Source organism: Streptomyces sp. NPDC046887 (assembly GCF_040644755.1).
In the GTDB taxonomy this organism is placed as follows: domain Bacteria; phylum Actinomycetota; class Actinomycetes; order Streptomycetales; family Streptomycetaceae; genus Streptomyces; species Streptomyces lichenis.
In genome coordinates this window covers 1-115,343 of the sequence record NZ_JBEYXH010000003.1, presented here as the reverse complement: position 1 = coordinate 115,343, position 115,343 = coordinate 1, and the positions used below count along the sequence as shown (strand labels likewise).

The window sequence follows — 115,343 nt, the reverse complement described above, 5'->3', positions numbered from 1 at the left end:
AGGGCAGCAAGGTCACCCTCCAGGTGTCCAAGGGCCCGCAGACGCCCACGCCCACCCAGAAGCCGGTGCCGAACGTCGTCCCGCAGCGGCTCGGGCAGGCCAAGCAGACCCTCCAGCAGGCCGGTTTCACCAACGTCCAGGTCGCCCCGGGCTGCCCGGCCGACGACAACGCCATCGTCACCGGCAGCGACCCGCAGGCCGGCACCCAGGTGGATCCGGCGGCCACCACCGTCACGCTGACCACCCTGGGCTGCCAGGGCGGCGGCCCCGGGGGCCAGAACGGCGGCCAGGACGGCGGTCAGAACGGCGGCGACGGCGGCAACGGGGACGGCGACGGGGGCGGGGGCATCAACTTCTTCGGCGGCCCCTCCGCGGTCGTCTCCCGCGAGGTGCGCTGACGGATACGTGAGAGCCCCGGCGCCCGCTGAGCGGGTGCCGGGGCGCTGTCGTTCCTCGAAGGTCGTTCCCCGAAGGCAGCGGACGGGCCGTCAGGAGGCGCGCAGCTCCGCGGGCGGGGTGCGGTCCGCGTCGACCTTCTCGGTGCGCTCCAGCTCGCCCCAGACGATGTAGCGGTAGTCCGAGGTGTAGACCGGGGTGCAGGTCGTCAGGGTGATGTAGCGGCCGGGCGCGGTCTTGCCGGACTCCCTGGGCACCGGCCGCAGCACCTCGGTGTTGTACTTCGAGGTCTCCGGCAGCGTCTTGTAGACCTTGTAGACGTACCAGGTGTCCCGGGTCTCGAAGACGATCGCGTCCCCGTCGCGCAGCTTGTGGATGTTGTGGAACTTGGCGCCGTGCCCGTCGCGGTGGGCGGCCAGGGTGACGTTGCCCTTGGGGTCCTTGGGCAGGGCGGAGGCGAGCGGGTCGGTGTAGTAGCCGGCCACGCCGTCGTTGAGGATCTCCGGGGTGGTGCCCTTGCGGACCAGTACCTCGCCGCCGCCCATCGCCGGTACGTGCAGGAAGCCGATGCCCTCCTTGGTGTCCAGGGCGCCCGGACCGGCGGCGGGGCTCTCGGCGGCCCAGCTGTCGCGGACCCGGTCGCCCTGGCGGCCGGCCTCCCGGTCGGCCAGGACGTTGGTCCACCACAGCGAGTAGACGACGAACAGCCCCATCAGCACCCCCGCCGTGATCAGCAGTTCGCCGAAGACGCTGACGACGCCGGCGATCCGGTTGCGCGCACGTGCCACTACATCTGTCCCGTCTCGAATCGTCAGCTCACGAGCGCGTCCGGTTTGCCCTTGCTGCGCGGCCGTTCCTCGACCATCTTGCCCCACACGATCATGCGGTAGGTACTGGTGAACTCGGGGGTGCAGGTGGTCAGGGTGAGGTAGCGGCCGGGGCCGGTGAAGCCGGAGCCCGCGGGCACCGGGCCGATGACCGAGACGTTGGACGGCTCGGTCTGCGGCAGGATGCTCGCCATCTCGTAGGTGTAGTACGTGTCCTGGGTCTCGACCACGATCGGGTCGCCCGGGCGCAGCCGGTTGATGTAGCGGAACGGCTCGCCGTGGGTGTTGCGGTGGCCGGCGACGGCGAAGTTGCCCTGGCGGTCGGAGGGCATCGCGGTCTTCAGCCGGCCCTCGGCGTAGTGGCCGACCATGCCGCGGTCCAGGACCCGTTCCTTGTCGATGCCCTCGGCGATCGGCACCACCACGTCCAGCGTCGGCAGGTACATGATGGCGAAGCCCTGGCCGGGTTCGAAGGCGCCCGGCTTGCGGCCCTCGGCCCAGGCGTTCTCGATGCCCTTCTTGGCCTGGTCCGCCTGGATGCCCGCGCGGACGTTGGTCCACCAGAGCTGGTACGTGACGAAGAGCAGCATCACCACCCCGAAGGTGATGAACAGCTCGCCCACCACCCGGCTGGCCACCACGCCCACGCTGTCCTTGCGGGCCCGGGCGGCCCTGCGCGCCTCCACCCGGGTCAGCGGGCGCCCACCGGCCCCGGCAGACGGGCCGCCCGCTCCCGGGGCGCCCTGGGCCGCCGAGTGCCGTCCGGCGGATCTCCCCCCGCCGGGGGCGGCCCGGTGTCCGGCGCCCCGTCTGCCGCGGGCCTTGGCCGCCCGGCGGCGCTCGGCGCGGCCCCCGGTGGCCGGGGTCTCGGGGCCGGTGGTCCGCGGGGGCGGGGCCTCCGGGGGCAGCGGCCCGGGGAGGCGGCCGCGCGCCCCGTCCCGTTCCGGCCCGCCGCGTTCCGCCCGGGGCCGTGGCCGCGAGGGCTCGGCGGGCTCGACGCGCTCTATTCGCGCCGTACGGTCCAGTGGCGCGGGCTGCTCGGGTGGCCCCGGCTGCTCGGGCAGGTTGGCCGCCCGGAACCAGGGCGAGTGGTGGCCGCCCGGCTCACCGCCGCCCGGTCCCGTACCGCCGCCGCCCGGCCCCGTACCGCCGCCGTGTCCCGGGCGGCGCGGGGTGGTCACGCGACGGCCTTGCCCACCACCGGCGCGAGCCCTGCCGACCGGGCGACCGCGCCGGTGTCGCCGCACTGGGCGAGCCAGTTGGCGAGCATCAGGTGCCCGTGCTCGGTGAGCACGGACTCGGGGTGGAACTGCACGCCCTCCACCGGCAGATCGCGGTGGCGCAGCCCCATGATGATGCCGTCCTCGGTGCGCGCGGTGACCTCCAGCGCGGCGGGCAGCGCCGCGGGCTCGGCGGCCAGCGAGTGGTAGCGGGTGGCGGTGAACGGGGAGGGCAGCGAGGCGAAGACGCCCTGCCCGCCGTGGACCACGGGGGAGGTCTTGCCGTGCAGCAGCTGCGGCGCCCGGTCCACCACTCCGCCGTACGCCACGGCCATCGACTGCATACCGAGGCAGACGCCGAAGACGGGCACCCCGGTGTCGGCGCAGTGCCGGACCATGTCCACGCAGACCCCGGCCTCCTCGGGGGTGCCGGGGCCCGGGGAGAGCAGCACCCCGTCGAAGCCGTCCTGCGCGTGGCGGACCTCGACCTCGTCGTTCCGCTGGACCTCGCACTCGGCGCCGAGCTGGTAGAGGTACTGGACCAGGTTGAAGACGAAGCTGTCGTAGTTGTCCACGACGAGAATGCGCGCGCTCACTGACCGTCCACCGTCACATCGTTGAACGGAAGCAGAGGCTCCGCCCAGGGGAACACATACTGGAAGAGCACATAGACGACCGCCAGGGCCAGGACGAGCGAGATCAGCGCCCGTACCCACGCGTTGCCCGGCAGGTGCCGCCAGATCCAGCCGTACATGCCGTCCGCCGGTCCTTCCTCGCTGCTCTTCGCCGCTGCTGTCGGAGACCAGAGTACGGGGCGCGGGAGTTGGCGGGGGTGGAGTGCGGGAGTCGGTGCCGACAGGCCGGAGGCCGACCGGGGCTCGGGGGCGGCTACGGGGTGCCGGTGGCGCCCGAGGGGCCGGAGGGCCGGGCGTGGTGGAGGTCGACCGCGCCCGAGTACCCGGGCAGCGAGACCCCGTCGTGGTCGTCGACCTTCCAGCCGAGCCCGTACGCCTTCACGTACAGCAGGTAGTTCTGTACGGCGGTGGAGCCGTCCAGGGCCTTCTGGAGGTCGCCGGTGTCCCCGACCGCGGTGATCTTGTACGGCGGTGAGTAGACCCGCCCCTGGAGGATCAGGGTGTTGCCCACGCACCGCACGGCGCTGGTGGAGATCAGCCGCTGGTCCATCACGCGGATGCCCTTGGCGCCGCCCTTCCAGAGCGCGTTGACCACGGCCTGGAGGTCCTGCTGGTGGATGACCAGGTCGTTGGCCTGGGGCTCGGGGTAGCCGGGCGCGGCCTGGGCGTCGGGCGGGGCGTCGTTGAGGGTGACGGTCAGGCCGTCCCCGGAGACCTCGGTGGTGCCGGCGGCCTCCTCCAGGGCGCGCAGCCGGGCGTCCTCGGCGCGGGTGCCGCCGGCGTCGCGCCGGGCGAGGGCGTCCACCTGCTCGCGTACCGCCGCGGTGGTCTCGTCCAGCCGTCCGTTCTTGTGGCTGCGCTCGCGGATGAGGTCGGACAGCTTCAGCAGCGAGTCGTCGGTGCGGAGGTTGGTGCCCTTGGCGGTGTTGAAGCTGGTGACGAAGATCAGTCCGGCGAGGGCGAAGACGGCAGCGGTGAGCAGCCGGACCGGCCGCAGACGGCGTCGCCGGGCCGGTTCGGGGGGAGCGCCGGGGGAAGTGCTCAACGTACCCTTATCTCCTTCAGCACCGCGGAAGCACTACGCTAACGGACGCCCGGACGAGGCGGCTGTCCCGCTCGCTTCCCCGGCGTCAGTCCACGTCCCCCGCGCGGTCACGCAGCGCATCGACAGGAGAGCTCCTCGTGCCGAAGTCACGTATCCGCAAGAAGGCCGAATTCACCCCGCCGCCCGCGAAGCAGGCGACCGCCATCAAGCTGACCAACCGCAGCTGGGTGGCCCCGGTGATGCTGGCGCTGTTCGCCATCGGTCTGGCCTGGATCGTCGTGTTCTATGTGACGGACGGCTCGCTGCCGCTGGAGTCGCTGCGGAACTGGAACATCGTGGTCGGCTTCGGCTTCATCGCGGGTGGCTTCGCCGTCTCGACCCAGTGGAAGTAGCGCGGTCGGCGGAAGGGTCGCGAGGCATGGTCCGGGGTCTCCCGTCAAGCCTTGCCCATGGTTATCCACAGCGTTGTGCACAGGTCGTGGATAGGTAGGAAGATCTGTGGATAACTCCCATCGCGTTGACGCCGACGCGGTGGGAGCGCGACCCCGCCCTCTTCCTGCTCCAGCAGTGAAACCGCAGGTCAGAGCGGATCCGTACAGGTGTTCCGCACACTGGGCGCAAGGTCGAACACATATTGTGGACAAGGGTGGGGACAACCGGGCCCGGCCTGGGGCGGAAGGGTCCGCTCAGCTGAGCGCCGAGGTCCTCAGAACCATCACCAGCAGGGAGAGGGCGAGCACCGCCCCGCAGGTGCCCCACTGGACCAGGCCCCGGCGCTCGCGCGGTCCGTTGATCATCGCGTAGGAGATCAGCACGCCCGCCACCAGGCCGCCGATATGCGCCTGCCAGGCGATGTTCTCCCAGAAGAACGTGATCACCAGGTTGAGCGCCACCAGGGCGAGCACCGGCCGCAGATCCCGGTCGAGCCGCCGGAGCAGGACGACGGTGGCGCCGAGCAGTCCGTAGACCGCCCCGGAGGCCCCCAGCGAGGACTGGTTCTGGGCGGCGAGCAGATAGGTCAGCGCCCCGCCGGCCAGCCCGGACAGCAGATAGAGCACCAGGAAGCGGGCCCGCCCCAGCTGCTCCTCCAGCCCCACCCCGAGGAACCACAGCAGCAGCATGTTCCCCGCGATGTGCCAGATCTGCTCGTGCAGGAACATGCTGCTGAGCAGGCGGTACCACTCGCCGTCGGCGACCCCCACCACCCGGCCCAGGGCCGGGTCGAAGGCCAGCCCGATGAGCACCGTCTCGTCGGTGAAGCGGGGCATGATCTGCGCCACCAGGAAGACCAGCAGGTTGGCGCCGATGAGGAGATGGGTGACCAGATGCGGGTCACCGCCGGTGATCCGGCCGCCGGCGAGGGTGCGCGGCTGGTTGGCGGTACGGGAGTGGCCGGTGCCGCCCCCGCCGCGCACGCAGTCGGGGCACTGGAAGCCCACCGACGCGTCCACCATGCAGTCGGTGCAGATCGGCCGCTCGCACCGGGCGCAGCGGATCCCCGTCTCCGCGCCCGGGTGGCGGTAGCAGTGCGGCACCTCGCTCATGCAAGCCCCCTGCTCATGCGAGCCCCCTTGTCGGCCGGCGGTCCCGGCGGTGGTCGGCCGGCGGTTCCGGCGGGTCCGGACGGGGCGCCCCCGCCGGTACAGGGCATCCCCGGTCAGTGCGGCGCCCGGTCAGTGCGGCGCCCGGTCAGTGCGGCGCCCCGCCCATCCTTACGGACGGGCGGGGCGGAAAGGTTCCCCGCGTCCACCCGCCGTTGACAGGCGGCGGACGCGGGGGCCCGGGAGGAGCAGCGGCGGAGGTCAGCCCTCGCGCTTCTCGATCACCACCGACTCGATGACCACGTCGTTCACCGGGCGGTCGGTGCGCGGGTTGGTCTGGGCGCCGGCGATGGCGTCGATGACCTTCTGGCTCGCCGGGTCCACGACCTCGCCGAAGATGGTGTGCTTCCCGGTCAGCCAGGTGGTGGGGGCCACGGTGAGGAAGAACTGCGAGCCGTTGGTGCCCGGACCGGCATTGGCCATGGCCAGCAGGTACGGCTTGTTGAAGGACAGCTCCGGGTGGAACTCGTCACCGAACTCGTAGCCGGGTCCGCCGGTGCCGTTGCCCAGCGGGTCCCCGCCCTGGATCATGAAGCCGCTGATGACGCGGTGGAAGACCGTGCCGTCGTAGAGGCGGTCGTTCGACTTCTTGCCGGTGGCCGGGTGCGTCCACTCCCGCTCGCCCTGGGCGAGCTCGACGAAGTTCTTGACCGTCTTGGGCGCGTGGTTCGGCAGCAGCCGGACCACGATGTCGCCGTGATTGGTCTTCAGGGTGGCGTAAAGGTTCTCGGCCACGATGTGCCTTCCGTAAGTCTGCTCTGACGACTACCGATCCTCGCACGGAAGAGGGCGCCGCGGGCATGGCAGCACGCCCGGCGGCCTAGGTGGCAGCGGGCGTCATGAAGGAAGGCGTGACGGTGGAAGGCGTGGGGGCCCGGAGGCCGAGGGGCTGTACGGGGGAAGGGGTTGCCCCGGATGCCGCCGTACCGCATGCCGAGGTCAGGGTCGGCAGGCATGATTTCGAGGAGGACGGATACGCGAGTACCTACCCCGCCACCGAGGAGGAGGAAAGCCGTGACCCGCAAGGACAGCGTGCGCGCCGCGACCAATTCGGCGAAAGACAGCGTGCGGCACGCCGCGGAAGTGGTGGCGCCCTACGCCGGAACGGCAAAGGACACAGCCGCGCAGTACGCGCATGAGGCCCGCGTCAAGGTAGCGCCGAAGGTGTCGAAGGCCGCTCACCAGGCGCGTGTGCAGTACGACGCGTATGTCGCGCCGAAGGTGCCGCCGGAGCTCGGCGACGCCGCGCAGCGTGCGGTGGTCAAGACCCGCCGGGCGGCCAAGCAGGCCGCCGACTACACCGTGCCGCGGGTGGAGCACGCGGTCGCCGCGACCGCTCCGGCCCGCGAGGAGGCCGCGGCCCGCTCGCTCGCCACGCTGGCGGCGCTCCGTGGGCAGGTGTCGGCCAAGGACGTCCGGAAGCTGGTGCGGAAGAACGAGCGCCGAGGTCGCGCCGGACGCGTCCTCAAGGGGCTCGCGCTCTTCGGGGCGCTGGCGGGCGGCGCCTTCGCCGCCTGGAAGTGGTGGGACAAGCAGGCCAACCCGGACTGGCTGGTCGAGCCGCCGGCGCCCACCGAGGTCTCCGACCGGGCCCCGCTCACCTCGGTCGACGGCACCGGCGCGGAGGCGCTGGACCCCGAGGTCGAGGCCAAGCAGGCCGAGGCCGACGTGGACGACAACCGTCCCTGACCGCTCCACGCGGTCGGGTACCGGCCGGTCGCCTTCGGTTCGTCGCGGACTCCGTACCGCGCGCCCGAGGCGGCCGGCCGAGTCATGTCCGGGGTCGGGTAGGCCTTGGGGCACGGGACGGGGTCGCGGCGGAGGGTCGCTGTCGCGGCGGCCGGGATGGTTTCACGTGAAACACGCACCGGCTCGGCCAGCGGGGAGCGGCTCACGCCGCGAGGGCGAGGTCGGCCAGGTCCATCCCGGCGGGCAGCGGGGCGACGGCCGGGAGGTGGCGTACCGAGGGGGAGGAGCCGTGGGCCTCGGCCCGGATGCGCTGCTTGATGGTGGGCGGCAGGGAGCGGTCCCGGGTGCCGCGGCTTCCGGCGGATGCTGACGGGACGGAGGAGGTCGAGGCGCTGCTGCCCGCCGTACGTCCGAGCCTCACTTCGACCGGGGTGAGCGCGTCGGCCCTCCGGTCGGCTCCGCTGGGCGGCGCGGTCGCCCCGCCCTCCGGACGCGGGTCCGCGGCGGCGGCCTCGGCGGTCGCCGGGGCGGTGGGGGCGCCGGTGGTCACCGCGCCGGTGGCGGTGGCCGGGCGGCGGGTCAGGCCGACGGCGGAGAGGACGGGGGAGAGGATCGCGGACAGCAGGGTGAGGAAGGCGGTCCAGAACTGCGCGGCCTTCGTGGTGGCGGCCATGGTCCCTCGCTTTCGTGGTGGAGGCGGATCTTCTGGGTCGCTCCGGAGCGTCCGGAGTCGGTAGTTCGGGTTGGGCGATCTACATACCTTTCTCATGATGAGTACGCACCTTCAGAAGGCACGGACCGACGCCACCGCGCGGCAGATCTTCTGATGAACACCACTCGTTCGGCGCAGCTCCCCGAGTTGCGGCCTCTGCCGGGGCATGCAGATCCGCCGTGCGCTGCGGCTTCCCTCGACCGGGTAAGCAAATTTGACTAGCCTGAGGATCGTGACCGAGAAGACGATTCCTCTGCTGCCCTGCGCCGAGATCCAGCCGGTGGTGGACTTCTACACCGCGCTCGGCTTCGAGACGACCTTTCTGCAGAAGTCCCCGTACGCCTACGCGGTGGTCCAACGCGGCGCCGTGGAGCTGCAGTTCTTCCAGATGAAGGGGTACGACCCGGCCGCGTCCTACTCGGGCTGCTATGTCCTGACCGAGGACGTGGACGGGCTGCACGCGGCCTTCCGGGCCGGGCTGAAGGCGGCGTACGGGCGGATACCGAACCGGGGGCTGCCGCGGATCGGCCCGGTGAAGGACATGTCGTACGGGGTGCGGCAGTTCCTGATGACCGACCCGGGCGGCAACAGCGTCCGGGTGGGGCAGCCGATCAGCGACGATCCGAGCATGCGCCCGGTGCCCAGGGGGCCGTTCGAGCGGGCGCTGCACCTGGCCGACCTGTTCACCGACTCCAAGGAGGACCTGGCGGGCGCGGTGAAGGTCATCGACCGGGTGCTGCCGCCGGAGCACGATCACGCGCCCCGGCCCGGCGGCCCGGAGCCCACCCCCGTACAGCATCTGCGGCTGCTGGTGCTCCGCGCCGATCTGGCCGAGCGCCTCGGGGACGCCCCGCTGGCGGCCCGGCTGGCGGCCCGCGCCGCCGCGCTCCCGCTCGGCGACCTGGACGGGCGGGACGGCCTGGGCGAGGAGGAGCGCGCGGCGGCCCGCGACAGCCTGACCCGGCTGGCCGAGCTCACCCGGTAGCCGGGGCGCCAGGCGAGCGCGGGTAAGGCGGTCGGCCGGCGCCGGGGGGCGGCGAGCGCTTGAGGCGGTCCGCGGCGGCCCGGGCCACGTCCAGCGAGACCCGGAAGCCGGCGTCCGGGTGGACCGGAGGTGACGCCCGCCTCGCGCGGGCCCGGGAAACGAAGGGCGCCGCCCGGTCGAGCGCACGCCCGCCGGGCGGGCCGGGCGGGACACCCCGGGGGTGTACCGGCCGCTCGCCGATGGCTTATGTTGCGGGGGCAAAGCAAGGGGGACGGACGACGGATGGCACGGGACTACGACAGCCAGTTGCTGGAGTCGGTCGCCGTACGCCGGCGCAGAATGCGGGACGCGCTGCTGTTCGGCGCGCAGCGGGCCCGCCGCACGGCGGACGAGCGGCTCGGGAAGGTGTTCGCGGGCATCGCCATCGCGGCCGTGCTGTGCGCGGGGTGCGTCGGCTGGTCCTTCCTCCAGCACACACTGGCCGAGCAGAAGGCCGAGCAGCGGAAGCAGGAGGAGCGCTTCCAGCAGCCGGCCAGGCCCGAGGGATCGGCCACACCCGAGGCCAAGCCCGAGACGAAGCCCGGGGCGAAGTCCGAGGGGGCCGCCGGGGCCGAGTCCGATGGGGCAGCCGGGGCCGAGTCCGAGGGGGCCGCCGGGGCCGAGTCCGAGGGGGCCGCCGGGGCCGGTGGGAGTCCGTGATGACCGGCTCGAACATCGACTCGAATGCCGAGGACGCCGCGATGATAGGTTCCGCCACGTGGTGAGTACAGCAGCGACGCCCTGGACGCAGCTGAGCCGGGTGACCCTGGTCGGCGAGCGGCGACGGGCCGACATCGTTCTGCCCGCCGACACCCCGATCGGCCAACTCCTGCCGGACATCCTCCAGTTGCTGGACGACCGGGCCGCGTCCCGGCCGATGACCCGGCAGCTGATCGCCTCCGACGGCTCCGCGCTTCCGCACGACAGCACCCTCGCGTCCGCCGGGATCGCCGACGGCGCCGTGCTGCGGCTGGTGCGGGCCCACTCCGCGCCGCCCGCACCGGTGGTGCACGACGTCACCGACCAGGTGGCCGACGACCTCGACCTCCAGGCCTGGCGCTGGCGGCCCGCCGCCCGCCGGGCCTCCGCGGGCGTGGCCACGGTCGCCTTCGCGGTGATCGCCGCGCTGCTGGCCCGCCGGGAGTTCACCCTGGACGCGCTGGCCGGCGCCCTCGCCGCGGTGACGCTGGTCCTGCTGGCGGCCGGGGCGCTGGTCGCCCGGATCGGGCCGGGCAACCGCGGGCTGGCCACCGCGCTGCTGCTGGCCTCCGGCGGGCTGGGGGTGCTCACCGCCTGGACGGCCGCCGACGCGTACGGCTGGTCCGGCGCCGCCCGCCTGGCCGCCGTGGCGGGCGCGCTGGTGGTGGTGCTGGCGATGCTGGGGCAGTTCTCGCCGCTCGGCCGCGGTGGGCTGGTCGGCGCGGGTGCCGCCGCGGGGATCACCCTGGTCTGGCTGGCCGTCGCCGCCGTCCAGGACGACCTGGCCCGGCTGGGCGCGGTGATGGCCGTCTTCTCCGTGGTGCTGCTCGGACTGCTGCCCCGGCTCGCGCTGATGGCATCGGGGCTCACCGCGCTCGACGACCGGCGCTCGGGCGGCGCCTCCGTCAGCCGCCACCGGGTGGGCACCGCCCTGGCGGCCACCCACCGGGGCCTGGCCCTGGCGACGATCGTCACCGCGGCCTCGGCGGCGGCCGGCGGCTGGCTGCTCACCCTCGCGGAGCGGCCGACGGTGTGGACGGTGCTGCTGCCGTCGGTCACCGCGGTGGTGCTGCTGTCCCGGGCGCGGGCCTTCCCGCTGGTCGCCGAGGTCGTGGCGCTCTTCGCCGCGGCGGGGGCCCTGGTGGTACGCCTGGTGGTGCTCTGGATGGACCACGCCGGGGGCGCCGGACCGCTGACCGTGCTCGGCGCGGCCGCGGTGCTGCCGCTGCTCGCGCTGGCGGTCCAGCCGCCGGAGCATGTACGGGTGCGGCTGGGGCGCATGGCCGATCTGGTCGAATCCATCGGCATGGTGGGGCTGTTCCCGCTCGCGGTCGGGGTGTTCGGCATCTACGGGCAGCTGCTCGACAGGTTCTGAGGGCGGCGCCGGCGGGGTCACCATCCGCGACATCAGCGTTCAGTGTTCTGAGTTCAGCGTTCTGGGTTTATCGGGAAGCGGCAGGGGCGGGAGAAGAGGCACATGCCGAACGGAGACAACTGGCAGGGCGATGTCCTGCGCGACCTGCGCGCCGGGGCCGCCCCCCGGCCCGGCGCGGATCCGGCCGTCCCCCAGCAACCGCAGTCGCAGCAGCAGCCCGGGGCCGCCCCCGCGGCCCCTCAGCCGAGCGCCCCGGCCTCCCCCGAGCAGCCCGCCCCCGCCCCGGCGGCCCCGCAGCCCGCCCCCGCGCCCGCCGCCCCGCACGGGCCCGCGCCCACCACCGCGTACCCGCAGGCCCCCGCGGCCCCGCGACCGGCCCCCGCCGCGTACCGCCCGCAGGCCCCCCGTACCACCACGCCCGACTCCCGCCCCGTCCTGGACAAGCAGCTGGCCGGGGTGGGCCGCAAGCCGCGACACGGGGAGGCGCTGACCGCGCGGGCGGTACGGGCCATACGGCGTACCGTCTCCTCCTCCGCCGCCAGGGAGGTCGCCGAGACCACCCGTACCGCCGAGCTGCTCCAGCAGCCGGTGACCACCGGGCGGCAGATCGCCGTCACCTCCATCCGCGGCGGCGCCGGCAAGTCCACCGTGGCCGCGCTGCTCGGCCTCACCTACGCGCACTACCGGCAGGACCCGGTGCTGCTGGTGGAGGCCGACCCGGCGCTCGGCTCGCTGCCGCTGCGGCTCGGCGCCGAGACCCTGCGCTGGACCACCGGGGACCTCGCCGGGATCGTCGAACCGCAGATGTCGCTGCTGGACGTCACCGGCTATCTGGTCCAGCTGCCGGACAACGCCTGGCTGCTGCCCGGCAGCCAGGGCCGGATCGGCGCCATGCTGGACACCCCGGCGTACGAGCGGGTGATGGTCTCGCTGCGCCGCTACTTCGGCGTCACGGTGGCCGACTGCGAGACGCTGCCCGCCGAGGTGGCCCGGGTCGCGCTCTCCGCCGCCCAGGCCCGGGTGCTGACCGCGCCCGCCACCCTGGAGGGCGTCGCCAGCACCCACGCGGTGCTGACCTGGATGCAGGGCCTGCCCCCGCACGTCATCGCCGGCACCGTGGTCGTCCTCACCGAGCTCGTCCCGCACACCGGGCTGGACCTCGACCGGGCCCGCGAGCAGCTGGCCGCCACCGGGGCGAGCGTCCGGCACCTCCCGTACGACCGGCATCTGGCGGCCGGCGGCACCATCCGCACCGAGCTGTTCGCCCAGCCCACCCGGCAGGCCGCCACCCGGATCGCCGCCGAGGTCTTCCGGCTGTCGCAGCAGCGGCGCTGAGGGCGAGGGACACCGCATGAGCACCCGGCTGATACACCGCCCCGCCCGGACCACCCGGCCGCCCGCCGCCTCCGAGGCCCGCGCCATCGAGGCGCCGCCCAACCTCCCCGAGGGCAAGGGCGGCAACATCGCGATGTCGCTGCTGCCCGTCGCCGGGGTGATGTCGTCCGTGGTGATGATGACGGTCGTCCGCAACAGCCAGTTCGCCGCGCTCGGCGCGCTGATCCTGGTCGTCACCGTCATCGGCTCGCTGGCGCTGGTCTTCTCCCAGCGCGGCAAGGCGCAGCGCACCCGCCGCACCCAGCGCGAGGCCTACCTCGCCTATCTGGAGGACCTGCGCGAGGAGCTGTCCGGCGAGGAGCGGGCCCGCCGGGAGCACGCCGGGGTGCTCAACCCGCCGCCGGACTCGCTCTACGACATCGTCCGCGACCCGGCCCGGCTCTGGGAGCGGCGCCGGCTGGACGCCGACTTCCTGCGGGTGCGGGTCGGCACCGGCGAGATGCCGGTACGGGATCTGAGCATCACCGACCAGGGCTCCTCGGTGCTCACCCCGCCGGACCGCTTCATGCTCAACGAGGCGTCGGCGCTGATGGACCGCTTCCGCACCGGCACCGAGCTGCCGCTGACCGTGCCGCTGGACCGGGTCGGCAACATCAGCGTGGTCGGCCCCCGGGAGGACTGCCTGCGCCTCGCCCGCGCCCTGATGGTGCAGACCGCCGCCCTGCACGCGCCCGACGACGTCGGTCTCGCGCTCGCGGTCCCCGGCGACCGGCTGGCCGACTGGGAGTGGGCCAAGTGGCTGCCGCATCTGCTGGACACCGACCAGTTCGACGGCCCGGTGGCCGCCCGCCGGATCGCCCCGTCCGCGCCCCAGCTGGCCCGGCAGCTCGGAGCCGAGCTGCGCCGCCGCGCCTCCTACGCCGCCGAGGTGCGGCGCGGGCTGGCCGGCCGGGACGCCCTGTCGATGTCGTCCCGGCTGCTCGTGGTCGCCGACGGGCACGGCGAGGACGCGGTGGACCTGCCGCTGCCGGACGAGGCGGTGGGTCTGCGCGAGATGGGCGTCACCGTGCTGCATCTGCTGGAGCGGCGGGTGCAGGAGCCCGGCCACGTCGGGGTGCGGATCACCGTCGAGGGCGACCGGGTCGCCATCGAGGACCTGCGCGAGGAGGAGCCGATCGGCGCGCACGGCACGGTGGACGAGGTGGGCGTCCCGTTCGCCGAGGGCCTGGCCCGGATGCTGGCGCCGCTGCGGCTGTCCGCCGAGTCCCTGGTGGACGCCCCGCTCTCCGGACCGGTGGACTTCGCCGAGCTGCTGGGCATCGACGACGTGGCCCGGCTGGACCTGGCGGCGCTCTGGGCGCCGCGCGGCGAGCGCGCCTTCCTGCGGGTGCCGATCGGGGTCAGCGACTCCCGGGAGCCGGTGCTGCTGGACCTCAAGGAGTCCTCCGAGCTGGGCATGGGCCCGCACGGGCTGTGCGTCGGCGCCACCGGCTCCGGCAAGTCCGAGCTGCTGCGCACCCTGGTGCTGGCGCTGGTGGCCACCCATCCGCCGGAGGACCTGGCGCTGGTGCTGGTCGACTACAAGGGCGGCGCGACCTTCGCCCCGTTCGCCGAGCTGCCGCACGTCGCCGGAGTCATCACCAACCTGGAGAACCAGGCCGGGCTGGTGGAGCGCGTGCACGCCTCCCTCGCCGGTGAGGTCAAGCGCCGCCAGCAGGTGCTCAAGGACGCCGGGAACGTCGCCGACATCGGGCACTACGCGGCACTGCGCGCCGAGAAGCGGCCCGACCTCGACCCGCTGCCGCATCTGTTCATCGTCATCGACGAGTTCGGTGAACTGCTCACCGCCAAGCCGGACTTCATCGACCTGTTCCTCTCCATCGGCCGCATCGGGCGCTCCATCGGCGTCCATCTGCTGCTCTCCAGCCAGCGCATCGAGGGCGGCCGGCTCAAGGGCCTGGACACCTACCTCTCGTACCGGCTGGGCCTGCGCACCTTCTCCGCCGACGAGTCGCGGACGGTGCTGGACACCACCGACGCCTTCCATCTGCCGCCGCTGCCCGGATTCGGCTACCTCAAGGTGGACACCAGCCACTACGAGCGGTTCAAGGCCTCCTATGTCTCCGGCGGCTACCGCGGCCCGGCCCGGCGCGAGCAGGAGGAGGACACCGGCCCGCTGGCGCTCGCCTACGAGGCGTTCAACACCCTGGGCGAGGCCGAGGACTCCGGCGCCCCGCAGGAGGCCGCCGGGCGGCGCCGGGAGACCGGCCCCACCGAGCTCGGCGTCATGGTGGAGCAGCTGGAGAACGCCCCCACCGCTCCGGTACGCCGGATCTGGCTGCCGCCGCTGCCCTCCGCGATCGCCCTGGACCGCATCGCCGGGCCGCTCTCGGCCGGGCCGCGCGGAATGCAGCTCACCGCCCGCCGGGGCCCGCTGCGGGTGCCGCTCGGGGTGCTGGACGACCCCACCCGGCAGTGGCAAGGGGACTGGTATCTGGACCTCACGGTGGCCGGCGGGCACGCCGCCGTCATCGGCGGCCCGCAGTCCGGCAAGACCACCCTGCTGCGCACCCTGGTGCTCTCCCTCGCCCTCACCCACACCCCGAAGGAGGTCGGCGTCTACGGTCTGGACCTGGCCGGTGGCGGTCTGGCCGCGCTCGCCGGGCTCCCCCACGTCGGCGGCATCGCGAGCCGCGCCGACCGGGAGCGCGCCGCCCGCACGGTGGAGGAGGTGCGGGGCATGCTGGCGCTGCGCGAGGAGCTGTTCCGCGAGCACGCCATCGATTCCGTGGAGCAGCTGCGCACCCTGCACGCCACCGGCCGGCTGCCCCAGCTGGCCTCCGCCGAGATCGTGCTGGTGGTGGACGGCTTCGGCGCGCTGCGCGACGACTTCGACGAGCTGGACGACGCGGTGGTGGACATCCTCAAGCGCGGCGGCGGCTACGGCATCCATGTGGTCGCGGGCATGCTCCGCTGGAACGACGTGCGGATCGCCACCCAGTCGTACTTCGGCACCCGGGTCGAGCTGCGCCTCAACGACGCCACCGAGTCCAGTATCGACCGCAAGCTGGCCGAGACCCTCTCCCCCGACGAGCCCGGCCGGGTGCTGACCGACGGCAAGCTCTTCGCCCAGGTCGCCCTGCCCCGTACCGACGGTCTGGCCGACGCCGCCGAGCTGGGCGCCGTCCTGGAGCGCACCGCCCGCCAGGTGCGCGGCGCCTGGAGCGGGGAGACCGCACAGCCGGTACGGGTGCTGCCGCACGTCCTGGAGCCGTACGAGCTGCCCGGCCCGGTCGCCGAGCCCAACCGGGTGCCCATCGGGCTGGACCAGACCGCGCTGGCGCCCGTGCTGCTCGACCTGTTCGCGCACGACCAGCACCTGGTGGTGATGGGCGACAGCGAGTGCGGCAAGACCAGTCTGCTGAAGACCATCGCCGGGGGGCTGGTGGAGCGGTACGGGGAGGACGAGCTGGTCCTCGCGGTGATGGACCCCCGGCGCGGGCTGCGCGGGGTGGTGCCGGAGGAGTTCCTCGGCGGTTACGCGTACAACGCCAAGCTCTGCGGCGGACTGGCCGCGGGCATCGCCACCGAGCTGGAGAAGCGGCTGCCGGACGACACCGCCCGGCTGGAGGACCTGGAGCCGGGCAGCTGGGGCAGCGGTCCGCGGATCGTGGTCCTGGTCGACGACTACGACGTGCTGACCACGGCCGGCCAGTCCCCGCTGACGCCCTTCCTCCCGTACATCCCCTCGGCGGTCGACATCGGTCTGCACTTCGTGGTCACCCGGCGGGTCGCGGGCGCCTCGCGCGGGATGTACGAGCCGCTGGTGCAAGGGCTGCGCGAGTCGGGGGCGTCGGCGATCGTGATGGCCGGCGACCGCAGCGAGGGGCAGCTGTATCCGGGCGTCTACGCCTCCCAGCAGCCGGCCGGCCGGGGCGTGCTGATCCGCCGGGGCCAGTCCAACCGGCTGATCCAGACGGTGTTCACCCCGTGAGCCTGACTTCTTGATGACGACGATGACCACGAAGGACCGGACCGCCCCATGACCAAGGACGTCATCGCGCTCACCGCGCGCATGCCCGACCCGTTGACGGTGCTGGCGGGGCTGCTCTCCGGCGGCCCGGACAAGCTGGTGCACACCGCCGGCCAGGACGCCGTGGTGCGGCTCTGCGACGAGCGGGGGCGGCCGCTGGTCTCCGTGGAGGCGCCGCTGCTGGTGCAGGTCGCGGGCGAGGCGGAACGGCTGCTGGGGGCGAGTGCGCCGCCGGTGCCGTTCTGGTGGACCGAGGCCCGGGCCACCACCGGGGTGGCGGAGGCCGAGCGGCTGGCGGGCACCTTCGCGGCCCGGCTGGCCTCGCTGGCCGGCGGTACGGCGTGGCCGCCGGAGGCCGCGCGGTCGCTGGCCGTGGTGCCCTCCGAGGAACCGGAGGCCGCCGAGGGGGTGGTGGTGGCCCCGCCGGCGGAGGCCGGGTCGCCCGCGGTGGACGTGCTCACCGAGCAGGTCGCCGTGGTGATCGCGGACCGGCCGGTGGTGGCGATGACGGCCTGGCTGGCGGACGCGTTCCGGGCGGCGGCCGAGGGCGGCCTCGGGCTCCAGGTGGTCAGCCCGGCCGGCACCACGCTCTCCCCCGCGGTGCGCTCCGCGCTGTCGGACTGGCCGTCCCGGTGGGTGGTGCAGGACGAGCGGGACGGCTACTACGACGGGCTGTCCGGGGCGGTGCTGGCCTGGCAGGGCGGGATGTTCGCCCCGGTCCCGGCGGAGGACTCCGGCCCGGCGGAGGGCTCCGCCCCGACGGAGGACTTCACCCCGACGGAGGGCTCCACCCCGACGGAGGGCTCCACCCCGACGGAGGACTCCACCCCGACGGAGCCGCGCGCCCGGGTGGCCGCCTCCTACCAGGAGGGCGTACGGGACACCGGCGAGCGGCAGTTGGCGGTGACCTTCCGGACGGTCCGGCCCGCCGACGACCGGCTGGTGCTGGGCGGGGCGCTGGAGGCGGTGTGGCGCGAGCTGACCGGTGCGGCGCCGGCCGGCTGGGGCACGGCGGAGCCCGCCAACCTGCCCTGGTCGCCGCGCCGGCTGACGGATGTGGCCTTCGAGCGGGCGCCGGAGCCGACCTGGGCGGTGGTGGTCGGCAGCCCGGAGCGGCCCGGCCTCGCCACCGTACGGGTCGGCCGGACCACGGCGGGCGTGGAGGAGGAGGTCACCCTGGCGTTCGGCTACGGGCCGGACGAGGAGCCCCCGCTGGAGGCCGTGCGGCGGGCCGCCGAGGTGCTCGCCACCCGCCATCACCTGCAGTCGATGCTCGTACAACTCCGCAAAGCCCGGCGCGATCTGGCGGTGCCTCCGCGTTTCGAGGGGCCCGGGGTGCCGGTGGCCTTCGTGCTCGGCGCGGAGGAGGTGCGGGCGATGCCCGGGGACCGCGCCCGCCGTACACCGCTGGCCGAGGCCCCGGTCCCGCTGGGCGCCAAGACCCGGCCGGCGCTCTACTACCCGCTGCCCGGCGACCCGTCGGACCTGTCGGGGTGGCGGGACTTCGAGCGGCTGATGCGGCATCTGAAGGGCGAGTGAGCCGGGGGCGCCGGGCCGGTGGCCGGCGCCTGTGTCATGCCTTCGTCACAGGTAGGTGAGGGTCCGGTGATTGCCGATTGCAGCCGCGACGCTTGACTTGATAGGCATGTCGTACATTCGATTCATACGATCGACGCGGTCGCCCCGGTGGCCGGCCTCGGTCACCGCAGTCTTCCATCGCAACGGGGGTGGTTCCGATGAAGTTCGACATGGGGGCGCAGGTCCTGTCGACCCTGATGTCCAAGTCGCAGAGTTCGAGCACCGATCTCGGCCTGCTGATCCGTCAGCTGATCCAGGCGGCGGCGCCCCTGGAGGGCAAGTTCCAGGGCTCGGGCAAGGTGGCGTTCGACTCGTTCAAGTCGCGGTCCGACGAGATCACGGCGGCGCTGAACAGCGCGCTGTCCGGCATCCTGGGCGGCCAGTCGGGCATGGAGACGGCGTTCAGCACCGGTGACACGGAGCAGGGCGACAACGCCAAGACGACCGAGTCGTCGGCCAACTTCGACGCCGCGCGCTTCGGGGGCCGCTAGCCCCGAGCCGTACGCACCGGGCCGCTGGTCCCGAGCCGTACGGCGCACCCGCACACCCGACCCGTACACCGGTCGGGCCCGCGCACCGAACCCGCGCGGGCCGCCGGTCCCGTACACCGATCCGAACCACGGGGAGCTGAAAGCCGATGACCGATCGTCGTGCGTACGACACCGGTGCGTCCTCCGAGGCGCAGACCAACATCCAGGCGGTGGTCGCCCGCCTGGAGCAGGTGATGACGGCACGTGACGCCCAGGTGGCGGCGGCGATGACCGACTTCGCCGCCGACGGCGTGGCCGACGAGTACCACGGCAAGGAGCTGCGCTGGAAGTCGGCCTCCCAGGAGGTCCGCACCATCATCCAGCTGCTCAAGACGACGCTGGAGAAGAACGACGTGACCGCGCAGCAGACCCTGCAGCGCGCCAAGTCCGCGGTCGACGGCATCGGCTGACCGGGCACAAGGGCCGCGTCGCGGCTGCGTCACGCGAAGAAGTCACGGGGGAGCGTTCATGACGGGATGGGACATCCAGCCCCAGGGCGTACAGGGCCAGCTCAAGGTCGTCGGCACCCATGCCGGTGATCTGGAGAAGGCCCTGAACACCCTGGTCACCGATATGCAGGAGGCCGCGCAGGCGGCCGGGACGGCGGTGCCGGGCTCGGCGGCCGAGACGACCCTGCAAGGGCCGACGGCTTCCGGCAAGCCGCTCACCCAGAAGGCGAGCGGACCGGTGGGCGCGGCGCTCGCCGAGTACATGAACGGCCGCAAGACCACCCACTTCGAGCCGATGGCGCAGCGCATCCAGGCGGCGGTGCTGGGCGCCGCCAAGGCGACCAACGAGTACGTCCAGGGCGATCTGGACCAGGCCAAGGAGGCCCAGGACGCGGCGCGCCAGGTCCGTCTGGACCTGCTGAAGGAATCCGGGGGCAAGAAGTGAGCGAGAACCAGCCGGTCAACCCCGCCGAGGTCCCCGTCTTCACCGGCAACCTCGAAGTGCTGGACTCCAAGGTGAAGGCGCTCTCCGGCACCGGGGGCAAGATCGCCACCGCGGCCGGTGACGTGCACACCTCCTTCGGCGGCTTGCGCGCCTTCTACCAGGCCCCCGAGGCGGAGCAGCTGTTCGCCACCACCCAGCCGGTGAAGGACAAGGCCCTCGCCATCAGCGGGGACATGTGCACCATCGCGGGCGCGCTGGGCTCGTACGCGAACGAGGTCCGGCCCCTGAAGCAGAAGCTGGACGACCTGCGCCGGGCCGCCGTCGACTTCCGGACGAAGATCGCCGAGGACGACAAGTGGCGTGAGGACCTCGACCTGGTCGAGGAGAACAACGACCGCCGCAACGAGATCGCCGAGGTCTGGACCCAGTTCCAGGCCGCCGAGCGCTCCGCCCACGCCAAGATCGTCGCCCTGGTCGGTGGCAAGGCCCTCAAGGTCAACGACGGCTCCAACGGCGAGGGCATGTACGGCTACGACGCCGAGGCGCTCAAGGGGGCCAAGAGCCTGCCGTGGGGCGACGCGGTGGAGGAGTCCACGCCCTGGTGGCAGGTGTGGGAGCACGCCTACGACTTCGGCAAGGGCATCATCGTCGACGGGGTGTGGGGCACCATCAAGGGGCTGGGCACCCTGGTCGGCTTCCAGGGCTGGGACGCCGCCGGGCAGGCCTGGAAGGGGCTGGGGCAGCTGGCCACCGGTCTGGCCATCACGGCGACCCCGCTGGCCGCCGTCTACTGGACGGCGGACGACAAGGACCTGCCGGCGTGGCTGCGGGACTCCCGTACGGCGATGAAGGAGACCGGCAAGGCGCTGGTCGCCTGGGACCAGTGGGGCTCCAACCCGGCGCGGGCCGCGGGTGCGGTCACCTTCAACGTGCTGACCACCGTGTTCACCGGTGGCGCGGGCGGTGCGGCGGCCGGCGCGGGCAAGGCGGGCGCGGTGGCCAAGGCGATCTCCTTCGCGGGCAAGGCGGGGCGGGCGATCGACCCGGCCACCTACCTGTTCAAGGGCGCCGGCATGGGCTTCACCAAGATCGGCGACGCCATGTCCGGCATCAAGGCCATGGGCAACATCGACATTCCCGCCATCCCCGAGGGCACCGTCATCCTCCCCGAGGGCTCCCTGGCACTCCCCGACGGCACCATCCGGCTGCCCGACGGCGCCGAGCTGCCGCCGGGCGGCATCGAGATCCCCGCCGACACGGTCCGCCTCCCGGACGGCGCCGCCGTCCCGCCGGGCGCGGTCGACCTGGGCGACGGCGTGGTGAAGCTCCCCGACGACACCCCGGTCCCGGCCGGAGCGACCCCCCTGGAGGAGGGCACCGTCGCCCTCCCCAAGGACACCCCGGCCATCCCCCACGACTCCCTCCCCCTCCAGCAGGTGGACGAGGCCTCGGACGCCCGCTACTTCGACCGCGAGGGCAACCTCCGCGACGGGCACGGCAAGATCGTCAGCTCCTACAAGGACGCCCCCACGGACGTCGTGGACCGCGCGACGACCCCCGACGGCACCCCCGACGCCCCGACCTCCGGCGCCGACAACCCCCGCGTGGACACCCCGCAGAAGGTCCCCGCCCTGGCCGGCGCCGCCGTCCACACGGGCGACAACGCCCCGATCCACCTGGGCGGCGGCCTGGACACCAACCTCGGCGACGTGGGCCGGGTGGGCGACGACCTGCCGGGGCGCGTGGGCGACGACCTGCCGGGGCGGGTCGGCGACGACCTGCCGGGGCGCGGCCCGGGTGGGCTGGGGAACCACGGCCCGGGTGGGCTGGGCGACAACCTGCCTGGTGGGCGGGCGGGGGACCACCTGCCGACGAACGAACTGAACAACGGCGCGAGCCGGGGCGGCGACCACGTGCCGGGCGGTGGCCACGGCGACGGCGCCTCGGGCGGCCGCGGCGACGGGGCCGGTACGGGCGGCGGAGGCCGCGACGTCCCGGGCGGCCACGGCGACGGGCCCTCCACGGGCGGCGGCCGTGACATCCCGCCCGGCGGCTCGGTGGCCGACAACGGGGTGCCCGGTGGCTCGGGCGCCGACGGCCTCCCCGGCTCCGGCCACCCGGACGCCCCAGGCGCGGGTGCCGCGGACGAGGGCGCGGCGGGCGCGGGTGACGAGGCGAGCACGCCCACGAACCACGAAGGCCAGGGCAACGACAGGGGCGCCGAGGGCAGCGGTGGCGAACGCGAACTGACTCCAGAAGAGCGCAAGGCCATCCAGGATGAACACGTAAGGAAGGCCAACGACCCGGACAAGACGTGGTACAACGCGCACTACGATTCGATGAACCGTCGTAGGAGTGTCAACACGCCGGTAGACGGGGTGCAGTTGCCGCAACTTGTCAAACTGCCCGACGGCAGCCTGATCGCCGCGCACAACCTGCCAAGCGGCCCCTCCGAGATCAAGTTCGGGGGCAAGCCGCTTGGTCCGGACTCGGTTCCTCCAGCCAACCAGTCCCTGCTCGACGACGCCGCGGCGAATCGCAAGGTGTCCGTGGACCTCGTCAACGCGATGAAGGCACATGACGACATGCCGACCACGGCAACGGAGGACGCGCTCAGAAAGGCGCAGGAGGCCTACCAAGCGCGGTTGGGCGACCAACCGAACAACAGCAAGATCTCAGAAGCCCTCGGCGAACAGGCTGCCGAACTACACGTGATACCCCACAAGTTCGGTAATGCGGAGAACATCCCGCTGCCGAAGACTCCTAATGGCGCCAACATGTTCGACCAGGTGTACAAGCTTGATGACGGCACCTACCTCATCGTCGAGGCGAAGGCACCGTCCGGAGATCTCGACTGGCGCCACGGCAAGGCCGACCCCGATCCGGCGAACCCGGATGATCACGGTGGCGCCGCAGGCCTCCGCGTCAAGCAGGGCACCAGAGTGTACGTACGTACAATTCTCGGTGAGATGCAGAGTCGCGGTGGCCGGGACGCCGAAATCGCCGCCACACTCCGAACCGCCTTGCGTGACGGAAAACTGCAGTACCTCATGGTCAAGGCCAACGAGCCCAATGGCTCCTCCTACGCTGGTGCCAGGTACGACTACTTGAAGATCTAGAACGTGAAGATCCAGCTGGAGGAGGACACGTGGTGACGCGCATCCCGCGACACGACTTCCACACGGGCAACGCCGCCGAGGCGATGGCACCGGTGATCAAGAGTGCGGAGGACGTGCTCGAGGAGATCGAGACATCGGAGTTCGACCGCTTCGACGCTCTGGACTACACCCTTACCGCCGCGAAGTGGCGGTGCCTGACCGACCCCGCCGCCGGCGAGTTTCCCACCTGGGAGGCATGGGTCACCACCATGCAGACCGGTTCGGCGCTCTTCGCGGCTGGTACGGCGAAGGAGGGCCCCGTACCCTGCCGAATTGGCAGTATGGGAGAGGTCAAGCAGCTTCCCTCCACCGGGCCACAGGACTACCTGCACGCCGGAAACTGGCTCACCTCCTACTACCTCGCGGTGATCTGCCGAGAGAACGAACGGGCCGACCGGCTTGCCCGGGTTCCGGTGTCCTTCTTGCGAGCGTCCGGCACCGAGTTCGACGACTACATCTATCCCTGGGTCGAGTCCCTTCAAAACGCCTGGTTCCAGCGACCAGAGACCTGGGACACCCTGGTCGCTGCCGTGGACGGCACCGATCCCGAGAGCACCCGGGTGGCCAGCAAGGAACTCATGCTGAAGATCCTCTATCCGCCCGTCGAGCTCTTCCACCGCTATCAGCGCCAGGAGGCCGAGCAGTTCAACGCCGCTTTGGCCGATGCCCTGACCTGGCACAAGGAGTACTGGACCGCGAATGAGGCGCGGTCGGTCAGCGGCGAGGGCCTGGTCGCCGTCGGACCGCTCGCCATCGCATGCATGGCGTACGACGCCGGCATCCCGATCGAGGTCGAGTCGGAGTACTTGCCCAAGCACCTCCTCCAGCGCACCTGGGTGGGGGAGTACCAGACCTGACCAACGTCTACCGGCGGCCGTGCCCGACTTCGGACCGCAGATGGCGTGACGGAGACATGGGCATGGCGCGGTGCTCGCGGTAGCCGCGCAGCAGCCAGATCGGATTCCAGCGCGACTTCTTCCGTGGTGAGTCTCGACATCGACCCCTCAGGGCGTCGAACCGGGTCTCGCTCAGCGACTATTCCACTGTGACGAGCTGGACACCGGAGAAGTCGCCGACTACCCGGAACAGGCTTCTGATCAACCTCGACGAGTACAACAACGGAATCCTGAATGCAATGAGCCAGGAGTGGCATCCGGACGGTTCCTCCGGCCGAGGGCACCGTCCGGATGGGCTCCGTCCGGAGCCGGTTCAAAGCCCGTACGCCAAGGATCGGCTCCCGGCGCTCCAACGCCTGGGGAAGCCTCGCTCATGGTCACTCGGCCTACCCGTGCCGTACTGCCAACGGCCGCTGGCAGTCGTGCTCGTGAAAGCGGGTCCGGCCGACCAGCACCGAGCGTCCAGGAGGATTGTGTGACGGTGCTGATGCGCGCGCCGAGGGAGTGTGGCTCGTGGTGGTGGGACCTGGACGGGGTGACGGCGCCGGGGCTCGGCCCGGCGCTGGCCACGGCCGCGCGGATGGCTGACGTACTGGAGTCGGGCGGGTTGCTGGAGCCGGCTTCGCTGGAGTGGAGCTGGTGGCAGATGGGGAAGGGCGGGCTGGGGTTGCACAGCCGTCTGGATCTCGCGGGGCGGCGGATCGACGCGGCGTCGGTCGCCGGGCAGGCGGAGGCGTGCCGGCCGGCCGGGTATCCGGCGGCGGAGATGTCCTCGATCCTGGTGGTGGGGCGGGGGATGTGGTGGGACGGGAAAGGGAATTCCCGGTGGGAGCCCGGCCTGGTGGAGCTCACCCTCTCACCGGACCCGGTCAGTTCCTGGGCCGAGCTGGCGGTCTACCACGATGTCTGGGCCCGGTACGACTTCCGCGGCAGGCCCCAGCCCGCGGTGCACGCGCGGAACGCCCCGCGCCTCGCGGCGGCCCTGCGCGGGCTGGATGCCCTGCTGGGAGTGGACGGGGAGCCGGGTGAGCCGACCTACTTCGGCACCGCCGTAGGGCATGGGCTCAAGGTGCCGGATGTGATCGACGGGCTCGGGCCGAACCTCACCGATCTGCTGTGACGGGGTGGGGTGGGTCAGGCCACCGCTGTCAGGTGGCGGGGGCGGGTGGGGGCGAAGGTGGGTGTGAGGGTGTGGGCGCAGTCCCGGACGAGGGGCGGGATGGCGAGGTGGGCGGGGCGCGGCTCGTGGGCGAGGTTGTGGTCGAGGAGGGTGTCGAAGAGGCGTTCCACGGCGGTGGGGTCGAGGCCGGTGACGGCGCAGGCGTCGGGGATGTCGTGGAGGGCGGCCGGGTGCAGGGCGAGGGCGCGGGCGGGGTGGCGGAGATCGGCGGGCAGCCGGGCGTGGGAGAGGGCCAGCAGGGACATCAAGTCGCGGTCGGCGGTACGGAGCAGGGCAGTGCGGCCCGCGGTGGTGCGCAGGCGCGTCGTCAGGTCCGCCAGGGTCCAGGAGGGGCGGTCGCGCAGCCGGGTGGCGGCGAGCCGCAGGGCCAGCGGGTGGTGGCCGCAGAGGGCGGCCGTGTCGGTCAGGGGTGAGGCGGCGCGGGGGGTGCCGGCGACGCGGCGGAAGAGGGCTTCGGCGTCGGCGGGGGTCAGCGGGCCCAGGGGCAGGGAGCGGGCGCCGTCCGGGGCGGCCGGGCGGTGGCGGGTGGTGATCAGGGTGAGCGTGTCACCGGTGCCGGGCAGCAGCGGGGCCACCTGCGCCGCGTCGGCCGCGTTGTCCAGGACCAGCAGGGCGCGGCGGCCGGCGAGGCGGGCGCGCCAGACCGCGGCGCGTTCGGCCAGGCCGGTCGGAATGGCCTCGGGCGCCGCGCCGTCGGAGCGCAGCAGCACGCCCAGCGCCTCCTCGGGGGTGAGCGGTGCCCGGGAGGGGCTGAAGCCGTGCAGGTCGAGGTGGTACTGGCCGTCCGGGTGGTCCGCGGTGCGGCGGTGGGCGTAGTGGACGGCCAGGGCCGTCTTGCCGATGCCGCCCATGCCGTCGATCACGACCGTACGGGGGGAGCCGGGGCGCTGGTCGCCGACGGCCCGGTCCAGCAGCGCCAGTTCGGCGGTGCGGCCGGTGAAGTCGGGGAGGTCGCGCGGGAGGTGGTTGCCCGAGGTGAGGCGGGTGGGGCGGGTGGGCGGGACGGCTTCGGGCCTTGGACGCGGGTGGGGCGCGTCGGCGAGGACCTGGGCGTGCAGGCGCCGCAGTCCGGGGCCGGGCTCCAGGCCCAGTTCCTCGGCGAGCAGCCGGCGCCCCTCCTCGTAGACCGCGAGCGCGTCGGCCTGCCGGCCGCTGCGGTGCAGGGCGAGCATCAGACTGCCGCGGAGGGCGTCGCGCAGCGGATGCGCGGCGCTCAGCGTGGACAGTTCGGCCACCAGGGAGGCGGCCTCGCCCGCCGCGAGGCGCAGTTCCATCAGCTCCTCGACCGCGGTGAGCCGCTGCTCGTCCAGGCCCGCCGCCGCGGCGGCCACCGCCGGGCAGTCGATGCCCGCGAAGGCGTCGCCGCGCCACAGCTCCACCGCCGACCGCAGCAGCCCCGCGGCCTCGGTGTCGCGGCCCTCGCGCCGGGCGGCCCGGGCGGCGCGCACCCCCTCGGTGAAGCGGTGCGCGTCCACCGCGCCGGGCGGCACGTCCAGGCGGTAGCCGGTGTCCGCGGTGACCAGGCCGCCGCCCTCACGGGTGGCCAGCGCGGCACGCAGATCGCGGATCGCGTTGTGCACCTGGTGGCGCGCGGAGGCCGGCGGGTCCTCCCACAACCCGTCCACCAGGGTGTCCATCGGCACCGTGCGGCCGGCGTCCAGCAGCAGCAGTGCCAGCAGCCGCCGGCGGCGCATTCCGCTGAGCCGGACCGCTCTGCCCGACTCGCGTACCTCCAGCGGTCCCAGAACCAGGAACTCCACTCTTCCCACCCCCGATGTGCCGCCCTGTGCGGCGTGACTGCGCTGCCACGACGCTAGGCGCGGGGGCCTCGCGGGAGCCATACGACTACCCCCGACGGCACATGCCGTACCTCCAAGGAAACACGCCGGAACCGGACATTCCGGCTCTAGGTTCACGGTATGTCCCAGGCACTCGCACCTCGCCTCCCCCAGTCGTCCATCTCCGTCGCCGCGGTCGCCGGCATCCGGCGCCCCGGGGTCCGCCTCACCGCGCGTACCGTCCGGCACTGTCTGCGCGAGGCGCGTCCGCTGGTGCAGGTCATGTTCGTGCTGCGGTTCGTCACGGGCGCGCTGCTGACGGCCTCCGCCGCGCACCACCGGCCCAACGCCCCGCATCTGCTGCTCGGCGCGGCCGCCTGGTGGGCGGCGACGGTGAGCGTCTATGTCTTCAACGGGGTGAGCGACCTGTGCGAGGACCGGGCCAACGGATCGCGGAGACCACTCGCCAGCGGGCTGCTGACCGAGTCGGCGGCCCGGCGGGCCGTGGTGGCGACCGCCCTGGCGGGACTGCTGTTCGGCTGTGCCGCGGGGTGGCGGGTGGCCGAGTCCACCGCCGTCTTCCTCACCCTGGGGTACGCCTACTCCGCCCCGTCGATCGCCGCCAAGTGCCGTTCCTGGTCCGCCTCGGCGGTCACCTGCGCCGCGGCCGGGACGACCTATCTCGCCGGGGTCGCCGCCTCGGGCAGCGCGCTCACCGCCGAGGCCGCCGTCTTCGCCGTGGTGCTCTCGCTCGGTGTGGGACTGATAGCCGCCGTCGCCAAGGACCTCGGCAGCACCCGGGGCGACGCCCTCGCGGGTCGGCGCACCCTGGCCGTGGTGCGCGGCGAACGTGCCGCCCGGCGGTTCTGCGCCGCGGCCGGGGCGGCGCTGGCCCTGCTCCTGGCGGCCGGTGCCGCCTGGGTGCGCCAGCCGCCGCTGGAGGCGGCCGCGGCCGTCTTCACCGTCGGAGCGCTCTGTGTGGCCGGGCGCTGCCTGCGGATACGGGGAGGGGAGGACCGGCCCCGGGGCCCGTACCGGAGCTGGATGTTCACCCAGTACGCCGTCCATCTGACCGCGCTGGGCGCGCTGCTCTGGACGTGAACCCGCGGGCTCTACCGGGTCGTTGCCCCCGCAGCGAAGGGGCCGCCGCCGGGCTACCGGGAGGGGCCGCCGGGCCGGAGGGGCCGCCGGACCGCTATGCCCCCGGTGTCCGTTCTCGTCTGCATTTTCGACCGTTGTTATGATCCCGCAGGGTGGGTGAGTGTGGGGAATCGTGCCGCCCGGCCGTGATCGCTCCCCACATGGGGGGGGGAGCGCGCCGTGGGACTTTCCGCCGATCCGGCGACCGACCGGACCCGGCTGGTCGACACCGCCGTCGCCCGCTACGCCGACGGCCTGCGGGAGGCCGGCAATCCGCTGGTGCTCCGCCCGGAGCTGTGGGTCTCCTGCGAGAAGCAGGCCCGGCAGATCCTCGGCGAGTGCGTCGACACCCTGCTCGGCATGCCGGTGGAGGTCGCCGCCGAGGCCGAACTGGTCTCGATGGCGCTCGGGGTGCAGCGCTCCGACGACCATGTCCCGCCCATCGACTCGGTGCACGCGGCCCGGCTGCTGTTCGACGTGGCGGTCGGGACGATGACCGAGACCGCCGCCCGGCTGCCCGCCGACCTCGTGCTGTCCCGGTTCCTGACCGCCGTACGAATGCTGCACGAGGCGATCTTCACCCGGGTCAGCGCCGCCGCCATCGGCTACGAGTCGGCCACCCTGCGCGATGTGGGCCAGGCCAGCACCGCCCGCCGCCACCGGATCGCCCGCGATCTGCACGACCACGTCGGCAGCAGCATCAGCCTGGCGCTGCGCTGCCTCGACCTGTACGCCCTGGAGCAGGCGAACGGGGTCACCGCGCCGCGCGACCGGCTCGCCGACGCCCGGCAGGCGCTGCGGGACGTGTTCGGCTTCACCCGCTCCATGGTCAGCGGGCTGCGCGTCAACGAGCTGCACGACGGGCTGAAGGAGGAGATCGACGCCTACAGCGCCGCCGCCTCCGATCGGCCCGCTGAGGTCCGCTGCCGGATCGACGGTGACGAGTCCTGGCTGCCGGAGCAGGCCCGCCAGGAGCTGTTCCTGGTCATCCGGGAAGCCCTGCGCAACGCCTTCGCCCATGCCCGCGCGGACCATATCGACATCCTGGTGAGCGTTTTCCCCGACGCCGTGCACGCCACGGTCGCCGACGACGGGGCCGGGCTGCCGCCCCTTCTCGACGGCGGGGGCACCGGACTGACCGCCATGCGGCAGCGGGTCGCCGCGCTCGGCGGGACCCTGGAGCTGATCAGCGAGCCCGGTCAGGGCACCAGGATCGGTCTGCGGTTCCCCCTCGGCGGCGGCGACGGGGCCGAGGAGGGCGGACGGTGAGCGCGGAAGCGGACGCAGGCGTCGGCGCCGGAGCCGGCGGTGACATCCGGGTGCTGGCCGTGGACGACCACCGGCTGCTGCGCGAGGCGCTCTGCGAGCTGCTGGGGCTGTACCAGGGCCTGACCGTGGTCGCCCAGGCCGACGACGGGCCCGGCGGGGTGCGCATGGCGGGGCTGCACCGGCCGGACGTGGTGCTGCTGGACGTGGAGATGCCGGGGCCGGGGCCGCTGGCCAATCTGCGGGCCATCCGGCTGGCGGCGCCCGAGGCCCGGGTCATCGTGCTGACGATGCATGACGACCGCCGGCTCATCGACGCGATGCTGTCCGCGGGGGCGGTGGGTTATCTGCACAAGGAGGCCGACCGGGAGGTCCTGGTCGCCGCGATCCGCAGCGCCATGGCGGGCGGCACCACCATGTTCCTGCCGCGCACCGCGAAGGGCTCCCGGCCGGAGCGGGAGACCGACCCCGCCGACTCCCTCACCCTGCGCGAGCGGGAGCTGATGGAGCTGGTCGCGGAGGGGCTGAGCAACCGGCAGATCGGCAGCCGCCTGGGGATCACCGAGGGCACGGTCAAGCGTCATCTGCGGAACATCTTCGACAAGCTCGGCGCCACCTCCCGGCTCGACGCGGTCAACCGGGTGCGGCCCTCGCGCCGCTACTGACGCCGCTGCCGGTCGGTTCCTTCGGCCCGTTCGCGGCGGTCGGCGGCCAGCAGGGCGAGCGCCGGGAGCAGGGTGAGCGCGGAGACGGCCAGCAGCCGGACGAAGGAGTCGGCGAACGCGGCCGGCACCAGCCCGTGGTGGGCCTCGGCGGCCCGGTCGAGGACCACCGTGGCCACCGCGAGGGCGATGGTGCCGCCGATCCGCTGGACCAGGTTGAGCTGGGTCGAGGCGTCCGGGATGGAGCGGGGCTCGATCGACTCGAAGGCCCGGGTCATGGCCGGCACGATGGTCAGCCCGGTGCCCAGCCCGCGGACCGCGAGTCCCACGCAGAGCAGCCCGTACGGGGTGGTGGACGACAGCTGGGTCAGCGGCACCGTCGCCAGCATGGTGAGGACGATCCCGGCCACCACGGTGGCGCCCCCGCCGATCCGCTTCATCAGCGGGCGGCAGGCGAGGCCCGCGACGACCACACCGGTACCGCCGGCCGACATCAGCAGCCCCGTGAAGACGGCGCTCTCGCCGCGGGCCGACTCGAAGTACAGCGGGATCAGCATCATCGGGGCGAACAGCACGAAGCCCAGGCAGAAGACCGTGGTCGCGGCCGTGCGGTAGACCCGGTGCCCGAACAGCCGCACATCCAGCAGGGGCGCGGCGGCGCGGAGCTGGTGCCGTACGAACACCGCGCCGCTCAGCACGGCCGCGGCCAGCGGCACCAGGAAGGCGGGGTCGGCGGAGAGGCCGGTATCGGCGAAGGCGTGCACGGCGAGGACCAGGCAGACCGTGCACAGGGCCGCGGTGACCAGGCCCAGCAGGTCAAGGGGCCGGCCCGGGCCACCCGGGCGCCCCCGGTCCCGGGCACCCTGGCCGTCCGCGGGGACGCGGCGTACGGCGAGCAGGAGCAGCACCGCGCAGAGCGGGAGGTTGACGGCGTAGACGGCCCACCAGCCCCAGGCGCCCACCAGCAGCCCGCCGACGGTGGGCCCGAGCAGCGGGCTGATCAGCATGACGCTGCCGTTCAACGCCTGCACTCGGCCCAGGTGTTCGCGCGGCATCCCGCTGGTGAGCAGGATCGTGGCGACGGGGGTGAGGACGCCCGCGGCCGCGCCGGACAGCCCGCGGGCGGCGACCAGCTCGGGCAGCGTCCGGCTGAGGGCGCAGGCCGCCGAGCCGGCGGTGAAGAGGGCGAGGGCGGCGATGAACGTCCGGCGGGGGCCGAAGCGGGAGGCCAGCCAGCCCGCGGCCGGCATCAGGGCGACCAGCGCCAGCAGATAGGCCGTGACGACCCACTGGACCTGGGTGATGGCGCCGAAGCGGGCGGAGGTGTCGGCCAGCGAGACATTGACGATGGTGGTGTCCAACTGGGCGAGGAAGGCCCCGCCGATGGAGACGGCGATGGTGAAGACGGCGGTGCGGGTGGCCCTCGCCACCGCGGGGGCGGGGCCCACCGGTGAGGCCGGGGGCTCGGTGCGCTGGGTCAGGGACATACGGGGTCGTCCTTCGTCCTTCGGGTGGAGGGTCGTTACGGGGCCGGGGGGGCGGGCCGGGGCCGGAGCACGGCGGTACGGCGGCGCGGGGCGCGCGAGTCCCGGGCGGTCGTCGGGCGGCGGCGATGTTTCACGTGAAACATGGCGGCGGGGGATGTTTCACGTGAAACATCGCGTGGGGGCCGGCGCCTCGGCCCGCCCAGCCCGCGTGCCTAGCCGGGGCGCACCGCCTCGGCGATGTCGGTCAGCAGGGCGTCGGCCGCCTCCCGGGCTCCGGGACGGTCGCGGCAGGCGAGGGTCAGCTCCGTGGTGCCGCCGACCCGGCAGGCGCTCAGGAACATCTCGGCGTACGGGACCAGCATCGGCAGCGTGGCAAAGGAGACGGCGCGGAAGGCGGACGTGGAGAAGGTCCGCGGGTCCACCTCACCGTGGTCGGAGATGATCGCCGTACAGGGGAAGCGGCTGCCGTCCAGCTCCCGGGCCTCGCTCAGGTTGTTGGCGAAGGGGTTGCCGCGGAGGAAGTCCCGGTCGAGGGTGGCGAGGTCGGCCTTGGCCAGCAGGGCGCGGACCAGCGTGGAGTGGACGCGCTTCCAGCTGTCGTCCCGGCGCAGGTCCAGCACCAGCCGGGAGGTGAGGTTGGCGGTGGAGCGCACCGCCGGGTCATGGCGGCGCAGATCCACCGGGACGATCAACCGGCCGGTGTCGGTGGTCAGATGGCGGGAGAGCGCCGCGGCGGCCCGCGCCGTGAGGCCGGACGGACCGGCCGGCACCCGGTGGCGCACCCAGAGCGGCCGTACGCCGGCGGGGCCCCGGCCGAGGATCGCGGGAAGCCCGTCCAGGCGGGCGGCCTCGGGGGCCGGCGGGATCTCGCCCGCCGCCGCGCGGAAGTGGCCGTCGTCCACCGTGTCCGGGCAGCCGGCCGGCTCCTCGCCGCGCAGCACCCGGAAGAGGTCGGCGATCCACTGGCGCAGACCGCGCCCGTCGGTGGCGATATGGCTGGCCCGGATGATCAGCCGGGTCCGTACGACGCCCCCGGCCGGGTCAGGGTCCCGGACCAGACCCAACTCGCAGACCGGGCCGGTGACCACCGGTAGGTCGCGGTGGAAGAACGGGTCGTCCAGGCCGGTACCGTCGGGCAGTTCCACGACCTCGGGGACCGGGCCGTCGGCGCGCCAGAGGGCCCCTCGGCGGCGGACCGCGAGCCCCGGACTCGCCAGGGTCGCCGCGCGCGCCGCCCGCCGCAGCGCGTCCGGGTCGAGCGTGCCCTCCCCCTCGATCACCATCTGGATGAGCTGGGGGGTACCGGTGGCGGCGGCGTTGAGGTAGCCGCGTTCGATCGGGGAGACGCGGCGGCTGTAGGTCCGCACCGCGGTCAGGGTCATTCCCGCTCCAGATGGTGGAAGCGCACCGGGGCGGGTGCGTCGCAGGCGAGGGCAAGATGCAGGGGCGGGACCCCCTCCGCCCGCAGGACGAGGGAGCGCAGCTGATACCTGGCGGCGGATTCCGTACCGGCGGTCCCGGCCCCGCCCCCGGTACCGGCGTCCGCCCCGGCGGCGGCCTCGGTGCCGCTCTCAGGGGTCGCGGCGGCGAGCGCGGCGGCGGTCTCGGTGGGCCGCCAGCCGGGCCGCCAGGGGGGCAGCCGGGTCCCGGCGAAGGTCTCCTTGGTCAGATGCGAGGCCTTGATGAGCGCCTCGCACTCGGCGAAGTCCCGGATGGTCGCCGCCTCCTGGCGGCCCAGCAGCTCCCCCAGCCAGCGCAGCGCGTACGGCCGCTCGCGCTCGTCCTGGAGGTCCACCCCGATGGCGCGGGCCGCGGGCGCCAGGGCCACGGCGCTGAACTCCCCGCAGTGCGCGACCGAGACGGTCAGCTCCAGACCGGGCACCGACCAGCGCCGGTGGCCGTCCCGCTCCAGATCGTCCGGGAGCACCCGGGCCCCGTAGGTGGTGGCGAGCGCCTGGATGATCAGGGAGCGCCCCGAGGGGCTGAGCCGCTGCCCCATCCGGTCCCGGGGCAGCCGGTGGTGCCGGCAGACCAGGACGTCCACCGCCTCCCCCGGCGCCGCGGGACCGTCGGGCGCCAGGGTGTACCCGGTCAAGCCCGGATCGAGGAGCAGTCCCATCAGGGCGCCCATCACGCCTCCGGTTCGAGCACGGCCGCCGCGTAGCTGCCGCCGAACGCGAAGCTGGACAGCAGGACGGGGCCGGGGGCGGGCGCACCGGTGAGGGCGGCGACCAGGCCGAGGGCGCCCGCGCTGCCGTAGGTCTCGCCGATCAGGGCCTTCGGGGTGAGGGCCGGGCGGCCGTCGAGCCCGGCACCGCGCAGGGCGGCCCGCTGCGCCAGGTCGACCAGCGGGTGGCCGGACGCGGCCGAGACGACCGTGGCGATGTCCGCCGGGTCGAGCTCAGCGTCGGCGAGCGCGGTCCGCAGCGAGCGCCCCCAGGCCGCGCCGTCCCGGGCGATCCGGCCGATGCCCGCCGGTTCGCCGCAGGCGCCGAAGCCGCGCACCCGGGCGAGCACGTTTGCGCCGCGGGCCTGGGCCGCCTCCCGGCTCTCCAGCAGGATCGCGGCGGCGCCCTCGGTCAGCACGGTGCCGGTGCGCCCGCCCGGCACGATCCGCGCGGACCGGGCGTAGCCGGGCAGCGCGGCCTGGGTGGCGAGCGCCTGCTCGGGGAACTCGTCGGCGACCACGACCATGATCCGCTCGGCGGCACCGCGGGCGATGACCCGGGCGGCGAGCTGGAGCGCCAGGACGGAGCTGGTGCCGCCGACCGCGAGGGTCGCGGTGTAGCCGCGGTAGCGGTGCAGCATCGCGACATGCCCGGCGGCGGCGTTGACCACGGTGTTGGCGAACAGCGACGGGTTGGCCCCGGTGATGCCCGACTCGACCACGCCCCGGTGGAAGCGCAGGACCGAGGTCACCGGTCCGTACCCGGTGGCGAAGACGATCCCGGTCGACTCGGCCTCGGCCCGCGACGGCTTGCCGTGCCGCGCGTACAGGTCGCCCACGGCGGCCGCGGCGAGCAGCCCCAGCGGGTCCATCCGGCGGGCCCGGCTGGGGTTCACCCCGCGCGCGGCGGCCTTGAGGTCGATCCGGCCGACGGGTACTTCCCCGACACCCGCGACCTCCTCGGACGTCTCGAAGCAGGGTCGCCCCTCGGCGAGGGCGGCGACCAGCGCCTCGGTGCCGCCCGCCGCTCCGGCCAGCCCCGCGACGCCGGAGACGACCACCTCGTGGACGGCCTCGCGGCGCGGCGGCCGGGAGCCGGTGCGGCCGGGCCGGGTGAGGACGACGGAGGCGTTGTTGCCGCCGAACGCGAAGGAGTTGGAGACCACCACGCCGGGCCGTGCCGCACGGCCGGTGTCCGGAACGATGTCCAGACCGAACGGGGAGGCGACCCCGCGGGTGTTCACGGTGGGCGGCAGGGTGCCCCGGTCGATGGCGAGGGTGCTCACCACGGCCTCCACCGCGCCGGCCGCGCCGAGGGTGTGCCCGAGGATCGACTTGGTGGAGCTGGCCGGCGGGATCTCCTGGCCGAACAGCAGCTTCAGCGCCTTCGGTTCGGAGGCGTCGTTGGCCGGGGTGCCGGTGCCGTGCAGGTTGAGGTAGTCCACGTCCCCCGGGGCGAGGCCGGCCGTGTCGAGTGCCTGGGCCATGGCGGCGGCGGCCCCCTTGCCGCTGGGGTCGGGCGCGGTCTGGTGGTAGCCGTCGCAGGACAGCCCGTACCCGCCGAGTTCGGCGAGGACCCGGGCGCCGCGTGCGGCGGCCCGCTCCACCGTCTCCAGGACCATGAACCCGGCGCCCTCGCCGAGGGTGAGCCCGGTGGAGGCGGACAGCGGCGAGCACGGTTCGCCGTCCAGGGCGCCGAGCGCGCTGAACCCGTACGCGGACAGCTCCGCCAGCGGGTCCACGCCGCCGCACACCACGATGTCGGCGTCGCCCTTCCACAGCAGCTCGGCGGCGTAGCCCAGGGCCACGGCGCTGGCCGCGCAGGCGTTGGAGAGGACCACGCGCGGGCCGCGCAGGTCGAACTCGGCCGCGATGTGGTCGCCCACGCACGGCAGCTGGGAGGCGACCGCCCGTTCGGCGTCCAGCCTGCCGTCCCGTACCCAGGTGCGGTGGGCGTCCTCCAGGGTGGGCATGGCGCCGAGGCTGGAGCCGACCACGACGGCCACCCGGTCCCGGTCCACGGTGCCGAGGTCGAGGCCGCTGCCGTGCAGGGCCTCGCGGATCGCGGTGGACGCGAGCGCGTAGCAGCGGTCCAGCCCGGCGGGCTGCTCGGCGGTGACCATGCCCGCCCAGTCGGTGAGCAGTTCGGAGGTGTCGAAGAGGGTGTTGGTGCGGATGCCGGTGGTGCCGGCCGCGATGGACGACCAGCCCTTCTCCAGGTCGTCACCGGCTCCGGTGATCAGCCCGAGGCCGGTCAGGGCGACGCTCGGTGTGCTGTCCGGTGGTGTGGTGCCCGGTGGTGTCATGGCTGCCGCCTCTCAGGCGATCTTGGTGGTGAGGGAGCGGGCGATGACCCGGGGCAGGGTCGCCGTACGCAGCGGACGGGCGTCGCCCGGCTCGTCGGTGGCGGCCAGCTCCAGGCCGGGCACATAGAACGGGGCGTCGAGCAGCGCCAGGACCAGCTCCTCGTCCGGGTTGGCGGCGGGCGCCTGGTGCAGCACGGTGCCGACCGGCCGGCCGGCCGCGGTGACCGGCGTACCGGCGGCGAAGCGGCTGCCGACCGGGGCGACCAGGGCGGTCAGCCGGGCCTCGGACCCGGTCGGCGCGGTCAGTTCCGCCGAGCCGTGGAACTCGCCGGTCCGGCTCCAGTCGACCATCCAGGCCAGGTCCGCCTGGCCGACGGTCAGCTCGCCGAACCCGGCGGCGTACAGGCCCATCCCGGCCTCGGCCTGCACCCGGGCCAGCCCCTCGCCGCCGACCTCGGCGCCACCCTGCTCGGCGACGGCCGCGAGCACCGCTCGGTGTGCGGCCTCCGGGGCGTCGGACAGCAGCAGATAGCCGTACTCGCCGGTGGTCCCGACGCGGGCCAGGTGCGCGGTGGCGCCGGGGGCGTCCGGGACGGCCGGGGACTCGGTGACGGCGTGCAGGGTCAGGCCGGAGATGTCGAAGTCCGTGAAGCCGACCGCGACCGACCAGGCGACCGGACCCTCGAAGGCGGTGGCGCCCCAGCCCTCCGGGGCGACCTCCACGGTGACCCCGGCGGTCTCGAACCGCGCCAGATAGGCGCCGAGTGCGTCGGCCGTGACGGCGGTGCGCGGCAGCAGCCACGACTCGTCGCCGATCTCGAAGTGCAGCAGGATCGCGAACGGCGTGCCGTCGGCGTTCAGCGCCAGCACCTCGCGGACCGTGTCCGGCTCCACGTAGTCGGCGGACTTGGCGAGGAAGCCGTCGAGGAAGGCCAGTCGGTCGTCGCCGGTGAGCCGCACCAGCGGGGCGGCGATCCGGTAGGCGCCGACGGCGGTACGCAGGGTGGCGTAGTCCCCGGTGGCGGTGGCAGAGGTGGCGGTGGCAAGGGCGGTGGCGGTCATGTCTGTTGCTGCCTTTCGGATGGATGGTTCAGGAGAGGGGGAGGGGGAGGGGTGTGTCGTGCACGGAGAGCAGCCAGGCGCTCTCCTGGGCGGCGGAGACTCCGCCGATGAGCAGGCCGGACCCGGTGGCGCGCAGCACCAGCTCGTCGTCCCCGGACCCGGCGGGCGCGCAGTGCAGCCAGCGCCCGTCCGAGAGCCGGACCGAGGCCCGCCGCGCCCAGAGCCGGCCGAAGTCGCCGGAGGTCAGCTCCCAGCGCTCGCCGGCCGACTCCAGGACCACGGCGGTGCGGAGGGGGGCGTACGGGGTGAGCCACAGAACGTTCTCGCGGTCGGTGCCGGGTGCCCGGACGTCGACCCGGAGGCCCTTGCCGGTGTGGGCGGCCTCCCAGCCGAGCCCGATGTCCGGGGCGTACAGGCCGAGCGGGTGCTTCTCCTCCCAGGCACCGGGGGCGGGCACCCCCCAGCCGAGCCCGGCGGCCCGGTCGTGGCGGCTGTTCTCCCGGGTCACCCAGAGGCCCGCGGACCAGTGGGGGTGGTGGCCGTAGGCGCGGACCCGGGGGTACGGGCTGCGCAGCACCCGGGTGGTGCCCTCCTGCCAGACGGTGATCCCGCCCGCACCGGCGCGCACCTCCACCCGGCGGTCGGTGGTCGCCCCCTCCGCGCGAGGTGCGGTGGCCGCCGGCTCGGTGCCGGACAGGCCGGTACGGATCTCGGCACGTATCCGGGCCACCCCGTCCGCACCGGGTGCCAGACCGCGCTCCAGCAGCGTGCTGTGCACCAGCCGGACCTGTCCGTCGTCCGGTACCGGCAGCGCGACCCGTACGCCGCTGCCCTGCCAGGCCGGTACGGAGCCGGCCGGGACGGGCCGGGAGGCGGCGACCACCTCGGAGGCGTCGCGGACCCCCATGCCGAGCCCGATCGGATGCTCCCCGCCCTCGGGGTCGGTGAAGACGCCCTGGCGCAGCCCGACGGTCTGGAAGACCCGGCCGGTGGTGGAGCCGGTGCGGGTGAACTCCTGGAGCAGCGCGGTGCCGTCGAGGGTGACGGTGCCGGTGACCGTGTCCCCGGCGTACCGCTCGGTGATCCGGACGCCGCCCGCGATCGGCTCCAGGGTGAGGTCGCGGGGCTCGCCCTCGCGCCAGCCGGCCGGGCGGTCGGCCCGGCAGCTGGGCCAGGTCGAGACGAGCACCGGACCGCGGTGCCCGTCGGCCAGGACCCGTACCGTGCCGTCCTCGCCGTCCACCTCGCAGCTGAGCGCGCCCTCGGTGAAGCGGTACGGGGCGATGCCCCGGGCGCCTCGCACCTCGTACGGCGGGCGGGTGACCCGCAGGGCCCGCTCCTCGCCGCCGGGTCCGGCGAGGCGGGCCTCGCGCACGGCACCCCGGTCCACGTCCACGGTGGCGTCGATCCGGAACTCGCCCAGCGCCAGGTGGTAGTCGACGGTGCGGACCCCGTCCACCACCCGTACGTCGGAGCGCAGCTCGTCGCCGCGGGCCCCGGTGACCGAGGCGAAGCTGGTCAGGCTGCCGAGGGCGGCCGTGGCCCGCTCGCCCAGGTCGGCGACGACGCTGCGCAGGATGAGCGGGACGTAGTTGTGCAGCTCCACGTTGCCGTCCTCGCCGGGGACGGCCCGGCCGACCGAGACGCAGCCGACCCGCCGGTAGAGCCGGAAGGCCACGGTGTTGGCCGGGTTGACGGTCAGCCGCAGCACCAGGCAGCCGGAGCCCACCATCCACTCGACGGCCTCGGTGAACAGCCGCCCGGTGACCATGCCGCCCCGGTGGGCGGGGTGCACGAAGAACATGTCCGCGATGAGCTCGCCGGCCCGGGCCGAGCGCCGGCCGGTGTGGTGGAACAGGCCGAACGTGCCCACCAGCCGCCCATCGTCCTCGGCCACCAGGAACGCCGCCGTCTCCCGCTCGGCCAGTTCCCGGGCCAGCTCGGCCCCGCTGATGCCTCCGGCGACCGGGTTGGGGTTGTCGCGGTGGCGGTTGTAGAGCTCCGCGATGGCGTGCGCGTCGCCCTCCTGGTACGGACGGATCGTCAGGGCCACGGACCCACCTCCTCTGTCTGATCGATGTATGCGGGCAGTGATGTGTGCGGGGATGTGTGCGGGGGCTGAGGTCTGCGGGCCTCAGCCCTTGCGGCCGGTGGTGACGACGAGGGTCCCGGCGGCGGCGAGTTCGGAGCCGACGCTCGCCCGCACCTTCACCTGGCGCAGACCGCCGAGCCGCTGGCCGAACCGGGCGTCGAGGGTGAGCTGGTCACCGGGGACGACGAGCCGGGAGAACTTCATCCCGCTGATGGAGCCCAGGTAGCCGACGCTCCGTGAGACATCACCGTCGTCAGCGGTCCCGGAGCCGTCACCCGCCAGCAGCTCGGCGACATAGACGACTGCCACCAACTGGGCCATCGCCTCGACGATCAGCACCCCCGGCATGATCGAGTGGTCCGGGTAGTGCCCGGCGAAGAACGGCTCGTTGACGGAGACGCTCTTCACCCCGCGCCCCGAGACGCCCGGCACCACGTCGTGGGCGCGGTCGATCATCAGCATCGGCCAGCGGTGCGGCAGCATCCGCTTGATGTCGTCGGAGGAGTAGCTCAGGCCCTTGCGCGCGGGGGCGGCGGCGGGCGCCGGAGTGGTGGTCACGGGGGCGGTCGCGGTGCTCACGCGGCGGCCTCGCGCTGCTCGATGAAGTCGACCAGGGCGTTGACGGAGCCGAAGGCCTCGAAGTCGTCGTCGCTGATCAGCACGTCGAACTCGTTGTTGACCATGACGACGATCTCCAGCGTGTCCAGCGAGTCCATCTCCAGCCCCCGGCCGAACAGCGGCTGGTTGTCGGAGACGGCGGCCGGCTCGACGTCGAGCCCCAGCCGATCGATGATCATCGACTTGACCTTGGTGTTCTTGGCGAGACGGGCCTCGGCCCGGGCACGGACGTCCTCGAACGCGGCGGGGGAAACGGTGGTGGACATAGCAGTACTCCTGTGAGGTGAAGGGAGAGACAGGCGGGATCAGTTGGGGATCATTCCGCCGTCGACGGTGAGCACCTTGCCGGTGATGTACGAGGCGGCGGGGGAGGCCATGAAGACGGCGGCCCGGGCGACCTCGTCGGGGGTCCCGGTCCGGCCCAGGGGGATCCGTTCGACCGCCTCCTTCAGATGGGCCGGCGGGACCTTCCTGGTCATGTCGGTGTCGATGAACCCGGGGGCAACGACGTTCACCCGGATACCGCGCGGCGCCACCTCGTGCGACAGGGTCTTGGCCAGCGCGATCACCCCGCCCTTGCTGGCGGCGTAGTTGGCCTGCCCGGCCCGGCCGGCGATGCCACTGGTGGAGGCGATCAGGACGATGGAGCCGCCGCCCGCGTACATCTGCTTGGTGGCCTCCCGGGCGGTGAGGAAGGCGCCGGTGAGGTTGGTGCCGACGACCTGCTGCCACTTGCCGGTGCTCATGGCGGCGAGATGGCCGTCGGCGGTCACCCCGGAGTTGAGTACGGCGACCCCGATCGGCCCCCACTCGGTGCGGATCCGCCGGAACATGGCGGTGACCTGCTCCTCGTCCCCGACATCGGCCTGGGCGAGGAGCGCCTGGCGGCCCAGCGCGCGGATCCGCTCGGCGACCTGCTCCGCCCGGTCGGCGCCGGAGCGGTAGTTGAGGACCACATCGCAGCCGTGCTCGGCGAGCGCCAGCGCGGTGGCCGCGCCGATACCGCGCGAGGCGCCGGTGACCAGGGCCCGGGTGCCCTCGGGGAACAGCGAGCTCATACCGCGCCTCCCGCCATGGCGGCGGTGACGGCTTCCGCCGGGGCGGCGGTGACCGGGTGCCGGCCGGGGTCGAAGCCCTCCACCTCGGCGCCGATGCCCTCGCGGACGGCGGCCTTCAGCACCGCCCGGGCGACGGCCAGATCGAGGATGCCGAGGCCGAACGGCGAGAAGACCACGGTCCGGTCGGTCGCCGGGGCCTCGCCCCCCGCCAGTACGGCGGCGATCTCGGCGTCCACGAAGCGGCGGTGCCCGGCCTGCTGCTCGGCCCGGTGCAGCGAGGTCCCCTCGCGCAGCGCGTGGTCGGTGTCGTCGACGACGTTGTACGCGCCCAGGACGGAGGCCGTGCTCAGGTCGCGCAGCGAGAGGTGCAGCACCACCTGGTGGGCAGGGCGGTCGGGGTGGGCGGCGAGGTCGAGCCAGTACGTGGAGTCGGTGGTGGCGATCGAGACGGTGTCGGCGCGCAGCACCTCGTCCAGGTCCCCGGCCGCGTACCGCAGCTCCGGGCGCTCGGCGGAGAGCCGGGCGGCGAGGGTCTCGGCCCGGCCGGGCACCGCGTCCTGGAGGGTGACGGTGCGCAGCTCGGGGTGGGTCAGCGCGAGGAAGTCGAGCACCCGCCGGTTGATGGTGCCGCAGCCGATCAGGCCCAGCGTGCGCACCGGGCGGTCGCCGTGCAGCGCCCGGGCGGCGAGCGCGGCCGACGCCGCGGTGCGGGACGCCGACACCTGGCTGGCCTCCAGGACGGCGGTCGGGTAGCCGGTGTCCAGGTCGTTGAGGATCTGCACCGAGGCGGCGCGCTGGAGGCCCCGGTCGACGTTGGCGGGGAAGGACGAGATCCACTTCAGGCCCATCACGGGCTCGTCCCCGCCCAGGTAGGCGGGAAGGGAGATGACACGGGAGCCGGAGGTACCGGGCGGGCGCAGGAACCCGGAGAACGGCACCTCCGAGCGGCCCTGGCCGTGCAGCAGATACGCGGTGCGGACCGCGTCGAGCACGGCGGCGTCGAGGCCGTCGAGCGCGGCGGCGACGTCCTCGCGACCGAGGATTCTCATGGCAGGTCGGTTCCTTAGCGAAGAAAGAGGAAAGGGGTACGGGAAAGGCGAGCGGCGGGCGCGGCCCGGCGGCGAGCCGGGGTACGGGACCTGGCGTGGCCGGTGGGCCGACGGCGAGCCGGAGACCGGCGTACGGGACGGGCCGCGACCGGCGGACCGGTGGGGCACCGGAGTCCGGAAGAGGCGCGGTGCTCGGCCGACGGGGACCCGCGTACGGGGCGGGCCGCGACCGGGCGGTCCGGCGGCGCGCTGGAGACCGGCGTACGGGATGCCCCGGCACCGCAGGTCGCCGCGGCGGTCAGCCGAAGCGGGATTCCACCCAGCTGTCGCTGTAGATCGTGTCGAGGTAGCGGTCGCCCCCGTCGGGGAGGATCGCCACGCAGGTGGCGCCCGGTGCGATGCCGGGGGCGGCGTCCAGCAGGGCCGCGGTCACCGCGCCGGACGAGCCGCCGGCCAGGATCGACTCCTCGGCCAGCAGGCTGCGGCAGCCCCGTACGCAGTCCAGGTCGGTCATCTTCACCACGCGGTCCGCGAGGCCGGTGCGCAGCAGCGGGGGGACCACCGCCGCTCCGTGGCCCGGGATGGTGCGGTGGTGGCCGCGTTCCCAGGGCTCGGGCGGGCCGAAGATCACACTGCCCACCGCGTCCACCGCCACCACCCGGGTGGGCAGCCCCTCGGCGGCGATGTACTCGGCGCAGCCGCGCAGCGTGCCGGTGGTCCCGGCGGCGACGAAGAGGTAGTCCGGGGCGCCCGGGAGCGCTTCGTGGATCTCGCGCATGGTGTGGTGGTGGGCGCGGGCGTTGTGCTCGTTGCCGTACTGGTCGGGCCAGTAGGCGCCGGGCGCGGTGCGCAGCAGTTCGCGTACCCGCCTGATCCGGGACGGCAGGTACTCGCCGCTCTCCGGGTCGCGGTCCACGACCTCCACCGCCGCGCCGTACGCCCGCATGATCGCGGTGTTCTGGGGGGTGGTGCGCGGATCGGTGACGCAGATCAGACGGAGCCGGTGGAAGTTGCAGAGCTGGGCGAGGGCGACACCCAGGTTCCCGGAGGTGGACTCCACGACGGTGGAGACGCCGGGCACCAGCTCCCCGGTGGACAGCGCGTGCTCGATCATCGACCGGGCGGCGCGGTCCTTGATGGAGCCGCCGGGGTTGAACCGCTCGCACTTGGCGTACACCCGGAAGCGCTCCGGCGGGAACAGCCGGTCCAGGGCGACCAGCGGGGTGGCGCCGATCGTCGCGAGGATGTCCGGGTCGCGGGGCCGGGCCGCGGGTGCGGCGCGGGTCGCCGCGGCGGAGGGGGCCACGGTCATACCGGTACCTTTCTGCTGATCTGGAGCCGCAGTTCGCTGACGTAGCGCTCACCGCGGCCGTCCGTCAGCCAGGAGTCCTCCGGGTGGGGCAGCGGCTCGCTGAGCACCACGGCGGCGGCGGGGTCGAGGTGCCGGGTGCGGCGGACGAGGTTGGCGAAGGTGAGTACGAGGGTGGGGCTGGTGAAGTCGACCAGCGACGGCTTGGTCTCCTGGGGGAACTTCACGAACGCCTGGTCGGGCAGCCGGTGCTCGCGCACCCAGCGCCGTACGGCCAGGTAGTCGCCCTCCCGGTCCGGCTTGGCGGCGAGCGGGACCTCCCCGGCCGGCAGCCGCCAGGTCTCCCGGAAGAGCACCAGCCCGTCGAGGGTGACGCGCGGGGCGTGCGCCCGGTCGAGCCCGATCTTGAAGGCGTCCGCCGCGATGATCGAGACCGGTACGGCGAGCAGTTCGGCCATGCTCCACTCGCGGCCGTCGGGCGTGGTGGCGGTGACCGTGCCGGCCCGTTCGGCCAGGGTGATCGCCACGGCCGCGTCGATCCGGGAGCGGTCGTCGAAGGGGGCCCGGGTGAATCCGAGGAGCCGGTCACCCGCCCCGATCGGCGCGGGCACCATCCGGCCGCTGTTGCGCTTCCAGTCGACCGGGAGCAGCGGCACCAGGCGCGGGGCGCCGACGGCCGCGTTCACCCGGTCCCGCAGGGAGGTCCCGGCCCCGTCCTCCCCCGTCCAGTCCAGGAAGGGCAGGTCGCAGGTGGCGAGGCAGGCGTGCAGCTCGCCGAGCACGGTGGTCAGGGTCCCGTCCGCCGCCCGGACCACCTGGAGGTCCGGGCTGTGCACGGCGAGATGGGGCGAGCGGACCGGTCCGGTGGCGAAGGCGGTCCGCGCCCGCTCCTCGATCCCGTCCACCCGGAGGTGCACCGGCGCGGTGCCCTCGGCCTCCAGCACCGCCCGCCACTTCCCGGCGAGTTCCCGGGTGGCGGTACGCACCGGTTTGGCGCCCTCGCCCCAGAACAGGCCGAGCACCCGCGGCCACACGTCGGCGAGCGTGACCGTCGAGCGCCGCGCGGCGGCGGCCCGCACCAGGGCGGCGACCTCCGCCTCGACCAGCTCCACCAGCCGGTTGCCGAACCAGTCCGCCGCGTCCGCCACTAGGGCGAGCGGGCGGGCGACGGCGTCCAGGAGGCCGGTGCCGATCTCCACCCGGCAGTCGCGGACGGCGTCCTGGTAGCAGAGGGTGCGGCCGGCGTACGCCTTGCCCTCCTCGCGGGAGGCGTCCAGCCCGGTGGTCCGGACGAAGTACTCGTCCAGCTCGTCCAGCCGCAGCGCCAGTTCGTCGGCCGAGCCGGCCGCGTCGACCGCCTTGCGGTGCCGGTCGAGTTCGGCGAGCACGGTGGTGAAGCGGAGGGACAGCTCCGGGTCGGCGACGGCCGCCACCCGCCTCCGCAGAATCGCTTCCGCTCGGACGTCCACCGGGATGTTGGCGTCCCAGCTCAGCACCCGCTGACGCAGCAGCCGGGTCAGGGCCTTCTCCACCCGCTCCCGCGCCCCGTCCGCCGCCCAGCCGCCCTCGCGGACCAGGGCCTCGGTGATCGCCGCGCCGTTGCGCTCCCCGTCCGCGTACCCGAGGACCTCGCGGTCCTCCGGGCGCAGCCGTACGGTGCGTCCGCCCGGCAGCAGCAGCCGGTCGCCGTCGAGATGGGCCTCGGGGCGCGGCAGCGGCGGGAACCACCAGCGGGCGCCCGGCTGGTCGGCCATCCAGTCCGCGAGGGCGGCCAGCGCCCAGCGTTCGAAGGAGATGCGGCTGGCCGCGACCAGCCGCTCACCGTGGTCCACCGCGAGCGGCTCGCGGATCCGACCGACCGGCATCCAGGCCGCCGGCCCGAAGAAGCCGATCGTCTCCGCCTTGGCGCAGTAGCGCAGCCAGTACATGGCGAGGGTGCGTTCGCGCTGGCGGCGCTTGGACTCCTTGCCGGTGCCCGCGGCGAGTGCGTCGAGGATCCGGTACACGGTCCGGTTCTGCCAGGCGATGGCGGTACGGACCTTCTCGTCGCGGGCCAGATCGGCCAGCCGCCGGGACTCGGCCGCACTGTCGGCGCGGTACGCGGCGGCAAAGGCCTCCCGGCCGACGGTGTCCGTTCCGTCCGCGTCGGCGGCCGCGGCGGCGGACGGCCCGCCGAGCAGCGCGGTCCCCGAGGCGGGGAACCCGGCGCTGCGCAGCAGCCCCACCCCCCAGACGTGCCAGTCGCTGCCGCCCAGTCGGCGCAGCGGCCGGAAGTCGGCCCAGTCATGCGCCCGCGGCGTCTCGTCCACACCCCTCACGCCGCCCACCCCTCTCCATCCGCTTCGCCACCGGTCTGCGCGACCTCCGCACCGCGCAGCACGGCCGCGAGCCGGGAGACGCCCTCGGCGATACGCCCGCGGGGGACGTTGCTGAAGCAGAGCCGCAGCGCGTCGTCGCACTCCCCGTCGAGTCCGAAGTGGCCGCCGGGCACGAAGGACACACCATGCTCCGCGGCGGCGAGTGCCAGCCGCCCGGTGTCCGCGCCGCCGGTGTGCCGCAGCCACAGGTAGAAGCCGCCGTCCGGCCGCCGCCACCGCCAGGGCCCGTCCGTGCCCAGCTCGCTCTCCAGGGCGTCGGCCATCAGACCGCACCGCTCCCGATAGCGCTCGCGGTAGGCGCCGATAGGGCCGTCCCATCCGCTGCGGGCGTGGAACGCGGCCAGCGCGGCCTGGGAGAACGCCGAGGGGGAGAGCGCCATCACCTCACTCGTGCGGCGCAGCCGCTCGGCGAGCGGCGCGGGCGCGGCGATCCAGCCGCAGCGCAGCCCGGGGGCGAAGACCTTGGAGAAGGTGCCGAGGTACACCACGTTCTCCGGGTCCATCCCCTGGAGGGAGGGGACGGTCTGCCCGTCGAAGCCGAGCAGCCCGTACGGGTTGTCCTCGACGACCAGCAGCTCCGTCTCCCGCGCCACGGCCAGGAGTTCTTGCCGGCGCTCGACGGACAGGGTGGCGCCGGTGGGGTTCTGGAAGGTCGGGTTGCAGTACAGCGTCCGCACCCGCCGCCCCTCGGCCCGCAGCCGCGCCACGGTCGCACGCAGCGCCTGGGGGTCCAGCCCCTCGGCGTCCTCGGGGGCGGCGGCCGGCCGCAGTCCCGCGGTACGGAAGGCGGCGGCCGCGCCCGGATAGGCGGGGGTCTGGCAGAGCACGGTCTCGCCCGGTGCGCCGAGCCCCAGTCCGACGGCGAGCAGCCCCATCTGGGAGCCCGCGGTCGGCACCAGGTTCCCGGCGCTCGTGCGGCCGCCCTCACGACCCATCAGCTCGCTGATCGCGGGCACGAGCGCCCTGGCCACCTGCGGGGTGCTGTACTGGAGCGCGATCCGCCCGCCGAGCCGGGTCAGCCGGGCCAGCTGCTCGGAGAGCTCCTTCAGGGGCAGCAGGTCCAGATCCGGCAGGCCGCCGGCGAACGAGATCAGGTCCCCGCCCTGCTCGAACAGGGACGGCATCCCGGCCTCGGGTCTCGTATCGGTCCACATCGCGCTCACCGCCCCGCCGCCGCGGGCGCGCCGCCCGGCAGCAGTTCGTGTACGGCCTTCAGCAGACCGGCCGACGAGGTGAGCGAGAGGTCGGCGAGCGCGTCGGGGTCCAGCTCGATACCGAACCGGTCCTCGACGGCCATCACCAGGGCGACGGTGTGCAGCGAGTCCACGCCGAGCTCCACCAGGGGCGTCTGCGGGTCGGTGACCCGTACGGCGCAGATCTCCTCGACGAGCTGGTCAAACTGCGACTGGTTCATGGGGCTTCCTCACAGGTGCGGCGGGATCGGGAACAGTGGTGGCACCGGCCACCGGACCGGCATCGGGGACAGCAGCGGCACCGGCCACCGGACCGTCACCGGCCAAGGCACCGGCAGCGGCACCGGCGGCGGCACCGGCCACCGGCCCCTCCCCGGCGGCCTCGGCCGCGAGCAGCGCGGCCACGGCGGCCCGGTCGGGCTTGCCGTTGGCGGTCAGCGGCAGGGTGTCCAGCGGGACGATCCGGTCGGGCAGGCGGGCCGGGTCCAGCTGGCGGGCGAGGGCGGCGCGGACCTCGTCCGGTGCGAGCGCGCTCTGCACGGCGAGCAGCAGCGGGGCGTCCTCACCGGCCGGGCGGGGGGCGACGGCGGCGTCCACACCGGGGACGCGCTCGGCCGCGTACTCGATCTCGGACAGGCCCATCCGTACGCCGCGCCGCTTGATCATGTCGTCGTCACGGCCGGCGAAGTACAGCAGCCCGTCCCCGTCCAGCCGTCCCCGGTCGCCGGTGCGCAGCTCCAGCGAGCCGTCGGCGCGCCGCGCGTACCGGCTCTGCCGCTCCAGCGGGACCCCCCAGTACCCGGCCATCACGGTCTCGCCCCACACCACGATCTCGCCGGTCTCACCTGGGGGCAGGGTCCGCCCGTCCGGGCCGGTGATCCGCACCCGGTCGCCGGGGATGGGCCGGCCCACCGAGTCGGGGTGCTCCGCGTAGTGGGCCGGGTCGAGGATCGAGATGCGCTTGCACTCGGTCATCCCGTACATGGAGGCGAAGACGGAGCCGGGGAAGGCGCCGAGCAGCGCGTCCATGACAGCGCGGCTGGGCCGGGCGCCGGTGTTGGTGAACAGCCGGACCTTCGCGGGGCGGCTCAGCTTCCGCTGGAGCAGCGCGAGGATCCGCGCCAGTGAGGGCACCAGCGGGACGACGGTGACGCCATGGCGTTCGACGGCCCGGATCAGTCCCAGGTCGCCGCCCCGGTCGGCGAGGACCAGGGTGGAGCCGGTGAGCGCGCACAGCAGGGCCTGGTAGAGCCCGTAGTCGAAGGAGAGCGGCAGCCGGCAGAGCACCACGTCGTCGGCGCGGTAGCCGAGGCGGTCGTTGACGGCGCGTACGGCGGCCAGGACCTGCCGGTGCGGGCAGACGACGCCCTTGGGGCGGCCGGTGGTGCCGGAGGTGTAGATCAGCAGCGCCACCGCGTCCTCCGCCGGCCCGGCGGCCCCATCGGCCTTCGCGTCCTCCGCCGCCCCGGCGGTGACCGGGTCGGCGGTGACCGGCCCGGCCGGCGACTGCCGTATCTCCCGCGCGGCCCGCTCCACCTCGACGGTGACCCCGGCGGCCGCGCCCGCGGCGGGCGGGCAGATCGCGAGGGCGGCGGCGCAGTCCCGCACGATGTGCCCGATCTGGTCGTCCGTCAGGCCGGGGTGTACGGGGACGAAGACGGCCCCGGTGCGGAAGGCGGCCCACATGAGGGCGAGGAAGGTGCGGTCGCCCGGCCCCGCGTGGACGACGCGGTCCCCCGGGCGCACCCCCCGGCCGCGCAGCCAGCCGGCCGCCCGGTCGGCCTCGGCGCCCAGCTCCGCGTAGGTCAGCGGTCCCTCGGCGTCGATCAGCGCGAGATGGCCGGGGCGTTCGGCGCGGGCCCGGGCGAACAGCTCAGACACCGGCATGGACGGCCCCCTCCCGGTCGGAGGTGCCCGCGCCGAGCCGGTCGCGGACCGTGCCAAGGTCCCTCGGGGCGGTGACGCCGACGACGGCGAGCCCGGGCAGCTGGCGCCGGAAGAGGCCCGCGAGCGTGCGGGCGGGCGGCAGGCAGACCGTCACCTCGGGCGCGATCCGGGCCAGCGTCTCCAGGCAGAGGTCCCAGCGCACCGGCCGGACCACCTGCTCGACCAGGCGGCGGCGGATGTCGTCCGGCTCCTCGACCGCGGTGCCGTCGGCGTTGGAGAGCAGCACCCCGGCCGGTCGGCGGAACGGTGTCCGCTCGGCCGCCTCGGCGACGGCCTGCCGCGCGGACTCCATGTACGGGGTGTGGAAGGCGCCCGCGACCGGCAGCGGCTTCACCGTGGCGGAGGGCGGTGGGGCGGCGGCGAGCCGCTGGAGGTCCGCCACGGCCCCGGCCGCGACGATCTGCCCGGGCCCGTTGAACGTGGCGGCGTGCAGACCCAGTTCGGCGATCCGCTCCAGCACGGCGGCCGGTTCGCCGCCGACCACGGCCGCCATGGAGGTGGGGGTCTCGGCACAGGCGGCGGCCATCGCCCGGCCCCGTACCGCGGCGAGGCGCACGGCGTCGGCGGGGGTGAGCACCCCGGCGTACACCGCCGCGGTCAGCTCCCCGACCGAGTGCCCGGCGGCCACCAGCGGGCCCTCGGACCCGGCGGCCCCCAGCACCTCGTACGCGAGGAGCCCGGCGGCGACCAGCAGCGGCTGGGTGTGCTCGGTACGGGCGATCTCGGCGGCCGGCGCCCGGCCGCCCAGGTGCACAAGGTCCACGTCGGCCGCGTCGGACCAGTTCCGCAGCCGCTCGGCGTACACCGGGTCGCGGAGCCAGCCGGCCAGCATGCCCGGGGTCTGGGAGCCTTGTCCCGGCGCCACAAAGGCGTACATGAGTTCGCGTCTCCTTCCATGAAGTGCTGCTGTGATGCCGGGGCCCGTGACCGGCCGACGACGTATCAAGGACCCAGCCGGGCCGACGATGTATCAGAGGCTCAGTCGGCCCACGACGCATCAGGTACTGAGCCGGGCTGCGAGGAGCGATGTTTCACGTGAAACATCACCCCGGGGACGAGCGCCTCGGCCCGCCCGAACCGGCCCGCAGCCGGGCTGCGACGTATCAGGGACTCAGCCGCGCCCGGTGCTCTTGCGGAACCGCCGTACCGCCATGAAGGCGAAGGCCGCGAACCAGGCGGCGGTGTTGACGGCCGCCATCGCCAGGCTGGAGTGCTCACCGCTGAAGGAGTAGCCGTCGGTGAGGCTGTAGCGGGCGAGCGTGGAGACGCCGAACATCGGCGAGTAGCGGGAGATCTCCAGCATGGTGCCGGACAGCGGGATGAAGAGGTTGCCGAGGAACGCCAGCGCCGTCATGGTCAGCCCCGGCATGTGCATCACGGTCTCGGGCTTGAGGGCCAGCCCCAGGAAGATGCCGAGCGCGGCGAAGACGGCGGCACCGAGCCACGCCACCAGCAGCGAGCTCACCCACACCGCGGCGGTGGCCCGCACCCCGGTGAACGCGCCGAGCACTCCGACGATGGCCACCGGCACGGCCGCCATCACCACGGAGGACAGCACCTTGACGAAGAGGTAGCCGGGCGGCGAGAGCGGACTGAGCGCCATGGTGCGCATCCAGCCGGACGCCTTCTCCACCGAGATGGTGGCCGAGGAGCTGACCGCCGCGGTCGCCGCCCCGTACACCGCGATACCGGTCATCATCCAGGCCGCGAAGTTGCCGTGTGGCAGGGTGGCGTCGTCGGGCGCGGTGCGGAACAGCGCCAGATACAGCACGGCCGGCAGCAGCAGCGTGAAGATCGTGGTCTGCCGGTTGAAGCGGCGCCGCAGCTCGTAGCCGATGAACACCGGGTTCACCCCGCCCAGCGGCGAGGTCCGGGCGGTGCGGGCGGCGGAGATGGCGGCGCTCATCGGACGCCCTCCCCGAGGGTGCGGCCGCTGGCAGTGATGGTCATGAAAGCCTCTTCCAGACTGCGCGGCGTGACCTCGATCTCCGTGCCCAGGCGCCGCTCGACCAGCAGGCGCAGCAGCGCGTCGGAGTCGGGGGTGTCGAAGTGGTACCGGCCGCCGCGCAGGGCGCAGGAGCGCACCAGCGGGGACCGGGTGAGCTCGGCGGCGTCCTCCTCGCGGACCAGCGCCGAGACGGTGCGCCCGCTCAGCGCGGACCGCACCTCGGAGACCGACCCGTCGGCCACCACCCGGCCGCGGTCGATCATCACCACCCGGTCCGCGAACCGGTCCGCCTCCTCCATGTAGTGGGTGGCGAACATGACCGTCATCCCACGCTCGGCGTCCTCCCGGACCGCGGCCCAGAACTCCCGGCGGGCCACCACGTCCATCCCGGCCGTCGGCTCGTCCAGGACCAGCAGCTCGGGCCCGGAGAGCAGGGCGAGGGCGAACCGCAACCGCTGCTGCTCACCGCCCGAGCACTCCGCGACCCGGCGCCCCCGCAGCCGGTCCAGCCCGGCCCGGGCCAGCACCGCGTCCGCGTCGGACCCCGGGTGCAGCGAGCCGAGCATCCGCACGGTGGCCTCGACGGTCAGATCGGGCAGCAGCCCGCCGCTCTGCAGCACCGCGGCGACCCGCCCCGAGCGCACCGCCCGCTCCGGCTCGCCCCCGAACAGCTCCACCGAGCCCTCGTCAGGCCGGGTCAGCCCCAGCAGCATGTCGATGGTGGTCGTCTTACCGGCGCCGTTCGGCCCGAGGAACGCCAGCACCTCGCCCCGCCGGATGCGCAGATCGATGCCGTCGACAGCGCTGAAACGCTGCCCCTTGGCATCGGTGAACCGCTTCACGACCGAGCTGAGCCGGACGGCATCCGAGGACGTCACCTCCTCGGACACCGGACGCGGTCGGGATGTGATCATTTTCGGGTCCTCACCATCTCAACGGGGGTGCCTGGCCCGACCCACACTCCCCGCCCCGGCTATCCGCCCCGTCCCGACCGGCTATCCGCCCGCTATCCGGCCCGCGGCCCCCGACGCCCCGCGATGGCCCCCCATGCGAAAAGCCCCTCCGACCGCGTTCCCACGGTACGAAGGGGCTTTCCGAACTGAAGCCGAGCGGATCCGAGCGATCCAAGTGATCCAAGTGATCCAGTGGAGCCTAGGGGAGTCGAACCCCTGACATCTGCCATGCAAAGACAGCGCTCTACCAACTGAGCTAAGGCCCCGTGACGGGTGGCCGCCGCCAGGCCCATGATCGCGCCTGACTGCCGCCGGGGACCAGAGTACCGGGTCCCCGGGGGTGTGCGGCAAAAGGTTTGGGACTCCCGGTAAGCGACCGCTCTCCGTAGGATGCTGGCCAGGTTCGCAGCAGCGAACCGCAGCGATGGGGAGACGCAATGGACGCAGTACAGCAGGAAGCGACCGCGAGAGCCAGAGAGCTCCAGCGCAGCTGGTACGGGGAGCCCCTGGGAGCGCTCTTCCGCCGGCTGATCGACGACCTCGGCCTCAACCAGGCCCGGCTCGCCGCGGTGCTCGGGCTGTCGGCCCCCATGCTCTCCCAGCTGATGAGCGGTCAGCGCGCCAAGATCGGCAACCCGGCCGTCGTCCAGCGGGTGCAGGCCCTCCAGGAGCTGGCCGGCCAGGTCGCGGACGGCAGCGCCAGCGCCGCAGAGGCGACGGCCCGGATGGACGAGATCAAGAAGTCCCAGGGCGGCTCGGTGCTCACCGCCACCGGCCAGTCCTCCTCCGGTACGGGCGCACCGACCGTGCGCCGGGTCGTCCGCGAGATCCAGTCGCTGCTGCGTTCCGTCGCCGCCGCCGGGGACATCATCGACGCGGCCGACTCGCTCGCCCCCGCCCACCCGGAACTCGCCGAGTTCCTGCGGGTGTACGGGGCCGGGCGGACCGCCGACGCGGTGGCGCACTACGAGTCGCACCAGCACTGACGTCGACGGGCCGGACCCGAGGGGGCGGGTCCGGGCGCCGGGAGCCTTGGAGCGGGGCGGGGGCCGGAAGGTGGGGGCATGGGTGAGGTGTTCGCCGGGCGGTACGAGCTCGTCGACCCGATCGGGCGCGGCGGCGCCGGGGCGGTGTGGCGGGCCTGGGACCACCGGCGGCGGCGGTACGTGGCCGCCAAGGTGCTCCGGCAGAGCGACGCGTACGCCCTGCTGCGCTTCGTCCGCGAGCAGGCGGTGCGCATCGACCATCCGCATGTCCTCGCCCCGGCCAGCTGGGCGGCCGACGACGACAAGGTGCTGTTCACCATGGACCTGGTGCGCGGCGGCTCGCTGGCGCACGTCATCGGCGACTACGGGCCGCTGCCGCCGCGACTGGTCTGCGTGCTGCTCGACCAGCTCCTCGCCGGGCTCGCCGCGGTACACGCCGAGGGCCTGGTCCACCGGGACGTCAAGCCGGCCAACCTGCTGCTGGAGGCGACCGGCACGGGCCGCCCGCACCTGCGGCTGACCGACTTCGGCATCGCCATGCGCAAGGGCGAGCCCCGCCTGACCGAGACCGACCATGTGGTGGGGACGCCCGGCTTCTTCGCCCCCGAGCAGTTGGACGGAGCCGAGCCCGACTTCCCCGCCGACCTGTACGCGGCCGGACTGGTCGGGCTCTATCTGCTGCTGGGCCGCCAACCCGACGGGCAGGCGCTGGCGGGGCACTTCGCCGCCCAGGACACCGCGACCGCCCCGGCGGGCGTCCCCGAGCCGCTCTGGCAGGTGCTCCGTCACCTCCTGCACACCGATCCGCAGGCACGTTTCCGCACCGCCACCGCCGCCCGGAAGGCGCTGGCCTCCGCCGCCGAGCTGCTGCCCGGCCCGCCGTCGGGGGAGGAGGACGAACCCGTCGAGATCTTCGACCAGATCGGCCCGCTACCCCCGGGCTTCGGCCCGAACGGCCCGCAGGAACGACGGTACGGACTCACCCCGCCCGAGACGCCGTACGAGACCCCGCCCGAGAGGCCGTACGAGACCCCGCCCGAGACGCCGTACAAGGCGCCCCCGACCCCCTACCCACCCCGTCCCGCCGGCCGGCACCGCCGCGTTCCCGAGCCCGAGCCCGAGCTTCCGGAGGGCGCCCCGGTCCCCTACGCGCCCACCTCCGCCCTGACGCCCGGCGGCACCGCCTCCCCATCCGCCCCCGCCCCCGCACCGCACCCGTCCCCGCCCCGCCTCGCCGCGCCCCTCCCCCCGGCCCCGGACGTCCCGCCACCGCGCCGAGGAACCGGCACCACCCTCCCGTACACCGCTCCCCGGCCCACCCCGCCTACCGCCCCTCCCCGCCCCGGGCCCTCCCCCAGGACCGCCCTGGCTCTCGTGCTGCTGGCCCTGGTCTGCTTCGCCATCGGCTTCTGGGCCCTCGCCCAGGGGTGAGGCCTTGTCGTCAGGGCGCGCCGCGGGCCCGTCGGCGGGCGACCAGCGTCCAACCCGCCAGCCCCACCAGCAGGGCCGTCCCGGTGCCGAACGCGGCGGTGGCGAGCAGCCGCATCCCGCCCCGGCCACCGGCCGAGGACGCCGTGGCGGCGGTGGGCGGGGCGGCGGCCACCCGGTCGGCGTCCGTGACCGTGAAGACCCCCGGCGGCCCCTCGTACCCCGGTCCGGGCCGCGCGGCGCCGGTGACCCGCACGGAGAGACGGAGCCCGTACGGTCCCGTACCGGCCGTCTCCGGCCGCGCGCTGACCACCAGGTAGTACCAGCCCGCGAACCGCACGTCGTCCGGTCTGGCCCGCCCGTCCGGCGGCTCGCCCCCGTACCGGTTCTCGTACCGCACCGGTGGCAGCACCGGCAGCTCGGCCGCCATCGGCCGCCCCGGGGAGGCGGCCACCGTCTCCGCGGCCGCGACCGGGCCCTGCACCGGGTTGTGGAGCGTCACCGCCAACGCGCCCCCGGTGACCCGGGCGGAGACCCGCTGCCCCCAGTCGACCGGCACCCGGTAGAAGCGGGACTGCCCCGGCTCGATCCGGTCGTCCCACTCCCCGGACGCCAGCGCGGCCGCCTCCGAGAACCCACCGCCCCCGGCCCGTACCCCCGGCTCTCCGCCCACCGGCCCGACGCCCGAGCCCCCGTCACCCGCGGTCCCACCAGCACGCGCTGAGGGCCCGTCACCAGGCACCGGCGGCGCCCCGCCACGGAGCGCGGGCTCCCGCTCATAGCGAAGCTCCAACTGCCAGTCCCCCGCCGCCGGATCCCCACCACCCCCACCGCCGAGGCGCTCCACCACCGCGAGATAGGTCCCCGCCCGGCGGCAGGCCGACGCCCCCTCGGTGACCGTGCGGCCGGCGGAGGCGGCGAGCGGGCGGGGGAACGCCGCGGTGGCGAACCGCGCCTCCCGGGAGCCGCAGACCCGCCCGCCCGGATCGCGGATCGAGACGGCCACCCCCTCGGCGATACCGACCCGGGCGGTCGGCGGGGGAACGGCGACCGCCGAGACATACGCGCCCGAGCGGTCGTCCAGGTCCAGCCGGTAGACCCGCGTCCCGCCGGCGGGCACCGCGTCCCGGTACACCCCGCCCGCGGCGAGCGTCGGCGCCTGGGTCGGGGTCGGCGCACCGCGCACCGCCACGGCACCCTTCGCGAACCGGTACGCATACGGCTCACCGCCCGCACGGGCGCCACCGCCCCCGGCACCGGTCGCCGCCCCGGCCACCGCGCCGCCCCCCGGCCAGGCGTTCACCGCCACCAGCGCCACCAGCACCGCCCCCACCCGCAGGCCCCGTGCCCGTACGCCCGGTATCCGTCCGCCCCTCACCGCGCCCCCTCGTCACCGCGAGCCGACACACCGGTTCGCGTATGCACGCCAAAGCTTCGCCAAGGCAAATCCTCGATACGGAACGTCACTCCGGAGCCACTGTACGCAGTAGCCCGCCCGACGTCCGCGCCCCGTCCCCCCGGACAGCGAGAAGCCCCGGTCGCGCTCGGCGACCGGGGCTCGTCTGCTGTATGTGTGCGTCGACTCAGACGCCCGTACCTGCGGGCACGGAGTCGGTCGCCTCCGTCCACAGGTCCTGCTCGGCGCGATCCGCCTGGATCTGGCGGTACACGAAGAGCCCTGCGATGGCGGCCAGTGCGACCAGGAGAAGCTTCTTCACCGCGCGACCTCGTCTTTCCTTGACATAGAAGACCCTTTCGCCGCCCGACTATACACACCGGCCGATACCAATCGGTGATCTAGGTGGCGGCCGGAAAAGCCGAAGACCTCCCACCGTGATCGGGGGAGGTCTTCCGTACTGTGGGGCTAACAGGATTTGAACCTGTGGCCTCATCCTTATCAGGGATGCGCTCTAACCAACTGAGCTATAGCCCCTCCGCGCTGCGCGCTGACCTCTGAAGATTAGCGCACCGAGCCGGGAGTTCCCAAATCGCAGGCCGGGGGCGGTGGACCCGCCCCGCGGCACCGCGGGTGGTGCGGGCCGCGGCCCGCACCACCCCACCACCGACCGGCTACGCGTCCGCTACTCGTCCTCGGCGAGGGTCAGCTCCACCCCGCCCACGAAGCCGGCGGACAGGTTGTAGATGAAGGCGCCGAGCGTGGCCAGCGCGGTGGCCAGGACGACGTCGATCACCGCGATCACCGAGGTGAAGATCAGTACGCGCGGCAGCGACAGGAAGGCCTGGAGGTCGAAGCCGTTGCTCTCGTTGGAGCCGGTCGCCTCGCTGATGGTGCCGCCGACGGTCGAGAACACGCCCATCGCGTCCATGACCATCCAGAGCACCGCCGCCGCCACCACCGTGCAGATGCCGAGCGCGATGGAGAGCAGGAAGCTCACCTTCATCACCGACCACGGGTCCGCCTTGGCCACCCGGAGGCGGGCCTTGCGGGTACGGGGCGTGGTCTTGGCCCCCGTACGCGGCCGGCGGACCCCGGCCCCGTCCGGCGTACCGGAACTGCTGCCGCCGCCCTTGCCGGCCTTGGCCTGGCCGCCGCCCTGGGCGGCGTAGGCCTGCGGGGGGTGGTACGGCTGCGCCGACTTCTTCCCCGAGGCGGGGCGGTCGGCCGGAAGGGGGCCGTCGTCGTACGTGGTCACCGCTGCTCCCTGGGAGTCCGCGGCGGAGCCACGGGACCCGCCCGATCCCGTAGTGGCCGACCCGGCGCCCGTGGCTCCGCTCACGATCTACTCCTCGTGCTCCCCGGCCGGGGACTCCGTGTCCTCGGCCGCTGCTTCCGCGGCACCGCTCGGTGCGGCTGCCTCGGTGTCGGCGTCCTCGCCGGCGCTGCCTGCCGGTTCGGTCGCCCCGGTCCCACCGGACGCGTCCGCCCCGGTGTTCCGGTCGGTACCGGTGGTGCCATCGGTACCGTTGGTCAAGTCGGTTCCGGGGGCCCCTTCGGTTCCCTCGGCCCCGTCCATTTCCGCCGTCCCGTCGACCTCTTCGGCCTCGCGGCCGGCCTCGGCGTTGCGGGCGATGCCTACGACGGCGTCGCGCTTGCCCAGGTTGATCAGTTGGACGCCCATGGTGTCACGGCCCGTCTCCCTGACTCCGCTGACTCGCGTACGGATCACACCACCGGACAGCGTGATGGCGAGGATCTCGTCGGTCTCCTCGACCACCAGCGCGCCGACCAGCGAACCGCGGTCCTCCACGATCTTCGCAGCCTTGATCCCGAGGCCGCCACGCCCCTGGACGCGGTACTCGTCGACGGGGGTGCGCTTGGCGTACCCGCCGTCGGTGGCGGTGAAGACGAACGTACCGGGCCGGACGACATTCATCGAGAGCAGTTCGTCTCCCTCGCGGAAGCTCATGCCCTTGACGCCCGAGGTGGCGCGGCCCATCGGACGCAGCGCGTCGTCCGTCGCGGTGAACCTGATCGACTGGGCCTTCCTGCTGATGAGCAGCAGGTCGTCCTCGGCCGAGACCAGCTCGGCGCCGATCAGCTCGTCATCGCGGCCGTCCTCCATCTCGCGGAGGTTGATGGCGATCACACCGCCGGAGCGGGCCGAATCGTAATCCTTCAGCGAGGTCTTCTTGACCAGTCCGGCCTTGGTGGCGAGCACCAGGTAGGGCACGGCGTCGTAGTCGCGGATGGCCAGGATCTCGGCGATCTGCTCGTCCGGCTGGAAGGCCAGCAGGTTGGCGACGTGCTGCCCGCGGGCCTCCCGGCCGGCGTCCGGGAGCTCATAGGCCTTGGCCCGGTAGACCCGGCCCTTGTTGGTGAAGAACAGCAGCCAGTGGTGGGTGGTGGAGACGAAGAAGTGGTCGACGATGTCGTCCTCGCGCAGCTTCGTCCCGCGCACGCCCTTGCCGCCGCGCTTCTGGGCGCGGTAGTCGAAGGTCTTGGTCCGCTTGACGTAGCCGCCGCGGGTGACCGTGACGACGATGTCCTCCTCGGCGATCAGGTCCTCGATGGACATGTCACCCTCGAAGGGCACCAGCTTGGAGCGCCGGTCGTCGCCGAACTTCTCGACCAGCGCGGCCAGCTCCTCGCTGACGATCTGGCGCTGGCGGGACTCCGAGGCGAGGATCGCGTTGTACTCGCGGATCCGGGCCTGGAGCTCGTCGTGCTCCTGGATGATCTTCTGGCGCTCCAGGGCGGCGAGCCGGCGGAGCTGCATCTCCAGGATCGCGTTGGCCTGGATCTCGTCGATCTCCAGCAGCTCCATCAGGCCGCCGCGGGCGATCTCGACGGTGTCGCTGCGCCGGATCAGCGCGATGACCTCGTCGATGGCGTCCAGCGCCTTCAGCAGACCGCGCAGAATGTGCGCGCGCTCCTCGGCCTTGCGCAGCCGGAAGCGGGTGCGCCGGACGATGACCTCGATCTGGTGCGTCACCCAGTTGCGGATGAACGCGTCCAGCGAGAGGGTGCGCGGCACCCCGTCGACCAGGGCCAGCATGTTGGCGCCGAAGTTGGTCTGGAGGTCGGTGTGCTTGTAGAGGTTGTTCAGCACCACCTTGGCGACCGCGTCCCGCTTGAGGACGATGACCAGGCGCTGCCCGGTCCGCGAGGAGGTCTCGTCGCGGACGTCGGCGATGCCGCCGACCTTGCCGTCCTTGACCAGGTCGGCGATCTTCTGGGCGAGGTTGTCCGGGTTGACCTGGTAGGGCAGCTCGGTGACCACCAGGCACTGGCGGTTCTGGATCTCCTCGACCTCGACCACGGCGCGCATGGTGATGGAGCCGCGCCCGGTGCGGTACGCCTCCTCGATGCCCTTGCGGCCGACGACCAGGGCGCCGGTGGGGAAGTCGGGGCCCTTGATGCGCTCGATCAGCGCGTCCAGCAGCTCCTCGTGGCTGGCGTCCGGGTGCTCCAGCGCCCACTGGGCGCCGGCCGCGACCTCGCGCAGGTTGTGCGGCGGGATGTTGGTCGCCATGCCGACCGCGATCCCGGCCGAGCCGTTGACCAGGAGGTTCGGGAAGCGGGACGGCAGGACCGTCGGCTCCTGGTTGCGGCCGTCGTAGTTGTCCTGGAAGTCGACGGTCTCCTCGTCGATGTCCCGGAGCATCTCCATGGACAGCGGCGCCATCTTGCACTCGGTGTACCGCATGGCCGCGGCCGGGTCGTTGCCCGGAGAGCCGAAGTTGCCGTTGGAGTCCACCAGCGGCATCCGCATCGACCAGGGCTGGGCGAGCCGGACCAGGGCGTCGTAGATGGAGGTGTCGCCGTGCGGGTGGTAGGTGCCCATCACGTCGCCGACGACGCGGGCGCACTTGTAGAAGCCCTTCTCAGGCCGGTACCCGCCGTCGTACATCGCGTAGAGCACCCGGCGGTGGACGGGCTTGAGGCCGTCCCGGACGTCCGGCAGCGCGCGCGAGACGATGACGGACATCGCGTAGTCGAGGTAGGAGCGCTGCATCTCCGTTTCGAGCCCGACGGGCTCGATCCGCATCTGCGTCTCCTCCTCCACCACGGCCGCCGCCTCGACGGCGGCGGCGGGGGTCGGCTCGGTGGGGTCGGGCGTGTTCTCGTCGGCCATGGCCGGTGATCAGTCCTTTCGTGCGGTACTCAGCCGAGACCGACTCAGATGTCGAGGAAGCGGACGTCCTTGGCGTTGCGCTGGATGAAGGAGCGCCGGGCCTCGACGTCCTCGCCCATCAGCACCGAGAACAGGTCGTCCGCCTGGGCCGCGTCGTCCAGGGTGACCTGGCCGAGCACCCGGTGGTCGACGTCCATGGTGGTGATCCGCAGCTCCTCGGCGTTCATCTCGCCGAGGCCCTTGAAGCGCTGGATGGAGTCCTCGCGGATGCGCTTGCCGTTCTGCTTGCCCAGCTCGACCAGGGCGTCGCGCTCGCGGTCGGAGTACGCATACTCGAAGTCGTCCCGACCCCACTTGATCTTGTACAGCGGCGGGCGGGAGAGGTAGACGTGCCCGGCCTCGACCAGCGGCCGCATGAAGCGGAAGAGGAAGGTCAGCAGCAGGGTGTTGATGTGCTGGCCGTCGACATCGGCGTCCGCCATCAGAATGATCTTGTGGTAGCGGAGCTTCTCGATGTCGAAGTCCTCGTGGACCCCGGTGCCGAAGGCCGAGATCAGCGCCTGGACCTCGGTGTTCTGCAGGATCTTGTCGACCCGGGCCTTCTCGACGTTGAGGATCTTGCCGCGGATGGGCAGGATCGCCTGGTACATCGGGTTGCGGCCGGACTTGGCCGAGCCGCCGGCCGAGTCACCCTCGACGATGAAGATCTCGCACTTGGTCGGGTCGTTGGACTGGCAGTCGCTCAGCTTGCCCGGCAGTGAGGCGGACTCCAGCAGGCCCTTGCGGCGGGTGAGGTCGCGCGCCTTGCGGGCGGCCACGCGCGCGGTGGCGGCCTGGATGGACTTGCGGATGATGTCCGCGGCCTCGTTGGGGTTGCGGTCGAACCAGTCCGTCAGGTGCTCGTGGACCACCTTCTGGACGAAGGTCTTGACCTCGGTGTTGCCCAGCTTGGTCTTGGTCTGGCCCTCGAACTGCGGCTCGCCCAGCTTGACGGAGATGATCGCCGTCAGACCCTCGCGGATGTCGTCGCCGGTGAGGTTGTCGTCCTTCTCCCGCAGCAGCTTGCGGTCCCGGGCGTAGCGGTTGACCAGACCGGTCAGCGCGGCCCGGAAGCCCTCCTCGTGCGTACCGCCCTCATGGGTGTGGATGACGTTGGCGAACGAGTGGACCCCCTCGCTGTACTGCGAGTTCCACTGCATCGCGATCTCCGCCGAGAGCATCCGCTCCTTGTCCTCGGCCTCGATCGAGATGACGGTGGGGTGGATCAGCTCGCCCTTGCGCGAGTTGAGGTACTTCACGAAGTCGACGATGCCGCCCTCGTAGTGGTACGACACCGTGCGGGCCGGCTGCTCCTCGGTCGCCTCGGCGGCGTCCGGGTCGTCGGCGTTCATCGTGGCCTTGGCCGACTCGCGCTCGTCGGTCAGGTTGATGGTGACGCCCTTGTTGAGGAACGCCATCTCCTGGAACCGGCGGGACAGCGTCTCGAAGGAGTACTCGGTCGTCTCGAAGACATCCGGGTCGGCCCAGAAGGTCACCGTGGTGCCGGTGTCCTGGACCGCCTCGTGCTGGGCCAGCGGGGCGGTGGGGACGCCGAGCTTGTACTCCTGGGTCCAGCGGTAGCCGTCGGTCTTGATGTCCACCGCGACCTTGCTGGACAGCGCGTTGACCACGGAGACGCCGACACCGTGCAGACCGCCGGAGACGGAGTACCCGCCGCCGCCGAACTTGCCGCCCGCGTGCAGCACGGTGAGCACGACCTCGACCGCCGGCTTCTTCTCCACCGGGTGGATGCCCACCGGGATGCCTCGGCCGTTGTCGACCACCCGCACGCCGCCGTCGGCCAGGATCGTCACATCGATGGTGTCCGCGTAACCGGCCAGCGCCTCGTCGATGGAGTTGTCCACGACCTCCTGCACCATGTGGTGCAGGCCGCGCTCACCGGTCGAGCCGATGTACATGCCCGGCCGCTTGCGGACCGCGTCCAGCCCTTCGAGGACGGTGATGGCGCTGGCGTCGTAAGACGAGGCCCCCTGCGCAGGGGCCTCGCCGCTCTGACCGGCGGCAGTGGACGGAATGTTCTCGTTGGGGTTGCCGGAATCGGCCACGAAGCGCCCTTTCTGGCACAGCACAAGCCGTCTCTCGGACCATCCGGGAGCGGCTGCGTCGTTCGACATTTCCGCAGGGGCGGGATTACCTACCAGTCTACCGGTAGCACTGACACTCGTGGCCGTTTGCGGGTGCCTGAGTACGCATGTGCCGCCCTGAACCGCCACCGTCCGACTCCCCATATACGGGCCGGGGCTCCAAGAGGCTCACACCGCCACTCAGAGCTTCGGGCCGTCAACCGCTCGCGACGGTCCGACCCCCTCCGTACCGACCGGCGGGTACGGCACCCCCCGAACCCCGCCGCCCGGCCCCGTGGCGGGCGTGCGCGCGGGCCGCCGGGGTATTGGATCTGGTTGGCTCCCGATACAGCCTGTGGGCGATGTTTCACGTGAAACATCGCCCACAGGCTGGGGAGGGGTGGGGGTACGGGGATGGAGCGCCGGTACGCCGCCGGGCGCCGGGACGGGCGAGGGCGCACGTACGAGAGAGGGGTCCCTGTACGAGAAGGAGTCCCCGTACGAGGGAAAGCCCCGGTAGAGAGGCGGTCGCCGTACGAGAAGGGGGAGCCGTACGGGAGGGCGCGGCGGTACGAGAGCAGGTCCCCGTACGAGAAGGGGCAGCCGTACGGGATGGGGGAGCCGTAGGAGGAGGGCGTCCCGTACGAGAAGAGGCGGCCCTGCGGGCAGGGGGCAGCCGTGCGGGCACGGGGCAGCCGTGCGGGCACGGGGCAGCCGTGCGAGGACGAGGTGCCGTCCGCCGTAGGTGCGGCCCTTCACCGCAGATGTCACCGTCCACCGCAGCTGGCGCACCCTCCCGAAGGCGTCGCCCTCAGCCGCAGGTGCGGCCGTCCGCCGCAGCTGGCGCCCTCAACCGTCGGCGTCGCCCTCAGCCGCACCGCCGTCAGCCGCAGCCGGCGCCCTCGTTCTCCGGCGCCGCCCTCAGCCGTAGGTGTCGCCCGGGCCGGTACTGCCGGGGGCGCGCAGAGGGCCGCCGTAGCCCCGCCGGGGGCCGCCGGGGCCGAGCACCTTGATCATCCGTACGGTGCCCTGGCCCAGGTCCTCGTTGAGCCGGGCGACCAACCGGGGCGCCAGCAGCCGCAGCTGGGTGGCCCAGGCCGTGGAGTCGCAGCTCACGGTCAGCACCCGCTGATCGGGCTCCTCGTCGTAGCGCACCGGGACGCAGTGCCGGGCCAGGTCCTCGCCGACGATCTGCGGCCAGCGGCCCATCACCCCGCCGACCGCCGCCGGGGCCTCCCAGCCGCGCTCGGTGATCAGCCGGTTGATCGCGGCGCCCAGCGGCTGCGGATCGCGCCCGTCGGCCCGGGCGCCCGAGCGCAGCCCGCCGCCCCGGCGGGCCTGCTTCCGGTCGCGGGCGGCCGCGCCCCGGGCGCGGGCCTGCTCCCTGGCCGCGCGCAGCGCCACCCGGGCCAGGTCCACCCCGGAGGCGCCGTCCTGCCCGGCCGCGCCCGGCGTCCCCGGCAGGCCCTGGCCGGACCCGGGCAGTCCCTGCCCCGGAGCCGAGGCGCCGGAGGAGCCCAGAGGCTCGGGCAGCGGGGGTGTGGAGGGGGAGTTCACCGCCGCACCACCTCTCCTTCCGCCACGTCGTAGCGCACCCCGGCGAGCACCCCGGGGACGTCGTCGTCCACCGCCGCGGTGACCAGCACCTGCTCACCGGGGGCCACCAGCTCGGCGAGCCGCTCCCGGCGCCGGGTGTCCAGCTCGGCGAAGACGTCGTCCAGCACCAGCACCGGTTCGTTGCCCTCGGAGCGCAGCAGGTCGTAGGAGGCCAGCCGGAGCGCGAGCGCGTACGACCAGGACTCGCCATGGCTGGCGTACCCCTTGGCGGGCAGGTCGCCCAGCCGCAGTTGGAGCTCGTCGCGGTGCGGGCCGACCAGCGTGACCCCGCGCTCGATCTCCTGCTTGCGGGCCTCGGCGAGCGCGGCCATCAGCAGCTCGTACAGCTCCTCGCGGGGGCGCACCGCCAGGGCGGCGCCCCGGTACTCCAGGGCCACCGGGCCGCCGCCGGGAGCGAGCTGGTCGTACGCCTTGGCGGCCAGCGGCTGGAGGGCGGCGACCAGGTCCAGGCGCTGGGCGAGCAGTTCGGCGCCGGCCCGGGCCAGATGCTGGTCCCAGACGTCCAGGGTGGACAGGTCCATGCCCCGGCCCCCGTGCCGGCGGGCCATCGCGGCGGACTTCAGCAGGGTGTTGCGCTGGCGCAGCACCCGCTCGTAGTCCGAGCGCACCCCGGCCATCCGCGGCGAGCGCGCGGTGACCAGCTCGTCCAGGAAGCGGCGCCGCTCACCCGGGTCGCCCTTGACCAGGGCCAGGTCCTCGGGGGCGAAGAGCACGGTGCGCACGATGCCGAGCACATCGCGGGGCCGCACCTGCGAGGAGCGGTTGATCCGGGCCCGGTTGGCGCGGCCCGGGTTGAGTTCCAGCTCGACCAGCTGGGAGCGCTCGCCCTGGGTGACGGCGGCGCGGATGATCGCGCGCTCGGCGCCGGTGCGTACCAGCGGGGCGTCCGAGGAGACCCGGTGGCTCCCCAGGGTGGCGAGATAGCCGACCGCCTCGACCAGGTTGGTCTTGCCCTGGCCGTTGGCGCCGGTGAAGACGCTGACGCCCGGACCGAGAGGGACCTCGGCCCGGGCGTAGGAGCGGAAGTCGGCCAGCGACAGATGCGTGACATGCATGGTGTGGCGCCGACCTTCCCCCGGCGGGGGCCGTACACATCACCGTGCACAGCCTGTGGACTCGCCCGCCGGCTGCCTTCCGCCCGCGGGAACGACTACTTCTTGTCGGCGGCCTCGACCGCGTGGCCGCCGAACTGGTTGCGCAGCGCGGCGATCATCTTCATCTGCGGCGAGTCCTCCTGCCGGGAGGCGAACCGCGCGAACAGCGAGGCGGTGATCGCCGGCAGCGGGACCGCGTTGTCGATGGCGGCCTCGACCGTCCACCGGCCCTCGCCGGAGTCCTGGGCGAAGCCGCGCAGCTGCTCCAGGTGCTCGTCCTCGTCCAGCGCGTTGACCGCGAGGTCGAGCAGCCAGGAGCGGATGACGGTGCCCTCCTGCCAGGAGCGGAAGACCTCGCGCACATCGGTGACGGAGTCGACCTTCTCCAGCAGCTCCCAGCCCTCGGCGTAGGCCTGCATCATGGCGTACTCGATGCCGTTGTGGACCATCTTGGCGAAGTGGCCGGCGCCGACCTTGCCGGCGTGCACGGCGCCGAAGTCGCCCTCGGGCTTGAGCGCGTCGAAGACCGGCTGGACCTTGGCGACGTTCTCCTCGGTGCCGCCGTACATCAGCGCGTAGCCGTTCTCCAGGCCCCAGACACCGCCGGAGACGCCGCAGTCGACGAAGCCGATGTCCTTCAGGCCCAGCTCGACGGCGTGCCTCTCGTCGTCGGTCCAGCGGGAGTTGCCGCCGTCCACCACCACATCGCCGGGGGAGAGCAGCTGGGCGAGCTCGTCGATGGTGGCCTGGGTGGCGGCACCGGCCGGGACCATGACCCACACGACCCGCGGCCCCTTGAGGGCGCCGACCAGCTCCTCAAGGCTGTTGACGTCGGCGAGGTCCGGGTTGCGGTCGTACCCGATGACGGTGTGACCCGCGCGGCGGATGCGCTCGCGCATGTTGCCGCCCATCTTGCCGAGACCGACGAGACCGAGCTCCATCAGAGAATCCTCAATCGTTGTGTGCGGAGAGTTGCGAGGGGGGGTGTCGCGGGGGTGCAGCCCAGGTGCTGCCGGGGTGCGAAACCCGCGTCCGAGCCTACGCCCGGACCCCCGTGCACACCTGTGGGGTCGCCCGCTCATCGGACGCCCGTCAGCCGCTCAGCGCAGCCCCTTCGCCGCCCTCCCCACCGCCGTCCCCGCCCGTCCCCAGCCCTGGGGACGAACGCTCGGCCGGTGGCTCAGCCGCTCAGCCGCACCGGCATGATCAGGTACTTGTAGGACTCGTCCGCCTCGGCGTCCAGCGCGGGCTTGCCGCCCAGCAGCGCCGGCTTGGTGGAGGTGGTGAAGGACAGCTGGGCGACCGGGGAGTCGATCGCGCTCAGGCCGTCCAGCAGGAAGGTCGGGTTGAAGGCGATGGAGATGTCGTCGCCCTCCAGCTGCGCGTCGACCCTTTCCACAGCCTGTGCGTCGTCGCTGGAGCCGGCCTCCAGGATGAGCACGCCCTGCTCGAAGGTGAGCCGCACCGGGGTGTTCCGCTCGGCGACCAGCGCGACGCGCTTGACGGCCTCCACGAAGGGGGCGGTCTCGATCACCGCGACCGAGTTGAACTCGGTGGGGAACAGGGTGCGGTACTTGGGGAGGTCGCCCTCCAGCAGCCGGGTGGTGGTGCGGCGGCCGGCGCCCTCGAAGCCGATCAGGCCCTCGCCCTTGCCGGAGCCGGAGAGCGCCAGGGTGACCGTGTCGCCGCTGGTGAGCGCCTTGGCGGTGTCCAGCAGGGTCTTGGCGGGCACCAGGGCGACCGCGGAGGCGTCAGGGGACTCGGGCTTCCAGCGGAACTCGCGGACCGCGAAGCGGTAGCGGTCGGTGGAGGCCAGGGTGACCGTCTCGCCCTCGATCTCGATGCGCACACCGGTCAGCACCGGGAGGGTGTCGTCCCGGCCGGCGGCGATGGCGACCTGGGCGGCGGCGGAGGCGAAGACCTCACCCGGGACGGTGCCGGTGGCGGTCGGCATCTCCGGCAGCGCCGGGTACTCCTCCACCGGGAGGGTGTGGAGGGTGAAGCGGGAGGAGCCGCAGACCACGGTCGCCCGTACACCGTCTGTGGAGATCTCCACCGGGCGGTTGGGCAGGGCGCGGCAGATGTCGGCGAGCAGGCGGCCGGAGACGAGGACCGTGCCGTCCTCCTCCACCTCGGCCTCGACGGAGACCCGCGCGGAGACCTCGTAGTCGAAGCTGGAGAAGCTGAGGGCGCCGTCCTCGGCCTTCAGCAGAAGGCCCGCGAGAACGGGCGCCGGCGGACGGGCCGGGAGGCTGCGGGCCACCCAGGCCACCGCCTCCGCGAGTACATCGCGCTCCACCCGGATCTTCACCGGAAACCGCCTCCTGCTGTTGCTGGCTCTCGTCGACTGCTGGACCAGTCTGACGCACGCCGCCGACAGCCGGTGCGGCTCGGGGTCAAATCGGGATCCGGCACCCGGGAGCCAGTTGTGCACAGGCCCTGCTTCGAAACGGATTCCGAGCTAACTATGAGTGGGAGTAGTAGTAGGGCCTGTGGAAACCGTGGATAACGTCGTCTGCGCAGGTCAGCCCTGGTTTTTTATCCACTGGGCCTGTGGGCGACACCGGTGGACAACCGGCCCCTTCTGTGGACACCGGGGACTTATACACACCCGATGCACAGGCGGGCCCCACTTCCCCACAGCTCTGTCCCCAGTTTTACCCCGCTTCCCCACAGGCCAACCCGGCAACCTCGTGTGACCGCTTTCACTCGGCGCGGTGATGGGGGTCTGGAGGTTGCCGAACAGTGGACAGGGGTGTGGAGAAGCTGTGGATCACGGGCCTCCGCCTGTGGGCCGCCGGTGGACAACGCCAGACCGGTGCGGTGAACACCTATCTTGTCCACAGCCTGTGGATGACCGTCAGCCACAATTCCACAGCCGTCTGACGTGCGGTGATCTTTCCTCCCCAGGGTCCTCTGTGGATGGATTCTGGACAACTCAGCAGTCCCCAGGGTGTGGACGGCACTTTGACCACTTTCTTGTGGACGAGGCCGTGACCCGATCGTCTAATCGAACGCCCCGGCCCTTCGCCCCCCAGCCCACCGCCCCCACCACCCGCTCCGGCCGGAGCTCTCAAGCCGCCCGCCGAGCCCCCGAGCGGGCGGCGCCCACCCACGACATCGGTAGGTGCCGCCTTCGCGGCTGTCGGCGCTTCTCCCCGTGCTGGCGGGCTACCGCGCACCGGCCCGGCCGCCCCGGTGGGCGTCCACGCCGGTGTACAGGGGCGCCCCGTACAACTCCGGCGCTCTCACCGCGTACCGCCCGCGCCCGCGCAGGCTGCGAACGCGGTCGCGCCCCACCGCCCGGTGCCCCCACTCCGTACCGCCTGGGCTCTGGCCAGTACGCCGTCCGGCGGGTCCGCCGCCCACACCGATCCGCCACACCCACCGGCCCCGGTCACCCCGGCGGGCGTCCACAGCCCGTGGACACGGGCACCCCGCACGGGTCCGCCCGCGGCGGCTCCGGCCGGACAGCCGCGTACCGCCCGACCGCGTACTACCGCGCCCATCGGCGCACCCGCTCCCGGCCCCAGCGCCGCGCCGCGCCGACGACGAGGGGCCGCCTACGGAAGATCCGTGGGCGGCCCCTCGTTCACCGTCCCTGTCCGCGCCGGCAGGCCCCTCAGCCCGCCTTGATGCGGTTGGTCAGCTCGGTGACCTGGTTGTAGATAGACCGCCGCTCCGCCATCAGCGCGCGGATCTTGCGGTCGGCGTGCATCACGGTGGTGTGGTCGCGGCCCCCGAACTGGGCGCCGATCTTCGGCAGCGAGAGGTCGGTCAGCTCCCGACACAGGTACATGGCGATCTGGCGGGCCGTCACCAGCACCCGGCTGCGCGAGGAGCCGCACAGGTCCTCGACGGTCAGCCCGAAGTAGTCCGCGGTCGCCGCCATGATCGCGCCGGCCGTGATCTCCGGGGCCGCGTCCTCGCCGCCCGGGATCAGGTCCTTCAGCACACCCTCGGTCAGGCCCAGGTCCACCGGCTGGCGGTTGAGGCTCGCGAACGCCGTCACCCGGATCAGCGCCCCCTCCAGCTCCCGGATGTTGCGGGAGATCCGGGAGGCGATGAACTCCAGCACCTCCGGAGGGGCGTTCAGCTGCTCCTGCACCGCCTTCTTGCGCAGGATCGCGATCCGCGTCTCCAGCTCCGGCGGCTGCACATCGGTGGTCAGACCCCACTCGAAGCGGTTGCGCAGCCGGTCCTCCAGGGTCATCAGCTGCTTGGGCGGCCGGTCCGAGGAGAGCACGATCTGCTTGTTGGCGTTGTGCAGGGTGTTGAAGGTGTGGAAGAACTCCTCCTGCGTCGACTCCTTGCTCGCCAGGAACTGGATGTCGTCCACCAGCAGGATGTCCACATCGCGGTAGCGCTTGCGGAAGGTGTCGCCCTTGCCGTCGCGGATCGAGTTGATGAACTCGTTGGTGAACTCCTCCGAGCTCACGTACCGCACCCGGGTCCCCGGGTAGAGGCTGCGCGCGTAATGGCCGATGGCGTGCAGCAGATGGGTCTTGCCGAGCCCCGACTCCCCGTAGATGAAGAGGGGGTTGTACGCCTTGGCCGGTGCCTCGGCGACCGCCACCGCGGCCGCGTGCGCGAACCGGTTCGACGAGCCGATGACGAAGGTGTCGAAGAGGTACTTCGGGTTCAGCCGGGCGTGCGGCTCACCGGGCCGCCCGGTGCCCGCCCCGCCGGCGCCGCCCGCACCGCTGCCCGTCCCCGTACCGCTGCCGGGGCCGGTGGAGCCGCCGGTCAGGGGCGCGCCACCGCCCGGCTGCTCCCGGCGGTCGGCCGGCTGTCCGTCGTACGGAGCGGAGTCCCCGCGCCCCGGGCCGCGGTAGTCGCGATGCGGCGGCTGCGGGGGGCGGGTGGTGGCGTAGGGGTCGCGCTCCGGGAAGCCGCCGAGCCGCTGCTGCTGCCAGGAGAGGTCCTCCTGGGTACGCGGCCAGGCCCCCGGGTCCGGGCGCTGCTGGACGTAGTCGGGGTAGGCGGGGCGTGCCGTGGGCAGCCCGTCGTCGGGCAGCTGCTGGGGGGAGTAGCCGCCGCCGTCCGGCTGGCGCCCGTAGCCGCCGCCGTCGTCGTACCCGTCGTAGGGCCGGTCGTACTGCTGCTTGTCATACGGCTTCTCGTACGGCTTGTCGTACGCGTCGGGGGCGCCGTAGCCGTCCTGCGGCGCGCGGTCGTCGTAGCGCGTCCGGTCGTGCGCGGGCGCTCCGGGCGGGGCCGGCGGCTCGCCCGCCGAGTCGTCCACGGTGATCGCGATCCGGATCGGCCGGCCGCACTCGCGGCTGAGGGTCTCGCTGATCAGCGGGGCGAGACGGCCCTCCAGCACCCGCTTGCCCCATTCGTTGGGGACGGCGAGCAGCGCGGTGTCGGCGACCAGGGCGAGCGGCTGGCACCGCTCGATCCACTGCCGGTCCTTGGCCTCGATGCCCTGCTGGCCGCCGTCGCCGAGGAGCTGGTCGATGACTCGCGGCCACACTGCGGCAAGATCGGCAGGTACGTCAGCCACAGGGCACGCTCTCTCACAGGTCCCACGAATGTGTGGTTCTCGGGACGGGATGGAAGGACAGGCAGGAAAAGAATCCGAGTTCAGCCACGGTAGACGGGCGGACTCTCGTCCTTCAAGTTGTTGTCCACAGCCTGTGTATAGCGTGCCGCCGCCGGTCGGCCCCGCGGCCCCTGGCCCGGTCTTGGCCCAGCCCCGGGCCACCCCCGCCCTCACGCCGGACCGGGGCTGGTTTGACCGGATGGCGCAGCCGCGCGTACCGTAACCAGGTCGAGTTGTCGATGGCTGCTGCCGCCTGCCTCCGATGGGCAAAGGTCACCACTGGTGATCGTTCAGCGGTGCACTCGGGCGTATTGCGAGCTACTCGTGGGCGCACGGTGACAGCCAGGCGATGTCCCGCCACCCCACGATTCCCTTCTGGAGCCCCCGAGTGAGCAAGCGCACCTTCCAGCCGAACAACCGTCGTCGTGCCAAGACCCACGGTTTCCGTCTGCGCATGCGTACCCGCGCCGGCCGCGCGATCCTCGCGTCCCGCCGCAGCAAGGGTCGCGCGAGCCTGTCCGCCTGAACCGCGCACAGGTCATGACGTGCTGCCTACCGAGAATCGGCTGAGGCGGCGCGAGGACTTCGCGACCGCGGTACGCCGAGGACGCCGGGCCGGGCGCCCGCTCCTCGTCGTCCATCTACGAAGCGGTGCCACGGACCCGCACGCGTTGGGGGAGAACGCTCCTCCGACCCGTGCGGGTTTCGTTGTCAGCAAGGCCGTCGGCGGTGCCGTGGTCCGCAACCACGTCAAGCGCCGGTTGCGCCACCTGATACGGGACCGGCTGGCCTCGCTGCCCCCCGGTAGCCTGGTGGTAGTACGGGCGCTGCCCGGAGCGGGCGACGCCGACCACGCTCAGCTGGCCCGAGACCTGGATGCCGCCCTTCAGCGGTTGCTGGGAGGGGGCGCGCGATGAAGTACCCGCTGCTGGCCCTGATCAAGCTGTACCAGTGGACGATCAGCCCGTTGCTGGGTCCTGTCTGCCGGTACTACCCGTCGTGCTCGCACTACGGATTCACCGCCATCGACCGGCACGGCGCGATCAAGGGCACCGCCCTGACCGCTTGGCGGATCCTGCGGTGCAACCCGTGGTCACCGGGCGGTGTCGACCACGTTCCCCCACGTAAGCGCCCCCGGTGGCACGAAATGCTGCGCGACCGACTGCGCGGCGGCAAGGGCGGGCCCTCCGCCGAGACGAGCCCGGCCGACGAGACCTCGCCCCATGCTCAAGGAGCCTGATTAGTGGACACGATTGCCAGTCTGTTCAGCTTCATCACCACACCCGTCTCGTGGATCATCGTCCAGTTCCACAAGCTGTACGGCGCGGTCTTCGGACCCGACACGGGCTGGGCCTGGGGTCTGTCGATCGTGTCCCTCGTGGTGCTGATCCGTATCTGCCTGATCCCGCTCTTCGTGAAGCAGATCAAGTCGATGCGGAACATGCAGGTGCTCCAGCCGAAGATGAAGGCGATCCAGGAGCGCTACAAGAACGACCGCCAGCGCCAGCAAGAAGAGATGATGAAGCTGTACAAGGACGCGGGCACCAACCCGCTGTCCTCGTGCCTGCCCATCCTGGCGCAGTCGCCGTTCTTCTTCGCCCTCTACCACGTGCTGTCCAGCATCGCCTCGGGCAAGACCATCGGCGTCATCGACCAGCCGCTGCTGGCCAGCGCCCGTGAGGCCCATATCTTCGGCGCCCCACTGGCCGCCACCTTCACCGACAGCGCGGAGAAGGTCGCCAGCCTCAACGCCTCGCTCGTCGACGTCCGCGTGGTCACCGCGATCATGATCGTGCTGATGTCGCTGTCGCAGTTCTACACGCAGCGCCAGCTGATGCAGAAGAACGTCGACCTCACGGTGAAGACCCCGTACATGCAGCAGCAGAAGATGCTGATGTACATCTTCCCGGTGATCTTCGCCGTGATGGGTATCAACTTCCCCGTCGGCGTCCTCGTCTACTGGCTGACCACCAACGTGTGGACCATGGGCCAGCAGATGTACGTGATCAACCAGAACCCCACCCCCGGCAGCAAGGCGCAGGACAACTACCTCCAGCGCCTGCTGAAGAGCGTCTCCACGCACGGTGAGATCCGGGGCCGGCGCCGCCGCAACATCGTCCGCGCCATCGTGGCCAAGGGGCCGGACCGCAACGACAACGAGCGCAAGTTCATCGCGGCGCTCGCCAAGGAGGGCTACTCCGCCCAGGCCGACGGCACGGTCACCAAGGTCGACCCCGCGGTCGCCGAGGCCGAGGCCGCCAATGCCCGCCGCCAGCAGCCCAAGCGCCAGACCAAGGCCAAGCGCCAGCAGGGCGGCGCGGGGAGCGCGATGGCCGACCCGGCCGAGGGGCCCTCGCTGGAGAAGTCCGACACGCCCTCCGGCGCCACGCCGAAGCAGCCGGCCAAGCCCGCCGGCGGCGGTACCCGGCAGGGCAAGGCGGGGCAGCGCAAGGGCCCGCAGCGGCCCAAGCACCCGTCGTCCAAGAAGTAAGACCTCCCAGCACCTCCCCGTATCTGCGTACTTGTACAGACGTACTTAAGGAGTCCATCCGTGACGGAAGCCACCACCTCCGCTGCCGAGGGTGGCGACACCCTCACCCGCCTGGAGCAGGAGGGTGAGATCGCGGCCGACTACCTGGAGGGCCTGCTCGACATCGCCGACCTCGACGGCGACATCGACATGGACGTCGAGGCGGACCGCGCCGCGGTCTCCATCGTCAGCGAATCGGACAGCCGCGACCTCAGCAAGCTGGTGGGCCGCGACGGCGAGGTGCTGGAGGCGCTCCAGGAGCTGACGCGGCTGGCGGTGCACCGGGAGACCGGCGACCGCAGTCGGCTGATGCTCGACATCGCGGGCTTCCGGGCCCAGAAGCGCACCGAGCTCGCCGAGCTGGGCGCCCAGGCCGCCGACGAGGTGAAGAGCAGCGGCGAGCCCGTCAAGCTCAAGCCGATGACCCCGTTCGAGCGCAAGGTCGTCCATGACGCGGTGGCCGCCGCCGGGCTGCGCAGCGAGTCCGAGGGCGAGGAGCCGCAGCGCTTCGTCGTCGTGCTCCCCGCCTGACACCCCTCTTGGCTCGGCCCCGTCTGTTCGGCAGGCGGGGCCGACTTGTCATCCTCACACTCACCTCACACCGGCGGCCCCGCCGCGGTGCGGCGAAGCGGTACGGAAGGACGGTTTCCCGTGACGGAAGCAGAAGAGCTTCCCCAGGCTCCCCAGGAAGCGCGGACGGTCTTCGGCGAGCTCTTCCCGGAGGCGGTCCGGTACGCCGAACTCCTGGCCGACGCGGGTGTCCGCCGCGGGCTGATCGGCCCGCGTGAGGTGCCGCGCCTGTGGGAGAGGCACCTGCTGAACTGCGCGGTGCTCTCCGAGGTGGTGCCCGAGGGGGTGACCGTCTGCGATGTCGGCTCCGGCGCCGGACTGCCGGGCATCCCGCTGGCCCTGGTCCGGCCGGATCTGAAGATCACCCTGCTGGAGCCGCTGCTGCGCCGGACGAACTTCCTCCAGGAGGTCGTCGAGCTGTTGGGCCTGGACCATGTGACCGTGATGCGCGGCCGGGCCGAGGAGGTCATGGGCAAGCTCCCGCCGGTCCATGTGGTCACGGCCCGCGCGGTGGCCCCGCTGGACCGGCTGGCCGGCTGGGGGGTCCCGCTGCTTCGCCCCTACGGGGAGATGCTGGCGCTCAAGGGGGACACCGCCGCCGAGGAGATCCAGGGCGCCCGGGCCGCGCTGAGCAAGCTCGGGGTGGTGGGCACCTCGGTGCTCCAGGTCGGCGAGGGGCTGGTCGACCCCCTGTCCACCGTGGTCCGGGTGGAGGTGGGGGAGAGCCCGGGCGGCGTCCGCTTCGCCGCCAAGCGCGCCAAGGCCGCCCGCACCTCACGCCGCCGCCGCTGACCCCGGCGGCGGGCTCGCCGGGCTGGGCTTGCTGGAGGCGATGACCCCGGCCCGGGCCTGCCGGGTGCGGCGGGCCGGGCTCGCTGAGTGCGACGGTGGGCCTGGGCCCACGGGGCGGGGCCCCGGTCCCATATGTGTGCATGCCGGAGTGTCGTGACTCCCGGCCCTGCGCCGAGTGACTCAATGTTTCACGTGAAACGTCGCCCACTGCTGCAGGGAATCATCGGCCGCGGTCGCGCGGCCGCCACACCGCGCGACCGCCGCTCACCCCAGCGGGTTTCCGAGTTGTCCACAGAGGTGGAGTTCTCCACAGAACCACCGGCCTCGCTGGTTCACGACCCCGAATACATGACAGGCTCTCCCCATTGCGAGCCTGAAGCAGCCGAGGAGAGTGAATCCTTGCGGTCCGACGCCAACATCGCGGGACCGATGACCGACCCGGTCCCCGGTCCCCGCACCGAAACGGTGGGGGAGGATGTTTCACGTGAAACACCGCCCCCCATGGACGACGCCCCCGTGGGGCGCTCCGCCCAGCTGGCGGTCGAGGCACTGGGCCGCGCCGGTCAGGGGCTTCCCCGGCCCGAGCAGACCCGCATCATGGTGGTCGCCAACCAGAAGGGCGGGGTCGGGAAGACCACCACCACGGTGAACCTGGCCGCCTCCCTCGCCCTGCACGGGGCCCGGGTGCTGGTCATCGACCTCGACCCCCAGGGCAACGCCTCCACGGCTCTCGGTATCGACCACCACGCGGAGGTCCCGTCGATCTACGACGTCCTGGTGGACAGCAAGCCGCTGTCGGACGTCGTCCAGCCGGTGCCGGATGTGGAAGGCCTCTTCTGCGCCCCCGCCACCATCGACCTGGCCGGCGCGGAGATCGAGCTGGTCTCCCTGGTGGCTCGGGAGAGCCGCCTCCAGCGGGCGATCCAGGCGTACGAGCAGCCGTTGGACTACGTCCTGATCGACTGCCCGCCCTCCCTCGGCCTGCTGACGGTCAACGCGCTGGTCGCCGGTGCCGAGGTGCTCATCCCGATCCAGTGCGAGTACTACGCGCTGGAGGGGCTCGGCCAGCTGCTGCGCAATGTGGATCTGGTCCGCGCCCACCTCAACCCGTCGCTGCATGTCTCGACCATCCTGCTGACCATGTACGACGGGCGTACCCGGCTGGCCTCCCAGGTGGCCGAGGAAGTGCGGAGCCACTTCGGCGAAGAGGTGCTGCGCACCAGCATCCCCCGTTCCGTCCGGATCTCCGAGGCACCGAGCTACGGACAGACCGTACTGACCTACGACCCGGGCTCCAGCGGTTCGCTCTCCTATCTGGAAGCGGCCCGGGAGATCGCCCTGCGCGGGGTCGGCCTCCACTACGAGGCACCGCAGAACCATCTGGGCAACCAGAACAACCAGCACATGTCGGAGGGGATCAAATGAGTGAGCGACGAAGGGGGCTGGGACGGGGGCTCGGCGCGCTGATTCCCGCCGCGCCCCAGGAACGGTCCACCACCACGACGGCAGCGCACTCCGCTGCCTCCGGTGCGGGCTCCGTCCTGACCAGCGAGCGAGGGGTGGCCGCCGCCAAGGTGACCACGATTCCCCAGAGCAGCGCCCCGGTGGACGGCCCCCGTGCCGAACCCGAGCCGGCGTACACGGCACCCGAGGGTGCCTACTTCGCCGAGCTGCCACTGGATGTCATCACACCCAACCCGCGCCAGCCGCGCCAGGTGTTCGACGATGACGCGCTCGCCGAGCTGGTGACCTCCATTCAGGAGGTCGGCCTGCTCCAGCCCGTGGTGGTGCGGCCGCTGGGTGCCGACCGCTATGAGCTGGTCATGGGCGAGCGCCGCTGGCGAGCCTCCCAGCAGGCCGGGCTGGAGCGCATCCCCGCGATCGTCCGGGCCACCGAGGACGAGAAGCTCCTGCTGGACGCCCTGTTGGAGAACCTTCACCGGGCGCAGCTGAACCCGCTGGAGGAGGCCGCCGCCTACGACCAGCTCCTCCAGGACTTCGACTGCACCCATGACCAGCTCGCCGATCGCATCGGACGCAGCCGCTCCCAGGTGACCAACACCCTGCGGTTGATGCGGCTGGCTCCCACCGTGCAGACGCGGCTCGCCGCCGGCACCATCCTGGCCGGCCATGCCCGGGCCCTCCTCCCCGTGGAGGACCCCCAGGCCCAAGAGGAGTTGGCGCACCGCATCGTGGCCGAGGGGCTGTCGGTGCGCTCGGTCGAGGAGATCGTCCGGCTGATGGGAGCCGAGCCCGAGGCAGCCGCGCCCAAGAGCAAGGGTCCCCGGGCCGGCGGCCGGGTCTCCCCCGCGCTCTCCGAGCTGGCCACCCGGCTCTCGGACCGCTTCGAGACCCGGGTGAAGGTCGACCTCGGGCAGAAGAAGGGGAAGATCGTCGTCGAGTTCGCCTCCATGGAGGACCTGGAGCGGATCCTCTCCACGCTGGCCCCGGACGAGGGCCCGGTGATCACGGGAAGCCGCTCCGAGCGCGACGGCTGACCATCCGGATTCCGCCACACCGCACTCCCACCCGGGGGCGGGTCCTGGTCCGATTCGGACCGGACCCGCCCCCGTGGCCTGTTCCTGTATGCGGCTCATCACCCCATCGATACGATGCGTTCTGGTATGCGCATCCGGCCTGATCCACCGCGGAGGGAGACCCGGGCATGCGAGAGGTGAGCCGCAGCCGGCTGGTGACAGCGACACTGGGACTCGGGGTGGTCGGCGGGTTCATCGGCAGTCTGCTCCGGGAACGGAGCACGCTGGCAGCGGCGCTCAGCGCGGCCGGCGAGGGAAGCGAGGAAGATCCTTCATGGGGCGTCGGCTCGTACCGCTCACGCTGGACAACCTTCCGGATCTCCCCCAGCGCTGCCGAGCCTGCGTCTTCTGGGAGCTTGATCCGGTCAGTGGAGAAGCCGCGATAAGGGCAGGGACCTCCGAGCTGGAGAAGGAGGGCTGGATCTCGGCAGTGCTTCTGGACTGGGGCTCCTGCGGGCGCGTGGTCTATGTGGACGACACCCCGGTCGGGTTCGTCCTTTACGCACCCCCCGCCTATGTGCCCCGGGCCACGGCCTTCCCGACCAGCCCGGTCTCCCCCGACGCGGTCCAGCTCATCACCGCGGTGATCGTCCCCGGCTACCAGGGACAGGGTCTCGGCCGGGTCATGGTGCAGACCGTCGCCAAGGATCTGCTGCGCCGCGGCTTCAAGGCGATCGAAGCGTTCGGTGACGCGCGGTGGAAGGAGCCGGCCTGCCTGCTGCCGGCCGACCATCTGCTCTCCGTCGGGTTCAAGACCGTGCGTCCCCATCCGGTCTATCCACGGCTCCGCCTAGAGCTGCGCTCCACCCTGTCCTGGAAGGAGGACGTGGAGCTGGCCCTCGACCGTCTCCTCGGCGGAGTGAAGAAGGAGCCCGCCCTACGGCCGCTTTAGGGACCGTGTGAGGCGATACGGCGAACGGCCCACCCCTCGGGGGTGGGCCGTCGATGTTTCACGTGAAACATCGCCCCGGGCGCCGGGGCGGAGGCAAACTCAGGCCTTCGCGGGGGCGTCGCCGAGGAAGGGCTCCAGGTCCCGCACGATGGCGGCCTTCGGCTTGGCGCCGACGATGGTCTTGGCGACCTCGCCGCCCTGGTAGACGTTGAGCGTGGGGATGGACATGACCCCGTACTTCGCCGCCGTGGCCGGGTTCTCGTCGATGTTCAGCTTGACCACCGTGATCTGGTCGCCGTGCTCCTTGGCGATCGCCTCCAGCGACGGGGCGATCTGGCGGCACGGTCCGCACCAGGCGGCCCAGAAGTCGACCAGTACGGGCTTGTCGCTCTTGAGGACGTCCTCCTCGAAGGACGCGTCGGTCACGTTCTTCAGGTCGCCGGCCACGGCGGCCTCCTTCACTTCGCGTATGTACGGGGGATGGGGGGTTGGTCAGATCGCCGCGGTCTTCTCCGGCTCGGCGATCTGCTCGCTGTCCGAGAGGGCGGCGAGGAAGCGCTCGGCGTCCAGGGCGGCCGAGCAGCCGGTGCCGGCGGCGGTGATGGCCTGGCGGTAGGTGTGGTCGACCACATCGCCGGCGGCGAAGACACCGGTCAGGTTGGTGCGGGTGGAGGGCGCGTCCACCTTGAGGTAGCCCTCGTCGTCCAGCTCCAGCTGGCCCTTGAACAGCTCGGTGCGCGGGTCGTGGCCCACGGCGATGAACAGTCCGGTGACCGGCAGCTCGCTGGTCTCGCCCGTCTTGGTGTTGCGCAGGGTCAGCCCGCTCAGCTTCTGCTCGCCCTGGACGGTGGCGACCTCGCTGTCCCAGGCGAACGTGATCTTCGGGTCGGCGAAGGCGCGCTCCTGCATGGCCTTGGAGGCCCGCAGGGTGTCCCGGCGGTGGACGATGGTGACGGACTTGGCGAACCGCGAGAGGAAGGTGGCCTCCTCCATCGCGGTGTCACCGCCGCCCACCACGGCGATGTCCTGGTCCTTGAAGAAGAAGCCGTCGCAGGTGGCACACCAGGAGACACCGCGGCCGGACAGGGCGTCCTCGTTGGGCAGACCGAGCTTGCGGTGCTGGGAGCCGGTGGTGATGATCACGGCCTTGGCGCGGTGGACCGTGCCCACCGTGTCGGTGACCGTCTTGATCTCGCCGGAGAGGTCGACCGAGACCACGTCGTCCGGGATGAGCTCCGCACCGAAGCGCTCGGCCTGGGCCCGCATGTTGTCCATCAGGTCCGGGCCCATGATGCCGTCACGGAAGCCGGGGAAGTTCTCCACGTCGGTCGTGTTCATCAGCGCGCCGCCGGCGCTCACGGCACCCTCGAAGACCAGGGGCTTGAGGGAGGCGCGCGCCGTGTACAGCGCTGCCGTGTAGCCGGCGGGCCCGGAGCCGATGATGATCACGTTACGGACGTCGCTCACGGAATTCTTCCTCGTCTCTGGGGACTGCCTGCTGCCTGCGGGGCCGAATCACGGACTCTTACCCCACGCAACGGATACTACGGGGCAGGCATTCCCGGGACGGCTCCGCGGCTCCGCGGCCCAGGGGTCAGGGACGGGGATAGGCGTGCGTCAGCAGGACGTCCGCCTTGGCACCGCCCTCCGGCCGGGCCGTGCAGGAGGCGTCCATCACATAGGCCTGCACCTGGGCCGGATCCTGGGCGTGCGGGAGGACCACCAGATAGGCCGGCGTCCCGCCGTAGTTGCCGCGCTCGGCGGCGAGCGCCGCCTCGGTACGGCCGGTCCCCTCCTGCACACACGGCGGCACGGCCACGTCCTCGGTACGGAAGGTCGAGGGCGCCTCGGCGCTGCGCGGTGCCTTCGAGGACTCCGGGACGTTCTCCCGCTTGCTCTCACCGGAGGTGCTCAGCAGGCTCTTGACCTGGTCGCCGACCGGTGCGCCCGCGAAGGTCTGCTGCTGGGCGGAGGCCGCGGAGCGGTCGGCCTGGGCGGTCGGGCCGTTGTCCGAGGGCTGGATCGCCTGGAGCACAAAGACGCTCAGCGAGACCGCGGCCACACCGAACAGGGCGCCCAGGACGGCGGTTCGGCGGCGCCGTGCCGGGTGCGGGGAGCGGCCCGGTCCCGTGGCGGAGGAGGACCGGCCGACCGGGCGGTCCCCGGAGCGCGGTCGCCGTTCCGCACGCGCTGCTGTGGCAGCCGTCGGGGTGGGCGATGTTTCACGTGAAACATCGCCGGTCGCTCGCGAGCCCTGAGCGCCGGTTCCGGCCTCCTCGGGGTCGGAGGGGGCGGTCGCGTCCAGCAGTGCTTCGGCCGCCAGCGCCGCGTCGATGCGCCCGGCGATGTCGGCGGGCATCCGGGTCGGTCCGGGCAGGGTGCCCAGCAGCCCGCGGATCTCCTCCAGCGAGGCCCGTACATCGGAGCACAGCTCGCAGCCATCCACATGCGCCCGGATGCCGGCGGTGCGGGACGGGGCGAGCAGCCCCTCGGTCAGATCGGAGATCTCCGAGACGTCCGGGTGCCGGGTCGTGTCGGTCGTGGATGTCATGTGCGCCCACCTCCGCCCTTCACTGCTGCAGGATCGTGCGGTCCCGCATCCCTAGGTCCCGATGCCGGTGGGACGGATGTCCCTGGCGTCCGGTTCCTTCCCCGGTCGGTGGGCGGGTTATCCCCGTTGTCCCCGCGCAGATGAGTGAGCATGGGCAGCAGCCGTGCCCGTCCTCGGGCGCAGCGGCTCTTGATGGTGCCCGCGGGGACCTCCAGGATCCGGGCGGCCTCCGCGACGGGGTATCCCTGCATGTCGACCAGCACCAGTGCCGCGCGCTGCTCGCTGGGCAGACGGCCCAGCGCCGCCAGCAGCTCCCGGTGGAGGTCCTGCCGTTCGGCGGGTGCCTCGGCGGACTCATGCGGCTCCAGCAGCTGTTCCAGTCGCTGGGTGTCGTCCACCGGGGAGGTCCGGCGGGAGGCGGCCTTGCGCGCCCGGTCCAGACAGGCGTTGACCGTGATGCGGTGCAGCCAGGTGGTGACGGCGGACTGGCCGCGGAAGGTGGCAGCGGCGCGGAAGGCGGAGACCAGCGCGTCCTGCACGGCGTCCGCGGCCTCCTCCCGGTCTCCCAGGGTCCGCACCGCCACCGCCCAGAGGCGGTCGCGATGGCGGCGTACCAACTCGCCGAAGGCATCGGGATCACCGGCGACATGGCGCGCCAGCAGGTCCTTGTCGTCCACGTCGCCCAGGTCGTCGGCGTCCATCGAAGAGCCCCCTCCCTGGCGGGTCATGGCGAGCGGCTCAGCCGGTGAAGCGCACGTCGGCGACGCCCTGCTTGTAACCCTCCGAACTGTAGCCGTCCCGGCCCGAATACGGCATCGCGGTGATCCACATCAGCACATAGCGGCTCTTGACCGGCTTGTCCGCCTTCAGGTCCAGCGTGGTGCCGCTGGTGGTGCCCTGGGCGATCTCCGTCAGACCACCCACCGGGTCCCCGGCGCCGCCGGCCGGCTGCAGCGAGTCGGTGGCATAGAGGCTGACCGTGGTGCGCGGACCGCCGTACCGCAGGGCGAGGGAGGCGGCGGACACCTCCTTCTCGGCGCCCAGGTCGTAGACGATGCCCACGCCCTTCTTCACCTGCGGGACGAGCTCGGGCCCGTCCAGGTAGTACTTGGTGCGCCAGTGGCTGCTGCTGTCGCCGTCGTAGGTCTTGGTGACATCCGCGGCGTTCTGCGGGGTGCCGTCCGGGGCGTACTCCTGCGCGCTCTCGACCCGCAGCGGTACCGGCACCTTCGGCTTCTTGTCGTCCGTGCCGCCGCCCGTGGTGGTGGTCGTGGACTGCCCGGGGTTGGGCTCGTCCGCGGTGTCCTGGCGGTCGAGGAGCTTGTCGGCGATCTGCCAGCTGCCCAGCCCCAGGGCGGCGATCAGCAGCGCCGAGACCGCCCACTTCAGCGCCTTGCCGGTGCGCGAGCCCAGCGGCGGGGGCGGAACCGGCGGCATCGCGCCGGCCTGCGGGCTGTGGTGCGGTGCGGAGCGTCCGTAGCCCTGCTGGTAGGTGGTGTGCTGGTAGTCGGCGGGGGTGGGGAACTCGGGCTCGGGCGGGCGGATGCGGGGCATCGCCGCGACCGCCTTGGCCAGTTCGTCCGGGCTGGTGCAGGGCTGCTCCTGCCGGGAGGCCGTGGCGCCGTCGTTGATCAGGGCGCGCATGGCGATCTCGGAGAGACCCCGGTGCACCCCGGCCCGGACCTGGTCGGGCGGCAGCAGGCCCACGCCCTTGGGCAGCCCGGACAGCCCGTGCGCGTTCTGCTCGTAGGGCCACCGCTGGGTCAGCGCGGCGTACAGCAGAGCGCCGATGGCCTCGGTGTCGGTGCGCTGGGGGTGCTCGGCGGTGATACCGCGCAGTGCCGCGTTCACCGCGAGACCGCGGATGCGGTACTGGCCGGTGGAGCTGCGGAGCACGGCCCCGGGGGTGAGCCGGAGATGGGCCAGTCCCTCGCGATGGGCGGCCGCCATGGCTTGGGAGACCTGGCTGACCAGCTGGTAGGCGTCATGGGCGGCCATCGGTCCGGCCGCGAGCAGGTTGGTCAGCTCGGTGGCATCCGGCAGCCACTCGTGGACCACATAGACCAGCTCGCTGTCCTCCACCGCGTCGAGGACCTGGACGAACCGGGGGTCTCCCAGCAGGGCCGAGGAGCGGGCGGCGGCCAGCACCGAGCGGGCCCGGGGGTGGCTGGCGGGGAGGGCGTGGACGCCGACGGCCCGGCGCAGCTTCTCGTCGACCGCCCGCCAGCTGCTGAAGCCGTCCAGACGGGTGACGCACTCCTCCAGCCGGTAGCGTCTGGCGATCTTGTAGCCGCTGTGCAGCTCGGGGCCGGTCGCGGCGGGCCGCTCGCCCTTGCCGCGATCCTCCGCACCGGCATCGGCGGTGGTGTCCCCCGCCTGGTCCTGCGCTTGCGCCACCCCGTCGGTCGCAGCCTGCCCCGCCTTCGCGGTCAGCGGTTCGTCACCGCTGTTGTCGGCCACGTCGACGGCAGCCGTGCTCCGTTCCGCCACCGTCGTTCCTGCCTCCCCATCCGTAGCGCCATGTCCCACAGCCAAGCCAATTGTGCCCACAGTCCGGTGCTATGCACGACACGCGGCCCCCGGCGATGGTTGTGCTGCGGGCCCGGGTACGGTTCGCCCGGTCAGCGGCCGAGACGGCCCCGGACCATGCCCACCAGGGTGTTGAGCTCCGCGATGCGCATCTTCCGGGCCGCCACATAGAAGACGACCAGCAGCACCAGTCCGCCGGCGACCAGCGCGATCAGCGAGCCGCCGGCGCCCCGGCCGAGCAGTTCGAGGAGGGCGAAACCGGTGGCACCGCTGAGCACCGCGGCGGGCAGCGAGGCCATGCACAGCCGGGCGTAGGTCCGGATCACCTGGGCGCTGTCCAGGTCGCCGCCGAGCCGGTTGCGCAGCCGCCGCCAGGCGATGCCGACGCCGACCGCGTACGCCAGGCCGTAGGAGCCCGCCATGCCGACGACCGCCCAGCGGGCGGGGAGCACCAGGTAGCAGGCGAAGGAGGCCGCCGCGTTGACCGCGGCCACGATCACCGTGTTGTAGAAGGGGGTGCGGGTGTCCTCGTAGGCGTAGAAGCCGCGGAGCACCACGTACTGCACCGAGTAGGGGATCAGGCCCAGGCCGAAGGCCATCAGGATGTAGCCCATACCGGTGGCGGCCTCGGTGCCCGCAGAGGCGTAGAGCAGGGTGGACATCGGTAGGCCGAGCGCCAGGAAGCCGAAGGCGACCGGCACGATCGCCACGGCCGAGTTGCGCAGGCCCTGTGAGATGTCGTCCCGGACGGCGCCGGGGTCGTCGTCGTGGGCGGCGCGGGAGATCCGCGGCAGCAGCGCGGCCATCACCGAGACGGTGATGATGGCCTGCGGCATGCCCCAGATGAGCTGGGCGTTGGAGTAGGCGAGGAAGCCGGTGCCGTCCATGCCGGAGGTCTTGCCCGCGGCGGTGGCGAGCTGGGTGACGACCACCACGCCGGCCTGGTTGGCCAAGACGAAGAGGACCGTCCACTTGGCCAGCTTCACGGTCTTGCCGAGGCCGTGGCCCTTCCAGTCGAACCGGGGGCGGAACCGGAAACCGGCCTCCCGCAGATAGGGCAGCATCGCCAGTGCCTGGACCACCAGGCCGAGCAGGGTGCCGATGCCGAGCAGCTGCACGCCTTCGGCCGGGATGGTGTCCACGCCCATCTTGGACTCGGACGAGGTGCCGTACACCCAGATGAACAGCCCGAAGGTGAAGATCACCACGATGTTGTTGAGGACCGGGGTCCACATCATCGCGCCGAACCGGCCGCGGGCGTTGAGGATCTGGCCCATGACCACATGCACGCCCATGAAGAAGATCGTGGGCAGGCAGTAGCGGGCGAAGGTCACCGCCGCGCTGTTGGCGGCGACATCGTCCGCGATGGTGTCCGACATCGCCTTGACCAGCAGCGGAGCCCCGATCACGGCGATGGCGACGATCACCCCGAGCGCCACCATGACCAGGGTCAGCAGCCGGTTGGCATAGGCCTCGCCGCCGTCCGCGTCGTCCTTCATGGAACGGACCAGCTGCGGTACGAAGACCGAGTTCAGTCCGCCGCCCACGGTGAGGATGTAGATCATCGTCGGCAGGGTGGCGGCCACGGTGTAGGCGTCACCGAGCAGGGCGGCGCCGAGCGCGCCGGTGATGACCAGGGTGCGGGCGAAGCCGGTGAGCCGGGACACCAGGGTGCCGGCCGCCATGACGGCACTGGACTTCAGCAGCCCGGAGGCGCGGCCACCGGACTTCTTCGGAGCGGGTGCCGGCGCCGGGGCGGCCTCCGGCTCGGACGGCGCGGGCTGCCCGCCCTGGCCCTGCTGGTCGCGGTAGAGGTGGGCGAAGGCGTCCGGCTCCGGCTGCTGCTCCCCGGCGCGGGTGACCAGGTCGTCCACGCCGGTGAACTGCACGGTCCGGGCGTCGTCGCCGTACGGCAGGTGCCGGGACGGCCCGTCCGGCTCGGGCGGCGGGGTCTGCGCCCAGACCCGGGGGTCGGGCGCGTACTGCGGGGCCTCGGGCTGCTGGTACAGCGGTTGCGGCTCCTGGTAGGTGCCCGGTGGCGGCGGGGGGTGGGCGGCCCGGTCGTACAGTGCCTCGCCCACCGGGTCCTGCGCGGCCAGATCACGGTTGCCGTAGGGGTCCTGGTCGTAGGCGTGCTGGAGATACGGGTCCGGTGCGGCGGGCGGGTGCTGCTCCGACTCGGGAGCCGGCCCGCCGTAGGGCGTGCTGCTCCCGCCCGCGCCCTGACCGCGGTCACCGTCGTACGGCGCGTTCATGGTCTACCCCACCTCATCGTCCCCGGCCGACCGGCCACGACATCGCTCAACGGTCCACTTTCTCACCCTGGCCCGGTGCGTCGGCGCTTTGTGCGGCGGTGTCCGGCGCAGGGTCACTCGGCTGCGCCCGGCCGGAGCCCGGAACCGCGGGGGCGTCGCTCCCGCCGGCGGGCGGGCTGTCCACCGGCTCGCCACCGTCCGCACCGTCGCCGCCGTTGCCCGCGGGACCGTCCGGTGCGCCCGGTGCCGGCGCTCCGTCACCCTCCCCGCCGTCGGCCGCGACGGTCTTCTTGCGCCGGGAGTACATCCGGACACCGGCCAGCACCAGCAGCAGGAATCCGCCGGCGATGACCAGCATCACGGTCGGGGTGATCTCGGAGACCTTGGCGGTGAAGGTCATCGGCTTGCCGTACGGCTTGCCGTCGGCGGTGTAGAGCTGGGCCGTCATCGGGACGGGGCCGTTGGCGTTGGCGGAAGCGGTGAACTTCACCGACTGGCTGTGGCCGCCGTCGATCCGCACCGGCAGCGTGGCCACCGTGTCGTCGCCGTTGAGCTTCAGGCGGGTGGGCTTGGTCGAGGTCAGCCTCAGGGTGAGCCGGTCGATGCCCTGGACGAGCTGGTTCTGCACGGTCACCGGGATGGTGGCGCTGCGCCCGGACAACGTCAGATCGGACTTGTCGATCAGCTGCACCTCGGCCGTGAGGTCCTTCAGATGCCGCAGCACCCCGGCGCGGTAGTCGCTCGCCGCCTCGCCCCGGCCGCGCCAGGAGGTCGACATCCCGCGGTCGATGGCGTTGCCGAAGGGGGTCACCACCCGGTCCGGCTGGGTGAGGATGCCCGCGAAGTCGTCCAGGGTCTCCTGGGTCACCCGGACATCGTGGTAGGCGGCCACCGGGAGCTCCCCGCGGCGCAGCTGCCCCGGATAGCGCCGACTGCCGGGCACCTTGATCGCCGCGTCGGGGTCCGGCTTGGCGGCGGCGGCCGCGACCAGGTCGCTGGGCTGGCTCCAGCGCTGCGCGGAGAGCCCGCGCAGCGCGGTCGCCATCGACTGGGCCTGGGCGGCGGTGGGCATGCGCTGCGGGGCGACGACGATGCTGCGCTGCTTGCCGGGCTGCTGGTGGGTGAGGACCAGGGTCTGGGCGAGGAACTGCTGGACCGCGAGCGTGGCGGTGTCGGCCCGGGTCATATCGCCTTGGAAGGCGGTGGAGAGCGAGGCGTCGGAGACGACGGCGGTGGTCCCGCCGCCGATGGGCCGGGCGGCGTTCGGCGCGTAGGGGAGGTCGTCGCGGAGGCTGTCGCCGCGGGCGATGACCTTGTCGGCGCCGGCCGAGGTGGCCACATCGACGATCGAGGGGTCGACGGCTCCGTCGACCGGCCAGGCGAAGTCCACCGAGGGCTTCACATGGAGGATGGTCTCCACGGTGGTCTCGGCGACGTCCGTGGCGGGCCGCAGATGGCCCAGCGAACCGGAGACCTCCCTGCCGCGGTGGGCGAGCGAGGCCAGGTCCGGGTCGCCGTAGGGCAGGGCGACGACCTTGCGCCCCTGGACGGCCTTCTGCAGGGAGTCGAGCCACTGCTCGGCACGGGCCTGCTGCTTCCCGGGGACGCGCTGGTCCCCGTTCTTCACCTGGTAGCTGTTGGCCATCGCCTCGACCGTGGCGAGCAGGTCCGGGTCGACCACCCAGGTCACCGGCAGCTCGGCGCCCAGGGAGACGAGCCGCTCCAGCCGTCCGCCGGGCGCCAGCTCCTCGGCCAGCTTGTCGTCCTCGAAGACCGGCGTCTGCTGGTCGTCCGTCCCGGTCTCGGCGGAGAGGTGGGCGGAGGAGATCAGCGGCCAGAGATAGGTGAGCTGGGTCTTCTTCTCGGTGGCCTCCGGCTGCCAGGGCAGGAAGGTCCGCTCGATGCCGAGGACCTGGTCGTAGGGCTCGCTGGGGGTCCGCCCGGTCAGCGAGACGCCCAGCTGGTAGGCGCCCTCGCCGTCCAGGCCCAGCTTGTCCACGGGGACGCTCAGGCTGAAGTCATGGCCGATACCGGCGGGCAGCCGGGGGATCTTCACCGTATAGGCGCCGCCGAGCGCCTCCCCGTCCGAGCCGGGCCGGAAGCCGGAGCGCTTGGCGAGGGAGTCGACCTGTCCCCGGCTGGACATCCGCGAGCCGACCCGCAGGTCGACCACCGCGTCGCTGACCGTCTCCTTGCCCCGGTTGGTCACGGTGCCGCTGATTTTGAGGGTGTCGCCCTCCGTCGGGGCGCTGGGCGTCAGCGTGTCCAGAGACACATCCACGGACCGCTGGTCGGAGGCCTTGGCGGCGGCCGGGGCCGAGGGCACCGCCACTGGGGCCGCGGCCGGTGCGGCGTGCGCCGGCGGTACGGTCAGCAGCGCGGCGAGCAGTGGAGCGCCGGCCAGGGCGGCGGCCGTCCGCCGTACCCACCGCCGGGCAGGCGAGGGACCGGCCCCCTGGAGATCTGCCGCCTCGGCCACGTGCTCGCCCGTCCTCGTCTGTCGGTCGTCTGCCGCCGTCGCACCGGCCGCGCCCTGGCGTGGCGCCGGTTCCTTGCGTCCAGGCATGGTAACGAGGAGCGCCGCCGCCGAGTGCCGCGGACTGCTCCACCTGATCGGGCCGGGGACACCGCGACCGCGCGAAATCCGGGCCACCGGCCCGGACAGCGGCACGTACCCTTTTCTGTTGTGCCGAACGCCAACGAAGAGACCCCGAACACGCTGAGCCAGGTGCAACGCCGCGCGGTCAGTGAACTACTGCGTGTGTCCCCTGTCGCCGACGACCTCGCCCGCCGCTTCCAGGATGCCGGGTTCAGCCTGGCGCTGGTCGGGGGTTCGGTACGGGACGCCCTGCTCGGCCGGCTCGGCAACGACCTCGACTTCACCACCGACGCCCGCCCCGAGGACGTACTGAAGATCGTCCGGCCGTGGGCCGACTCGGTGTGGGACGTCGGCATCGCCTTCGGTACGGTCGGCTCGCAGAAGGCCGGCTACCAGATCGAGATCACCACCTATCGCTCCGAGGCCTACGACCGGACCTCGCGCAAGCCGGCGGTCTCCTACGGCGACTCCATCGAGGACGACCTCGTCCGGCGGGACTTCACGGTGAACGCCATGGCCGTCGCCCTGCCGCAGAAGGAGTTCATCGACCCGCACGGCGGTCTGGACGATCTGGCCCAGCGGGTGCTGCGCACCCCGGGCACCCCGCAGGAGTCCTTCTCCGACGATCCGCTGCGAATGATGCGGGCCGCCCGGTTCGCCGCCCAGCTCGACTTCGAGGTGGCCCCCGAGGTCGTCGCCGCGATGACGGAGATGGCCGACCGGATCGAGATCGTCTCCGCCGAGCGCGTCCGGGAGGAGCTGAACAAGCTGGTCCTCTCCACGAACCCCCGCACGGGGCTGGGACTGCTGGTGGACACCGGCCTCGCCCAGCGGGTGCTGCCGGAGCTGCCGGCCCTGCGGCTGGAGCGGGACGAGCACCACCGCCACAAGGACGTCTACGAGCACTCGCTCACCGTGCTGGACCAGGCGATCGACCTGGAGGAGGACGGCCCCGACCTGGTCCTGCGGCTGGCGGCGCTTCTCCATGACATCGGCAAGCCCCGCACCCGGCGCTTCGAGTCGGACGGTCGGGTCTCCTTCCACCACCACGAGGTGGTGGGGGCGAAGATGACCAAGAAGCGCATGACGGCCCTGAAGTACTCCAACGAGATGGTCAAGGACGTCTCCCGCCTGGTGGAGCTGCATCTGCGCTTCCACGGCTATGGCACCGGGGAGTGGACCGACTCGGCGGTGCGGCGCTATGTCCGGGACGCCGGTCCGCTGCTGAACCGGCTGCACAAGCTGACCCGCTCGGACTGCACCACCCGGAACAAGCGCAAGGCCAGCGCGCTCTCCCGGGCCTATGACGGGCTGGAGGAGCGCATCGCCCGGCTCCAGGAGCAGGAGGAGCTGGACGCCATCCGCCCGGACCTGGACGGCAACCAGATCCAGCAGGTGCTGGGCATCACTCCCGGCCCGGCGGTCGGCAAGGCCTACGCCTTCCTGCTCGACCTGCGGCTGGAGAACGGCCCGATGGGGTACGACGAGGCCGCCGCGGCACTGAAGGAGTGGTGGGCCGCCCAGGGGTGAGCCCCCGGCGGGGGCGATGTTTCACGTGAAACATCGCCCCCGGCCCGTATAGCCGGCTGATGTTTCACGTGAAACAATCAGCCGGCCTCCCGCGCGCTGTGGCGCCGCAGCAGCACGGCGACTGTCGCGTACAGCGCGGTGACCAGCAGGATCAGCGGTGCCGAGCGGCCGTCCGGCGGCAGCAGCGGGACCGAGACCGCGGCCGCGGCGACAAAGGCCGTGTTGAACAGCACGTCGTACAGCGCGAAGACCCGGCCGCGCAGGGCGTCGTCCACACCGGTCTGCACGGCCGTGTCGGTGGCGATCTTCACCCCCTGGGTGGTCAGCCCCAGCATGAAGGCGGCCGCCAGCATCGGGGCGAGCGCGAAGGGCAGCCCGAGCGCCGGGGTCAGCACCGCCGCGGCCGCGGTACACACCACCGTCCAGCCCGCCGGCCCCCGTCGGCCGATCCCCCACGGGGAGAGCACCGCGGCCGCGAAGAAGCCCGCCCCCGAGACGCCCACCGCCAGCCCCAGCAGCGCCAAGCCCCGCGACTCGGTGGACGACCAGGCATAGCGGCAGAGCATCAGCACCATGACGGTGAGCGAGCCGTAGCAGAAGCGCACCACCGTCATCGCGGCGAGCGCCCGGGCGGCCCGGCGCCGCTCGGCGAGATGGCGCAGCCCCTCCAGCAGTCCGCGGACCGTGGAGAGCAGGGCCGCGCCTACCCGGGGCTGCACCTGCTCGGGGTCCGGGCCGAGCAGTTCCCGGCCCAGCCGCAGCGAGCCGAGCGCGGAGCAGAGGTAGAGCACGGCGCCCACCAGCAGGACGGCCGCATCCGAGTCGGCCCCCGCCAGCCGGACGGCGAAGGCGATCCCTCCGCCCGCGGTGGCGGCCAGGGTGCCGGCGGTGGGGGACAGCGAGTTGGCCACCACCAGGCGCTCGGCGTCCACCACCCGGGGCAGCGCGGCGGAGAGCCCGGCCAGCACGAAGCGGTTCACGGCCGTGACACAGAGCGCCGAGGCGTAGAAGAGCCAGTCCGGCACCGAGGCCAGCACCAGCAGGGCGGTGGTGCCGGCCAGCACGGCCCGCAGCAGATTCCCGTACAGCAGCACCTGGCGCCTCCGCCAGCGGTCGAGCAGCACCCCGGCGAACGGGCCGAGCAGGGAGTACGGCAGCAGGAGCACCGCCATGGCGGAGGCGATGGCCGAGGGGGAGGCCTGCTTCTCGGGCGAGAAGACCACATAGGCGGCCAGTGCCACCTGGAAGAGCCCGTCCGCGCACTGGGAGAGCAGCCGTACGGCCAGCAGCCGGCGGAAGTCCCTCAGGCGCAGCAGTACGCGCAGATCACCCACGGCGGACATGGCGACAAGGGTCACATACGGCGAAGGTCCCCGGGCGGCTGCCACGGGGACCTTCGACTGGCGGGTACGCCGTCATCGAGACGCCGAGATCAGCGCTCGACCTCGCCCTTGATGAACTTCTCGACGTTGGCGCGGGCCTCGTCGTCGAAGTACTGCACCGGCGGGGACTTCATGAAGTACGAGGACGCGGAGAGGATCGGGCCGCCGATGCCCCGGTCCTTGGCGATCTTCGCGGCGCGCACCGCGTCGATGATGACACCCGCCGAGTTCGGCGAGTCCCACACCTCCAGCTTGTACTCCAGGTTCAGCGGGACGTCGCCGAAGGCACGACCCTCCAGGCGGACATAGGCCCACTTGCGGTCGTCCAGCCAGGCCACGTAGTCCGAGGGGCCGATGTGGACGTTGTTCTCGCCGAGGTCCCGGTCCGGGATCTGCGAGGTGACGGCCTGGGTCTTGGAGATCTTCTTGGACTCCAGCCGCTCCCGCTCCAGCATGTTCTTGAAGTCCATGTTGCCGCCGACGTTCAGCTGCATGGTGCGGTCCAGGATGACGCCCCGGTCCTCGAACAGCTTCGCCATCACCCGGTGCGTGATGGTGGCGCCGACCTGCGACTTGATGTCGTCGCCGACGATCGGGACACCGGCCTCGGTGAACTTGTCCGCCCACTCCTTGGTGCCGGCGATGAAGACCGGGAGCGCGTTGACGAAGGCGACCTTGGCGTCGATGGCGCACTGCGCGTAGAACTTCGCCGCGTCCTCGGAGCCCACCGGCAGGTAGCAGACGAGGACGTCCACCTGCTTGTCCTTGAGGACCTGGACGATGTCGACCGGCTCCTCGGCGGACTCCTCGATGGTCAGCCGGTAGTACTTGCCCAGACCGTCCAGGGTGTGGCCGCGCTGGACCGTGACGCCGCTGGAGGGCACGTCGCAGATCTTAATGGTGTTGTTCTCGCTGGCGCCGATGGCGTCCGAGAGGTCCAGGCCGACCTTCTTCGCGTCCACGTCGAAGGCGGCGACGAACTCCACGTCCTTGACGTGGTAGTCGCCGAACTGGACATGCATCAGACCCGGCACCTTGGCCGCCGAGTCGGCGTCCTTGTAGTACTCGACGCCCTGCACCAGCGAGGCGGCGCAGTTGCCCACGCCGACGATGGCTACGCGAACCGAACCCATTCCGGTTGCTCCCTGTGTTCTCTGAAGGCCCGCCTGGCGGCGGGTCTCACTTGTCGGTGTCGTCGGACGGATCCGGCCGGGTACTGCCCCCGTGCCGGGGCAGGCCGCCCGTGTCTGAGGATGTGTCGTCCTGCCGGGCGGGACGACCGGGGGTGGTGGGCCGCTGGTCGCGACCGGCCCGCTCGCTCTCGATGAGCTCGTTGAGCCAGCGCACCTCGCGCTCCACCGACTCCATGCCGTGCCGTTGCAGCTCCAGCGTGTAGTCGTCCAGGCGCTCGCGGGTACGCGCCAGGGAGGCGCGCATCTTCTCCAGGCGCTCCTCCAGGCGGGTGCGCCGGCCTTCCAGCACGCGCATCCGCACCTCGCGCTCCGTCTGGCCGAAGAAGGCGAAACGGGCGGCGAAGCTCTCGTCCTCCCAGGTGTCGGGCCCGGTGTGGGAGAGCAGCTCCTCGAAGTGCTCCTTCCCCTCCGCCGTCAACCGGTAGACGATCTTGGCGCGCCGGCCCGCGAGCGACGCGGCCAGGGCCTCCTCCGGGGCGCTGCCCGGTTCCTCGATCAACCAGCCGTTTGCGACCAGCGTCTTGAGGCAGGGGTAGAGCGTTCCGTAACTGAAGGCCCGGAAGATGCCGAGCGAGGTGTTGAGCCGCTTGCGCAGCTCATAGCCGTGCATCGGCGCCTCGCGGAGCAGGCCGAGGACGGCGAACTCGAGGATGCCGGAGCGTCTGCTCACCCGTCTTCTCCTCACTCCGCCGCCGCGCTCTGTGCCGCTCCGTGTGTCCACGTATCGGCGCGCTATGCCGTTCCGATGTATCGGATCGATACATCCCGACGATAGATGTGGCCCGGGAGGGCGACAAGGGCGACCCGGGTGAGCGGCGTCACATACGCGGTTCGCAGTAAGTGACTTGCCTGATTTGGGGGGAACTTCGGTCCCCGGGGGTTTGGCGGCCTGCGTAGTCTGTGCGGCATGCACACCACTGGGAACCGTGTGGCACCGGGAGGCGTCTTCTCCTCGGGTGCAGTGCGGATGAGCCCCGACATGTGCTCGTCCGTATCCATGTCGGGGGACCGGAACTCAAGAGCCGCTTCCAGGCCCGCGGGCCTGCCCGAGGAGTAGTCGTTCGATGAGCGAGCACCGTCGCAAACCGCCGCAGCCGCAAGGTGGCGGTCGTGCCGCGGCCAGACGAGCCGCCCAGCAGTCCTCCGGACGCCGGGCGGCTCCCGGTCATCCGGCCGGCGCCTCCGGGGCGCCGCACGGGTCGTACGGCGAGGAGCCGGCCTTCGGCAGCCGTGCCGAGGCCCGCCGGGCCGCTCAGCGCGGCGGTGGCCGCCGCCGGGGCGCCGCGGCCGCGGGCGGTCCTCCCGGGAAGAAGCGCCTGATCGACTACCCCCGGGCCGGCAGGCACGGCTGGCGGCGCTGGACGCCGTCCTGGAAGCTGGTCGGCGGGCTGTTCCTCGGGTTCGTGGGGTCGGTGTTGGGCGCCTCGGTGATCGCCTACGCCTGGGTGGACCTGCCGAACATGGCGAACACCGCCAAGGCGCAGAACAACGTCTACTACTGGTTGGACGGCAGCCAGATGGCCGCGACCGGTGGCGAGATCAACCGGCAGAACCTCAAGTACGACGACATCCCCAAGGCGATGCAGGACGCGGTCATCTCCGCGGAGAACAAGAGCTTCTGGGACGACTGGGGGGTGGACCCCAAGGGCATCGGCCGCGCCTTCTACAACATGGCGACCGGCGGCGACACCCAGGGCGGCTCGACCATCACCCAGCAGTATGTGAAGAACGCCATGCTGGACGACCGCAGCCAGACCGTCTCCCGTAAGGCCAAGGAGCTCTTCATCTCCCTCAAGGTCGGCCAGAAGGTCTCCAAGGAGGAGGTGATGGCGGGCTATCTCAACACCTCCTACTACGGCCGGGGCGCCTACGGCCTCCAGGCCGCCGCCCGCACCTACTACAACAAGAGCGCGGACGACCTCGACGCCAGCCAGTGCGCCTTCCTCGCCGGACTGCTCAAGGGCTCCACCTACTTCGACCCGGCCGGTGCGCCGGAGATCGACCCCAAGGGCGCCACCCCGGAGGCCAACACCAAGCGCGCCACCGAGCGGTGGAGCTGGATCCTGGGCCAGATGGTGCAGGACGGAAGCCTGGAGGCCACGGACCGGGCCAAGTACACCAAGTTCCCGATGCCCTACCCGCCGAAGAAGGAAGCCAAGCTGGGCGGGCAGATCGGCTATCTGGTCGACCTGGCCAAGGCCAACTTCATCAACAGCAACGGCCAAGGGATCACGGCCAAGGACCTCGCCGAGGGCGGCTACGAGATCCACACGACCTTCGACAAGAAGAGGGTCAAGCTGCTGGCGGAGTCGGTCAAAAAGGTCTACGACAAGCACATCGACCCGGAGAAGCGCCCGGACACGGACACCCACGTCCAGTTCGGCGGCGCCTCGATCGACCCGAACACCGGCGCCATCGCCGCCATCTACGGCGGCCAGGACGCCACCAAGCACTTCACCAACAACGCCGACAAGACCGGTGCCGCGGTCGGCTCGACGTTCAAGCCGTTCGTGCTGGCCGCCGCCATGCGGGACGGGGTGCGCGACCCGGCGGGGGGGCCCGAGCAGGGTCCGGAGAGCCGCAAGATCATCGACCCCGACACGGCGATCTACAACGGCGACAACAAGCTGAAGATCAAGAACTTCGACGGCAGCATCTGGCACGACGAGAACGGCAAGGAGTGGCTCCAGGCCAACGACGAGAAGAAGGACTACGGGCCGATCGACCTGCGTGAGGCGATGGTCCACTCCGCCAACTCGCCGTTCGTGCAGCTCGGCATGGACATCGGCATCAAGCAGGTCCGGCAGGCGGCGATGGACGCCGGTCTGCGCGAGGACAGCCTGATCGGCGCCGATGTGCCGTCCTTCTCCATCGGCATCTCCGACCCCAGCGCCATCCGGATGGCCGGGGCCTACGCCACCTTCGCCGCCAACGGCAAGCAGCGCGAGCCGTACTCGGTGACCAAGGTCGAGAAGCTCGGCGAGATCATCTACCAGCACGACGACAGCGGGGCCCGCCAGCCCTTCTCCAGTGCGGTCGCCAGCAATGTCACCGATGTGCTCCGGGACGTGGTCAAGGAGGGCACCGGCACCAACGCGGCGATCCCCGGGCGCCCGGTCGCCGGCAAGACCGGTACCACCGACGGCAACAAGTCCGCCTGGTTCGTCGGCTACACCCCGCAGCTGGCCACCGCCATCGACATGTACCGGCTCGACGACGACGCCTCCAACAAGAACCGCCAGTTCGAGGAGATGTTCGGCACCGGTGCCCAGCCGAAGATCCACGGCTCCTCGTTCCCGTCGCAGATCTTCCAGTCGTACATGTCCGCGGCGCTCAAGGGCGAGAAGGTGATCCAGTTCCCCAAGCCTGGGGACCTGGACGCCGACAGCTTCTACGGCGGCGGCGCCAAGAGCCCTGAGCCGACGCCGACCAAGGAGGAGCCGAGCACCAGCCCCTCCCCGAGCGACTCGCCGAGCACCAGCCCGTCCCCCACCCCGTCCAAGGAGCCGAGCGAGGAGCCGTCGAGCCCCGAGCCGACCGACGACTGCAGTCCCTTCGACCCGAACTGCGACGACGGCGACAACGGGGGCGGCGATCCCAACGGCGGCCAGGACGGCGGTGCCGTCGACGGCGGGGCCACCGACGGCCAGAGCGACGGTGGAGCCACCGACGGCGGGACGATAGACGGCCAGACGGGCGGCCAGCCGAACGGCGGTCAGGCCAATGGTGGCCAGGCCAACGGCGGCCAAGCCAACGGGGGCCAGGCCAACGGCGGTCAGGCCAACGGCGGTCAGGCCAACGGGGGCCAGGCCAACGGCGGCCAGGCCAACGGAGGCTGGCTGGCCGGACGGGACGGCTGATCCCACCCCGCCGGGCGGACCCCTCGCCCGTATCGCGTCACCGGGCCGCCGCGCCCCGCGTACCGCACCGTCACCGGTCGGACCGCGGGGCACGGCGGCCCTCGCCGTACTCACGGCCGTACCCGGGCCCAGGCCGCCGCGCCGGGCCCGGTCCCCAGGCCCGTACGGCAGGATGTCCCCCATGCCGATCCCGGAGAAGACGACGAGCGCGCACCGCGACCGGTCCGAGGTGGCCCCGACCCGGCATGACGAGGTCGCCGCCGCGGGCAGCGAACTGGTCGGCGGGCGCTTCGGCCGCTGGGCGCGGCCCGGGGCGTCGGCGCTCACCCCGGTACGCGTCGTCGCGCTGACGGCGATCGGGATGTTCGCCCTCGGCATGGTGCAGAAACTGCCCTGCTACAACTGGGCCTGGTTCCGCGGCACCAGCTCCCAGTACACCCACGCCTGCTACTCCGACATCCCGCACCTGTTCGTGGGGCGCGGCTTCGCCGACGGGCTGGTGCCGTACGTCGACCGGCTCGGCGGCGATATGCAGTACCTGGAGTACCCGGTGCTGACGGGGCTGTTCATGCAGGTCGCGTCCTGGCTGACGCTGCCGTTCGACGGCGACCTGATGTACCGCGAGCAGATGTACTGGCTGGTCAACGCCGCCCTGCTGATGGCCTGCACCGCGGTGCTCGCGGTCTGCACGGCCCGCACCCACCGGCGCCGCCCGTGGGACGCCCTGCTGGTCGCCCTGGCGCCCGCCCTCGCGCTCACCGCCACCATCAACTGGGACCTGCTCGCGGTGGCGCTGACCGCGGCCGCGATGCTGATGTGGTCCCGCGGCCGGGCGCTGGCCTGCGGAGTGCTGCTGGGGCTGGCCACCGCCGCGAAGTTCTACCCCTTCCTGCTGCTGGGGCCGCTGCTGGTGCTCTGCTGGCGGGCGGGCAAGTGGCGGGCGTTCGGCGCGGCGCTGCTCGGCGCGGTCGGCGCCTGGCTGGCGGTCAACGTCCCGGTGATGCTGCTCGCCCCGGAGGGCTGGCGGAAGTTCTACAGCTTCAACCGGGAGCGCGGGATCGACTTCGGCTCGTTCTGGCTGATCATCACCCAGCGCAGCGGTACGGAGATCACCGCCGGGGCGGTCAACGTCTACGGGATGCTGCTGGTGCTGCTGGCCTCCGCCGGGATCGCCGTGCTGGCCCTGGCCGCGCCGCGCCGGCCGCGCTTCGCCCAGCTGGCCTTCCTGCTGGTGGCGGCGTTCATCCTGACCAACAAGGTCTACTCGCCGCAGTATGTGCTCTGGCTCATCCCGCTGGCCGCGCTGGCCCGCCCCCGGTGGCGGGACTTCCTGATCTGGCAGGGCTGCGAGGTGCTGTACTTCCTCGGCATCTGGATGTACCTGGCGTACACCTCCAGCGGCGAGAAGCAGGGCCTGCCGACGGAGGGCTACCAGTTCGCGATCGTGCTGCACCTGGTCGGGACGCTCTATCTGTGCGCGGTGGTGCTGCGCGACATCCTGATGCCGGAGCGGGACCCGGTGCGCCGGGACGGCTCCGACGACCCCTCGGGCGGTGTCCTGGACGGCGCCGAGGACGCCTTCACCCTCAGCGGCACCCTGGGCCGGGACTCCTACGCCGCGCCGATGCTCCAGGGGCCGCGGGTGGACTGGGGCGCGCCCCGGGAGTGACCGGGCCCCGGTACGTACACGCACGGCGGCGGCGCGGCTCCCGAGGGGGCCGCGCCGCCGTTCCTGTGCCTAGCGCTCGACGATGCGGTCATACTGGGTGGTGGTGTGCCGCAGATGGGCGACCATCTCGTCGCCGACCCGGGGCTCCTGCGCGTCGGCGGGCACGAACAGGATGGACACCTGCATGTGCGGGGGCTCGGCGAACCAGCGCTGCTTCCCGGCCCAGACGAAGGGCGAGAGGTTGCGGTTGACCGTGGCCAGACCGGCCCGGGCGACGCCCTTGGCGCGCGGCATCACCCCGTGCATCGCCTTGGGGGCCTCCAAACCCACCCCGTGCGAGGTGCCGCCGGCGACGACGACCAGCCAGCCCTCGGAGGCCGTCTTCTGCTGCCGGTAGCCGAACCGCTCGCCCTTGGCGACCCGGGTGACGTCCAGCACCGCGCCGCGGTACTCGGTGGCCTCGTGGTCGCCCAGCCACAGCCGGGTGCCGATCCGCGCCCGGAACCGGGTCTGCGGGAACTGCTGCTGGAGCCGGGCCTGCTCCTCGGCGCGCAGATGGCTGACGAACATGGTGTGCAGCGGCAGCCGGGCCGCGCGCAGCCGGTCCATCCAGGCGATGACCTCCTCGACGGCGTCGGTGCCGTCGGTGCGGTCCAGCGGCAGGTGCAGGGCGAAGCCCTCCAGCCGTACGTCCTCGATGGCCGCGTGCAGCAGGTGCAGGTCCTGCTCGCTGATGCCGTGGCGCTTCATCGAGCTCATGCACTCGATGACGACCCGGGCGCCGACCAGCGCGTGCACCCCGTCGACGGAGGACACCGAGCGGATGACCCGGTCGGGCAGCGGGACGGGCTCCTCACCGCGCCGGAACGGGGTCAGCACCAGCAGGTCGCCGCTGAACCAGTCCTTGATGCGGGCCGCCTCGTAGGTGGTGCCGACGGCGAGGACGTCGGTGCCGAGCCGGGCCGCCTCCTCCGCGAGCCGCTCGTGCCCGAAGCCGTAGCCGTTGCCCTTGCAGACCGGAATCAGCCCGGGGAACTGGTCGAGCACGGTCTTCTGGTGCGCCCGCCAGCGAGCGGTGTCGACGTAGAGGGAGAGCGCCATGGCCGGGACTGACCCTTTCTCAGAGCTGCGGTGTCGTGGATACGGGAAACGGGGTGCGGGATGCGTCGGCGGTGCCGCCGCGCGGTGATCGCACGGGTGTGCGGTGGTGCGGCAGTCCGTACGAGACTACGGGGCCGGTGCGGTCAGCGGCGCGACATGTAGATGTCGAGCGCCTTGTGCAGCAGCTTGTTCAGCGGGAAGTCCCACTCGCCGATGTACTCCACAGCCTCGCCGCCGGTGCCGACCTTGAACTGGATGAGGCCGAAGAGGTGGTCGGTCTCGTCCAGCGAGTCGGAGATGCCGCGCAGGTCGTAGACGGTGGCGCCCATGGCGTACGCGTCCCGCAGCATCCGCCACTGCATGGCGTTGGACGGGCGGACCTCGCGGCCGATGTTGTCGGAGGCGCCGTAGGAGTACCAGACGTGCCCGCCGACGACCAGCATGGTCGCGGCCGACAGGTTCACGCCGTTGTGGCGGGCGAAGTAGAGCCGCATGCGGTTGGGGTCCTCGTTGTTGAGGACGGTCCACATGCGCTGGAAGTACGACAGCGGGCGCGGCCGGAACCGGTCGCGGACGGCGGTGATCTCGTAGAGCCGCTGCCACTCCTCCAGGTCGTGGTAGCCGCCCTGGACGACCTCCACGCCGGCCTTCTCGGCCTTCTTGATGTTGCGGCGCCACAGCTGGTTGAAGCCCTTGAGGACCTCGTCCAGCGAGCGGTTGGCCAGCGGCACCTGGAAGACGTAGCGGGGCTGGACGTCGCCGAAGCCGGCGCCGCCGTCCTCGGCCTGCTGCCAGCCCATCTTGCGCAGCCGGTCCGACACCTCGAAGGCGCGCGGCTCGATGTGGGTGGCCTCCACGTCCCGCAGCCGCTTGACGTCGGGGTCCTGGATGCCGGACTTGATCGCGCCGGCGTCCCAGCGGCGGATCACCACCGGCGGGCCCATCTTCACCGAGAAGGCGCCCTGCCGCTTGAGGTGCGCCAGCATCGGCTGGAGCCAGTCGTCGAGGTTGGGCGCGTACCAGTTGATCACCGGGCCCTCGGGTAGGTACGCCAGGTACCGCTTGACCTTGGGGAGCTGCCGGTAGAGCACCAGCCCGGCGCCGACCAGCTGCCCGTGGGCGTCGAACCAGCCGAGGTTCTCCGAGCGCCACTCGGACTTCACATCAGCCCATGCGGGGACCTGGCAGTGACTCGCCGCCGGCAGGCTCTGGATGTACGCCAGATGCTGTTCTCGGCTGATGGTCCTCAGGGTCAGGCTCATGCGGGGCGCTCCTCGGCAGGTGTGTCCCCATGGGTTCAGGGGCTCCGGCTCTCGCGCCGAAGCCTACTGGCACCGGGGAGCGCCCTCACGGGGCCGTGCGCCGGACGGGGATCGCGCCCGGTCCCGCACGGTCCCCGGGCGGCGGATCCGCCCGGGGACCGTCGGTGCACGGCGTACGCGACGGGACGGGGATCAGCCGAGCACGCCGCCGAAGAGGCCGCCGTGCGCCAGACCCAACCCGAGGCCGAGCGCGGAGGCCCCCATGCCGATGATCAGGCCGGTGCGCTCGCGGGTGGTCACGGAGACGTACTGGCCGTACGCACCGGCGACCACGCCGATCAGACCGGTCCAGGAGCTGATCAGGTGCAGGCTGTGGAACTGGGCCGTCACGAACGCGATGGCGCCGAGCACCAGGGTCACCGCCATCAGGGTGTCCTGGAGCGGATGCGGCTTGCCGTCGGTGGCGAAGAGGGACGAGGAGGGATGACGACGGGGTCGTTGGAATGCCTGGGCCATGGGGCACCTCCTGGCTCGCAGCAGCGCGGCGCCCGGTAGCGGCGCACACACCCGTTGTGTACAGAGTGGGTCCCCTGCGCTGGGGATTTCAACCGGAAGGCGCTGTGCGGGTACTCTGAACGGTCTGCACCGGTATCCCGCCATGCCCGAAAGCAGTCATCGCCCTCATCGGCGGTGCCTGTCAGTGGCGGCGGCTACCGTTGCGCACGCATCACGACCCTCCTGCCACGGAACGACCGTGGCCGCTGAGTCCAAAGGAGGTGGGTTCCACATGCGTCACTACGAGGTGATGGTCATCCTCGACCCCGATCTGGAGGAGCGCTCTGTCTCCCCCCTGATCGAGAACTTCCTCTCCGTCGTCCGTGAGGGCAACGGAAAGGTCGAGAAGGTCGACACCTGGGGCCGTCGTCGTCTCGCTTACGAGATCAAGAAGAAGCCCGAGGGCATCTACTCGGTCATCGACCTGCAGGCCGAGCCTGCGGTCGTCAAGGAGCTCGACCGCCAGATGAACCTGAACGAGTCGGTCCTCCGGACCAAGGTCCTCCGCCCCGAGACCCACTGAGCCTCCGGCTCACGGTCGTCGGGTCCGAGTAGCAGCAAGCAGCCAGCAGCAATCCCGCCGAGAGGTACCCCATGGCAGGCGAGACCGTCATCACGGTCGTCGGCAATCTTGTCGACGATCCCGAGCTGCGCTTCACCCCGTCCGGTGCGGCGGTCGCGAAGTTCCGCGTCGCGTCCACTCCCCGCACCTTCGACCGCCAGACCAACGAGTGGAAGGACGGCGAGAGCCTCTTCCTCACCTGCTCGGTCTGGCGCCAGGCGGCGGAGAACGTCGCCGAATCGCTCCAGCGAGGCATGCGCGTCATCGTGCAGGGCCGGCTGAAGCAGCGGTCCTACGAGGACCGTGAGGGCGTCAAGCGCACGGTCTACGAGCTGGACGTCGACGAGGTCGGCCCCAGTCTCAAGAGCGCCACGGCCAAGGTCACCAAGACCACCGGTCGAGGTGGCCAGGGCGGCTACGGCGGCGGTGGCCAGCAGGGCGGCGGCGGCAACTGGGGCGGTGCCCCGGGTGGTGGCCAGCAGGGCGGCGGAGCTCCCTCCGACGACCCCTGGGCCACCAGCGCCCCGTCCGGTGGCGGCCAGCAGCAGGGTGGCGGCGGCTGGGGCGGCAGCTCCAGCAGCGGCGGCGGCTACTCGGACGAGCCCCCCTTCTAGGCCCGAAGGGGTCGTACGGCTCCCAAGGTCGACGGCTCCGAGGGCCGAGGGGAAGCGGGCTCGTAACCCCACTTCTTGATCACACAGGAGAAACACCATGGCGAAGCCGCCTGTGCGCAAGCCTAAGAAGAAGGTCTGCGCGTTCTGCAAGGACAAGACCGCGTACGTGGACTACAAGGACACGAACATGCTGCGGAAGTTCATTTCCGACCGCGGCAAGATCCGTGCCCGTCGCGTGACCGGCAACTGCACGCAGCACCAGCGTGACGTCGCCACGGCCGTCAAGAACAGCCGTGAGATGGCGCTGCTGCCCTACACGTCCACCGCGCGCTAAGGAGAGGGTGACCGACTCATGAAGATCATCCTCAAGCACGAGGTCTCCGGCCTCGGCACCGCCGGTGACGTCGTCGACGTCAAGGACGGATACGCCCGCAACTACCTGGTCCCGCGCGGTTTCGCGATCCGCTGGACCAAGGGTGGCGAGAAGGACGTGGCGCAGATCCGCCGCGCCCGCAAGATCCACGAGATCGCGACCATCGAGCAGGCCAACGAGATCAAGGGCCGGCTCGAGGGTACGAAGGTCCGCCTGGCCGTTCGCTCCGGCGACGCCGGTCGGCTCTTCGGTTCGGTGACCCCGGCTGACGTCGCCTCGGCGATCAAGTCCGCCGGTGGCCCGGACGTCGACAAGCGCCGTGTCGAACTCGGTTCGCCGATCAAGACGCTGGGCTCGCACCAGGTCTCCGTGCGTCTGCACGCCGAGGTCGCCGCGAAGGTCAACGTGGAGATCGTCGCCGCCTGAGTACCGCGCTCATAGCAGCACGGGCTCATCGCAGCACGGTTCAGAGCAGCACGGGAAGGGGCCGCACCTCAGGGTGCGGCCCCTTTCGCATGATGTTTCACGTGAAACAGTCCCGGACGTCAGACGTCAGACGTCAGACGTCAGCGGGAGGCGCCGGTGACGATCCACCGCCCGGACCGCGTCCGCAGCACCAGGGTGACCAGGCGGACCGCCATCATCAGCGTCATCGCCCACCACACGGCGGTCAGCCCGCCCCCGAGGGCCGGCACCAGCAGGGCGACCGGGGCGAACACCGCCAGCGTCACCACCATCGCCCCCGCCAGATACGGCCCGTCGCCCGCGCCCATCAGCACCCCGTCCAGGACGAAGACCACTCCCGCGATCGGCTGGGCCAGCGCGACCACCAGCAGGGCGGGCAGCAGGGTCTCCCGTACCGTCGGGTCGCCGGTGAACAGCGGGATGAAGAGCGGCCGGGCCAGCACGATCAGCGCGCCCAGCACCAGACCCGAGGCCACCCCCCATTCGACCATCCGCCGGCAGGCGCGGCGGGCGCCCTCGGCGTCCCCGGCACCGAGGTAGCGGCCGATGATCGCCTGCCCCGCGATGGCGATGGCGTCCAGGGCGAAGGCCATCAGGCTCCACAGCGAGAGCAGGATCTGGTGCGCGGCCATCTCGGTGTCACCGAGCCGGGCGGCCATCGCGGTCGCGATCATCAGGACCGCCCGGAGCGACAGGGTGCGCACCAGCAGCGGAACGCCGGCCCGGGCGCTGTTCCGGATGCCCGCCGCGTCCGGTCGCAGCGAGGCCCCGTGGCGGCGCGCCCCCCGGACGACGACCACCAGATAGGCGGCGGCCATCCCGCACTGGGCGATGACCGTGCCCCAGGCCGAGCCGGCGATCCCGAGCCCGGCGCCGTAGACCAGCGCCACATTGAGGGCGGCGTTGGCGGTGAAACCGGCGATGGCGACGTACAGCGGGGTGCGGGTGTCCTGCAGTCCGCGCAGCACCCCGGTGGCGGCGAGGACCATCAGCATGGCCGGGATGCCCAGGGCGGAGACGCGGAGGTAGGTGGTGGCGTGCGGGGCCGCGGTGCCCGAGGCGCCGAAGAGCTCCACCAGCCAGGGCGCCAGCGGCAGGGTGGCGGCGAGGACGGCGATGCCCAGCAGCAGCGCCAGCCAGATGCCGTCCATGCCTTGGCGGATGGCGGCGGGCAGGTCGCCGGCGCCTACCCGGCGGGCGACGGCCGCGGTGGTGGCGTAGGCGAGGAAGACGAAGACGCTGACCGCGGTGGTCAACAGGGCCGCCGCGACGCCCAGACCGGCCAGCTGAGGGGTGCCGAGATGGCCGACGACGGCGCTGTCGACCAGGACGAAGAGCGGCTCGGCCACCAGTGCGCCGAAGGCCGGCACGGCGAGCGCGACGATCTCGCGGTCATGCCGGCGCCGTTCGCTGCGGCGTTCGTTCCCGGGGTGGGTGGGGGCCTTGGTCATGGCGGCAATCTAATCGTCCACAGGTAAGAGATGCAAGGCATCAGTGACCCTTACCTGTCGTCGGTCTCGGACCCGGCTGCGCGAGTGGTTTGCTCTGATCTTGACCTGGTGGGGAAAGTTTTTCTCCCCCACAGTCGGTGGATGGAAGAACCGCAGCTCAGAGCGGTGATGGCCGGGTCGCTATGAGTTTGTCCACATCACTGTCCCCCGCTCCGTGCACAGGTAACGGCGAGTTCTCCACAGCATCGGGGCCTTCACCCACAGGCCCTGTGGATAACCGGATTGGCTGACGGTGCCCACGGGCCTAACGTGGTGCGGCGCTCGACGCGCGAGAAGCGGACCGCCGCAAGCGGAGTGGGGCACCCTGCTTTGTCAGTGTCGTGCCGTAGGAATGAGTGGCACGGCGATCATCCGCGCAGCGGATCGGGAGGAGGTGGGCCGGTGAGCATCCCCGAGCCCTTGGACGACCCGTGGACCGACGCCGGTCCCGGCGACCGTCTGCCGGCCTCCCGCCAGCGCGGCGAGTTCGCCCGCCGGGGCAGGTCGCGCGACGAGCAGCACGAGCGCGGCAGCGAGACCCCCTGGGACAGCGGCGCCGGCGGCTTCGAGCGGGTGCCGCCGCAGGACCTGGACGCCGAGCAATCGGTGCTCGGCGGCATGCTGCTCTCCAAGGACGCGATCGCCGACGTCGTGGAGATCCTCAAAGGGCACGACTTCTACAAGCCCGCCCACGAGACGATCTACCAGGCGATCCTCGACCTCTACGCCAAGGGCGAGCCCGCCGACCCCATCACCGTCGTCGCCGAGCTGACCAAGCGCGGCGAGGTCAACCGGGTCGGCGGCGCCTCCTATCTGCACACCCTCGTCCAGTCCGTGCCGACGGCGGCCAACGCCCCGTACTACGCGGAGATCGTCCATGAGCGCGCGGTGCTGCGCCGGCTGGTCCAGGCGGGCACCCGGATCACGCAGATGGGATACGCCGCCGACGGCGACGTCGACGAGATCGTGAACTCCGCCCAGGCCGAGATCTACGCGGTCACCGAGCAGCGCACCAGCGAGGACTACCTGCCGCTCGGCGACATCATGGAGGGCGCGCTCGACGAGATCGAGGCGATCGGCTCCCGTAGCGGCGAGATGACGGGCGTGCCGACCGGCTTCACCGACTTCGACTCCCTCACCAACGGGCTCCACCCCGGGCAGATGATCGTCATCGCCGCCCGTCCCGCGATGGGCAAGTCGACCCTCGCCCTGGACTTCGCCCGTGCCGCCTCCATCAAGAACAACCTGCCGAGCGTCATCTTCTCCCTGGAGATGGGCCGCAACGAGATCGCCATGCGCCTGCTGTCCGCCGAGGCCCGGGTGGCGCTGCACCACATGCGGTCCGGCACCATGACGGACGAGGACTGGACCCGGCTGGCCCGCCGGATGCCGGACGTCTCCCAGGCGCCGCTGTACATCGACGACTCGCCCAACCTGTCGATGATGGAGATCCGGGCCAAGTGCCGCCGGCTCAAGCAGCGCAACGACATCCGGCTGGTGGTCATCGACTACCTCCAGCTGATGCAGTCCGGCGGCTCCAAGCGGGCGGAGAACCGCCAGCAGGAGGTCTCGGACATGTCCCGGAACCTGAAGCTGCTGGCCAAGGAGCTGGAGGTCCCGGTGATCGCCCTCTCCCAGCTGAACCGAGGCCCCGAGCAGCGCACCGACAAGAAGCCGATGGTCTCCGACCTGCGTGAGTCCGGCTCCATCGAGCAGGACGCGGACATGGTGATCCTGCTCCACCGCGAGGACGCCTACGAGAAGGAGTCCCCGCGCGCCGGCGAGGCCGACCTGATCGTCGCCAAGCACCGTAACGGCCCCACCGCCACGATCACCGTGGCCTTCCAGGGCCACTACTCGCGCTTCGTGGACATGGCCCAGACCTGAGCCGGCCCGGTGGGGGTCCCAGGTCCCGAAGCGGTGGGAGGCCGCTCAGCGCCTGGTCTCGTACCTGGTCAGGACCACGCCGCCGGACATCGCACGCGTCTCCACCAGTCTCAGATCCACCCAGCTGTCCAGCGCGGTGAAGAACGGCGTGCCGCCGCCCACCAGGACCGGATGGGTGGCGATCACATACTCGTCGATCAGCCCGGCGCGCATGGCCGCCCCGGCGAGCGTGGCGCCGCCGATGCTCATCGGGCCGCCGTCCCCGGCCTTGAGCCGGGTGATCTCGGCGATCGGATCGCCGGTGACCAGACGGGTGTTCCAGTCGACCGTGTCGATCGTCGAGGAGAACACCACCTTCGGTGTGTCCCGCCAGGCCCGTGCGAACTCGGCCTCCGCCGGGGTGGCGCCGGGCTGCTGGTCGCCGGTCGGCCAGTAGGAGCTCATCGTCTCCCACAGCTTGCGCCCGTACAGTGACAGGCCGCTCGCCTGCTCGTGGTCGAGCCACCACTGGAACAGCTCGTCGCTCGGCGGTCCGCTCCAGCCGATGTCGTCGCCGGGCGCGGCGATGTAGCCGTCCAGGGTCATGTTCATGCCGTAGATCAGTTTTCGCATGGCCCAGCCTTCCGTCCGTGGATGCCCGGCGTGCGGACCGGCGCCGCGCGGTCCCGGCCGGCTGGTGGTCCTCGTCCTCGGGGCTCAGCGTGGTGTACCCGGCCGACTCGGGCAAGCCGTCCGATCGCGACCTCGCCGGGCGCCCTCGGGCCTCGCCACGGTGCGCCGCGATCGCCACGCCTGCGGGGACAGGACCTGAGCGGGGGAAGCCCGATACGCGCTTGCTTCCTAGGGGCCCTAGCTTGAAACTAGGGGTACTAGGAAGTGAGGAGAGCGCATGGTGCGGGCTGGGCTGACGGCGGAGCGGGTGACGCTGGCGGGTGCCGAACTGGCGGACGAGGTGGGGCTGGACCGGGTGAGCATGTCGCAGCTCGCCCGGCGGCTCGGCGTCCGGGACGCCAGCCTCTATGCGCATGTCCGCGGCCTGGAGGACCTGCGCGGACGCATCGCGCTGCTGGCGGCGGACGAGAAGACCATCCGGATCGCCGAGGCGACCGCCGGGCGCGCGGGCAAGGACGCGCTGATCGCCTTCGCCGACGCCTGGCGGGACTACGCCCATGCCCACCCCGGGCGCTACGCGGCGACCCAGGCCGGGATCCGCATCGACCCCGCGCTGGTCGCTCAGGCGCCCGGGCCGCGGCGGGCGATGGAGCTGACCTACGGCATATTGCGCGGCTACGCACTGGCCGAGCCCGATCTGACCGACGCCGTCCGGCTGCTGCGCAGCACCCTCCACGGGTTCGTCGCCCTGGAGGCCTCGGGCGGCTTCGCGCACCAGCGCCCGCCGCAGGAGTCCTGGGTCCGCGCCCTGGACGCGCTGCACACCCTCCTCGCGCACTGGCCCCCGTCCCGAGAAAAGGACCCGGCATGACCGATCCGACCACCGGCCGCCGAGCACACCGTCGCGACCTACGATCCGCGCGGGCTGTCCCGCAGCCCCCTGGTCGATCCCGAGGCCGAGCAGCGGGTGGCCGAGCACGCCGACGACGCCTTCCGCCTGCTGGAACTGCTCTCCCCCGACGAGCCCGCCCGGGTGTTCGGCGCCAGCTCGGGGGCGATCGCCGCACTGCACCTGCTGGCCACCCGTGCCGAGCGCCTCGTACGGGTGGTCGCGCACGAGCCGCCGGTGGTGGAGGTCCTGCCGGACGCGGCCGACCACCGCGCGCTGCTCGCCCGGGTGCGGGAAACCCTGCACGCCCGGGGCCTGATGCCGGCGATGACCGAGTTCGCGGCCGGGCTGGCCGGAGAGGGCGGCAGCCGGCGGCCTGAGCCCGACCCGGCTTCCGATCCCGACTCCGCCTCTGAGCCCGACCCGGCCGCCGAGGCCGAGCCGGTGGCGCCGTCCAGGGCCGGGCCGGCGCTCCCACCGCACGCGGCGGCACGAGCCGAGCGGACGATGGCCGACCTGCCGTACTTCCTCGGGCGCATCGTCCCTCGCTTCATGGCCTATCCGCCCGACCTCCATCGGCTCGCGGCACTGTCGCACCGGCTGGTGCTCGCCGTCGGGCAGGACTCGTCCGGTGAGCTGCCCCACCGCTCGGCGGCTGTCTTGGCCGAGCGTCTGGGCACCGGCCTGCGGCACTTCCCCGGCGGCCACACCGGCCTGACCACGCACCCCGCCGCCTTCGGCGCACACCTGCGACAGGCCCTGACCGGGGCGCCGACCCCGGCGGAGGCCCCGCACATGCCTTAGCCCACGACCCCGGATCGGTCAGGATTCAAGAAGCGGAGGGGACGGGCCGTACCTAGCCTGAGGGCATGGACATCACCATTCACACCAGCTTCCTCCCGCACGTCGACCCGGACGCCTCGCTGGCGTTCTACCGGGATGTCCTCGGCTTCGAGGTCCGCAGCGACGTCGGCCAGGGCACCATGCGGTGGATCGTGGTCGGGCCGGCCGGGCAGCCCGACACCTCCATCCTGCTGGCGCCGCCGGCCGCCGACCCGGGGGTCACGGAGGAGGAGCGCCGCACCATCGGCGAGATGATGGCCAAGGGGACCTACGGCTGGATCCTGCTGGCCACCCGGGACCTGGACGCCACCTTCGCGAAGGTGCAGTCCGGCGACGCCGAGGTGGTCCAGGAGCCGACCGAGCAGCCGTACGGCATCCGCGACTGCGCCTTCCGCGACCCCGCGGGCAACCTCGTCCGGATCCAGGAACTCCGCTGAGGGACGTCTCTCGGGCCGCTTGGTCCGAGGCGCGCACGCGGTGCTCCGGAGCCGCCCCCCCCCGGATATCCGGCGCCTGGTTATGGACCGGTGGGCAGGGCACGATTTGGCCCTGTCGGCCGGTCCGCGGCGGCGGCAGGGTGGAACCATCCAACCGTCCGGAGGTTCCGTTGAGTTCCGCGTTTCTGCTGACCACCCTGATCGTGGTGGTCACTCCCGGCACCGGTGTCGTGTACACCCTCGCCGCCGGGCTCTCCCAGGGGCGGCGGGCGGGGCTCGTCGCCGCGTTCGGCTCCACCCTCGCCGTACTGCCCCACCTCGCGGCGTCGATCGCCGGGCTCTCCGCACTGCTGCACGCCAGCGCGCCCGCGTACCAGGTCGTCAAGTACCTGGGTGTCGGCTATCTGCTGTACATGGCGTGGGACATGCTCCGGGACCGGGGAGCGCTGACCGTCGCGGAGACCGCCGAACCGACTCCGGTGCACCGGATGATCGGCCGCGCCGTGCTCGTCAATCTGCTCAACCCGAAGGTGACCCTCTTCTTCGCCGCCTTCCTCCCCCAGTTCGTACCGGCCGGCGAAGCCGGTTCCGTCACGGCGCTGCTGCGGCTCGGCGCGGTCTTCATGGGGCTGACGCTGGTCGTCTTCGCGGGCTACGGGCTGTGCGCCGCCGCCGTGCGGGACCGGCTGCTGGCCCGGCCCGGTGCGATGACCGGCCTGCGCCGGGTGTTCGCCGCCTGCTTCGTGGGGCTGAGCGCCCGGCTGGCGGTGGCCTGAGCATGCGCTTTCGGCACACCGAGGCCGTCTGGGCCGAGTTCCCCGAACTCGCCGCGGGCGTCCTGCACACCACCGTCCTGCACACCACTGTCCCGGACACCACTGTCCCGGACACCGGCGACCCGGCCTCCGCCCCGAGCGGCGCCGGTTCCCGGGTCGCCGCGTACACCGCGCGGGCCACCGCCCGGCTGACCGGTACCACCGAGGCCGAGCTGCCCGAGATCCACGCCTGGCGGCGGGCGTTCGCGCGGATGGGGCTGCGGCCGACCCAGTACCGGTGCGCCTCCGAGTCACTGCTCCGCCGGCTGCGGCGGGAGGGGGCGCTGCCCGCCATCCACCCGGTGGTCGACCTGTGCAACGCCCTCTCGATGGCGTACGCCGTACCGGTCGCCGTGCTCGACGCCGACCGTATCGCCGGTCCACTGCTGGAGGTCCGTCACGCCCGCGGTGACGAGCGGTACACCACCTTCGGCGGTGCCATCGAACATCCCGCGCCCGGAGAGGTGGTCTTCGCCGACTCGGCGGGCCAGGCGCACGCCCGCCGCTGGACCAACCGGCAGAGCGGCCACTCCGCCGTCTCCGCGCACACCCGCAGGATCTTCGTGGTGACGGAGGCGATGCACGAGGGAGGCGCGGAGACCGTACGGGAGCTGCTGGCGGTGATCGCCGCCGAACTGGCCGCGCACGGGGCGGCCGACCCGGTCACGGCCGTCCTCACCGCCTCCGCACCGGAGTTCGCGTTCGACGCTCCCAGCGGGGCCGACGGTGCTCCCCGACCTGCCGAGGAGCACCGCCCCGCGTGACACCATGACCGGATGGAGGCGGCGGGGGTGCCCGGCGAACGCGGACGCGAGGGCGGGATCGGGGAGAACGACGCGGCGGAGGCGGCCGGACCGGACGAACGCGGCTGTCCCTCCCACCCCCTCCCGGCGTACGGCTCCGACTTCCTGCAACTCGACGCGGACGCTGTCCCGGTGGGCGGGAAGACGGAGTGGCTGGCCCGGCTGCTGCGGCGGGCGATAGCGGACGGCCGGCTCGGGCTGGGCAGCAGGCTGCCGCCCACCCGGCTCCTCGCCGCCGAGCTGGGCGTCTCGCGGGGTGTGGTCACCGAGGCGTACCGGCTGCTGACCGAGGACGGCCATATCGCGGGCCACCGCCGCGGTGGCACCGTGGTCGTCGCGGCGCCTCCCGCGCCCACCTCCACCCAGCCCTCCCGACCCAGCGGCGCCCACCCGAGCCCGGCGAAGGGCGGCCCCCCGACGCCGCCCTCGCTCTTCGACGGCGAGCCCGGCCCGGATGTCTATGACGTCCTGCGCACCTCCCCGGCCGCCATCGACCTCACCCCCGGCCGACCCGATCTGACCGCGTTTCCGCGCACCGCCTGGTTGCGTGCCGAACGCGCGGTACTGGCCGAGCTGTCCGCCGAGCACCTCGGGTACGGCGACCCCCGCGGCGCACCGCCCCTGCGCCATGCTGTCGCCGACTGGCTCGCCCACAGCCGGGGGTTCCGGGTCGAGCCGGAGGAGGTGCTGATCGTCGCCGGTACCGCCCAGGCGCTCTCCCTGCTCTCACCCGTTCTCCGGGCCGAGGGCGTGGACGCCGTCGCGGTGGAGGACCCCGGCTCGCTCGGTACCCGCCAGCACCTGCTGCACGGCGGTCTGGCGACCCCGCCCGTACCGGTGGACCAGGAGGGGATACGGGTCGAGGCGCTGCGCTCCACTGGGGCTCCCGCGGTACTGCTCACCCCCGCCCACCAGTACCCCACCGGCGTGGTGACCAGCGGCGGGCGGCGGCGGGAGCTGCTGCGCTGGGCGGCCGAGGACGGCGGGCTGATCCTGGAGGACGACTACGACGCGGAGCACCGCTACGACCGGCCGCCGGTGTCCGCGCTGCGCGCACTGCTGACCTATCGCGTCTGCTACATGGGCAGTGTCTCCAAGCTGCTGGCGCCCGCGCTGCGCACCGGCTGGATGGTGCCGCCGCCCCGCTACCGGGAGCGGCTGATCGAGGCGAAGCGCTTCACCGACCTGGGCAACGCCGCGCTACCGCAGCTCGTGCTCGCTCGGCTGATGGAGTCGGGTGGCCTGGAGCGCCATCTCCGGATGCTGCGCCGGCGGCACCGGAGCCGCCGGGACGCGATGATCGGCGCGCTCGCCGAACGGCTGCCCGGTGCGGTGGTGCATGGCGCGGCGGCGGGGCTACATCTGACCGTGACCTACGAGGCGGAGGTGCCGGACCGCGCGCTGGCCGCCGCCGCGCTGGCCCGGGGCGTGAAGTGCCATCCGCTGTCCTGGTACCGGCAGTTGCCCGGCCGGCCGGGTCTCGTGCTCGGCTACGCGGCCGTACCGCCCGGCGTCGCCGCCGAGGGCGTGGCGGTGCTGGGCGAGGCCTTGCGCGCCCTGGGGACGACTTCTTGAGCTTCGGCGCCAGCCGATGTTTCACGTGAAACATCGGCCGGTGCCGGGCCGTTCGCGGCTGCTCAGGACCGGCCCTCGACCAAGCGGCATCGGCGGACGCCGAGGTGGTCTGGCGGCCGTTCAGGATCGACCCGGCGGCTCCTCACCCGGCGATCCCCGCCGAGGAGGCATGGGCCGACCCGTTGGTGGACGCGGCCCTGGCGCGGTGCGCCCCGGGCCTGACGCCGGCGGAGAACCGGGTGCGCGTCTCACGGATCGCGGCCGCCGAAGGGCTTTCGCCGTGGCGGGGAGCGGCCTGGCGGACCGACAGCCACCACGCCCACCGGCTGATGCACCTGGCGTACGAGCACGGTGGCGCCCCACTCCAGAACGCGCTCGCCGAGCAGGTGATGGACGCCTGTTTCCGCCGGGGTGCGGACATCGGCGACCCCGCCCGGCTGAAGGAGATCGCGACCGGCTGCGGCTTTGCCGAGGGCGCCGCGCTCCTGGACACCGACGCGGGTGATCGCAAGGTGCGGGAGCTGCTGCTGATCGGCAAGGCCCGCGCCGTCCGCACCTCGCCGACGCTGGTGGTGGGCGACCGGGCCTTGGCCGGTGCCCAGCCACCGGAGGTGGTCGCGGAGTTCCTGACCGCAAGCGCCGCAAGCGCCGGGAGCGCTGCGGGTAGCGGGGGCGACCGGGCGCGGGCGGTGCCGCCGGAGGTGCGCCGGCTGCGGTGGGTGGAGTCACTGCTCGACCAGAGTGACCCGCTCGGTGCCCTGACCCTGCTGGCCCCCCTGCTGGATGCCCACGGTGAGGACCCCAACGTCCTGAGGCTGGCGGCGCGCGGCTACTTCCACTCCGCCCAGCTCTCCCGGGCTCGCGCGGTTCTCGACGTCCTGGTGGCCCGGACACCGGACGACTCCTACGCCCGGCTGATGCTCGGCAGCACACTGCGGCGACTGGGACGGGACGACGAGGCCGCCCGTCAGCTGAAGACCGCCGCCGCGATGACGCCGGAGTTCGTCTGACGAGGACGTGTCGCAACGGCGGCCCGAGCACCCGGCGGTCTCGGACATGGCCGCCCGGTCGGGTTGACCTTGAAGTTGCCTGAACCCCCAGAATCGCCGGCATGGACGAGGGAATGGACCAATCCGACGAGCTCACCGGGGGCGCGGGAGCACCGCGAGGCGCTGCCCGGGCACTGGCGCAGCCGTCCGGAAGGCTGCTCAATATCGGTGCCTTCGCCCGGCGGGTGGGGCTCACCCCCAGCGCCCTGCGGTTCTACGACGACTGCGGAGTGCTGCGACCCGCCCGGGTGGACGCGGTCACGGGTTACCGCTTCTACGCGGAGGACCAGCGGGAGAGGGCCCTGCTGGTGCGGCGGCTGCGGGAGGCGGGGCTGCCCCTGGTGGACACCGCGGTGGTGCTGGACGGCGACCGCGAGTCGGCCCGCGCGGTACTGGAGGACCATGTCGAACGGGTCCAGGGCATGGCGGCGGCCGCCCGCGCCGCCGCCCGGGACATCCTCCGCGACCTGGGCGCCGACGGCGGTGGTGGCAACGGTGAGTCCTGGGCGCGGGTCGACGGGGCGGCGCTGGCGAGTGCCGTACGCCAGACCGCCGCTGCCTGTGCCGGGCCGGCGCCCCGGGCGGACCACCCCGAGCTGGGCTGCGTTCTGATCGAACTGGCCGACCACGAGGTGCGCTTGGTGGCCACCGACCGCTACCAGCTCTCCCTGCGGGTCCTGCGGCCCACTGCCGCCGAGGGGGAGCCGGTACGGATCCTGGTGGACGCCGAAGAGCTGCGCGCCCTCGGGGAGTGGGCGCTGCGCCGGGAGGAGCTCGTCCTCCGGAGCGACGGGCAGACGGCCCGGGTGACCGGTGGCGGCGAGAGCAGGGACGTCCCGGTGACCGCCGGCCGTTTCCCGGACTACCGCATGGTCCTGGGCTCCCTTCCCCGTACCGAGCACCGGATCGTGGTGGACCGTGCGGCACTGCGTGAGGCGGTCGTCCGCTTCGGCGAGTCCCGGGCGGTGGTCCTGCGGACGGCCGAGCAGCACATGGAGATCTCCGCCCCTGGCCCGGTCCGCTCCGACCCGGTCGAGTCCGGCGCCGGGCCCGGCGCCGGGCGGTTGACGCTGCGGGCCGTCTGCTCCGGCGGTGGACCGCTGCGGATCGCCTTCGATCCCGGCGTGCTGTACGCGGCACTCTCCGCGGGCGTGGGTCCCGACGTCCTGCTGGAGGTCGCGACGGCCGTGCAGCCCGTCCTGGTCCGCTCCGCCGACCAGGGGAGCTTCACCACCCTGGTGATGCCGGTGCGCGCCGACACCGGGACAGATGGATGAGCCGGCCGATGGACCCCGCCAACGAGGTGGTGCGGCTGTGCGGCGAGGGCATGAGGGCGGAGGCGGACGGCCGGGGCGCCGACGCGCTCGCCCTGTTCCGGCGGGCCTGGGAGCGGGCCGGTGACGACTACGAGGCCTGTGTCGCCGCCCACTACCTGGCCCGCCATCAGCCGTCCCCCGAGCAGACCCTGCACTGGAACCGGGTGTGCCTGGAGCGGGCGGACCGGGTGGGCGACGAGCGGGTGCGGGCGTTCTACCCCTCGCTGCACGCGGCCATGGGCCGAGCCCACCAGGACCTGGGGAACACCGGCGCCGCGGGGGACCATTTCGCCCGGGCCGCCGGCTGCCTGGACGTGCTGCCACCAGGCCCGTACGCGGAGTGGGTCCGTTTCGCGGTGGCGGAGGGGCTGGCGGCGACCCGTGGCCCGGCCCGCCGTCCCGGCGAGGCGGAGCTCACCGCCCTTGTCCAGGGCTGGTGCGCCCGGGACGAATTGCGGGCGCTGGCCCTGGTGCTGCCCGCCCGTCTCGGCGACACCGGAACCGAGCAGGGCCGGACGCGGCTGACCACCGCCCTGCGGATGCTCCATGCCACCCGGCGGCTTCCCGACGACGAGCAGCAACTCCTCGGCCGCACCATCGCCGCACTGGCCCAGGAGCCGGACGGGGCGGTCCGGTAGGCCTGAGCGCCGCCGGGCGGCCCCGCCGGCGCGCGTTGTGCCGATGCGGACGGGCCGAGCGCGGCCGAGCCGGTCGTGTGCGGCGCGTATCGCGGTCGACAGGTCCGGAGCGCGCCCGATAGACCTGGCGCATGACGTCTTCCTTCGCTTCACTTCTGCCCGGTACGGAGCGCGCCTTGTTCCACCGGGTCGCCCTCGCTCAGTCGGAGGGGCGCACCCCTTCCCTGGTGGGGGCGGTGGCCCGGGACGGCGCCGTGGTGTGGTCGGGGGGCCGCTCCGGCGACGGGACGCCCGACCCGGATGCCGGCACCCAGTACCGGATCGGGTCGATCACCAAGCCGTTCACCGCCGTGCTGGTGATGCGGCTACGCGACGAGGGCCTGCTGGACCTCTCCGACCCGCTGGAGAAGCATCTGCCGGGCACCGGTGTCGGCGAGGTGACCATCGCCCAGTTGCTCTGCCACTCCGCGGGGTTGGCCGCCGAGTCTCCGGCCCCCTGGTGGGAGCGGACTCCGGGGACACTCCGTCCCGGACTCGCGGACGTGCTCGGGCCCCAGCCGTCCCTCCATCCGGCGGGTCGGCGCTTCCACTACTCCAACACCGGCTACACCCTGCTGGGTTCGCTGATCGCCGCGGTGCGCGGGACAAGCTGGGAGGAGGCGCTGCGTACGGAGATCCTGGAGCCTCTGGGGCTGCACCGGACGGATGTGCGCCCCTCCGCCACGCATGCCCGGGGCTGGGCGGTGCATCCCTGGGCCGATGCCCTGCTCCCGGAGCCCTCCGAGGACCTGGGGATCATGGCGCCGGCCGGGCAGCTCTGGTCCACGGTCGGCGACCTGTGCCGGTTCGCGCTCTTCCTCGCGGAGGGCGATGCCAAGGTGTTGTCCGCCGAGACGGTACGGGAGATGCGGGCACCGGCCGCGCCCGTACAGGAGGGGGAGTGGGACGGGGTCTTCGGCCTCGGGCTCCGGATCGACCGGGTGGGCGGACGCACCCTGGTCGGGCATGGCGGTTCGCTGCCCGGCTTCGTCGCGGGGCTGCGTTTCAGCGTGGCGGACGGAGTCGCGGCAGCGGTGCTGGCGAACGCCACCTCTGGGCCTCAGCCCGGAGTGGTCGCCGCCGATCTGCTGGGGATCGTCGCCGACGCCGAGCCCCGTATCCCCGCGCCCTGGAAGCCGCTGCCGAGCGTCGATCGGGAGCTGCTGGAGCTGACCGGGCCCTGGTACTGGGGGACATACGCCTATGGCCTTGCCCTTCTGGCGGACGGCGGCGTGGAGCTGCGCCCGCTGCGGGGTGCCGGCCGTGCCGCCCGGTTCCGTGCGGAGCCCGGCGGCGGCTGGACCGGGCTGGACGACTACTTCACGGGCGAGACGCTGACGGTGGTACGCGGCGCGGACGGCCGGGTCAGCCATCTGGATGTGGGGTCCTTCGTCTTCACCCGTGAACCCTATGAGCAGGGGGACGCGGTGCCGGGTGGAGTGGACCAGGGCGGCTGGCGCGGCCGTTGACGCCGCAGAGGCGGGGGGATGTTTCACGTGAAACACGGCCGGTGGGTCGGCCGGGCCCTGCTGGAGGGCGAACACCGCGGTGCGGATCTC

At 72.6% G+C, this 115,343-nt stretch carries 97 protein-coding genes, 2 tRNA genes and 3 pseudogenes (1 of these 102 running past the window's edge); 48 read left to right on the top strand and 54 right to left on the bottom strand.

Annotated features, from left to right (window positions below; translation table 11 throughout):
- Positions 1-398: the final stretch of a Stk1 family PASTA domain-containing Ser/Thr kinase gene (gene pknB / locus ABZ945_RS05240; RefSeq protein WP_361264133.1), read on the top strand. 1,669 nt of this gene lie to the left of the window's left edge; the window shows 398 of its 2,067 coding nt (coding positions 1,670-2,067); the start codon falls outside the window, past its left edge; it ends in the stop codon at positions 396-398.
- Positions 399-488: 90 nt separating this feature from the next.
- On the opposite strand, the gene ABZ945_RS05235 is transcribed toward pknB, so the two are convergent.
- From ABZ945_RS05235 to ABZ945_RS05215, 5 genes are all read right to left on the bottom strand, one after another.
- Positions 489-1,184, bottom strand: coding sequence for a class E sortase (locus tag ABZ945_RS05235; protein WP_361264130.1), 696 nt, complete (start codon positions 1,182-1,184; stop codon positions 489-491).
- Between the two features lie 23 nt (positions 1,185-1,207).
- Positions 1,208-2,404 carry a class E sortase gene (locus ABZ945_RS05230; protein WP_361264127.1) on the bottom strand — a complete coding sequence of 399 codons (1,197 nt, stop codon included), beginning with the start codon at positions 2,402-2,404 and terminating at the stop codon, positions 1,208-1,210.
- Positions 2,401-3,039, bottom strand: a complete 639-nt coding sequence (locus ABZ945_RS05225; protein ID WP_361264124.1) for an aminodeoxychorismate/anthranilate synthase component II — start codon at positions 3,037-3,039, stop codon at positions 2,401-2,403. Before ABZ945_RS05225 ends, ABZ945_RS05230 begins: the two co-directional genes overlap by 4 nt.
- Positions 3,036-3,197, bottom strand: coding sequence for a hypothetical protein (locus tag ABZ945_RS05220; protein WP_189549781.1), 162 nt, complete (start codon positions 3,195-3,197; stop codon positions 3,036-3,038). Before ABZ945_RS05220 ends, ABZ945_RS05225 begins: the two co-directional genes overlap by 4 nt.
- Before the next feature lie 134 nt (positions 3,198-3,331).
- Positions 3,332-4,123, bottom strand: a complete 792-nt coding sequence (locus ABZ945_RS05215; protein WP_361264121.1) for a DUF881 domain-containing protein — start codon at positions 4,121-4,123, stop codon at positions 3,332-3,334.
- A 137-nt stretch (positions 4,124-4,260) separates the two neighbouring features.
- On the opposite strand from ABZ945_RS05215, the gene crgA reads away from it, so the two are divergent.
- On the top strand, positions 4,261-4,515 hold the full coding sequence (crgA, locus tag ABZ945_RS05210) for a cell division protein CrgA (RefSeq protein ID WP_361264118.1): 255 nt from the start codon (positions 4,261-4,263) through the stop codon (positions 4,513-4,515).
- Positions 4,516-4,809: 294 nt separating this feature from the next.
- Here the strand turns inward: crgA and ABZ945_RS05205 are convergent, their stop codons facing one another.
- Together ABZ945_RS05205 and ABZ945_RS05200 are read right to left on the bottom strand one after the other, a co-directional pair.
- Positions 4,810-5,667 carry a rhomboid family intramembrane serine protease gene (locus tag ABZ945_RS05205; protein WP_361264115.1) on the bottom strand — a complete coding sequence of 286 codons (858 nt, stop codon included), beginning with the start codon at positions 5,665-5,667 and terminating at the stop codon, positions 4,810-4,812.
- A 258-nt stretch (positions 5,668-5,925) separates the two neighbouring features.
- Positions 5,926-6,459, bottom strand: a complete 534-nt coding sequence (locus ABZ945_RS05200; RefSeq protein WP_361264112.1) for a peptidylprolyl isomerase — start codon at positions 6,457-6,459, stop codon at positions 5,926-5,928.
- Positions 6,460-6,738: 279 nt separating this feature from the next.
- On the opposite strand from ABZ945_RS05200, the gene ABZ945_RS05195 reads away from it, so the two are divergent.
- Positions 6,739-7,413 (top strand): DUF5324 family protein, encoded by a 675-nt coding sequence (locus ABZ945_RS05195; RefSeq protein WP_361264109.1) that lies wholly within the window; start codon positions 6,739-6,741, stop codon positions 7,411-7,413.
- A 202-nt stretch (positions 7,414-7,615) separates the two neighbouring features.
- Here ABZ945_RS05195 and ABZ945_RS05190 read toward each other — a convergent pair whose 3' ends face one another.
- Positions 7,616-8,086 carry a DUF6344 domain-containing protein gene (locus ABZ945_RS05190; RefSeq protein ID WP_361264106.1) on the bottom strand — a complete coding sequence of 157 codons (471 nt, stop codon included), beginning with the start codon at positions 8,084-8,086 and terminating at the stop codon, positions 7,616-7,618.
- A gap of 271 nt (positions 8,087-8,357) precedes the next feature.
- On the opposite strand from ABZ945_RS05190, the gene ABZ945_RS05185 reads away from it, so the two are divergent.
- From ABZ945_RS05185 to ABZ945_RS05130, 12 genes and pseudogenes are all read left to right on the top strand, one after another.
- Entirely contained in the window at positions 8,358-9,110 is a 753-nt protein-coding gene (locus ABZ945_RS05185; protein WP_361264102.1) for a VOC family protein, read from the top strand.
- A 282-nt stretch (positions 9,111-9,392) separates the two neighbouring features.
- Positions 9,393-9,638, top strand: a pseudogene (locus tag ABZ945_RS05180) (hypothetical protein); the annotation flags it as partial.
- Positions 9,639-9,867: 229 nt separating this feature from the next.
- Positions 9,868-11,223, top strand: a complete 1,356-nt coding sequence (gene eccD, locus ABZ945_RS05175) for a type VII secretion integral membrane protein EccD (protein ID WP_361264099.1) — start codon at positions 9,868-9,870, stop codon at positions 11,221-11,223.
- Positions 11,224-11,325: 102 nt separating this feature from the next.
- Positions 11,326-12,558 (top strand): MinD/ParA family protein, encoded by a 1,233-nt coding sequence (locus tag ABZ945_RS05170; protein ID WP_361264096.1) that lies wholly within the window; start codon positions 11,326-11,328, stop codon positions 12,556-12,558.
- Between the two features lie 16 nt (positions 12,559-12,574).
- Entirely contained in the window at positions 12,575-16,552 is a 3,978-nt protein-coding gene (eccCa, locus tag ABZ945_RS05165) for a type VII secretion protein EccCa (protein WP_361264092.1), read from the top strand.
- A gap of 48 nt (positions 16,553-16,600) precedes the next feature.
- Positions 16,601-18,130: a DUF6177 family protein gene (locus ABZ945_RS05160; protein WP_361264089.1), complete on the top strand. Its 1,530-nt coding sequence runs from the start codon at positions 16,601-16,603 to the stop codon at positions 18,128-18,130.
- 197 nt (positions 18,131-18,327) lie between these two features.
- Positions 18,328-18,660, top strand: coding sequence for a hypothetical protein (locus ABZ945_RS05155; RefSeq protein WP_361264086.1), 333 nt, complete (start codon positions 18,328-18,330; stop codon positions 18,658-18,660).
- A gap of 146 nt (positions 18,661-18,806) precedes the next feature.
- Positions 18,807-19,109, top strand: coding sequence for a pore-forming ESAT-6 family protein (locus tag ABZ945_RS05150; protein WP_361264083.1), 303 nt, complete (start codon positions 18,807-18,809; stop codon positions 19,107-19,109).
- 58 nt (positions 19,110-19,167) lie between these two features.
- Positions 19,168-19,593, top strand: a complete 426-nt coding sequence (locus tag ABZ945_RS05145) for a DUF6507 family protein (RefSeq protein ID WP_361264080.1) — start codon at positions 19,168-19,170, stop codon at positions 19,591-19,593.
- On the top strand, positions 19,590-22,712 hold the full coding sequence (locus ABZ945_RS05140; RefSeq protein WP_361264077.1) for a hypothetical protein: 3,123 nt from the start codon (positions 19,590-19,592) through the stop codon (positions 22,710-22,712). The genes ABZ945_RS05145 and ABZ945_RS05140 overlap by 4 nt, the downstream gene beginning before the upstream one ends.
- 29 nt (positions 22,713-22,741) lie before the next feature.
- Positions 22,742-23,608: an immunity 49 family protein gene (locus ABZ945_RS05135; protein ID WP_361264074.1), complete on the top strand. Its 867-nt coding sequence runs from the start codon at positions 22,742-22,744 to the stop codon at positions 23,606-23,608.
- Between the two features lie 514 nt (positions 23,609-24,122).
- Positions 24,123-24,767, top strand: coding sequence for a hypothetical protein (locus ABZ945_RS05130; protein ID WP_361264071.1), 645 nt, complete (start codon positions 24,123-24,125; stop codon positions 24,765-24,767).
- A gap of 14 nt (positions 24,768-24,781) precedes the next feature.
- On the opposite strand, the gene ABZ945_RS05125 is transcribed toward ABZ945_RS05130, so the two are convergent.
- A complete protein-coding gene (locus ABZ945_RS05125; RefSeq protein ID WP_361264068.1) occupies positions 24,782-26,587 on the bottom strand; it encodes a BTAD domain-containing putative transcriptional regulator in 1,806 nt (601 codons plus the stop codon).
- Between the two features lie 159 nt (positions 26,588-26,746).
- On the opposite strand from ABZ945_RS05125, the gene ABZ945_RS05120 reads away from it, so the two are divergent.
- The 3 genes from ABZ945_RS05120 (at position 26,747) to ABZ945_RS05110 (ending at position 29,676) form a co-directional block, all read left to right on the top strand.
- Positions 26,747-27,706, top strand: a complete 960-nt coding sequence (locus tag ABZ945_RS05120) for a UbiA family prenyltransferase (RefSeq protein WP_361264065.1) — start codon at positions 26,747-26,749, stop codon at positions 27,704-27,706.
- 219 nt (positions 27,707-27,925) lie between these two features.
- The gene (locus ABZ945_RS05115) at positions 27,926-29,014 is read left to right on the top strand and encodes an ATP-binding protein (RefSeq protein WP_361264062.1); all 1,089 of its coding nucleotides are present in this window, start codon (positions 27,926-27,928) and stop codon (positions 29,012-29,014) included.
- Positions 29,011-29,676 (top strand): response regulator transcription factor, encoded by a 666-nt coding sequence (locus ABZ945_RS05110; RefSeq protein WP_361264059.1) that lies wholly within the window; start codon positions 29,011-29,013, stop codon positions 29,674-29,676. Before ABZ945_RS05115 ends, ABZ945_RS05110 begins: the two co-directional genes overlap by 4 nt.
- On the opposite strand, the gene ABZ945_RS05105 is transcribed toward ABZ945_RS05110, so the two are convergent.
- The 19 genes from ABZ945_RS05105 to ABZ945_RS05015 all read right to left on the bottom strand — a co-directional run bounded on the left by ABZ945_RS05105 (position 29,670) and on the right by ABZ945_RS05015 (position 51,506).
- A complete protein-coding gene (locus tag ABZ945_RS05105; protein WP_361264056.1) occupies positions 29,670-31,160 on the bottom strand; it encodes a DHA2 family efflux MFS transporter permease subunit in 1,491 nt (496 codons plus the stop codon). The two genes, ABZ945_RS05110 and ABZ945_RS05105, sit on opposite strands and share 7 nt — an antisense overlap.
- Positions 31,161-31,372: 212 nt before the next feature.
- Positions 31,373-32,542 (bottom strand): hypothetical protein, encoded by a 1,170-nt coding sequence (locus ABZ945_RS05100; protein WP_361264053.1) that lies wholly within the window; start codon positions 32,540-32,542, stop codon positions 31,373-31,375.
- Positions 32,539-33,291 carry a hypothetical protein gene (locus ABZ945_RS05095; RefSeq protein ID WP_361264050.1) on the bottom strand — a complete coding sequence of 251 codons (753 nt, stop codon included), beginning with the start codon at positions 33,289-33,291 and terminating at the stop codon, positions 32,539-32,541. The genes ABZ945_RS05100 and ABZ945_RS05095 overlap by 4 nt, the downstream gene beginning before the upstream one ends.
- Positions 33,291-35,633: a beta-ketoacyl-[acyl-carrier-protein] synthase family protein gene (locus ABZ945_RS05090; protein ID WP_361264047.1), complete on the bottom strand. Its 2,343-nt coding sequence runs from the start codon at positions 35,631-35,633 to the stop codon at positions 33,291-33,293. The genes ABZ945_RS05095 and ABZ945_RS05090 overlap by 1 nt, the downstream gene beginning before the upstream one ends.
- Positions 35,634-35,645: 12 nt before the next feature.
- Positions 35,646-36,695: an aminomethyl transferase family protein gene (locus ABZ945_RS05085; protein ID WP_361264044.1), complete on the bottom strand. Its 1,050-nt coding sequence runs from the start codon at positions 36,693-36,695 to the stop codon at positions 35,646-35,648.
- Between the two features lie 28 nt (positions 36,696-36,723).
- Positions 36,724-38,748: a GNAT family N-acetyltransferase gene (locus ABZ945_RS05080; RefSeq protein ID WP_361264041.1), complete on the bottom strand. Its 2,025-nt coding sequence runs from the start codon at positions 38,746-38,748 to the stop codon at positions 36,724-36,726.
- Between the two features lie 81 nt (positions 38,749-38,829).
- Positions 38,830-39,366 (bottom strand): 3-hydroxyacyl-ACP dehydratase FabZ, encoded by a 537-nt coding sequence (gene fabZ, locus ABZ945_RS05075; RefSeq protein WP_361264038.1) that lies wholly within the window; start codon positions 39,364-39,366, stop codon positions 38,830-38,832.
- Positions 39,363-39,671 carry an acyl carrier protein gene (locus tag ABZ945_RS05070; RefSeq protein WP_361264035.1) on the bottom strand — a complete coding sequence of 103 codons (309 nt, stop codon included), beginning with the start codon at positions 39,669-39,671 and terminating at the stop codon, positions 39,363-39,365. The genes fabZ and ABZ945_RS05070 overlap by 4 nt, the downstream gene beginning before the upstream one ends.
- A gap of 39 nt (positions 39,672-39,710) precedes the next feature.
- A complete protein-coding gene (fabG, locus tag ABZ945_RS05065; RefSeq protein WP_361264032.1) occupies positions 39,711-40,463 on the bottom strand; it encodes a 3-oxoacyl-ACP reductase FabG in 753 nt (250 codons plus the stop codon).
- Positions 40,460-41,512: a 2,3-diaminopropionate biosynthesis protein SbnB gene (sbnB, locus tag ABZ945_RS05060; protein WP_361264029.1), complete on the bottom strand. Its 1,053-nt coding sequence runs from the start codon at positions 41,510-41,512 to the stop codon at positions 40,460-40,462. Before sbnB ends, fabG begins: the two co-directional genes overlap by 4 nt.
- Before the next feature lie 298 nt (positions 41,513-41,810).
- A complete protein-coding gene (gene sbnA, locus ABZ945_RS05055) occupies positions 41,811-42,824 on the bottom strand; it encodes a 2,3-diaminopropionate biosynthesis protein SbnA (protein ID WP_361264026.1) in 1,014 nt (337 codons plus the stop codon).
- Positions 42,821-45,139, bottom strand: coding sequence for a lantibiotic dehydratase (locus tag ABZ945_RS05050; protein ID WP_361264023.1), 2,319 nt, complete (start codon positions 45,137-45,139; stop codon positions 42,821-42,823). The genes sbnA and ABZ945_RS05050 overlap by 4 nt, the downstream gene beginning before the upstream one ends.
- Positions 45,136-46,353 carry a PLP-dependent aminotransferase family protein gene (locus tag ABZ945_RS05045; protein WP_361264020.1) on the bottom strand — a complete coding sequence of 406 codons (1,218 nt, stop codon included), beginning with the start codon at positions 46,351-46,353 and terminating at the stop codon, positions 45,136-45,138. The genes ABZ945_RS05050 and ABZ945_RS05045 overlap by 4 nt, the downstream gene beginning before the upstream one ends.
- A 5-nt stretch (positions 46,354-46,358) precedes the next feature.
- Positions 46,359-46,613: an acyl carrier protein gene (locus ABZ945_RS05040; protein WP_361264017.1), complete on the bottom strand. Its 255-nt coding sequence runs from the start codon at positions 46,611-46,613 to the stop codon at positions 46,359-46,361.
- The gene (locus tag ABZ945_RS05035) at positions 46,594-48,279 is read right to left on the bottom strand and encodes a class I adenylate-forming enzyme family protein (RefSeq protein WP_361264014.1); all 1,686 of its coding nucleotides are present in this window, start codon (positions 48,277-48,279) and stop codon (positions 46,594-46,596) included. Before ABZ945_RS05035 ends, ABZ945_RS05040 begins: the two co-directional genes overlap by 20 nt.
- Entirely contained in the window at positions 48,266-49,216 is a 951-nt protein-coding gene (locus ABZ945_RS05030) for an ACP S-malonyltransferase (protein ID WP_361264011.1), read from the bottom strand. Before ABZ945_RS05030 ends, ABZ945_RS05035 begins: the two co-directional genes overlap by 14 nt.
- A gap of 234 nt (positions 49,217-49,450) precedes the next feature.
- Positions 49,451-50,245: an ABC transporter permease gene (locus ABZ945_RS05025; protein ID WP_361264008.1), complete on the bottom strand. Its 795-nt coding sequence runs from the start codon at positions 50,243-50,245 to the stop codon at positions 49,451-49,453.
- Positions 50,242-51,201, bottom strand: a complete 960-nt coding sequence (locus tag ABZ945_RS05020) for an ABC transporter ATP-binding protein (RefSeq protein ID WP_361264004.1) — start codon at positions 51,199-51,201, stop codon at positions 50,242-50,244. Before ABZ945_RS05020 ends, ABZ945_RS05025 begins: the two co-directional genes overlap by 4 nt.
- A gap of 232 nt (positions 51,202-51,433) precedes the next feature.
- Positions 51,434-51,506 (bottom strand) — tRNA-Ala (locus tag ABZ945_RS05015).
- A 171-nt stretch (positions 51,507-51,677) separates the two neighbouring features.
- On the opposite strand from ABZ945_RS05015, the gene ABZ945_RS05010 reads away from it, so the two are divergent.
- A complete protein-coding gene (locus ABZ945_RS05010) occupies positions 51,678-52,226 on the top strand; it encodes a DNA-binding protein (RefSeq protein WP_248631464.1) in 549 nt (182 codons plus the stop codon).
- Between the two features lie 78 nt (positions 52,227-52,304).
- Entirely contained in the window at positions 52,305-53,657 is a 1,353-nt protein-coding gene (locus tag ABZ945_RS05005; RefSeq protein ID WP_361264001.1) for a serine/threonine-protein kinase, read from the top strand.
- 10 nt (positions 53,658-53,667) lie between these two features.
- On the opposite strand, the gene ABZ945_RS05000 is transcribed toward ABZ945_RS05005, so the two are convergent.
- The 10 genes and pseudogenes from ABZ945_RS05000 to dnaN all read right to left on the bottom strand — a co-directional run bounded on the left by ABZ945_RS05000 (position 53,668) and on the right by dnaN (position 66,336).
- Positions 53,668-55,032 (bottom strand): hypothetical protein, encoded by a 1,365-nt coding sequence (locus ABZ945_RS05000; protein WP_361263998.1) that lies wholly within the window; start codon positions 55,030-55,032, stop codon positions 53,668-53,670.
- Positions 55,033-55,237: 205 nt separating this feature from the next.
- Positions 55,238-55,372: a DLW-39 family protein gene (locus tag ABZ945_RS04995; RefSeq protein ID WP_248631467.1), complete on the bottom strand. Its 135-nt coding sequence runs from the start codon at positions 55,370-55,372 to the stop codon at positions 55,238-55,240.
- A gap of 141 nt (positions 55,373-55,513) precedes the next feature.
- Positions 55,514-55,587, bottom strand: a tRNA-Ile gene (locus ABZ945_RS04990).
- Between the two features lie 148 nt (positions 55,588-55,735).
- Positions 55,736-56,308 (bottom strand): DUF3566 domain-containing protein, encoded by a 573-nt coding sequence (locus ABZ945_RS04985; RefSeq protein WP_361263994.1) that lies wholly within the window; start codon positions 56,306-56,308, stop codon positions 55,736-55,738.
- A 303-nt stretch (positions 56,309-56,611) separates the two neighbouring features.
- A pseudogene (gene gyrA, locus ABZ945_RS04980) lies at positions 56,612-59,104 on the bottom strand (DNA gyrase subunit A); the annotation flags it as partial.
- Positions 59,105-59,235: 131 nt separating this feature from the next.
- Positions 59,236-61,320 (bottom strand): DNA topoisomerase (ATP-hydrolyzing) subunit B, encoded by a 2,085-nt coding sequence (gyrB, locus tag ABZ945_RS04975; RefSeq protein ID WP_361263991.1) that lies wholly within the window; start codon positions 61,318-61,320, stop codon positions 59,236-59,238.
- Between the two features lie 915 nt (positions 61,321-62,235).
- Positions 62,236-62,799 (bottom strand): DUF721 domain-containing protein, encoded by a 564-nt coding sequence (locus ABZ945_RS04970; protein WP_361264641.1) that lies wholly within the window; start codon positions 62,797-62,799, stop codon positions 62,236-62,238.
- A 68-nt stretch (positions 62,800-62,867) separates the two neighbouring features.
- A complete protein-coding gene (gene recF / locus ABZ945_RS04965; RefSeq protein ID WP_361263988.1) occupies positions 62,868-63,986 on the bottom strand; it encodes a DNA replication/repair protein RecF in 1,119 nt (372 codons plus the stop codon).
- A gap of 95 nt (positions 63,987-64,081) precedes the next feature.
- Positions 64,082-64,966 (bottom strand): phosphogluconate dehydrogenase (NAD(+)-dependent, decarboxylating), encoded by an 885-nt coding sequence (gene gnd, locus ABZ945_RS04960; protein WP_361263985.1) that lies wholly within the window; start codon positions 64,964-64,966, stop codon positions 64,082-64,084.
- 239 nt (positions 64,967-65,205) lie between these two features.
- Positions 65,206-66,336: a DNA polymerase III subunit beta gene (gene dnaN, locus ABZ945_RS04955; RefSeq protein WP_248631472.1), complete on the bottom strand. Its 1,131-nt coding sequence runs from the start codon at positions 66,334-66,336 to the stop codon at positions 65,206-65,208.
- Between the two features lie 446 nt (positions 66,337-66,782).
- Between dnaN and ABZ945_RS04950 the strand changes: the two genes are divergently transcribed.
- Positions 66,783-66,911: a hypothetical protein gene (locus ABZ945_RS04950; protein WP_361263981.1), complete on the top strand. Its 129-nt coding sequence runs from the start codon at positions 66,783-66,785 to the stop codon at positions 66,909-66,911.
- Between the two features lie 736 nt (positions 66,912-67,647).
- Here ABZ945_RS04950 and dnaA read toward each other — a convergent pair.
- On the bottom strand, positions 67,648-69,531 hold the full coding sequence (dnaA, locus tag ABZ945_RS04945; protein ID WP_361263978.1) for a chromosomal replication initiator protein DnaA: 1,884 nt from the start codon (positions 69,529-69,531) through the stop codon (positions 67,648-67,650).
- Between the two features lie 427 nt (positions 69,532-69,958).
- Between dnaA and rpmH the strand changes: the two genes are divergently transcribed.
- The 9 genes from rpmH (at position 69,959) to ABZ945_RS04900 (ending at position 76,891) form a co-directional block, all read left to right on the top strand.
- Positions 69,959-70,096 (top strand): 50S ribosomal protein L34, encoded by a 138-nt coding sequence (gene rpmH, locus ABZ945_RS04940; protein ID WP_006348049.1) that lies wholly within the window; start codon positions 69,959-69,961, stop codon positions 70,094-70,096.
- A 19-nt stretch (positions 70,097-70,115) separates the two neighbouring features.
- Positions 70,116-70,487 (top strand): ribonuclease P protein component, encoded by a 372-nt coding sequence (gene rnpA / locus ABZ945_RS04935; protein WP_361263974.1) that lies wholly within the window; start codon positions 70,116-70,118, stop codon positions 70,485-70,487.
- Positions 70,484-70,810: a membrane protein insertion efficiency factor YidD gene (gene yidD, locus ABZ945_RS04930; protein WP_248631475.1), complete on the top strand. Its 327-nt coding sequence runs from the start codon at positions 70,484-70,486 to the stop codon at positions 70,808-70,810. The genes rnpA and yidD overlap by 4 nt, the downstream gene beginning before the upstream one ends.
- A 3-nt stretch (positions 70,811-70,813) precedes the next feature.
- Positions 70,814-72,061, top strand: a complete 1,248-nt coding sequence (gene yidC / locus ABZ945_RS04925) for a membrane protein insertase YidC (RefSeq protein ID WP_361263971.1) — start codon at positions 70,814-70,816, stop codon at positions 72,059-72,061.
- A 60-nt stretch (positions 72,062-72,121) separates the two neighbouring features.
- Positions 72,122-72,631, top strand: coding sequence for a R3H domain-containing nucleic acid-binding protein (locus ABZ945_RS04920; protein ID WP_361263968.1), 510 nt, complete (start codon positions 72,122-72,124; stop codon positions 72,629-72,631).
- A gap of 120 nt (positions 72,632-72,751) precedes the next feature.
- A complete protein-coding gene (gene rsmG / locus ABZ945_RS04915) occupies positions 72,752-73,462 on the top strand; it encodes a 16S rRNA (guanine(527)-N(7))-methyltransferase RsmG (RefSeq protein WP_361263965.1) in 711 nt (236 codons plus the stop codon).
- Between the two features lie 348 nt (positions 73,463-73,810).
- Entirely contained in the window at positions 73,811-74,887 is a 1,077-nt protein-coding gene (locus ABZ945_RS04910) for a ParA family protein (protein WP_361263962.1), read from the top strand.
- Positions 74,884-75,960, top strand: a complete 1,077-nt coding sequence (locus tag ABZ945_RS04905) for a ParB/RepB/Spo0J family partition protein (protein WP_361263959.1) — start codon at positions 74,884-74,886, stop codon at positions 75,958-75,960. Before ABZ945_RS04910 ends, ABZ945_RS04905 begins: the two co-directional genes overlap by 4 nt.
- 313 nt (positions 75,961-76,273) lie before the next feature.
- On the top strand, positions 76,274-76,891 hold the full coding sequence (locus tag ABZ945_RS04900; protein ID WP_361263956.1) for a GNAT family N-acetyltransferase: 618 nt from the start codon (positions 76,274-76,276) through the stop codon (positions 76,889-76,891).
- A gap of 99 nt (positions 76,892-76,990) precedes the next feature.
- On the opposite strand, the gene trxA is transcribed toward ABZ945_RS04900, so the two are convergent.
- The 7 genes from trxA to ABZ945_RS04865 all read right to left on the bottom strand — a co-directional run bounded on the left by trxA (position 76,991) and on the right by ABZ945_RS04865 (position 86,705).
- The gene (gene trxA, locus ABZ945_RS04895) at positions 76,991-77,338 is read right to left on the bottom strand and encodes a thioredoxin (protein WP_248631482.1); all 348 of its coding nucleotides are present in this window, start codon (positions 77,336-77,338) and stop codon (positions 76,991-76,993) included.
- Between the two features lie 45 nt (positions 77,339-77,383).
- Positions 77,384-78,358: a thioredoxin-disulfide reductase gene (trxB, locus tag ABZ945_RS04890; RefSeq protein ID WP_361263952.1), complete on the bottom strand. Its 975-nt coding sequence runs from the start codon at positions 78,356-78,358 to the stop codon at positions 77,384-77,386.
- Positions 78,359-78,485: 127 nt separating this feature from the next.
- Positions 78,486-79,442 (bottom strand): hypothetical protein, encoded by a 957-nt coding sequence (locus tag ABZ945_RS04885; protein ID WP_361263949.1) that lies wholly within the window; start codon positions 79,440-79,442, stop codon positions 78,486-78,488.
- Positions 79,439-80,143: an RNA polymerase sigma factor SigM gene (sigM, locus tag ABZ945_RS04880; RefSeq protein ID WP_361263946.1), complete on the bottom strand. Its 705-nt coding sequence runs from the start codon at positions 80,141-80,143 to the stop codon at positions 79,439-79,441. Before sigM ends, ABZ945_RS04885 begins: the two co-directional genes overlap by 4 nt.
- A gap of 37 nt (positions 80,144-80,180) precedes the next feature.
- The gene (locus ABZ945_RS04875) at positions 80,181-81,932 is read right to left on the bottom strand and encodes a protein kinase family protein (RefSeq protein WP_361263943.1); all 1,752 of its coding nucleotides are present in this window, start codon (positions 81,930-81,932) and stop codon (positions 80,181-80,183) included.
- 131 nt (positions 81,933-82,063) lie between these two features.
- Positions 82,064-84,226: a murein biosynthesis integral membrane protein MurJ gene (gene murJ, locus ABZ945_RS04870; protein WP_361263940.1), complete on the bottom strand. Its 2,163-nt coding sequence runs from the start codon at positions 84,224-84,226 to the stop codon at positions 82,064-82,066.
- 46 nt (positions 84,227-84,272) lie between these two features.
- On the bottom strand, positions 84,273-86,705 hold the full coding sequence (locus tag ABZ945_RS04865) for a DUF6049 family protein (RefSeq protein WP_361263938.1): 2,433 nt from the start codon (positions 86,703-86,705) through the stop codon (positions 84,273-84,275).
- Positions 86,706-86,912: 207 nt separating this feature from the next.
- On the opposite strand from ABZ945_RS04865, the gene ABZ945_RS04860 reads away from it, so the two are divergent.
- Positions 86,913-88,355 carry a CCA tRNA nucleotidyltransferase gene (locus ABZ945_RS04860; protein WP_361263934.1) on the top strand — a complete coding sequence of 481 codons (1,443 nt, stop codon included), beginning with the start codon at positions 86,913-86,915 and terminating at the stop codon, positions 88,353-88,355.
- A 77-nt stretch (positions 88,356-88,432) separates the two neighbouring features.
- Here ABZ945_RS04860 and ABZ945_RS04855 read toward each other — a convergent pair whose 3' ends face one another.
- The 3 genes from ABZ945_RS04855 to ABZ945_RS04845 form a co-directional block, all read right to left on the bottom strand.
- Positions 88,433-89,698, bottom strand: a complete 1,266-nt coding sequence (locus ABZ945_RS04855; RefSeq protein WP_361263932.1) for an MFS transporter — start codon at positions 89,696-89,698, stop codon at positions 88,433-88,435.
- An 89-nt stretch (positions 89,699-89,787) separates the two neighbouring features.
- Positions 89,788-90,870, bottom strand: a complete 1,083-nt coding sequence (locus tag ABZ945_RS04850; protein WP_361263929.1) for an inositol-3-phosphate synthase — start codon at positions 90,868-90,870, stop codon at positions 89,788-89,790.
- 46 nt (positions 90,871-90,916) lie between these two features.
- Entirely contained in the window at positions 90,917-91,600 is a 684-nt protein-coding gene (locus tag ABZ945_RS04845; RefSeq protein WP_361263926.1) for a PadR family transcriptional regulator, read from the bottom strand.
- A 394-nt stretch (positions 91,601-91,994) separates the two neighbouring features.
- Here ABZ945_RS04845 and ABZ945_RS04840 point away from each other — a divergent pair, with 394 nt between their 5' ends.
- Together ABZ945_RS04840 and ABZ945_RS04835 are read left to right on the top strand one after the other, a co-directional pair.
- Positions 91,995-94,790, top strand: coding sequence for a transglycosylase domain-containing protein (locus ABZ945_RS04840; RefSeq protein WP_361263923.1), 2,796 nt, complete (start codon positions 91,995-91,997; stop codon positions 94,788-94,790).
- Between the two features lie 181 nt (positions 94,791-94,971).
- Positions 94,972-96,459 (top strand): glycosyltransferase 87 family protein, encoded by a 1,488-nt coding sequence (locus ABZ945_RS04835; RefSeq protein ID WP_361263920.1) that lies wholly within the window; start codon positions 94,972-94,974, stop codon positions 96,457-96,459.
- A gap of 69 nt (positions 96,460-96,528) precedes the next feature.
- Here the strand turns inward: ABZ945_RS04835 and ABZ945_RS04830 are convergent, their stop codons facing one another.
- The 3 genes from ABZ945_RS04830 to ABZ945_RS04820 all read right to left on the bottom strand — a co-directional run bounded on the left by ABZ945_RS04830 (position 96,529) and on the right by ABZ945_RS04820 (position 99,338).
- Positions 96,529-97,560 (bottom strand): alanine racemase, encoded by a 1,032-nt coding sequence (locus ABZ945_RS04830; RefSeq protein ID WP_361263917.1) that lies wholly within the window; start codon positions 97,558-97,560, stop codon positions 96,529-96,531.
- A gap of 143 nt (positions 97,561-97,703) precedes the next feature.
- On the bottom strand, positions 97,704-98,822 hold the full coding sequence (locus ABZ945_RS04825; RefSeq protein WP_248631496.1) for a peptidoglycan bridge formation glycyltransferase FemA/FemB family protein: 1,119 nt from the start codon (positions 98,820-98,822) through the stop codon (positions 97,704-97,706).
- Positions 98,823-99,014: 192 nt separating this feature from the next.
- A complete protein-coding gene (locus ABZ945_RS04820; protein WP_248631497.1) occupies positions 99,015-99,338 on the bottom strand; it encodes a hypothetical protein in 324 nt (107 codons plus the stop codon).
- Between the two features lie 271 nt (positions 99,339-99,609).
- Here ABZ945_RS04820 and rpsF point away from each other — a divergent pair, with 271 nt between their 5' ends.
- The 4 genes from rpsF (at position 99,610) to rplI (ending at position 101,352) form a co-directional block, all read left to right on the top strand.
- Positions 99,610-99,900, top strand: coding sequence for a 30S ribosomal protein S6 (gene rpsF, locus ABZ945_RS04815; protein ID WP_093655579.1), 291 nt, complete (start codon positions 99,610-99,612; stop codon positions 99,898-99,900).
- A gap of 71 nt (positions 99,901-99,971) precedes the next feature.
- Complete coding sequence (locus ABZ945_RS04810; protein ID WP_361263911.1) at positions 99,972-100,553, top strand: single-stranded DNA-binding protein; 582 nt, start codon at positions 99,972-99,974, stop codon at positions 100,551-100,553.
- Positions 100,554-100,650: 97 nt separating this feature from the next.
- Positions 100,651-100,887 carry a 30S ribosomal protein S18 gene (gene rpsR, locus ABZ945_RS04805; RefSeq protein WP_005315025.1) on the top strand — a complete coding sequence of 79 codons (237 nt, stop codon included), beginning with the start codon at positions 100,651-100,653 and terminating at the stop codon, positions 100,885-100,887.
- A gap of 18 nt (positions 100,888-100,905) precedes the next feature.
- Positions 100,906-101,352: a 50S ribosomal protein L9 gene (gene rplI, locus ABZ945_RS04800; RefSeq protein ID WP_248631499.1), complete on the top strand. Its 447-nt coding sequence runs from the start codon at positions 100,906-100,908 to the stop codon at positions 101,350-101,352.
- A gap of 140 nt (positions 101,353-101,492) precedes the next feature.
- On the opposite strand, the gene ABZ945_RS04795 is transcribed toward rplI, so the two are convergent.
- Positions 101,493-102,842, bottom strand: coding sequence for an MATE family efflux transporter (locus tag ABZ945_RS04795; RefSeq protein WP_361263907.1), 1,350 nt, complete (start codon positions 102,840-102,842; stop codon positions 101,493-101,495).
- A 441-nt stretch (positions 102,843-103,283) separates the two neighbouring features.
- Here ABZ945_RS04795 and dnaB point away from each other — a divergent pair, with 441 nt between their 5' ends.
- Positions 103,284-104,768: a replicative DNA helicase gene (dnaB, locus tag ABZ945_RS04790; RefSeq protein WP_361263904.1), complete on the top strand. Its 1,485-nt coding sequence runs from the start codon at positions 103,284-103,286 to the stop codon at positions 104,766-104,768.
- Between the two features lie 45 nt (positions 104,769-104,813).
- Here dnaB and ABZ945_RS04785 read toward each other — a convergent pair whose 3' ends face one another.
- The gene (locus tag ABZ945_RS04785; RefSeq protein WP_361263901.1) at positions 104,814-105,380 is read right to left on the bottom strand and encodes a dihydrofolate reductase family protein; all 567 of its coding nucleotides are present in this window, start codon (positions 105,378-105,380) and stop codon (positions 104,814-104,816) included.
- Positions 105,381-105,657: 277 nt separating this feature from the next.
- Here ABZ945_RS04785 and ABZ945_RS04780 point away from each other — a divergent pair, with 277 nt between their 5' ends.
- From ABZ945_RS04780 to ABZ945_RS04735, 10 genes and pseudogenes are all read left to right on the top strand, one after another.
- Positions 105,658-106,251 (top strand): WHG domain-containing protein, encoded by a 594-nt coding sequence (locus tag ABZ945_RS04780; RefSeq protein WP_361263898.1) that lies wholly within the window; start codon positions 105,658-105,660, stop codon positions 106,249-106,251.
- A gap of 15 nt (positions 106,252-106,266) precedes the next feature.
- Positions 106,267-107,073, top strand: a pseudogene (locus ABZ945_RS04775) (hypothetical protein); the annotation flags it as partial.
- A gap of 65 nt (positions 107,074-107,138) precedes the next feature.
- Positions 107,139-107,549 carry a VOC family protein gene (locus ABZ945_RS04770; RefSeq protein WP_361263896.1) on the top strand — a complete coding sequence of 137 codons (411 nt, stop codon included), beginning with the start codon at positions 107,139-107,141 and terminating at the stop codon, positions 107,547-107,549.
- Between the two features lie 170 nt (positions 107,550-107,719).
- Positions 107,720-108,325, top strand: coding sequence for a LysE family translocator (locus ABZ945_RS04765; RefSeq protein ID WP_361263893.1), 606 nt, complete (start codon positions 107,720-107,722; stop codon positions 108,323-108,325).
- 2 nt (positions 108,326-108,327) lie between these two features.
- Positions 108,328-109,128, top strand: coding sequence for a phenylalanine--tRNA ligase beta subunit-related protein (locus tag ABZ945_RS04760; protein WP_361263890.1), 801 nt, complete (start codon positions 108,328-108,330; stop codon positions 109,126-109,128).
- A gap of 12 nt (positions 109,129-109,140) precedes the next feature.
- Entirely contained in the window at positions 109,141-110,742 is a 1,602-nt protein-coding gene (locus ABZ945_RS04755) for a PLP-dependent aminotransferase family protein (RefSeq protein ID WP_361263887.1), read from the top strand.
- A 32-nt stretch (positions 110,743-110,774) separates the two neighbouring features.
- Positions 110,775-111,752, top strand: coding sequence for a DsbA family protein (locus ABZ945_RS04750; RefSeq protein ID WP_361264636.1), 978 nt, complete (start codon positions 110,775-110,777; stop codon positions 111,750-111,752).
- Between the two features lie 101 nt (positions 111,753-111,853).
- Complete coding sequence (locus ABZ945_RS04745) at positions 111,854-113,068, top strand: MerR family transcriptional regulator (RefSeq protein WP_361263884.1); 1,215 nt, start codon at positions 111,854-111,856, stop codon at positions 113,066-113,068.
- Between the two features lie 8 nt (positions 113,069-113,076).
- Positions 113,077-113,745, top strand: a complete 669-nt coding sequence (locus ABZ945_RS04740; protein WP_361263882.1) for a hypothetical protein — start codon at positions 113,077-113,079, stop codon at positions 113,743-113,745.
- Between the two features lie 131 nt (positions 113,746-113,876).
- Positions 113,877-115,253, top strand: coding sequence for a serine hydrolase domain-containing protein (locus ABZ945_RS04735; protein WP_361263879.1), 1,377 nt, complete (start codon positions 113,877-113,879; stop codon positions 115,251-115,253).
- Positions 115,254-115,343: the final 90 nt, after the last annotated feature.

Excerpts from the sequence above, each read along its gene's own strand:
- ABZ945_RS05220 (WP_189549781.1), bottom strand. The coding sequence starts at position 3,197 with ATGTACGGCTGGATCTGGCGGCACCTGCCGGGCAACGCGTGGGTACGG.
- ABZ945_RS05205 (WP_361264115.1), bottom strand. The coding sequence starts at position 5,667 with ATGAGCGAGGTGCCGCACTGCTACCGCCACCCGGGCGCGGAGACGGGG.
- ABZ945_RS05190 (WP_361264106.1), bottom strand. The coding sequence starts at position 8,086 with ATGGCCGCCACCACGAAGGCCGCGCAGTTCTGGACCGCCTTCCTCACC.
- ABZ945_RS05170 (WP_361264096.1), top strand. The coding sequence starts at position 11,326 with ATGCCGAACGGAGACAACTGGCAGGGCGATGTCCTGCGCGACCTGCGC.
- eccCa (WP_361264092.1), top strand. The coding sequence starts at position 12,575 with ATGAGCACCCGGCTGATACACCGCCCCGCCCGGACCACCCGGCCGCCC.
- ABZ945_RS05160 (WP_361264089.1), top strand. The coding sequence starts at position 16,601 with ATGACCAAGGACGTCATCGCGCTCACCGCGCGCATGCCCGACCCGTTG.
- ABZ945_RS05155 (WP_361264086.1), top strand. The coding sequence starts at position 18,328 with ATGAAGTTCGACATGGGGGCGCAGGTCCTGTCGACCCTGATGTCCAAG.
- ABZ945_RS05150 (WP_361264083.1), top strand. The coding sequence starts at position 18,807 with ATGACCGATCGTCGTGCGTACGACACCGGTGCGTCCTCCGAGGCGCAG.
- ABZ945_RS05145 (WP_361264080.1), top strand. The coding sequence starts at position 19,168 with ATGACGGGATGGGACATCCAGCCCCAGGGCGTACAGGGCCAGCTCAAG.
- ABZ945_RS05120 (WP_361264065.1), top strand. The coding sequence starts at position 26,747 with ATGTCCCAGGCACTCGCACCTCGCCTCCCCCAGTCGTCCATCTCCGTC.
- ABZ945_RS05105 (WP_361264056.1), bottom strand. The coding sequence starts at position 31,160 with ATGTCCCTGACCCAGCGCACCGAGCCCCCGGCCTCACCGGTGGGCCCC.
- ABZ945_RS05100 (WP_361264053.1), bottom strand. The coding sequence starts at position 32,542 with ATGACCCTGACCGCGGTGCGGACCTACAGCCGCCGCGTCTCCCCGATC.
- ABZ945_RS05095 (WP_361264050.1), bottom strand. The coding sequence starts at position 33,291 with ATGGGCGCCCTGATGGGACTGCTCCTCGATCCGGGCTTGACCGGGTAC.
- ABZ945_RS05090 (WP_361264047.1), bottom strand. The coding sequence starts at position 35,633 with ATGACACCACCGGGCACCACACCACCGGACAGCACACCGAGCGTCGCC.
- ABZ945_RS05085 (WP_361264044.1), bottom strand. The coding sequence starts at position 36,695 with ATGACCGCCACCGCCCTTGCCACCGCCACCTCTGCCACCGCCACCGGG.
- ABZ945_RS05070 (WP_361264035.1), bottom strand. The coding sequence starts at position 39,671 with ATGTCCACCACCGTTTCCCCCGCCGCGTTCGAGGACGTCCGTGCCCGG.
- fabG (WP_361264032.1), bottom strand. The coding sequence starts at position 40,463 with ATGAGCTCGCTGTTCCCCGAGGGCACCCGGGCCCTGGTCACCGGCGCC.
- sbnB (WP_361264029.1), bottom strand. The coding sequence starts at position 41,512 with ATGAGAATCCTCGGTCGCGAGGACGTCGCCGCCGCGCTCGACGGCCTC.
- sbnA (WP_361264026.1), bottom strand. The coding sequence starts at position 42,824 with ATGACCGTGGCCCCCTCCGCCGCGGCGACCCGCGCCGCACCCGCGGCC.
- ABZ945_RS05045 (WP_361264020.1), bottom strand. The coding sequence starts at position 46,353 with ATGTGGACCGATACGAGACCCGAGGCCGGGATGCCGTCCCTGTTCGAG.
- ABZ945_RS05040 (WP_361264017.1), bottom strand. The coding sequence starts at position 46,613 with ATGAACCAGTCGCAGTTTGACCAGCTCGTCGAGGAGATCTGCGCCGTA.
- ABZ945_RS05035 (WP_361264014.1), bottom strand. The coding sequence starts at position 48,279 with ATGCCGGTGTCTGAGCTGTTCGCCCGGGCCCGCGCCGAACGCCCCGGC.
- ABZ945_RS05030 (WP_361264011.1), bottom strand. The coding sequence starts at position 49,216 with ATGTACGCCTTTGTGGCGCCGGGACAAGGCTCCCAGACCCCGGGCATG.
- ABZ945_RS05025 (WP_361264008.1), bottom strand. The coding sequence starts at position 50,245 with ATGAGCGCCGCCATCTCCGCCGCCCGCACCGCCCGGACCTCGCCGCTG.
- ABZ945_RS05020 (WP_361264004.1), bottom strand. The coding sequence starts at position 51,201 with ATGATCACATCCCGACCGCGTCCGGTGTCCGAGGAGGTGACGTCCTCG.
- ABZ945_RS05010 (WP_248631464.1), top strand. The coding sequence starts at position 51,678 with ATGGACGCAGTACAGCAGGAAGCGACCGCGAGAGCCAGAGAGCTCCAG.
- ABZ945_RS05005 (WP_361264001.1), top strand. The coding sequence starts at position 52,305 with ATGGGTGAGGTGTTCGCCGGGCGGTACGAGCTCGTCGACCCGATCGGG.
- recF (WP_361263988.1), bottom strand. The coding sequence starts at position 63,986 with ATGCATGTCACGCATCTGTCGCTGGCCGACTTCCGCTCCTACGCCCGG.
- gnd (WP_361263985.1), bottom strand. The coding sequence starts at position 64,966 with ATGGAGCTCGGTCTCGTCGGTCTCGGCAAGATGGGCGGCAACATGCGC.
- yidD (WP_248631475.1), top strand. The coding sequence starts at position 70,484 with ATGAAGTACCCGCTGCTGGCCCTGATCAAGCTGTACCAGTGGACGATC.
- ABZ945_RS04910 (WP_361263962.1), top strand. The coding sequence starts at position 73,811 with ATGACAGGCTCTCCCCATTGCGAGCCTGAAGCAGCCGAGGAGAGTGAA.
- ABZ945_RS04905 (WP_361263959.1), top strand. The coding sequence starts at position 74,884 with ATGAGTGAGCGACGAAGGGGGCTGGGACGGGGGCTCGGCGCGCTGATT.
- ABZ945_RS04900 (WP_361263956.1), top strand. The coding sequence starts at position 76,274 with ATGGGGCGTCGGCTCGTACCGCTCACGCTGGACAACCTTCCGGATCTC.
- ABZ945_RS04885 (WP_361263949.1), bottom strand. The coding sequence starts at position 79,442 with ATGACATCCACGACCGACACGACCCGGCACCCGGACGTCTCGGAGATC.
- sigM (WP_361263946.1), bottom strand. The coding sequence starts at position 80,143 with ATGGACGCCGACGACCTGGGCGACGTGGACGACAAGGACCTGCTGGCG.
- murJ (WP_361263940.1), bottom strand. The coding sequence starts at position 84,226 with ATGAACGCGCCGTACGACGGTGACCGCGGTCAGGGCGCGGGCGGGAGC.
- ABZ945_RS04855 (WP_361263932.1), bottom strand. The coding sequence starts at position 89,698 with ATGTCCGCCGTGGGTGATCTGCGCGTACTGCTGCGCCTGAGGGACTTC.
- ABZ945_RS04850 (WP_361263929.1), bottom strand. The coding sequence starts at position 90,870 with ATGGGTTCGGTTCGCGTAGCCATCGTCGGCGTGGGCAACTGCGCCGCC.
- ABZ945_RS04840 (WP_361263923.1), top strand. The coding sequence starts at position 91,995 with ATGAGCGAGCACCGTCGCAAACCGCCGCAGCCGCAAGGTGGCGGTCGT.
- ABZ945_RS04835 (WP_361263920.1), top strand. The coding sequence starts at position 94,972 with ATGCCGATCCCGGAGAAGACGACGAGCGCGCACCGCGACCGGTCCGAG.
- ABZ945_RS04830 (WP_361263917.1), bottom strand. The coding sequence starts at position 97,560 with ATGGCGCTCTCCCTCTACGTCGACACCGCTCGCTGGCGGGCGCACCAG.
- ABZ945_RS04825 (WP_248631496.1), bottom strand. The coding sequence starts at position 98,822 with ATGAGCCTGACCCTGAGGACCATCAGCCGAGAACAGCATCTGGCGTAC.
- ABZ945_RS04820 (WP_248631497.1), bottom strand. The coding sequence starts at position 99,338 with ATGGCCCAGGCATTCCAACGACCCCGTCGTCATCCCTCCTCGTCCCTC.
- rpsF (WP_093655579.1), top strand. The coding sequence starts at position 99,610 with ATGCGTCACTACGAGGTGATGGTCATCCTCGACCCCGATCTGGAGGAG.
- ABZ945_RS04810 (WP_361263911.1), top strand. The coding sequence starts at position 99,972 with ATGGCAGGCGAGACCGTCATCACGGTCGTCGGCAATCTTGTCGACGAT.
- rpsR (WP_005315025.1), top strand. The coding sequence starts at position 100,651 with ATGGCGAAGCCGCCTGTGCGCAAGCCTAAGAAGAAGGTCTGCGCGTTC.
- rplI (WP_248631499.1), top strand. The coding sequence starts at position 100,906 with ATGAAGATCATCCTCAAGCACGAGGTCTCCGGCCTCGGCACCGCCGGT.
- ABZ945_RS04795 (WP_361263907.1), bottom strand. The coding sequence starts at position 102,842 with ATGACCAAGGCCCCCACCCACCCCGGGAACGAACGCCGCAGCGAACGG.
- ABZ945_RS04785 (WP_361263901.1), bottom strand. The coding sequence starts at position 105,380 with ATGCGAAAACTGATCTACGGCATGAACATGACCCTGGACGGCTACATC.
- ABZ945_RS04780 (WP_361263898.1), top strand. The coding sequence starts at position 105,658 with ATGGTGCGGGCTGGGCTGACGGCGGAGCGGGTGACGCTGGCGGGTGCC.
- ABZ945_RS04770 (WP_361263896.1), top strand. The coding sequence starts at position 107,139 with ATGGACATCACCATTCACACCAGCTTCCTCCCGCACGTCGACCCGGAC.
- ABZ945_RS04760 (WP_361263890.1), top strand. The coding sequence starts at position 108,328 with ATGCGCTTTCGGCACACCGAGGCCGTCTGGGCCGAGTTCCCCGAACTC.
- ABZ945_RS04755 (WP_361263887.1), top strand. The coding sequence starts at position 109,141 with ATGGAGGCGGCGGGGGTGCCCGGCGAACGCGGACGCGAGGGCGGGATC.
- ABZ945_RS04745 (WP_361263884.1), top strand. The coding sequence starts at position 111,854 with ATGGACGAGGGAATGGACCAATCCGACGAGCTCACCGGGGGCGCGGGA.
- ABZ945_RS04740 (WP_361263882.1), top strand. The coding sequence starts at position 113,077 with ATGGACCCCGCCAACGAGGTGGTGCGGCTGTGCGGCGAGGGCATGAGG.
- ABZ945_RS04735 (WP_361263879.1), top strand. The coding sequence starts at position 113,877 with ATGACGTCTTCCTTCGCTTCACTTCTGCCCGGTACGGAGCGCGCCTTG.